We start from the raw sequence: 111,277 nt of genomic DNA on the forward strand, positions 1-111,277 counted from the left end.
GGAAACGCCCGGTTACATTCCGAACCCGGAAGCTAAGCCTTTCAGCGCCGATGGTACTGCAGGGGGGACCCTGTGGGAGAGTAGGACGCCGCCGAACAATTTTTAGCCTCAACCCCCGGACTCTGTCCGGGGGTTGAGGCATTTTTGCGTTCTAGGCTTTGTCCATGCGATACGACTTGGTCATCTTCGACAACGACGGTGTGCTCGTGGACAGCGAGCCGATTTCCAATACGCTCCTCGCCGGCTATCTCACGGAGCTCGGGCACCCGACCTCGTACGAGGAGTCGGTGCGGGACTACATGGGATCCGCGATGCACCGGATTCACGAGCTGGTCGAGGAGCGGACGGGGGAGCGGCTGCCCGCGGACTTCGACGAGACGTTCCACGCGCGGGTCTTCGCCGCCTTCGAGAGGGAGCTCGAGGCCGTGCGCGGGGCCGCGGAGGTGCTCAAGGGGCTGGTCGCGGCCGGGGTTCCGTACTGTGTGGCCTCGTCCGGGAGTCATGAGCGGATTCGGGTGGGGCATCGGAAGACCGGGCTCGACGCGTGGTTCCGGGACGACAACGTCTTCAGCGCCGAGGACGTGGGTCGGGGCAAGCCCGAGCCGGACCTGTTCCTGCACGCGGCCGCGCGGATGGGGGTGGCTCCGGAGCGGTGTGTGGTCGTCGAGGACAGCCGGCTCGGGGTCCAGGCCGCCGTCGCGGCCGGGATGGACGTGTACGGGTTCACGGCGATGACGCCCGAGGAGAAGCTCGCCGGCGCCACGGGGTTCTTCGGGACGATGGACGAGCTCCCGGCGACATTGGGTCTGTGATCCATCTACCCATCAGTAGGTCCCGGCCCTACGCTGTGCCGCCATGACAGATGCGCGGTTGCGGCGTGGGCGGGGATCCCTGGCGGTCAGTTTCTTCGTACAGGGGGTCACGTTCGCCCTGCTCGTGACCCGAATACCGGGGATACAGGACCGGTACGGGATCTCGGACGCGCTGCTGCCGGCCTTCCTCGCCGCCGTGCCGATCCTGGCGGGCGTGGCGAGCGTCGCGACCGAGAAGGTCGTCGCCCGGGTGGGTCCCGCGGTGGTGCTGCGGTGGGCTCAGCCCGTCGTCCTGCTGGCCCTCCTGGCGGTGGGGGCCGGTACGGAGCTGTGGGAGGCGGCGCTCGCCCTCGGGGTCTTCGGGCTTGCTGTGGGGGCCCTGGACGCCTCCATGAACATGCTGGGGGTGAGCCTTCAGCGGGCGTACGGGCGGAGCATCATGCTCGGGTTCCACGCCTCGTACAGCCTCGGGGGGATCGCGGGTGCCTCGCTGGCCTGGGTGGGGGCGCACTGGCACCTGTCGCTGTTCGTGTCGTATCTGCCGGTCGTGGCGCTGCTGCTGCCCGTCGCCTTCGTGGGCAGCCGGTGGTACGTGGCCGGGGAGGACCGGCCGATGGAGAAGGACGCGGGGGAGAGCGCGGGGAGCCGGGTCGCCTTCGCGTTGCTGCTGCCGCTCTGTCTCGTCATGACCTTCGCGTACATAGGGGACTCCACCGTCTCCAACTGGAGTGCCAAGTACCTCCAGGACGTGCTCGGCAGTTCGGAGGAGCTGGCGACCGTGCCGTACAACGCGTACATGGTGACGACGCTTCTGGGCCGTGCGGTGGGCGACTTCGGGGTGCGGAAGCTGGGGGCCGCGACCGTCGTCCGGTGCGGGGCGGTGCTCGCGGCGCTGGGGTTCGCGGCGGTGGCCGTGGCGCCGGGGGCGTGGGCGGGGATCGCCGGATTCACCCTGCTGGGGCTCGGGTTGAGCGTGATCGTGCCGCAGACCTTCGCCGCGGCGGGCAGGTTGTTCCCGGGGGCGAGTGACGCGGCGGTGGCGCGGCTCAACGTCTTCAACTACGTCGGGTTCCTCGTGGGGTCGCCGTTGGTGGGGGCGCTCGGGGACGCTTGGAGCTATCGCGGGGCGATGCTGGTGCCGATGGTGCTGGTCCTGGTGACGGTGGTGTACGCCACGTCGTTCGGCGCGCGAGAGGCCCGATACGGTGGCGGTCATGAGCGGCCGCGCACTGTTGATGTGGGATGAAGCTGTCACGCAGTACGACTTCGGGTCCGAGCATCCGATGGATCCGGTACGGCTCGCGCTGACCATGGGGCTGGTGCGGGCGTACGGGCTCGACCGGGCCGTGGACGTGGTCGCGGCGCCGCCGGCGGGGGACTCGACCCTGCGGCTCGTGCACCGTGAGGACTATGTGGCGGCGGTGCGGGCGGCCTCGGTGGATCCGCGCCATGCCGACCAGGCGTACGGGCTCGGGACGGTCGACGATCCGGCGTTCGCCGGGATGCACGAGGCGTCGGCGCTGATCGCGGGGCAGTCGGTCGGGGCGGCGGAGGCGGTGTGGCGCGGGGAGGCCGCGCACGCGGTGAACTTCGCGGGCGGGCTGCACCACGCGATGCCGGGGAGCGCGTCCGGGTTCTGCATCTACAACGACGCGTCGCTGGCCATCGCCCGTCTCCTGGAGCTGGGGGCGGAGCGGGTGGCGTACGTGGATGTGGACGTGCACCACGGCGACGGGGTGCAGGCGGCGTTCTGGGAGGATCCGCGGGTCCTGACGATCTCGCTGCACGAGCATCCGCGGACGCTGTTCCCGCAGACGGGGTGGCCGGAGGAGACGGGTGCGGCGGGGCCGGGCGAAGGCGGGGCCGTGAACGTGGCGCTGCCGGCCGGGACGGGTGACGCGGGGTGGCTGCGGGCCTTCCACGCGGTGGTGCCGGAGCTGATCGCGGACTTCCGGCCGCAGGTGCTCGTGACGCAGCACGGGGCGGACACGCACTTCGAGGACCCGCTCGCCCATCTGGCGGTGTCGCTGGACGCGCAGCGGTCCGTGCAGTCGGCCTGCCACGACCTGGCGCACGAGTACGTCGAGGGCGGGAAGTGGGTCGCGCTCGGCGGTGGCGGGTACGCGGTGGTCGATGTCGTACCGCGGTCGTGGACGCATCTGGTGGGCATCGCGGCGCATGCCCCGGTGGATCCGGAGTCCGTGATCCCGTCGTCCTGGCGGGACGAGGTGTACGCGCGGACGCGGCAGTTGGGGCCGGCGCGGATGACGGACGGGCGGTGGCCGGTGGGCTTCCGGGACTGGGCCGGGGGGTACGACCCGGCGGACCGTCTGGACCAGGCGGTGCTCGCGACGCGGAAGGCTGCCTTCCCCCTGCGGGGGCTGCTTCCCTAGGGGGTGGGAACGCCTCCTCGTGCGTTACGCCGACTGTGCACTGTCCTGGAGGTTTCGGCTCCGGGGGCGGTGTGTTCCGGCAGCATCGGGAGGGTGTTGAGTACCGGGGCGCTGCGGGCGCATCTTTTGGCGGCGGGGTTGGCGGGGACCGTGGCGACGTCGCGGGAGGAGAGTCTGCGGAGCTATCGGCTCTTCGCCGCGCGTGATCCGCGGGTGCTGCTGGGGCTCGATCCGGCCTGGGGGTGGGGTGAGGCGGATCTGCTGCGGCTGATGGCCGACAAGTGCGGGGTGTCGGGGGATCCGGCGCACCGGTCGGGGCTCGACGTCATCGATCCCGAACGTACGTTGAGGGGGCTCGACGCCTTCGCGGCGCGGTTGGGGGCGGCGGCCGCTCGACGGGTTCCGGTGCTGTTCGGGACGGGTCATCCGCACCGTCTGCTCGGTTTCTACGTCGCGCTTGCAGACGCTTTGTCGGCGGCGGGATGTCTTGTCCTCACCCCGGCGCAGGGGCGATGTGTCGACATAACGACCCGGTTCGGCGTACGTACGTACCTCCTCGACTACGTACGGGGGGTCGCGTTGGTGCGGGAGCCCGGGCTGTCGGGGAGTGGCCGCGAGCCGGGGGCGCACTCGCACTCCGCGCTGCCGGTTAGGGCCGCGCTCGAAAGCGCGGCCGAGGGTGGCGGGCCGCTGCCGGAGCTGGTGGTGGGGGACCACGGATGGGTCTGCGGTGCAGGTCAGCTGGGTATCGAGGCCATCGGTCTGGCCGATACGGATGATCCGGCGCTGTTCGTCGGTGAGGCGGAGGGGCAGGTGTCGGTGGCCGTTCCGCTTGATGACGGCGTGCGCTCCGACTACTACCGTCCGCTCACGCGCTATGTACTCAATCGAGCGTGTCTGTCACGGTAAACGGCCGATGGCAGCTCCTCTTCCCCACTCGTACCACCCGCCCCTAGTCTGGCGAGTGAGCGCTCGGCGACGAAGAGTCACCGGAGGGGAAGCCGGTGGGCGTCGCGGCGGAAGGTACAGGTGGGTCATGGCTGCTGGCGAGCGACCTCTCAACGAGGTCAAGTTTCTGACCGTGGCGGAAGTCGCCTCGGTGATGCGCGTGTCGAAGATGACCGTGTACCGCTTGGTGCACAGCGGTCATCTGCCGGCGATCCGGGTGGGCAGGTCCTTCCGGGTGCCGGAACAGGCGGTTCACGAGTACCTGAGGGAGTCCTTCGTGGGGGTGGGGACCGCGTAGCGAGCGCGCGGCCGGAAAGCCGGGAAAGTCACGTACGGCCCTCGGATTACAAGCGCGGTGCTCGGGACGGTAGGCTAGGCCGACGTAGGTCGTGTGGGCCCAGACGCCCCGCACCGATCCCCGCCGGGAGGCGGGGATGTTCCGAGAAGTGAGCGAGGGTAGTCGTGGGCTCTGTTATCAAGAAGCGGCGCAAGCGGATGGCGAAGAAGAAGCACCGCAAGCTGCTTAAGCGCACGCGCGTTCAGCGTCGCAACAAGAAGTAAGGCGACCGCTGCACCGCAGCGATTCGTGCGTCAGGCGTGGCCCTTCACCGTTCGCGGTGGAGGGCCACGCTTTATTCGCGCCGAAATATGGAGGCGCTACGGTGGCGACCAACGGAAGACGGACGGAAGGCGCTGATCTTGGGCAGGGTCGTGCTCGTCACCGGTGCCGCCCGGCACCTCGGGGGCCGTTTCGTGCGGCGGATCCAGCGGGACCCGGAAGTGGAGCGGGTGGTCGCGGTGGACGCCGTCGACCCGGCGCACCAGCTCGGCGCCGCCGAGTTCGTACGGGCGGACATCCGCCGCCCGGCGATCGCTAAGGTCCTGGCCGAGCACGAGGTCGACACGGTCGTCCACATGGACGTCACCGGGACGGCGCTCGGCGCCGGCGGCCGTACGTCGGTCAAGGAGACCAACGTCATCGGCACCATGCAGCTCCTCGGGGCGTGCCAGAAGTCGCCGCGGATCAAGCGGCTCGTGATCAAGTCGAGTACGAGCGTCTACGGCTCCGCGCCGCGCGACCCGGCGGTCTTCACCGAGACCACCCCGGCGAAGTCGCTGCCGAGCGGGGGCTTCGCCAAGGACGCCGTCGAGGTCGAGGGATACGTGCGGGGATTCGCCCGGCGCCGGCCTGACGTGGCCGTGTGCGTGCTGCGCTTCGCGAACATCCTCGGGCCGCGGGTCGACTCCCCGCTGGCCGAGTACCTGTCGCTGCCGGTCATGCCGACCGTGCTCGGCTACGACCCGAGGCTCCAGTTCGTCCACGAGGACGACGTGATCGACGTCCTGCGCCTCGCGGCGCACGAGCCCCGCAGGGCCACCCTGAACAGCGGCACGTTCAACATCGCCGGGGACGGGGTCCTGCTGCTCTCCCAGTGCGCGCGGCGGCTCGGGCGGCCGACGGTCCCTGTGCTGCTGCCCGCCGTCACCTGGGTGGGGACGGCACTGCGCACGGTCGGGATCACCGATTTCGCGCCCGAGCAGATCCGGCTGCTGACGCACGGCCGGGTCGTCTCGACGGTGCAGATGCGCGAGGTCCTCGGCTTCTCGCCGCGCTTCACGACGGCGGAGACCTTCGCCGACTTCGCGGGCAGCAGGGGGCCGGGTCTCCTGCCGCCGGAGATGCTCGCCGGGGCGGTGGACCGGCTCGCCGGCCGGCTCGCCCCGGTCACCACCGACACCACCGATCCACTTCACCACGGCGCCTGAGGAGACCGGACAGCGATGGCGGACGCCAAGGTCATTCCGTTCGACGACGACCGTTCGCGGGCCCGTCGTCGGCCCAGCCGGGCCGACGGGGAGGCGGCGGCCGTACGGGCCCTCCCGGGGGCTCAGCAGGGCCCTCCTGGGCCGGAGGAGGCCGCGGAGGGGCTTCCTGGTGCCGATGCGGCTGCTGGGGGCGGTGGCGGTGGCGGTGGCGGTGGCGCTTCGGGTGCGGAGGCCGCGAGCGGCGCCGAGGCCGGGAGCGGTGTCGACGCCGGGGCCGGAGCCCGTGCCGGGGGGTGGGAGCGGCGGCTCGCCGGCGGACTCGCGTTCCTGCGGCGGCGGATCACGGGTGAGTACGAGGTCGACGAGTTCGGCTACGACGAGGAGCTCACCGACCAGGTCCTGATGTCGCTGCTGCGCCCGCTGTACGAGAAGTACTTCCGGGTCGAGGTGAAGGGCATCGAGAACATCCCCGACAAGGGCGGGGCCCTGATCGTCGCCAACCACTCGGGGACCTTGCCGCTGGACGGGCTGATGATGCAGGTCGCCGTCCACGACCGGCACCCGGCGGGGCGGCATCTGCGGCTGCTCGCGGCGGACCTGGTCTTCGTCCTGCCGGTGGTCAACGATCTGGCGCGGAAGGCGGGGCACACCCTGGCCTGCGCGGAGGACGCGGAGCGGCTGCTGCGGTCCGGTGAGATCGTCGGCGTGATGCCCGAGGGCTTCAAGGGCATCGGGAAGCCGTTCTCGGAGCGGTACAAGCTCCAGCGGTTCGGGCGGGGCGGCTTCGTCTCGACGGCGCTGCGGGCGGGGGTGCCGATCGTGCCCTGCTCGATCGTGGGGGCGGAGGAGATCTACCCGATGATCGGGAACGCGAAGACGCTGGCGCGGGTGCTCGGCGTCCCGTACGTCCCGATCACTCCGACCTTCCCGTGGCTGGGGCCGCTCGGGGCGCTGCCGCTGCCGACGAAGTGGACGATCCAGTTCGGCGAGCCGATCGCGACGGACGGGTACGCGCCGGAGGCGGCGGAGGACCCGATGCTGATGTTCAACCTGACGGACCAGGTCAGGGAGCAGATACAGCACACGCTGTACAAGTTGTTGGTGCAGAGGCGGTCGGTGTTCTTCTGAGTTCTTCTGAGTTCTTCAGAGGACAGAGTTGAGGGGCGCCCCCGTCCGTGGGGCGCCCCTCAACTCTTGCTAGCGAGCGTCCTCGCTGTCGATGCCGAGGCCTGGTAGCAGGCCCGGCAGGAGTGGCGGAAGGGTCACGTCCGGCACGTCGGGGGGTGTCGGGGTCGTGGGTGAGGGTGCCGTCGGCGGGCCGGTCGGGGTCGGCTGCTGGAGCAGCCCGCCGGTGTCGCCGCCGAGGAGACCGTCGTCCTCCGGTGATGCGGTGCTGCCGCTGTCCGTGCTCGCGCTCGTGCTCGTACCGGTGCTCGGGGTGGGACCGGACGGGCGGGGCGGGGCGGAGGAGCTGCCGGTGGGCGGCGCCTCGTGGGTGGACGACGGACTCTGGGTGTCCGGTTGCTGCGTGTCCTGCGGGGTGCCGGTCCCGCGGGTCGGGCTCTGTGTGGTGACCGCGCCCTTCTCCAGGGTGCGGGGAAGCACCGACTGGAGGGGTTCGACCTCGTCGTCCATGGCGTCGAAGACCCCGGTCACCTCGGTGCCGACGTCCGAAAGCTGGACGGGAAGCCGGTCGCGGAGGCCGTTCCAGGTGTCCCGGTGGGCCTGGGCGAAGGAGTTGAGCCGGGCCATCGGGCCGATCTCGCCGTCTCGCTCGTACGCCTGCCGGAGCAGGCGGTGGCCTTCGCTGGCGTCGTGCTTCATTCCGCCCAGGACACGGCGGATCTCGGTGAGCGACTCGTGGTCGAGGTCGCCGGAGCGGCCCCGCTCCATGAGCCTGCGGGCCTCGCTGAGCCGGGTGGACGCCTGGTCGAGGTAGATGCCGCCGCGGTCCGCGTCGTCATCCGCCATGCCGAGCTTGATGTCCTCCATGCCCCGCTTGAGCCCGTAGAGCGAGTCGCCGGGGAGGGCGTCGGAGCTGGCAGCGGCCACTCCGCCGAAGGCCCCCGCGGCCACACCGACCGTGAGACCGCCGGCGGCGAGGCCCTTGGTCCAGCGGGATCGGGGGCGGAGCTTGCGGAGCGGGGACGCCCGGTGGGCTCCCTTGGCGCCCGGTGCGCGTTGTTCCGGCACCGTTGGGCCCCCGGCCGCGCTGCCCTCCATGAGCATCGCTTCCATGGCGGCGACGAGCTGCGCTCGCTGCACCACTTTGACCTCGGGGTCCAGCTGTGGCTTCGGTAGCTCACCGAGGCCGTTCGCCAAGGTCAACAGCCGCCCCTGCTCCGCCGGTTCGGCTGGAGCTTCGGACGGTTCGGCTGCCGCGCCCTCGGCTGCCTGGTCCTCCAGGGCCTGGGCGAAGGCGTTCGCCCGCCGGTGCGCCGATACGTTCGCGATCACTGGCGGCACCTCCTCTCGTCATGACGGTCGACTCCCCGGGGTGTCCGGAAGGTTGCACACCTTGAACACATCCACACGAACGAGTGAGTGGCTGCGGGCATGGCGTGACCACAGGGAGCCTGCATTCCGCACAACGAGCGGCGCGGCACTTGGGTTACGCGCGAAAGATGATCGGACCAGTGCGTCACCGAGGCGTCACCGACTGTGAGTTGTTCGGGGGTCGAGGGGATGTGGGGGGAGATGTGGGGGACGGGGCGTGGACCGGAGTGTGGGGGCGCGTGTGGGGGGCGCGGACCGGTCAGCGTGCGTCGTCCGGGAGGAGGCGGGCCAGGGTGCGGACGGCCCGGTACTGGAGGGTCTTGATCGCGCCCTCGTTCTTCCCCATGACGCGGGCGGTCTCGGCGACCGAGAGGCCCTGGAGGAAGCGCAGGGTCACGCACTCCTGCTGCTGGGGGTTGAGGCGGCGGACCGCGTCGAGGAGTGCCGCGTTGGAGAGGGACTCCAGGACGGAGTCCTCGGGGCTGCGCTCAACCTCGTTGGCGTCGAGCATCTCGCCGGTGGTGACCTCGAGGCGGAAGCGGCTGGACTTGAAGTGGTCGGCGACGAGGTTGCGGGCGATGGTGACGAGCCATGCGCCGAAGTCGCGGCCCTGCCAGGTGAAGGTGGAGATCCGGCGCAGGGCGCGCAGGAACGTCTCGCTGGTCAGGTCCTCCGCTGTCGCCTTCCCGCCGACGCGGTAGTAGATGTAGCGGTAGACGGTGTCGCTGTACTGGTCGTACAGGCGTCCGAAGGCGTCGGCCTCGCCGGCCTGGGCGCGCTCGACCAGGTCCATCATGCGAGCGCTGTCGCTGTCGGCGGTGGGTCGGCGGGCGGCGGTCGAGGTTCCGGCGCCGCCGCGGGTTCCCCGTCTGCCCACGGCGGCGCTGCCGTCGGCCAGGGCATAGCAAGGGCCGGCGGGTGCCGGTGAGGCGAAGGCGAAGGCGGGGACAGGGCCGGCGTACGCGGTGGGGACGAAGCCGCGCAAGTGGTCGAGGACCGTTGCGCGCAGCGTAGCCAGGCCCGAGGTGTCAACCCCGACGTGTGGGTACACGGGACTCCCAGAGGCAGAGCTTCCATCACGTGCAGTGCGGGACCGTTCACTCGTCGTGGCGACGGGAGGGGTCCTTTGTGCGTCTGAGGAGAATAACGCTTCGTACAGGCAGCGCTACACCCAGTTGCTCAAATCACCGATTACGTCGTTTCCGTTACTGCTTGCAGTCGTAACTGGCCACTGTTCGTGACCGGTTGTTGATCGGATTGCTTCCGAGTGTGACTGCGCGGGCGTTGCGTTGTGCTCAAGTGCAGAACGGGGGAGTGATCGGGGCCGCTGCTGGGTAAGGAGCCCGGAATGCCTGGGAGTCGACCTGTGCGGTGCTGTTCGACCACGTACGGGTGAGGGCCGCTGGTCCGGGGTTGTCGCAGATGATCGCAGCCGAAACGTATCGGCAGAGCGGCGGCGCGCCGGGTGGCCGGTGGCCGCCGGACGCGTCAGTGGCGGCGGCGGTGCAGGGCGACCGCGGCGGCGGTGCCGCCGGCCAGCGCGCCCAGGCCCGCGGCGGCGGGGATGCCGACCTTGGCGGCCTTGCGGCCGGTCCGGTAGTCGCGCAGTCGCCACTCCCGGGCCTTCGCGTACTTGCGCAGCTTGGTGTCCGGGTTGATCGCGTACGGGTGCCCGACGAGCGAGAGCATCGGGATGTCGTTGTGCGAGTCGCTGTAGGCGGCGCAGCGGCTCAGGTCGAGGCCCTCGGCGGCGGCGAGGGCCCGTACCGCCTCGGCCTTGGCCGGTCCGTGCAGGGGCTCGCCGACCAACTTGCCCGTATAGACGCCGTCGACGGACTCGGCGACCGTGCCGAGCGCGCCGGTCAGGCCGAGTCGCCGGGCGATGATCGTGGCCGTCTCGACCGGGGCGGCCGTGACGAGCCAGACTTTCTGGCCCGCGTCCAGGTGCGCCTGGGCGAGGCCGCGGGTGCCGGGCCAGATGCGGTCGGCCATGTACTCGTCGTAGATCTCCTCGCCGATCGACATCAGTTCGGAGACGCGGTGGCCCTTGACGATGGACAGCGCGCTGTCGCGGGCGTCCTGCATGTGCTCGGGATCCTCGACGCCGGCGATCCGGAACCAGGCCTGCGCCCAGGCGAAGCGGGCGAGTTCGCGGCGCTGGAAGAACTTCCGCTTGTACAGGCCGCGGCCGAAGTGGAAGATCGCGGCGCCCTGCATCACGGTGTTGTCGAGGTCGAAGAAGGCGGCTGCCTGGACGTCGCCGACGACCGGGAACTCCGGTTCCGCCGGGGCGGTGGGCTCCGCGGCCGCTGTCGCGGCGGCTTCCTCCTCCCGCTCCCTTTCCAGCTGGAGCGAGGACTTCCGCGCTGCCTCGGCAGCGGCCTCGCCTGCGAGGACGCTGCGCGCGGTGGCGGAGCGCCTACGAGGGGTGAGCCATCCCAGAGCGGCCATGCCGTGAGCATAGCCAGTCTGTTCGGTACTTCCCGACTTGTGACGATGCCGGGGCGTGAACACTGCGGGGCTCCCCTGTTAATTGGACAGAATGGACGTCATGTTCGGACGGACGAAGAAGAAGGACGCCGCATCGCGCACCGTGACGCTGATCGGCAAGCCGGGATGTCACCTCTGCGACGACGCCCGGGCGGTGATCGAGGCCGTGTGTGCCGAAACGGGGGCACGATGGGAGGAGAAGGACATCACGCTCGACGAGGAGCTCCATCGGGCGTACTGGGAGCAGATCCCCGTCGTTCTGATCGATGGCGAACAGCACACCTTCTGGCGCGTGGACCCTGGGCGTCTCCGGCGCGAACTGGGTGTGTGACCGAAAGGCGGTTACCATCGTGGACGTTTTGTTGGGTTTCGGGGGCGGCATCGTGAGGAGTGTGTGCGGTTTTGCCCCCTTCGGGATCTCAACGCTCTGACCTGCTCCGCGGTTCCATGACGATGGGAACCAGCCGCGTGACCCCGGTCACTTTGGCCGGACAAAACGGACACCATCTTTGTGCACGCGTTCACAAAGACATAGCCTGCATTCGACGGGGCGGTCTTGGGACATACGGCCGCCTGCAGCCCCGCTCATCCCGCAGGAGCACCGTGGCAACTGGCCGAACTCACCGACCGGCGACCCGTAGCCGAGGAATTCCCGAGGCCACCGTCGCCCGGCTTCCGCTGTATCTGCGCGCACTGACCGCGCTCTCGGAGCGCTCCGTACCCACGGTCTCCTCCGAGGAGCTCGCGGCCGCCGCGGGCGTCAACTCCGCGAAGCTGCGCAAGGACTTCAGCTACCTCGGCTCGTACGGCACCCGTGGTGTCGGCTACGACGTCGAGTACCTCGTCTACCAGATCTCCCGTGAGCTGGGGCTCACCCAGGACTGGCCGGTCGTCATCGTCGGCATCGGTAACCTCGGCGCCGCGCTCGCCGGCTACGGCGGCTTCGCCTCCCGTGGCTTCCGGGTCGCCGCGCTGATCGACGCCGACCCCGCCATGACCGGCAAGCCGGTCGCCGGGATCCCCGTCCAGCACAGCGACGACCTCGAGAAGATCATCAGCGAGGACGGCGTCTCCATCGGCGTCATCGCGACCCCCGCCGGCGTCGCCCAGCAGGTCTGCGACCGGCTCGTGGCCGCCGGGGTCACCTCCATCCTGAACTTCGCCCCGACCGTGCTCTCCGTGCCCGACGGCGTGGACGTGCGCAAGGTCGACCTCTCCATCGAGCTCCAGATCCTCGCCTTCCACGAGCAGCGGAAGGCCGGCGAGGAGGCGGGCGCCGAGAGCGGCCCGGAGGCGGGTACGGAGACGGGTGCGCCCACCGCGCCGCCCGCCGCCCGCACCGGGGGCAGCAGCCGCAAGGGACCCGACGGGGACGTCCCCGCCGTGATGCCGGCATGAGCCTCCTCGTCGTCGGGCTGAGCCACCGCAGCGCCCCGGTCTCCATCCTGGAGCGGGCCGCGCTGTCGGGGGACACCCAGATCAAGCTCCTCCAGGACACCCTCGCCGCCGAGCCGGCCGCCGAGGGCACCGTCCTGGCCACCTGCAACCGCATCGAGCTCTACGCCGACGTGGACAAGTTCCACGCCGGTGTCGCCGAGCTGTCCACGCTGCTCGCGCAGCACAGCGGCGTCGGCCTGGAGGAGCTCACTCCTTATCTCTACGTGCACTACGAGGACCGGGCCGTCCACCACCTCTTCTCGGTGGCGTGCGGGCTCGACTCCATGGTCGTCGGCGAGGGCCAGATCCTCGGCCAGATCAAGGACGCCCTCGCGCTCGGCCAGGAGCAGCACACGGCGGGACGCCTCCTCAACGACCTGTTCCAGCAGGCCCTGAGGGTCGGCAAGCGCGCCCACAGCGAGACCGGGATCGACCGGGCCGGGCAGTCGCTCGTCACCTTCGGCCTCGAGCAGCTCGCCGACGGCGCGGGCGACGCCGACGTCGACACCTGGGCCAAGGGCAAGCGGGCCCTCGTCATCGGGGCCGGTTCGATGTCCTCGCTGGCCGCCGCCACCCTCGCGCGCTCCGGCGTCTCCGAGGTCGTCATCGCCAACCGCACCCTGGCCCGCGCCGAGCGGCTCGCCCAGATCCTGAGCGAGCCCGGTGGCACGGGGGTGGCCGCACGCGCGGTCGAGATGGTTGCCGTCGGCGACGAACTGACACGTGCCGACGTCGTCGTCTCCTGTACCGGCGCCACCGGACTCGTCCTCACCGGCGAGGCCGTCGAGGCCGCCGTACTGGGCCGCCGTACCCCGCTCGCCCTGCTCGACCTCGCCATGCCCCGCGACATCGACGCCGCCGCGCACCGGGTGCCCGGAGTCCGGCTCGTCGACATCGAGTCGCTCGCCGAGGCCTCCGCCGACGCGCCGATGGCCGCCGACGTCGACCAGGTCCGCGGGATCGTCTCGGACGAGGTCGCCGCCTTCGGCGCCGCACAGCGCGCCGCGCACATCACCCCGACCGTCGTCGCCCTGCGCACGATGGCCGCCGATGTCGTGGCCAACGAGGTCGCCCGGCTGGAGGGCCGGCTGCCCGACCTCGACGACAAGCAGCGCGCCGAGATCACCCAGACCGTGCGACGCGTGGTCGACAAGCTCCTGCACGCGCCGACCGTGCGGGTCAAGCAGCTGGCCAGCGAGCCCGGCGGCGCCGGGTACGCGGACGCGCTGCGGACACTCTTCGACCTCGACCCGGAGACGGTGGCATCCGTCAGCCGGGCCGACCTGAATGACGCCGACGTCAAGAACCGAGGGCGAGTATGACCGAGAGGGCACTGAGGCTCGGGACCAGGCGCAGCAAGCTCGCCATGGCCCAGTCCGGGCACGTGGCCGACGCCGTCCGGCAGCTGACCGGCCGGCCCGTCGAGCTCGTGGAGATCACGACGTACGGGGACACCTCCCGGGAGCACCTCGCGCAGATCGGCGGCACCGGCGTCTTCGTCGCCGCCCTCCGCGACGCGCTGCTCGCCGGTGAGGTGGACTTCGCCGTCCACTCGCTGAAGGACCTGCCGACCGCCCAGCACCCCGAGCTCGTGCTGGCCGCGATCCCGAAGCGCGAAGACCCGCGCGACGTGCTGATCGCGCGGGAAGGCGTCACGCTCGACCGGCTGCCCAAGGGTGCCCGCGTCGGCACCGGTTCGCCGCGTCGCATGGCCCAGCTCCACGCGTACGCGCGGAGCCACGGCCTGGAGATCACCTGTGTCCCGATCCGGGGGAACATCGACACCCGGGTCGGCTACGTACACAGCGGTGAACTGGACGCGGTGGTTCTCGCCGCGGCCGGTCTCAACCGCATCGGCGGGACCGCGGAGCTGACCGGCTCCCTGTCGCTCGACCACCTGTCGGTCGACTCGGTCCTGCCCGCCCCCGGCCAGGGGGCCCTGGCGATCGAATGCCCGGCGTCCGACGCCGAGCTCGTCGCCACGCTCGCCGCTCTCGACGACCCGCACACGCGGGCCGCCGTGACCGCCGAGCGATCCCTGCTCGCCGCCCTGGAGGCCGGCTGTTCCGCACCCGTGGGTGCGCTCGCCGACCTGCTGGCCGACGACCCCGGTCACGGGCAGGTTGTCACCGAAATGCGCCTGCGCGGCGTCGTCGGCACCACCGACGGCTCGACGCTGGTGCAGCTGTCCACCACCGGTCCCGTACCCACCTCGCACGACGAGGCGATGGCGCTCGGACGCGAACTCGCGGACGAGATGCTCGCCAAGGGTGCGGCTGGTCTTATGGGGGAGCGAGCACTTTGAACCCCACCCGCCCGACCACCAGCCCTGTGTCCTCGGCCTTCACCGGCCACGGGCACGTCACGTTCCTCGGCGCAGGACCGGGAGACCCCGGACTGCTGACCCTCAGGGCCGTCGAGGCCCTCGCGGGCGCGGACGTCCTGATCGCCGAGCCGGAGGTGCTCGAGGTCGTTCGCGACCATGCGCGCGCGGGGGTGAGCACGCCTGAGCTGACGGTTGTTGACGAGGCGTCAACAGCCGCCGGAGTCCCCGTGTTGAGGGATGCCGCCAATCTTGTCATGGAGGCCGCGAGGGGCGGCAGGCGGGTCGTCCGTGCGGTGACCGGCGACCCCGGTCTCGACGGGTACGCGGGAGCCGAGATGCTCGCCTGCGCCGCCGAGGGCATCCCCTTCGAGGTCGTCCCCGGTGTCGCCACCGCCGTCGGTGTCCCCGCCTACGCCGGTGTCCCGCTGCGCGACGCGCAGGGCACGGACGTGCGGTTCGTCGACGCCAGGACCGCCGACGAGCGGTGCTGGTCCGAGGTCGGCGCCTCCGACGGCACCGTCGTCGTGTCGACCTCGCTCGACTCGGTGGCCGCGGCTGCCGGTGAACTGGTGGCGGCAGGCCGTAAGCCGGACACCCCGCTCACCGTCACGATCGCCGGTACGACCACCCGCCAGCGGACGTGGACCGCGACGCTCGGCACGATCGCCCAGGTCTTCAAGCAGGGCAAGATCCTCCCCTCGCCCGAGGGCCACCGGCCGGTCATAGCCGTGGTCGGCGAGCGCAGCGCCCCGGCGCAGCGGGACCAGCTGTCGTGGTTCGAGTCGAAGCCGCTCTTCGGGTGGCGAGTGCTCGTGCCGCGTACCAAGGAGCAGGCCGCCTCGCTCTCCGACCAGCTGCGTTCGTACGGTGCGGTGCCGCACGAGGTGCCGACCATCGCCGTCGAGCCGCCGCGGACCCCGCAGCAGATGGAGCGGGCGGTCAAGGGGCTCGTCACCGGACGGTACGAGTGGATCGCCTTCACCTCGGTGAACGCGGTCAAGGCCGTACGCGAGAAGTTCGAGGAGTACGGGCTCGATGCCCGGGCCTTCGCCGGGATCAAGGTCGCGGCGGTGGGCGAGCAGACCGCCGCGGCGCTCGTCGACTTCGGTGTGAAGCCGGACCTGGTGCCGTCGGGTGAGCAGTCGGCCGCGGGTCTGCTGGAGGACTGGCCGCCGTACGACCCCGTTTTCGACCCGATCGACCGCGTCTTCCTGCCGCGGGCCGACATCGCGACCGAGACGCTGGTCGCCGGGCTCATCGAGCTCGGGTGGGAGGTCGACGACGTGACCGCCTACCGGACCGTACGGGCGTCGCCGCCGCCGGCGGACACGCGTGAGGCGATCAAGGGCGGCGGTTTTGACGCTGTTCTGTTTACGTCGTCTTCCACCGTGCGGAACCTGGTCGGTATCGCCGGGAAGCCGCACAACGTGACCGTGATCGCGTGCATCGGTCCCGCCACGGCCAAGACGGCCGAGGAGCACGGGCTGCGGGTGGACGTGCTGTCGCCCGAGCCTTCCGTGCACAAGCTGGCGGAGGCGCTGGCGGACTTCGGGCTGCGGCGGCGGGAGGCTGCGCTGGAGGCGGGGGATCCTGTCACTCGGCCTTCCGAGCGGCGGCCTGGCGCGAGGCGGCGTCGGACCACGTAGTGGGCTTCTCGGGGTGCGGGTCCCTCGTCGGGGTCCGCACCCCGGTGCGTTGCGCGCGGGTACCGCGGCAACACCGTGTCGGTAAAACCACTGTTTGTGCGGGCGTAGCCTCGGGCTTATGAACTCGTACGGATCCTTTCCCGGGGCGCGGCCGCGGCGGCTGCGGACGACGCCTGCCATGCGGCGCATGGTTGCCGAGACGCGGTTGCAGCCGGCCGATCTGATCCTTCCCGCGTTCGTGCGCGAGGGGATTTCCGAGCCCGTGCCGATCGCGGCCATGCCCGGCGTCGTGCAGCACACGCGGGAGACGCTGCGGAAGGCCGCGGTGGAGGCGGTGGAGGCCGGGGTCTCCGGAATCATGCTCTTCGGTGTTCCCGAGGACGCGAAGAAGGACGCCGCCGGTACGGCCGGGACCGACCCGGACGGCATTCTGCAGGTCGCCATCCGGGACGTGCGGGCCGAGGTCGGCGATGACCTGGTGATCATGTCGGACCTCTGTCTCGACGAGTACACCGATCACGGGCACTGCGGCGTCCTCGACGCCGACGGTCGCGTCGACAACGACGCCACGCTGGAGCGCTACGCCGAGATGGCCCAGGTGCAGGCCGACGCCGGCGTTCACGTGGTCGGTCCTTCCGGGATGATGGACGGGCAGGTCGGAGTCGTCCGGGATGCCCTGGACACCATCGGCAAGGAGGACGTGGCGATCCTCGCGTACACCGCGAAGTACTCCTCCGCCTTCTACGGCCCCTTCCGCGAGGCCGTCGGCTCCTCCCTCCAGGGCGACCGCAAGACCTACCAGCAGGACCCGGCCAACCTCCGCGAGTCGATGCGCGAGCTCGCGCTGGACCTGGAGGAGGGCGCGGACATGGTGATGGTCAAGCCCGCCGGGCCCTACCTGGACGTGCTCGCCAAGGTCGCCGAGTCGGTGGACGTGCCCGTCGCCGCGTACCAGATCAGTGGCGAGTACGCGATGGTCGAGGCGGCCGCCGAGAAGGGGTGGATCGACCGCGACCGGGCGATCTTCGAGACCCTGACCGGCATCCGGCGCGCCGGCGCGAAGATGATCCTCACCTACTGGGCGACCGAGGTCGCGCAGAAGCTGGCGGACAGCCGCTAGTCCCACCAGAACGTCCAGACGGGGCTGTCCAGCAGCCCCGCCCGGGCGTAGTCGCGCAGGTTCGCGTGGCTGCCCTGGTCGATGTTGTCCGGGCAGAACGCGAAGTGCTCCGCCGCCACCGCCTCGGCCTCCTCCACCGTCTCCGGCGGGGACGCGACCGAGACCACCAGCTGGTCGAAGGTGAGCGCGACGACACGGGCCCCGAAGCGGTCCTCCCAGGACCGCAGCACCGCGCACAGCCGGGCCACGTCGTTCTCGTGGTTCAGCGGCCCGGTCCAGCCGATCACCGCGGGGATGTCCGCGCTGCGCCGTGCCGGAACCAGGGCCGGGCGGGCGTCCTCCAGCCAGAAGCCCGGCTCCGTCAGCATCTCGGCGACGGTGGCCGCCGCCTTGTCGGGGTCGATGTCGTACGGCTGTGCCGGGGCCAGGCCCGGCCAGCCGGCGCTTCCGGGTATCTCGTCGGACGCGTACGCGTCCCAGAAGCCGGCGAGGACCTCGTCGGCCTCGTGGTCGGCCGGATCGCTCATCCGCTCCGGCATCAGCTCCCACCGGTCCAGGCTCCACTCGCCGCCCAGCAGCACGGGCAGCAGCCCAGCGGTGCGGGCCGCCGGGCGCAGCGCGCTCCAGGTGGCGGGCCCGGCCGCACCGTGTCCCGACCAGAGGTACGGGGAGTCCGGGGGCCCGGTGAGGGCGCCGGGCGGCAGGTCGAGGCCGAGGGAACGGCCGGTCGGATCGGCTGCGAGCCGAGGCAGCTGGTTCGGGATCATCGCCATGCGGAGAACGTACGGGGCGCCACTGACAAGGGGGCGAGTGGTGGGGCGGCACCGGGCGGCGCACTCTGGAGAGGTACCCGACAGGTACCTCGCTGGAGGTGGTCCTCATGATGCACACGCTCGTCGGATGGCATGTGGAGATGGAATTCCAGGAGGAGGGCGACCGGACGCGGGCGGCGGCCATGGTCCGGCTCAGCGACGGCACCGAATTCCGGGCCCACGGCACGGCCAACCGGCATCCCTCCGATCCCGATCAGCTGCGGGTCGGCGAGGAGATCGCGGGCGCCCGCGCGCTCATGGATCTCGCCTCGCAGCTCCTGCAGAAGGCCCACACGGAGATCGACGAGGTCTCGGGCAGGACCTCGCACAGCATTCGTTGACGAAGAAGCCCCCGGCACGGTGACCCCGTGCCGGGGGCTTCACTTCATCGTTTCGGCAGCTCAGAGGCGCTCGGGCGTCCGGATGCCGAGGAGCGCCATGCCCTGGTGGAGCGTGCGGGCGGTCAGCTCGCACAGGAAGAGACGGTTCTCGACCTGCTCGGGGGTGTCCGCCTTCAGGACCGGGCACTCCGAGTAGAACGTCGTGTAGTGCGAGGCCAGCTGGTACAGGTACGCGGCGAGCTTGTGCGGGGCGTACTCCGCGGCCGTCTCGGCGATCAGCTCGCCGAAGGCGTCCAGGTGCAGCCCGAGGGCCCGCTCGGAGGGCGCGAGGGCCAGCTCCGGGTGGGCCGCTGGCTTCGCGTCGCCCGCCTTGCGCAGGATCGACTGGATACGGGCGTACGCGTACTGCAGGTACACCGAGGTGTCGCCGTTGAGCGAGACCATCTGGTCCAGGTCGAACTTGTAGTCACGGGCCGCCGACGTCGACAGGTCCGCGTACTTCACCGCGCCGATGCCGACCTGCGTACCCCGCTCGGCGATCTCCTGCTCCGTGAGGTCCTGGGCCTTCTCGCGGACCACGGCCGAGGCACGGTCGATCGCCTCGTCCAGCAGGTCCACCAGCCGGACCGTCTCGCCCTCACGGGTCTTGAACGGCTTGCCGTCCTTGCCGAGGACCGTGCCGAAGGCCAGCTGGACGGCCTTCACGTCGTCGTTCAGCCAGCCGGCCCGGCGGGCCGTCTCGAAGACCATCTTGAAGTGCAGCGACTGGCGGGCGTCGACCACGTACACCAGGGAGGTCGCCTTCAGGTTCCCCACGCGGTCGCGGATCGCCGACAGGTCCGTCGCCGCGTAGCCGAAGCCGCCGTCGGACTTCTGGACGATCAGCGGCGTCGGGTTGCCGTCGGGGCCCTTGACGTCGTCGAAGAACACGCACAGCGCGCCCTCGGAGCGGACGGCGACGCCCGACTCCTCCAGCAGGCGGCACGTCTCGTGGAGCATGTCGTTGTAACCGGACTCGCCGACGATGTCCGGGTCGTCGATGTCCATGTCGAGCTTCTCGAAGACCGAGTAGAAGTAGATCTTCGACTCGTCCACGAACCGCTGCCACATGGCCAGCGTCTCCGGGTCGCCCGCCTGGAGGTCGACGACCCGGGCACGCGCGCGCGTCTTGAACTCCTCGTCGGAGTCGAAGAGCGTGCGCGAGGCCTTGTACAGCCGGTTGAGGTTCGACATGGCCTCCTCACCGGAGACGTCGTCACCCTCGGTCTTGTGGTCCAGCTCGTGCGGGTGCTCGATCAGGTACTGGATGAGCATGCCGAACTGGGTGCCCCAGTCGCCGATGTGGTGGCGGCGGACCACCGTCTCGCCCGTGAACTCCAGGATCTCGACCATCGCGGCGCCGATCACGGCGGACCGCAGGTGGCCGACGTGCATCTCCTTCGCCACGTTCGGCTGGGCGTAGTCGATGACCGTCGTGCCGGCCGACTCGTTGAACGGCACGCCGAGCCGGGCGTCGGCGGCGCGGGCGGCGAGCGTGTTGACGATCGCCGCGTCCGTCACCGTGATGTTCAGGAAGCCGGGGCCTGAGACCTCGATCTCCTTCAGGACGTCGTTCGCCGGAATAGCGTCGACGACCTTCGTCGCCAGCTCGCGGGGGTTGCCCTTGAGCTGCTTGGCGAGCGCCAGGATGCCGTTGGCCTGGAAATCGGCCCGGTCGCTTCGTCGCAGCAGCGGGTCGGCGGACGCGGCCTCCGGCAGGGCTGCCGAGAGTCCGTCCGCGAGGCGCTGCTGCACGGTCGAAGCGAGGGAAGGGACCGAGGCCATGAGCTTCCGTTCCTGTTGAGTTCGTCAGGTCTATTTCGCTTGTCAAGTGTCCCATGGGAGAGCAACGTGTTTTCTCCGCCTGTGGACAACCTCGGAGTGCGTCCTTCCGTCTGGGAGAATGGCTCACGTAGGGCTGTACCGCAGCGAGGCCATCCAGCAGGACCCCTCAGGAAGAAGGACGTACCGACCGTGGCTCAGAGCAGCACCGAGACCGACTGGGTCTCCCGTTTCGCGGACGAGGTCATCGCCGAGTCGGAGCGACGTGCGCCTGGCAAACCGGTCGTCGTCGCGTCCGGTCTCTCCCCGTCCGGCCCCATCCACCTGGGCAACCTCCGCGAGGTCATGACCCCGCACCTGGTCGCCGACGAGATCCGCCGCCGCGGGTACGAGGTCCGGCACCTCATCTCCTGGGACGACTACGACCGCTACCGCAAGGTGCCCAACGGCATCGAGGGCATCGACGCGTCCTGGGCCGAGCACATCGGCAAGCCGCTGACCTCCGTCCCGGCCCCGGCCGGCTCGCCCCACCCCAACTGGGCCGAGCACTTCAAGGCCGCCATGGTCGAGTCGCTGGCCGAGCTCGGCGTCGAGTACGACCCGATCAGCCAGACCGAGCAGTACACCGCCGGCGCCTACCGCGAGCAGATCCTGCACGCCATGAAGCACCGCGGCGACATCGACGCCATCCTCGACCAGTACCGGACGAAGAAGGCCCCGAAGAAGCAGTCGCAGAAGCCCCTCGACGAAGCCGAGCTGGAGGCCGAGGAGGGCTCCGGCGCCGCCGCCGAGGACGACGGCTCCGGCGGCACGTCCGGCTACTTCCCGTACAAGCCGTACTGCGGGCAGTGCGAGAAGGACCTGACGGCCGTCACGTCGTACGACGACGAGACGACCGAGCTGGCCTACACCTGCACGAACTGCGGCTTCGCCGAGACGGTGAAGCTCAGCGAGTTCAACCGCGGCAAGCTGGTCTGGAAGGTCGACTGGCCGATGCGCTGGGCCTACGAGGGCGTCATCTTCGAGCCCTCCGGCGTCGACCACTCCTCGCCGGGCTCCTCCTTCGTCGTCGGCGGCCAGATCGTCCGCGAGATCTTCGACGGCGTCCAGCCGATCGGCCCCATGTACGCCTTCGTCGGCATCAGCGGCATGGCCAAGATGTCGTCCTCGCGCGGCGGCGTGCCGACCGCGGCCGACGCGCTGAAGATCATGGAGGCTCCGCTGCTGCGCTGGCTGTACGCCCGCCGCAAGCCGAACCAGTCCTTCAAGATCGCCTTCGACCAGGAGATCCAGCGGCTCTACGACGAGTGGGACAAGCTGGAGGCCAAGGTCGCCGACGGCTCCGTGCTGCCCGCCGACGCCGCCGCCCACACCCGCGCGGCCCGCACGGCCGCCGGCGAGCTGCCCCGGACCCCGCGCCCGCTGCCGTACCGCACGCTCGCCTCGGTCATGGACATCACGGCCGGCCACGACGAGCAGACCCTGCGGATCCTGACCGAGCTCGACCCGGAGAACCCGGTCACGTCCCTGGACGAGGTCCGGCCGCGCCTCGACCGCGCCGAGAACTGGATCACCAACCAGGTCCCGGCCGACCAGCGCACCATCGTCCGCGACGAGCCCGACACCGAGCTCCTCGGCACCCTCGACGACGAGGGCCGCGAGTCGCTGCGGCTGCTCCTGGAGGGCCTGGACACCCACTGGTCGCTCGACGGGCTCACCACGCTCGTCTACGGCGTCCCGAAGGTCCAGGCGGGGCTCGACCCCGAGGCCAAGCCGACGCCCGAGCTGAAGCTCGCCCAGCGTGCCTTCTTCGCCCTGCTCTACAAGCTGCTCGTCAGCCGTGAGACCGGGCCGCGCCTGCCCACGCTGCTCCTCGCGGTGGGGGCGGAGCGGGTGAGGAAGCTCCTCGGCGCGTGAGCGTGTGAGTACGTGAGTACCTGAGCATGTGAAAGGGCCGCCACCCGGATCCGGGTGGCGGCCCTTTCACATGGACCTACGGGGTGTCGACGTCGGCCCGGGCCTCCTGGACCCGCGCCTGCGCCCTCGGGATCGCCTGCCGCAGCAGGTCGATGTCGGTGGCGGGGAACTCCTGGAGGCCGTACTGCTCGGCCACCAGCTGCGCCAGCTCGGCCTCGGCGGGGAGCTGCTCGTGCTCCAGCACGTACGCCCCCAGGACCTTGTAGACGACGTCCTCGAACTCGTCGACCTGCGGCTCCTGCCGCTCGACGTACTCGGGGTACTCGACGAACTGCTCCGGGCCCGGCGCGGGGACGTCCTCCGGCCCCATCGGCACGGGGACCGGCGTCGGCTCCAGGCCTTCCACGATCTGAGGGTTGTACGTGCCCTCGTACGACTCCGGGGAGACCTGCTGCGCGTCGAACCACGGGCTCTCGTGGTTCGGCTCGCCCTCGGGGAGCCCGGGCTGCGGCTGCTGCTGGGGCTGCCGCGGCTGGGGGAGCTGCTGGGGCGCGGGCGCCCCGACCGCCGCCGGGACGGCCAACGGTGCCGCCATCGGGACCGCCGCCTGCTGCGGCTGCGGAGGCAGCACAGCCGGTTCGATACCGGCCGCCGCGAGGCCCGCAGCGGCCGTCTCGGCCAGCGGCACCCCGTACCGCGCCAGACGCAGCGGCATCAGCGCCTCCACCGGGGCCTTGCGGCGCCAGCTACGGCCGAAACGGGCCTGGAGCCGTGCCTGGTAGATCAGGCGCTCCTGCTCCAGCTTGATGACCTGCTCGTACGAGCGGAGCTCCCAGAGCTTCATCCGGCGCCACAGCCGGAACGTCGGCACCGGGGAGAGCAGCCAGCGCGTGAGCCGGACGCCCTCCATGTGCTTGTCGGCCGTGATGTCCGCGATGCGGCCCACCGCGTGACGCGCGGCCTCGACGGCCACCACGAACAGGATCGGGATCACCGCGTGCATCCCGACGCCCAGCGGGTCCGGCCAGGCGGCCGCGCCGTTGAACGCGATCGTCGCCGCCGTCAGCACCCAGGCGGTCTGGCGCAGCAGCGGGAACGGGATGCGCAGCCACGTCAGGAGCAGGTCGAGCGCGAGCAGGACACAGATGCCCGCGTCGATGCCGATCGGGAAGAAGTACGAGAAGGTGCCGAAGCCCTTGTCCATGGCGAGCTCGCGGACCGCGGCGTACGAACCCGCGAATCCGATCCCCGCGATGATCAGCGCGCCGCCGATGACGAGGCCGATGAGTATTCGGTGTGTGCGTGTCAGCTGCATCGCGGCCACCCGCGATCCCCTCCCCGTCAAACGACATCTCGCGCGCACAGAGTGGCACATGCACACGGAGCCCGGCCCTCGGGGGAGGGACGGGCTCCGCGCCGGCGTGTCCGTCTGCGCTGGTTTGTGACTACTTGTTGGCTACCCGCCGGCTACTTGTTGGCTGCCGCGACGGCGGCCACGGCCTCCTTGGCCGCCTTCACCGCGCCGTCCATGACCTTCTTGTCGGACGGGGCGTCGGCGCCCGCGTAACCGGCGCCGTTGTACGAGAGCAGGACCAGGACGTTGCCCGTGCGCGCGACGACGGAGGCGTAGACGAAGTCCTCGTCCGTCTTGCGCAGCTTGTACGCGACGGTCTTCGCCTCCTCGCCGATGCCGGAGGCCGTCGCGGTGCGGACGTTCTTCGCGCCGGGGGTCTCCTGGACCTTGGCGAGCTCCTTCGTCAGGTTCTCCCGCGCGCGGTCCTCGCCGCTGCCGAGCGAGACGTCCGACTCGTACCGGTAGAACGACACGTCGAGCCAGCGGTACTGCGAACCGTCCACGCCGTTGTCGTCGAGACCGTTCCAGGAGCAGCCGCCGCGGCTGGCCAGGTCGCTGGAGGCGGCCGGCGTGCCCTTCTTGCTCTTCGCCTTGGGCACCAGGGACGCGGTCGTCTTGGCGGTGATCGCCTTGCACACCTCGGGCAGCTTCGCGAACTTCGCCGGCTCGACCGTCGGCGTCGGCGAGGGCTTGGGCGCGGCGGAGGCCGACGCGGACGTCTTGTCCTGTCCCTTCGTGCCGGAGTCGCCACTGCCGCCCGAGTCGGAGGAGCAGCCGGCGGCGACGAGCATCACCGGGACGGCTGCGCAGGCGAGTATGCGGGAGAGTCGCGAGGCTGATCGCTGCATGGTTCCTTCAGTCGCTTGTCGTACGGTCCGGCCGGCCGGTCGGCGGCCACGGCCATCGGGCGGCCACGGGTACGCCGACACGTTACGTGGTCGCCGTCCGCTCACGGATCGTCCGCGAACGGCTACTCCTCCAGGCGCTCGGCGAGCCTCCGGGCCAGGTTCCGGGCCTTGTCCTGCAGTTCCTTGCTGTCCGGGGCCTCCGAGGACGCGGTGGTCTGCGCCCGGTAGGAGACGGTCACGATGACGTTGGATGTGCGGAACACCACGCTCACGGCACGCTGGTGGCCGTTCGCGCTGGCGGCGCTCAGGGCGTCGTCGACGTACGCGATGTCGCCGAGACCGTCGAGGACGCGGGGCTCCAGGCCGGTGGAGGTGGAGGTCGGGGTCGGGGTGGGGCCGCCGGAGGCCGCTCCCGTGGAGGATGCGCCCGGCGCCGAGCCGGTGGCGGGCGGCGGGGTCTTGCTCGGCGGAGCGGTGGTGCCCGTGGTGCTCGCGGCGCCTGTGGTGCTCGCGGTGCTCTTGGGGTCGGCCGTGCCGGTGCCGGTGCCGGTGGCGGTGCCCGTGGCCGTGCCGGTGGGCGCGGGCGGGGTCGTGGGCGCGGTCGTGGGGGGTACGGGGATGCCCGCCGCGAGCTGCTTGCGGAGGTACACCTCCTGCGCCCGGGCGTCGTCGCTGATGGCGGGGTCGTACGACACGACCCGTTCGATGTCGAGGACGAGCCGGTGGGAGATCTCGGGGCTGTCGGCCTTCCACGTGCAGCCGACGCGCCGGTCGGTGTCGTACGTGACGGCCGCGACGCCGCGGTACGCCTTGCCGCGCTCGGCGTCGGCCAGGGCGGCGGCGCCGGGGAGCAGGTCCTTCAGCATGGCCTGCGGGACGGAGCCGCAGGGCTCGAAGAGGGTGCGGTAGCGGCCGGGGGGCGCGACGGGCGAGACGGGGCCGGCCTTGGCGTCGACGGCGATGTCGTCCGTCGTGGGGCCCGCCGAGCAGCCCGTGAGGCCCAGTCCGAGGCCCAGCCCGAGGATGCTGGTCAGGACGGTGGCGGTACGCGCCGTGGACCCGGTGCGGCCGGGGGCGTACCTCTTTCGCTGCACGGTCCCAGGCTCCCTTCTCCCGAAGTCTTTCCCGAAAACTGTTTGCCGCGCGAAGCCGGCCGGTGGACACAATGTCTATCGCACACGCAGCTGTTGATGCCGGTCCGCTGTCACCTGTACGGGCTTTGGCTCCGGTTTTTGCGTTATCAGACTTATCGGGGGAATTGAGGAAGTATGTCGTACGTAGAGGTACCGGGGGCGAACGTGCCCATCCGGATGTGGACCGATCCTTCCATGGTGGACGACGGCGCCATGCAGCAGCTGCGGAACACGGCGACGCTGCCGTGGATCAAGGGCCTGGCCGTGATGCCGGACGTGCACTTCGGCAAGGGTGCGACGGTCGGTTCGGTGATCGCGATGCAGGGGGCGGTGTGTCCGGCGGCGGTCGGCGTCGACATCGGCTGCGGCATGTCGGCGGTCAAGTCCTCGCTGACGGCGAACGACCTGCCGGGCGATCTGTCACGGCTGCGGTCGAAGATCGAGCAGGCGATCCCGGTGGGGCGCGGGCTGCACCGCGAGGCGGTGGACCCGGGGCGGCTGTACAAGTTCCCGACGGCGGGGTGGGGCGACTTCTGGTCGCGGTTCGACACGGTCGCCGATCCGGTGAAGTTCCGTCGGGGCCGGGCGGAGCAGCAGATGGGAACGCTCGGATCCGGAAACCACTTCGTCGAGCTCTGTATCGACGACTCCGGCGCGGTGTGGCTCATGCTGCACTCCGGCTCCCGGAACATCGGCAAGGAGCTCGCCGAGTACCACATCGGCGAGGCCCGGAACCTGCCGCACAACCAGGGGCTCGTCGACCGTGACCTGGCCGTCTTCGTCGCGGACACCCCGCAGATGGCGGCCTACCGCAACGACCTCTTCTGGGCGCAGGAGTACGCGAAGTTCAACCGGGCCATCATGATGGCGCTCTTCCAGGAGGTCGTCCGCCGGGAGTTCCGCAAGGCGCGGGTCGACTTCGACCAGGTCATCTCCTGCCATCACAACTACGTGGCGGAGGAGCAGTACGAGGGCATGGACATGCTCGTCACCCGGAAGGGTGCGATCCGGGCCGGCTCCGGGGAGTTCGGGATCATCCCGGGCTCGATGGGCACCGGCTCGTACATCGTGAAGGGCCTCGGGAACGCGGCGTCGTTCAACTCGGCCTCGCACGGCGCGGGCCGGAAGATGAGCCGGAGCGCAGCGAAGAAGCGCTTCTCGACGCGGGACCTGGAGGAGCAGACGCGGGGCGTGGAGTGCCGTAAGGACTCCGGCGTCGTGGACGAGATCCCCGGCGCGTACAAGCCGATCGAGAAGGTGATCGAGCAGCAGCGGGACCTGGTGGAGGTCGTCGCCAAGCTGAAGCAGGTCGTCTGTGTGAAGGGTTGAGCCGCGAGGGGTTTTCCTCGGGGGAGGGCTTCGGGGGGAGCCTTCGGGGGCCGGTGCCGTGCACCGGCCCCTTTCCGCTGCCGCCTTCTACAGCTCGCGGTGGACCTTCGTGTTGGAGGCCTGGGCGCGGGGGCGGACGACCAGCAGGTCGATGTTGACGTGCGGGGGGCGGGTGCAGGCCCAGGTGATGGTGTCGGCCACGTCGTCCGCGGTGAGCGGCTCCGCCACGCCCGCGTAGACCTTGGCGGCCTTGTCGGTGTCGCCGCGGAAGCGGGTCGTGGCGAACTCGTCCGTCTTGACCATGCCCGGGGCGATCTCGATGACGCGGACCGGGGTGCCGACGATCTCCAGGCGGAGGGTCTCGGCGAGGACGCGGGCGCCGTTCTTCGCGGCGACGTAGCCGGCGCCGCCCTCGTAGGTGGAGTGGCCCGCGGTCGAGGAGAGGACGACGACCGTGCCGTCGCCGCTCGCGGTGAGGGCGGGAAGCAGGGCCTGGGTCATGTGGAGGGTGCCGAGGACGTTGACCTCGTACATCTGGCGCCAGTCCTCGGGGTCGCCGGTGGCGACGGAGTCGGCGCCGAGGGCTCCGCCGGCGTTGTTCACGAGGACCGCCAGGGCGCGGAAGGCGGTGGCGAACTCGTCGACGGCGGCGCGGTCGGTGACGTCGAGGGCGTAGGCGGTGGCCTGGTGGCCGGCGTCGTTGATCTCGGCGGCGAGCGCCTCGATGCGGTCCTTGCGGCGGGCGGTGAGCACCACGCGGTAGCCGGCGGCGGCCAGCTGCTTGGCCGTGGCGGCGCCGATTCCGCTGCTCGCTCCGGTGATGACGGCGATGGGGGTACCGGGGGCGGTCATGGCGTGCTCCTCGCGCAGGTGGTCGATTACGTGCATCGCCCGGTCAGGATAGGTGGGCGCCCGGATCAGCGGCCGCGTGGGGCGTACATGATCACGGCCATGCCGACGAGGCAGACGAGCGCGCCGATCACGTCCCAGCGGTCGGGCCGGTAGCCGTCGGCGGCCATGCCCCAGGCGAGCGACCCCGCGACGAACACGCCGCCGTACGCCGCGAGGATGCGGCCGAACTCGGCGTCGGGCTGGAGGGTGGCGACGAAGCCGTAGACGCCGAGGGCGAGGACGCCGGCGCCGATCCAGATCCAGCCGCGGTGCTCTCGCACGCCCTGCCAGACGAGCCAGGCGCCGCCGATCTCGAAGAGGGCGGCGAGGACGAAGAGGGCGGCGGAGCGGGCGACGAGCATGGGAGCAGGGTGCCATGAGACACGCTGGCTGACAGGTTGTCAGAAGATGGGATGATCTGTGGGTATTTTGAGGATATGCGTGGAATCGTGAAGTCTGTGCTCGGGGTCGTGCTCGCGGCTTCGGCGGTGATGGGTGCGGGGGCGGGTGCGAGCGCCGGTGCCGTGGGGCCCGAGGCCGGCGTAGGGCCGGTGATCGGGGTAGGGCCGGAGGTCAGGGTCGGGCCCGAGGTCAGGGTCGGGCCCGAGGTCGGGGTAGGGCCGGAGGCCGGGGGCGGGGTCGAGGCGGATCTCGCCCATCACGGTCATGTCTCCCTGTGGGACGGGCGGGTCGGTGTCTGGCTGGTCAGTGAGAACCACGGGCCCTCCGATCTCTCCCAGGCGACGGTCCGCCTCGCCTTCTCCGAGCCGATGGCCGGGGGCCAGGAACTGCCGACGGCCTGCCTGTGGAGCAGTGACCGCGTGGTGTCCTGCCGGACGGGCGAGCTCCGGGCCGCGGGCGACGTCGGCGAGCTGGCGCTCGACCTGCGGACCGCGGGCCTTCCGGACGAGCTGACCGTGGAGATCGCCACGGCCTGGCGGGACGGGGCGGCGGCCGACCGGAATCCGGGCAACGACCGGCACCGGGTCCTCGTGCTCGCCACCGGGGACCCGTACGTCTTCTGACGGCCGGTGCCTGGTTCGTACAATTTCTGCATGCCGCAGAAGAGTTCCGCCCGGCGCGAGGCGCTGATGACCGAGCTGTACGGGGAGGCCCGCCGCTACATGGCCTCCTACGCCCTCTTCAACCAGGCGGTCGCCGACCACCTGCGGCTCCACCCGACCGACGTGCAGTGCCTGAACCTGCTCAGCCTGGAGGAGCGGCCGGTCACCACCGGCCGGGTGGCCGAGCTGACCGGGCTCACCACGGGCTCCGCGACCCGGCTCGTCGACCGGCTGGAACGGGCCGGGTACGTGACGCGCGAGCGGGACACCGAGGACCGGCGCCGCGTCCTGGTGGCGCTCGTGCCCGAGCGTATGGCCGAGCTCGCCGCTCTGTGGCGGAAGCTCAACGGGACCTGGGGCACGATGTTCGACGTGTACAGCGACGCCGAGGTCGCCCTCCTCATCGCCCACATGCGGCGCACCGTCGAGGTCAGCGCCGCCCAGGTCGAGCGGCTGCGCGGCGGCGAGCTCGACTGACGGGGGCGGCCGGGCGGCCCCGAGGGATCGTCCGGCCGCTGTCCGGTGCCTAGTGGGCCGTCGCGCCGCCGAATTCGCGGACCGCTTCGGAGACGATCGCCTCCAGGCGGGCGTGGTGGGCGCCGCGCCAGTAGACCCGGCCGCACTCCACGCACTCCGCGAAGACGTCGTACGTCTTCTCCGTGCCCTGCTCCAGCCGCTCGCGGACCGCGTCCTTGTCGGTGTCGGACAGCTCCCCGTTGCACGCGGTGCAGCGGGTCCAGGGCGCCAGCGGCGGCGCGAACCGCTCCAGTACGTCGCGGAGCTGGTCCTCCGGCCGGTCGCTGTACACATAGGCGCCCGCCCACAGCTCACGGCGGCGCAGCAGGCCGCGGTCGCGCGAGAGCATGACCCGCTGATCGCGCGCGGAGAGCGCGGCCAGGGCGGCGTCGCCGATGTCCTCGCTCTCGTACGCCGCGTCCACGCCGAGCAGGCGCAGCCGGCGCGCCAGCGTGCCGAGGTGGACGTCGAGCAGGAACCGGAGCGGTGCGCCCGGCACCGGCTGGGGGCGGGCGACGTCCTCCACCTCGACCGTCTCGCCCGCGGCCGGGACGTGTGACGGGTCCACGGGGCGGCCGTCGACGAGGAGCCGTCCCGCCTCGGTGAGCGGCACGCCGAGCGACTCCACCACGTGCCCGAGCGAGGAGGTGCCGTCGGTGGCCACGGGGGTGTGTCCCGAGCGTCGCTCCGCCGAGACGAAGACGCGCAGGCCGGGGGCGAATCTGATGTGGATCTCCGGTCCGTTCACGGGGACAGGATGGCACCGGGGGCCGGGCGGGGGCCAGGAGATTCGCCCCGGGTGGCGGGGAGCGGGGAGCGCGGGCCGGTTCCGCCGGTGGGCCGGTCAGGGGCGGAAGGCGGCGGCGTGGTCTCCGACCCAGGCGGCGAAGGTGCGGGCGGGGTGGCCCGTCAGCTCCTCGACGGTGCCGGTCAGTGGTGTGGGCCGGCCGTCGTGCGCGGCCCAGTAGGAGAGGAGGGCGTCCGCGAAGGTCTCCGGCATGAATCCGGCGACGGACTCCTTCCACTCCTCGGGCGTGGGCACGGTGTGGGGCGCGGGGCGGCCCGTCACCTCGGCCAGGATCGCGAGCTGCTCGGTGAAGTCCAGCGACTCGGGGCCGGTCAGGACGTAGGAGGAGCCGCGCAGCCGGGGCTCGGTGAGCACGGCGAGCGCGGCCTCGGCGATGTCGCGCTCATGGATCGGATCCCCGTACGCGTGCGGATACGGCAGGGCCGGTGCGCGGCCGTCCCGGAGCGCCCAGGACCACTGCAGGGCGTTGGAGGCGAAGGCGCCCGGCTGGAGGTAGGTGGCCTCGAAGGCTCCGGTGGCGGCGACGGCGGACAGGGCGCGCTCGGCGGCGAGGTGGGAGGCGGCGATCGCGTTCCCGTCGGCGTCCGGGGCGAGGACGGAGCTGGAGGAGAGGAGCACGACGTGCTCGACGCCGGCGGCCCGGGCGCGGTCGGCGAAGGTGCCGGCGTGCGCGGCCTCCGCGTACAGGAAGACGGCGTCGACGCCGGTCAGGGCGGTGTCGAAGGTGCTCGGGTCGGTGAGATCGCAGCGCACGGTGGCGACGCCGGGCGGTGGGGAGAGGTCGACGGGGTTCTTGGAGGCGGCTGTGACCTTGACGCCCGCGGCGTCGAGCAGGCCGATCAGGGCGGAGGCGACGCGGCCGCGGCTGCCGGTGACGAGAACAGACATGAGGGTGTCCTTTCGGGAAGGGGGATCGCGAGATTCGCTGCACAGAGAAGACTCTGCGCCACGCAGATAAATATCCGCGAGTGTCCCTCGTCCGTCAACCCTGAAAAAAACCTGGGGTACCTTCCCGGCATGAAGATCATCAACCTCGAGCCGGGTGACCCCCGGCTGGAGACCGACCTCCTGCCGGTCCTCTCCGAACTCCGCCCCCACCTCACCCCGGAGCTCTTCCGCGAGGTGTACGAGGCCGGGCACCCCGAGGGGCTGCGGTTCAGCGCCGCCTACAACGACGCCGGGCACTGCGTCGGCGCCGCGGGCTGGCGGATCGTCAACAACACCAGCTCCCTGCGCAAGCTCTACGTCGACGACCTGGTGACCGCCGCCGCCGACCGCTCCACCGGCGTCGGCCACGCTTTCGTCGCCCACCTGGAGGGCCACGCCCGCGCGGCCGGCTGCCACGAGCTCAACCTCGACTCCGGCACCCACCGCACCGGAGCCCACCGCTTCTACCTGCGCGAGCGCTTCGACATCGTCGCCTTCCACTTCACCCGGCCGATCACCGGGCAGGAAGACGCCTCCTAGGGCGTGATTCGAAAGTCCCGCCTGCCTGGCGACGCCTGGCACGCACTCCCCCGTAGCCCTTCGGGCACGGGAGGTGCCCCCACGCCGCGTTGTCGGGATCGCCCCGCACCAGACGCCGCCAGGCCTGCCCTTCGGGCAGACGACGCTACTTTCGAAACACGCCCTAGCCGAGAGCGAGGCCCGGGGCGAGGTCAGGGGCCGGCCCCAGGTCGAGCCGCCAGTCGTTGCAGCGCATCGGGCGGCCCGGCGGGTACTCGAAGTCACGCTCCCCGAGCAGCTCGAAACCCGCCTTGCGGCACACCGCGTTCGAAGCGGCGTTGTCCGCCGAAGGGAACGCGTGCAGATGACGGCCGAGCCCCGCGGACCGGGCCTCCGCCGCCACCGCGCGCGTGGCGGCCGTCGCGACGCCCCGGCCCTGGAAGCCCGGCAGCACGGTCCATCCCGTCTCGTACACCGCCTCGCCGTCCCAGGTCTGCGCCCAGAAACCGATGCTGCCCACCACCACGTCGTCCGGCAGCAACCGGATCCGGAACATCCGCCCCGCACCCGTGTCGTCGGCGCTCAGCGCCACGTACCGCCGGTGGCGGCCGACGAGCTGCTCCTCCGTCTCCGGGCCACCGAGGTGCCCCATCAGCTCCGGCGCGTTCAGCGCGCGCAGCAGCCCCGCGTCCTCTTCGGACCAGGGCTCAAGGCGTACGGGAGAGGTGTAGTCGTCCATGGTCCGTACGGTAGGTCAGGGCACTGACACTCCACGGGCGTACGCCGTCGGCGGCACCCCGATGGTCGCCGTGAAGTCCCGTACGAGATGCGCCTGGTCGCTGTAGCCGAGCTCCGCCGCGAGCGCGGCCCAGTCGGGGGCGCCCGCCGGTCCGGCGGCCTCGGCGCGCTCCAGGGCCTCGTGGATGCGGTAGCGCAGGATGACCCACTTCGGCCCGACGCCGACGCAGGCGGCGAAGAGGCGCTGGAGCGAGCGGGCCGACAGGCCGGAGGCGGCGGCCAGCCGTGACACCCTGCGGAGCGCGCGGTCCGAGCGGATCAGCTCCACGAGCTCCATGGCCTGCTCGGCGGCCGGGTCGGGCGCGGGACCGTGCGCCAGGAGGAACGCGTCGAGCGCCGCCACGCGCGCGTGGTCGGCGTCGGGGGAGAGGACCGCGGACAGCGGATCGCACCCCTCTTCCCCGCCCGTCGTCGCGAACACCTCGGCGAGGGGAACCCGGCGGCCCGTCCACGCCGAGACCGGCCACGCGGGCGCGAAGGGCCGGAAACCGCCGGGCCGGAACTGCACCCCGCAGACCCGGCCCACGCCGGCCAGCTTCTGCGTGAACAGGCCGAGCCCGATCCCGGCGACCTCGGCGGAGGCCTCCGCCGGGGCATGCGGCGGGCCGTCGAGCGGGCCGTACCGCTGGAAGACGACGTTCACCGACGGGTGCGGGACGACATGGGTCGCGTACGGCTCCGTCAGCTCCCAGTCGATCAGCCAGTAGTGCTCCAGATAGCGCCGCAGCTCCGGCGCCGGGGCGTGGCGGCGGAAGCGGACGCGGGTGAGCAGCTCGGCGGGGTCGACGATCCCCCTGGTGTCCCGGCGCGGGGCGGAGGCAGCGGACATGAGCCGCATGCTAGGCGCGCCCTGGGGCTCTTCGATGGCCGCTCGGGGGCTTCCCTCAGGGATCTTTCGGGGGCGGCGGCCGGTCGCGGCGCGTTTCTTCAAGACCCGGGCGGGCGGGTTCTCTAGCGTCGACGCATGACCTCCGACGCCACGCCCCGCATCGCCGATCTGCTCCGCACCGCCGCCGCGCACGCCGCACCCGTGGTCGGCGCCACCGCCGACGACTCGCTCGGCGCGCCCACGCCCTGCGCCGAGTACGACGTGCGCGCCCTGCTCAACCACCTCTTCGCCGTCGTCGTGAACTTCCAGGCCCTCGCGGCCAAGGAACCGGCCGACTTCGCCTCGACCCCGGACCGGCTCGCGGAGGACGGCTGGCGCGAGCGGTTCTCGGTGGAGACCGGGAAGCTGGTCACCGCCTGGGCGGCGCCCGGCGCGGAGGAGGGGACCTCCGGGGCCATGGGGCTGCCCGCGCGGACGGTCGGGTCGATGGTCCTGCTCGACCTGACCGTGCACGCCTGGGACCTGGCCCGGGCCACCGGACGCGGCTTCGAGCCGGACCCGGCCGTGGTGGCCGGTCTGGTGGAGGAGGTGGAGCGGATGGCGCCCATGGCCCGGAAGATGAACGTCTTCGGGGAGGGCGTCGACCTGCCGGAGGGGGCGACGGACTTCGAACGGCTCCTCGCGACGACGGGACGCGACCCGCGCGCCTGGGCGGTCTGAGCCGTCGCCCGGGCGGCCGCCCGTCGCCCGCGGGGCTCGACAGCCGCCGTCCGTGCCGTTCGGCCGCCCGCCGTCCGTGGCGTTCGGTCGCCCGCCGTCCGTGGCGGCCGCCCGCCCGTCCGTGGCGGTCGGCCGCTCCGTCGTCCGCGGCTCAGCGCAGGCGGCCCGGGGAGCCCAGGGAGAGGCGGGAGACGACCTGGCCGAAGGCGTGCTCCTCCGCGGGGGTCAGCGGCACCGACTCCTGCGGGTGCCAGACGCGCTCCAGCGGGCCGGCCGCCCGGTCGTCGCGGCGCGCCCGGGCACGGGCCCGCAGGCCCAGCGTCAGCCACACCGCCGTCGAGGCGGCGAGCAGACCGAAGAGCGTGATCACACGGGGGTCGGCGAACTGGCCGGGCAAGGACATGGCTCACTCCATGGCGTGAGGGCCGTCCGTACGCGCTGCGCCCCGGCAGGTGGCGCGCGGGCACGAAGGCGCTGGCGATTCCTACTGCTTCCTCCCGACCTGTTCAGTTAACACCACACCGGGGGACTTTCGGCAGGGGGTCCGGGACCAAAGTCCCGGGCCGCCGGCGGGGTTGTCCACAGGTGGTCGCAGGCCCTCTTGTGCGGGCCGGGGAACCGTTCCAAGGTGGCGGAGGAGGCAGTCTCGGCCGGGGAGGGAGCAGCCGCATGTCCGCAGTGCAGCCATGGGGATTCACGGACGACAGGGGTACGGAGCTGGGGGCCGCCCGCGTGCCGGAGCGGGTCGTCGCGTACGTACGGGCCGGGGCGGCGCTGCTCGACCTGGGGGTGACACCGGTCGCCGTCTACGGCTCCGGGCACGACGGCCCGGGGTACGACCCGGCCAAGGCGGGCGGCCTGGACGCGGCCGGGGTGCCGTACCTCGGTCCCGGCCGGGCCCTGGACGAGGAGCTCCTGCGGGAGCTGCGGCCGGACGTGATCGTCGACGTCACCTACGACGGGAAGAGCCCGTACGCACTGGACGAGGCGGTCGCCGACCGGCTCGGGGTGCCGCTCGCCGCGCTCTCCGTCGGCAACGAGCTCACCCTCCCGGAGATCCTCGACCGCTTCCGCGAGCTGGGCGCCTCGCTCGGCGCCGAGGGCGGTGGCGACGCCGAGGCGGGGGACCTCGGGGAGCTGGCGGGGGCAGAGGACTTCCTCCGGGGGGTCGCGGGGCGGACCGGGCTCGCCGTGCTCGCGCTCTCCGGGGCCGGCCCCGACCAGGTCCATCTGGCCCGCCCGCAGGCCTGGCCCGAGCTGGCGCGCCTCGCGGCGCTCGGCGTCCGGCTGCTCGACCCCGGCCCGGGGCCCGGCGCCAACTGGCTCACCGCCGACTGGGGTCGTGCCGCCGAGCTCCGTCCCGATCTGGTCCTCTTCGACAACCGCTTCCACGCCGTCCCGCCGTACGAGACCCCGCCCGGCACCCGGCTCGCCGCGTGGAATCCCGAGACCCCGCCGAGCCCGGCCGCGTACGCCCGCTTCTTCCGCGAGCTCGCGGAGGCCCTGGCCGCGTAAGAACTCCGGACAACGACTCCGGACAACGACTCCGGACAACGACTCCGGATAGCGGCTCCGGACAACGGCTCCGGACAACAGCTCCCGGACAACAGCTCCGGACAAGAGGAGCTGCGGATGAGGGCTCCGGATCAGACCGGCGTGGACGTCAGGCGACTGCGGAGGGACGTGGCGAACTCCTCCGCCCGGGCCAGCTGGGTCCGCAGCTCGGTGACCCGCTCCGCGGCCGCCTGTTCGTAGCGGCGGACGCGGGTCACGAGCGCGGCGCGGTCCTCCGGGGTGAGCTCCGTGTCCGTGCCCGGGCGGTCGGCGGTGAGCAGGTCCACGGCCGTGAGCAGCTCGCGGGTCTCGTCGAGGGTGAAGCCGAGCGGCTTCATCCGGCGGATCACCATCAGCCGGGAGACGTCCGCGTCGGTGTAGAGGGGGAATCCACCGGGGGAGGCGGCGGACGGGACCACCAGGCCGTTGTCCTCGTACTGGCGGATGGTGCGCAGGGACAGTTCCGTCCGTGCGGCGACCTCGCCGATCTGCATGGGTTCGCCGGCCATTCGTACTCCGCTCACGCGTGACGTCCTTCCTCGTACAGGGCGTACAGGGCTCCCACAGGGCGCGGCTTCCGCGCATTACATACCATTCGTCCTAACTTCAGCACTTATGAGAGCTGGAAGTGCGGCGAAACGCCTGCTCGTAGGACGTCCGTTGGACAGCGAACGGCTCGGTGAGACCCTCCTGCCGAAGCGACTGGCCCTGCCGATCTTCTGCAGCGACCCGCTCTCCTCCGTCGCCTACGCGACCGAGGAGATCCTGCTGATCCTCGCCCTCGGCGGCCTCGCCGTGCTCCATCTGACCTGGTACGCGGCGGTCGGCATCGTGATCCTGCTCCTGGTCGTCGTCGCGTCCTACCGGCAGACCTGTTACGCCTACCCGGGCGGCGGCGGGGCCTACGTCGTCTCCGCCGAGAACCTGGGACAGACCGCCGCGCTCACCGCCGCCTCCGCCCTGCTCATCGACTACGTGATGACCGTCGCCGTCTCCGTCGTCTCCGGGGTCGCCGCGATCACCTCGGCCGTCCCCTCGCTCGACGGGCACGCCGTGGCCATGTCGGTCGGCTTCGTGGCGGTGCTGGTCTGGCTGAACCTGCGGGGCGTTCGCGAGTCGGGGCGGTGGTTCGCCATCCCCACGTACGCCTTCATCGCCGTCATCTACGTCATGTTCGCCGTGGCCGCCGTCCGGATGGCGACCGGATCCACGATCCGCGCCGAGTCCGCCGACCTGCCCGTCAACGCGGTCTCGACCTACTCCGGCCTCGCGCTCGTCCTCCTCGCCCTGCGCGCCTTCGCCTCCGGCTGCACCGCGCTGACCGGCGTCGAGGCCGTCAGCAACGGCGTCCCGGCCTTCGCCAAGCCGAAGAGCCACAACGCGGCGATGACGCTCGCGATCATGGGCGGGCTCTCGGTGACCATGTTCTTCGGGATCACCGTGCTCGCCATGGTCTACGAGGTCCACGTCGCCGAGGACCCCACCGAGCTCGGACTCGCCCCCGGCACCCCGATGTCCACCGCGCTCGCCCAGATCGGCCGGGCGACCTTCGGTGACTGGCACGTCCTCTTCTACGCGCTCCAGGCCGTCACCGCGGGCGTTCTGATCCTGGCGGCCAACACCGCCTTCAACGGCTTCCCGATGCTCGCCTCGGTACTCGCCCGCGACCGCTACGCGCCCCGCCAGCTCTTCCACCGCGGGGACCGGCTCGTCCACTCCAACGGCATCGTCCTCCTCGCGCTCGCCGCGATCGCCCTCATCGTCGCCTTCGACGCGCAGCTGACCCGGCTGATCCAGCTCTACATCATCGGCGTCTTCGTCTCCTTCACCCTTTCCCAGGCCGGGATGGTCAAGCACTGGCGGCGAGAACTCGCCAGGCCCGTCACGGCCACCACACCCGCCGGGGCGGCGGACGGCCGCGGCATCCGGACCCGTCTCGCGATCAACGCCTTCGGTGCCTGCCTGACCGCCGTCGTCCTCGTCATCGTCCTCGTCACCAAGTTCACGCACGGCGCCTGGCTGGTCGTCATCGCGATGCCGGTGCTCTTCGCCGGGATGAAGGGCGTGCGGCGGCACTACGACGCCGTCGCCGCCGAGGTCGCCATCGGCCCCGGCGAACGCCCCCACGCCTTCGCCGAGAACCACGTCCTCGTCCTCGTGGCCTCGGTCAACGCACCCAGCCTGCGCGCCCTGTCCTACGCGAAGACCCTGCGGCCCGCCTCCCTCACGGCGGTCACCGTCGCCGAGGACCCGGCCGAGGCGGAGGTGCTCCGCGCGACCTGGGAGGCCCACGGCATCGACGTACCGCTGCGGGTGCTCAGCTCCCCGTACCGCTCGCTCGTCCAGCCGATCCTGCGGCACGTCAAGGAGGCGCCGGAGCGGACCCCCGGCTCGGTCCTCACGGTGGTCATCCCCGAGTACGTGGTGGGGCACTGGTGGGAGCAGCCCCTGCACAACCAGAGCGCGCTGCGCCTCAAGACCCGGCTGCTGTTCATGAGGAACGTCGTGGTCATCGACGTGCCGTACCGGCTCGCCTCCGCCCGTGAACTCGCCGCCCGCGAACTCGCCGATCGCGACACCCGCCAGGGGTAGCGTTATCCACTCGTGTCCCGTACGCCCCAGGGGAGTTGGGGTGTGATCGCTACCGTGCCCCCTGCGCTCATCGCGGCAGAGGGGAAGTGCTTCACGTGGCTGGGACGACGACGAACGGTGTCGCCGAGCGGAGGCGGGGCGGCAAGGTCCTCGTCGTCGGTCTGATCGCGGCGGCGATCCTGGCCGCGCCGCTCGCGCTCGCCTTCCTCTGGATCAAGTTCCTGAACGTCATGTCCCACCCGGACGGCCCCAGCCTCCTCGGGCTGCGGATCGACGGGGACACGATCACGGTGAAGACCGCCCAGTGCCCGTCGGACCGGGTGCGGCGGGTGGAGCTCTACGACAGCGACTCGGAGAAGCTCGTGTGGCGGGCCGACGACCCCCTGACCGAAGAGGGGCGGGGCGGGCTGCTGAGGCTCTGGGCCGCGGAGGAGTACCGGACGTCCCGTCCGGCCACCCGTCCGGCGGAGCTGCCGAAGCAGCTCGACGTGTCGGTCCGCTACGGATCCGAGGACGGGGCGGGCGCGGTCTTCGACCTCGCGGCGGTACGGGCGGCCGCGCCGCCCGCCGGCTCGTACTGGACTTCCCAGGGGATCAGGACGGGCCGCGAGCTCGACCAGCTCCTCCACTGCGGCGGGGACAAGACGACCCCGTAGGGCTCTGTGGAAGCGGGAAGGCCGCCGGTGGTCACACCACCGGCGGCCTCCTCCGTCTCTTCTGTGGTTGAGCGGGAGGGGTCAGGGCCAGACCAGGCAGTACGGCTGGTGACCCGCCTCGTGCAGGCGGACCGAGAAGTCCTGCCACTCGTGGAGCAGCTGGTAGACGTCGAAGGCGTCGCGCGGGCCGCCGCGGTCGGGGACGGTGGACCAGATGAAGGCGGCGGCGCCGACCGACTCCTCGCCGATCCCGCGCAGCGGGTCGACGACGGTCATCGGGAGCTTCACGACCGCGTAGTCCGGGTGGAGGACGACCAGCTCCAGCGGGGGCACCTTGTGCAGGGGCATGCCCTGGATGCCCGTCAGGACCATCGCCGCTATCGTCTCCGGCTTGATCTTGGTGAACATGCCGCCCATGCCGAGCTCGTCACCGCCGAGCTCCTCCGGGCGCATCGAGATCGGGACGCGGGCCGCCGTGGCGCCGTCGGGCGCGCCGAAGTACTTGTACGTCACTCCCAACGACCGGCCACTCCCGCTTCCGGACGAGGAATCCGCCTCGGGGCCCTGGTCGCCGGGACCTCCCGGAGTGCCGGGCGTGCCCGGAGTCGGCCCGTCCGCCCGCCGGCGCCGGTGCCTCCCCCGGCGGGCAGACTCCGGACCCAGGTCGCCCGTCCCCTCGCCCGGTCCGCCACCGCGATGCATATCTCCACCCGACTGCTTTTTCTCGGCAACACGACCCCGCCGCGCAACCCGATCATCGTGTCAGTGACCTCCCCCGCGTTCGTACGGTGAAACACCTGTCCGCAAGAACGCCGTGGCCTCTGACACCATGGATTCCGTGAGCCATCCCTATGACGCCCCAGTTTCGCAGACGCGGCCGACAGCCGCCCCGGCGTCATTCCAGGGTGCCCACACCGCTCCTCCGAACTCGACGCAGCCGTACTCGCAGGTCAGGATCACAGTGCCGTATTCATACGAAGCCCCAGTCTCACAGACGCTTTTCGACCGCGCGTCCCTCGTGACGCCCGGCGGCGTGAACTCACCGGTGCGTGCCTTCCGAGCCGTGGGCGGTACGCCCCGGTTCATGGTCTCCGGTACCGGTCCGTACCTCACCGACGCCGACGGTCGTGAGTACGTCGACCTGGTCTGCTCGTGGGGGCCGATGATTCTCGGCCACGCGCACCCCGAGGTCACCGCCGCCGTGCAGGCCGCCGTGGCTCGCGGCACCTCCTTCGGTACGCCGGGCGAGGGCGAGGTCGCGCTCGCGGAGGAGATCGTCGCGCGCGTCGAGCCGGTCGAGCAGGTCCGGCTCGTCTCCTCCGGTACGGAGGCCACGATGTCCGCGATCCGGCTCGCCCGCGGCTTCACCGGGCGCGCCAAGGTCGTCAAGTTCGCGGGCTGCTACCACGGTCACGTGGACGCGCTCCTGGCCGCGGCCGGTTCCGGTGTCGCCACCCTCGGTCTCCCGGACACGCCCGGCGTGACCGGCGCCCAGGCCGGGGACACCGTCGTGCTGCCCTACAACGACCTCGAAGCGGTGCGGGCGGCCTTCGCCGCGCACCCGGGCGAGATCGCCTGTGTGATCACCGAGGCCTCGCCGGGCAACATGGGCGTCGTGCCGCCGGCGGAGGGCTTCAACCAGGGTCTTGCCGACCTGTGCCGGGAGAACGGCGCGCTGTACATCTCCGACGAGGTGATGACCGGTTTCCGTACGTCGAAGGCCGGCTGGTACGGCGTCGACGGCGTCAAGGCCGACCTGCTGACCTTCGGCAAGGTCATGGGCGGCGGCTTCCCGGCCGCCGCGTTCGGTGGCCGCGCCGACGTCATGGGGCACCTGGCCCCGGCCGGGCCGGTCTACCAGGCGGGCACGCTCTCCGGTAACCCGATCGCCACCGCCGCCGGGCTCGCGCAGCTGCGGCTGCTCGACGACGCCGCGTACGCGAAGGTCGACGCGGTGTCGAAGGAGATCCAGGGGCTCGTCACGGGCGCCCTCGCCAAGGAGGGCGTCGCGCACCGGCTGCAGACCGCCTCCAACATGTTCTCGGTCTTCTTCACGGCCGACGAGGTGCGGAACTACGACGAGGCGAAGCAGCAGGAGGCCTTCCGCTTCAACGCCTTCTTCCACTCGATGCTGGCCGACGGCGTGTACCTGCCGCCGTCCGCCTTCGAGTCCTGGTTCGTGTCGGCCGCCCACGACGAGCGCGCGATCGAGCGGATCGCCGCCGCGCTGCCCGCCGCCGCCCGCGCCGCCGCGGAGGCCACGGCATGAGCGAGACGACGAAGGGGACCGGCGAGGACATCACCGTCGTCCACCTGATGCGGCACGGCGAGGTCCACAACCCGGACGGGGTCCTCTACGGCCGCCGCGCCGGCTACCACCTCTCCGAGCTCGGCCGCCAGATGGCGGACCGGGTCGCCGAGCACCTGGCCGGCCGGGACATCACGTACGTCGTCGCCTCCCCGCTGGAGCGGGCGCAGGAGACGGCGACTCCGGTCGCCAAGTCGCACGGCCTGGACCTGGCGAGCGACGAGCGGCTCATCGAGGCGGCGAACGTCTTCGAGGGCAAGACCTTCGGCGTCGGCGACGGGGCCCTGCGCAAGCCGGGGAACTGGAAGCACCTCACCAACCCGTTCCAGCCGTCGTGGGGCGAGCCGTACGTCGAGCAGGTCGTCCGGATGATGGGCGCGCTGGACGCGGCGAAGGACGCGGCCCGCGGGCACGAGGCCGTCTGCGTCAGCCATCAGCTGCCGATCTGGATCGTCCGGAGCTTCGTGGAGAAGCGGCGCCTCTGGCACGACCCGCGGCGCCGGCAGTGCACGCTGGCCTCGCTGACCTCGTTCACGTACCAGGGCGACAGGATCGTCTCGGTCGGGTACAGCGAGCCGGCCCGGGACCTGGTCCCGGCGCACCTTCTCGCCGGGGCGAAGCCGGTGAAGGGGAAGTCGAAGGCTTTCGGGGCGTAGTTCCGGAGATCTCCGAGGCATGGTTCCGGGGATCTTCGGGGCATAGCCGTAGTCCCGGGACCTTCGGACGCGGTCCCACTGGACAGCGGACTCGAAGAGGTCCATCGTCAGGGCGGTCAGGTGGTGTACATGCCATCCGGCCGCCCTTGAAATTTATGTGCGAATTCCCGGAACCTCCGTGTTCCTCCCTGCATCTCACTCATTGTCGGTTTGGATGACGTTTAGGTCATACGTCAGCGCGAATGGGGATGTCATGCGCGGGATCAGCGGAATCAGTCGAAGGGGGCTCCTCGGGGCGGGCGTTGGCGCGGCCGCGGCGATCGGGATCGCCGGCTGCGGCAGCAACAATGAGGACAAGCCGGGACGTTCCGGACCCGGCAAGGGCGGCGACGCGTCGGCGCAGCCGACCACACCCGCTCCGACCAAGGACGACGCCAAGCTCATCGGCGACGGTTCCACCGCCGACACCGGAAAGCAGCCGCACCAGCCCGACACCCCCGTGCCCCTCGAACCCGGCCAGACCCCGCCGCAGTTCGTGATCTTCTCCTGGGACGGTGCCGGCGAGGTCGGCAACGGCCTCTTCCCCCGCTTCCTCGAACTCGCCAAGAACCACGACGCGGCGATGACCTTCTTCCTCTCCGGGATCTACCTCCTCCCCGAGTCGAAGAAGAACCTCTACCGCCCGCCGAACAACCGCGTCGGCGCCTCCGACATCGGCTACCTCACCGACGACCACATCAAGGACACGCTGAAGTACGTCCGGCAGGCCTGGCTCGAAGGCCACGAGATCGGCACCCACTTCAACGGACACTTCTGCGGCGGCTCCGGCTCCGTCGGCAACTGGACCCCGGCCCAGTGGCAGAGCGAGATCGACCAGGCGATGAAGTTCGTCACCGAGTGGAAGACCAACAGCGGCTGGACCGACCTCGACCCGCTGCCCTTCGACTACTCGAAGGAGCTCGTCGGCGGCCGTACCCCCTGCCTCCTCGGCCAGGACAACCTGCTCCCCACCGCCAAGCGGCTCGGCTGGCGTTACGACGCCAGCTCGCCCGGCGGCCGGCAGATGTGGCCCACCAAGCGCCAGGGCATCTGGGACCTCCCGCTGCAGGCCGTGCCCTTCCCCGGGCACTCCTTCGAGGTCCTCTCCATGGACTACAACATGCTCGCCAACCAGTCGAAGAACACGACGAAGGGCATGCCCTCCCGCTACCCGGGCTGGCGCAAGCAGGCCACGGACGCCCTCCTCGGCGGCTTCCGCCGCGCGTACGAGTCGAACCGCGCGCCCTTCTACATCGGCAACCACTTCGAGCAGTGGAACGGCGGCATCTACATGGACGCCGTCGAGGACGCCATCAAGGGAATGGCCGGGAAGAAGGACGTCCGGCTCGTCTCCTTCAAGCAGTTCGTGGACTGGCTCGACGTCCAGGACCCGAAGATCCTCGCCAAGCTGCGCACGCTGGAGGTGGGCCAGAAGCCCGCCGGCGGCTGGAATACTTTCCTCAAGCCCGCGCCGAACGGTTCGACGGCCTCGTCGACCCCGTCCGCATAGGCGTACGCCGTGTTCGCTTAGGCGATCTTGACAAGGGGCGTTACGGGCACGTAGGGGGGCGCCCAAGATCCCCCAAACGCCCATGCGAAACTTTTCACATGAGCCTTAGCCGTGCCCCTCGACGCACCCTGCTCGCCGTCGGAGTGCTGTCCGCCGCCCTCACGCTCTCGGCCTGCGGCGGCGACAGCAACGGCAAGTCCGGCGGCGGTGGCAACACCAACTTCGTGACCAACACGGGCGGGATCTCCACCGCCGCCAAGGGCGAGCGCGCGTCCACCGGGAAGCTCGCCGGTGAAACCCTCGACGGCAAGCAGCTCGACGTCGCCGACCTCAAGGGCAACGTCGTCGTCCTCAACGCCTGGGGCTCCTGGTGCGCCCCCTGCCGCGCCGAGGCTCCCCACTTCGCGAAGGTCGCCAAGGAGCTGAAGGGCAAGGGCGTCGAGTTCGTCGGCCTCAACACCCGCGACCCCAACAAGCAGCCCGCGCTCGCCTTCGAAGAGGACTACGGGGTGCCCTACCCGAGCCTCTACGACCCGCAGGGCAAGCTGATCCTCTTCGGCTTCCCGAAGGGCACCCTCAGCCTCCAGGGCATCCCCTCCACCGTCGTCCTCGACAAGGAGGGCAAGATCGCCGCCCGCTCCCTCATGGCGCTCGACGAGGAGAAGCTCCGTTCGATGATCGAGCCTCTCCTCAAGGAGAAGTGAGCCCGTGATCGAGACGGTCAACAGCGGAGCCCTGCTGCTCGCCCTGCCCATCGCGGTCCTCGGCGGTCTTGTCTCCTTCTTCTCGCCGTGCGTGCTCCCGCTCGTCCCCGGCTACCTCTCGTACGTCACCGGGGTCACCGGCGCCGACCTCGCCGAGAGCCGCCGCGGCCGGATGACCGCCGGCGCCGTCCTCTTCGTCCTCGGCTTCACCGCCGTGTTCGTCTCCGGCGGCGCCCTCTTCGGCTACTTCGGGTCGACCCTCCAGAAGTACAGCGACACGCTCACCACGATCCTCGGCGTGCTCATGATCCTCATGGGCGTCTTCTTCGCCGGCCTCATGCCCTGGTTCACGCAGCGCGAGTTCCGCTTCCACAAGAAGCCCGCCGCCGGACTCATCGGCGCCCCGCTGCTCGGCGCGCTCTTCGGTATCGGCTGGACCCCGTGCATCGGCCCGACCCTCGCCTCGGTCAACGCCCTCGCCCTGGAGCAGGCCAGCGCCGGGCGCGGAGCGATACTCGCCTTCGCGTACTGCCTCGGCCTCGGCGTACCGTTCGTGCTCGCCGCCATCGCCTTCCGCAAGGCCCTCGGCGCGTTCGGATGGGTCAAGAAGCACTACGTGTGGGTCATGCGGATCGGCGGCGGCATGATGATCGTCACCGGCCTGCTGCTCCTCACGGGCGCGTGGGACGACATGGTCGCCACGATGCAGGGCTGGTCCAGCGGTTTCACGGTGGGGATCTGAGTTCCATGAGCACGACCGACACGACTGACACGTCCGGCGCGGCCGAGGCCGAGCGCACGGCCGACGCGGCCGCCGGCGCCCAGCTCTCCACGGCCCCCACCGAGGACCGCGGCGACACCCCCATCGGCGGACCCGTCCTCGGAGTCGTCGGCTGGATCCGCTGGTTCTGGCGGCAGCTGACCTCCATGCGGGTCGCGCTGATCCTGCTCTTCATGCTCTCCCTGGGCGCGGTCCCCGGCTCCCTCATCCCGCAGACCAGCGCGGACGAGCTGAAGGTCCAGGCCTTCAAGCAGGCCCACGAGACGCTGACGCCGCTCTACGAGAAGCTCCAGTTCTTCGACGTCTACAGCTCGGTGTGGTTCTCCGCGATCTACATCCTGCTGTTCGTCTCCCTCATCGGCTGCATCGTGCCCCGCAGCTGGCAGTTCGTCGGCCAGCTCCGCAGCCGCCCGCCGGGCGCGCCCCGGCGCCTCGACCGGCTCCCCGCGTACGCCACCTGGCGCACCGAGGCCGAGCCCGAGCAGGTCCGCGAGGCCGCGCTCACCGTCCTCAAGGGGCGCCGCTTCCGCGCCCACACCGCCGGGGACGCGATCGCCGCCGAGAAGGGCTACCTCCGCGAGGCGGGCAACCTCCTCTTCCACGTCGCCCTGATCGTCATCCTCGTCGCCTTCGCCTGGGGCCAGCTCTTCAAGGCCGAGGGCGGCAAGCTGATCGTCGAGGGCGACGGCTTCTCCAACACGCTCACGCAGTACGACGACTTCAAGTCCGGCTCGCAGTTCGGCACCGAGGAGCTGGAGCCGTTCACCTTCACGCTCGACTCCTTCGACGGCACGTACGAGAAGAGCGGCCCGCAGCGCGGCACGCCCCGCACCTTCGAGGCGAAGGTCCGGTACTCCGAGGCCGGCGGCGCGGAGAAGAACGCGGTCATCAAGGTCAACGAGCCGCTCAAGGTCGGCGGCTCCAAGGTCTATCTGATCGCCCACGGCTACGCGCCCGTCGTCACCGTCAAGGACGGCCGCGGCAAGACCGTCTTCCACGGCGCCGTGCCGCTCCTGCCGATCGACAACAACATCACCTCGACCGGCGCGATCAAGGTGATGGACGGCTACCGCGACAAGAACGGCAAGAAGGAACAGCTGGGCTTCCAGGCCTTCTTCGTGCCGACCTTCGCGGGCGCCGGCGCGGGCACGATGTTCTCGCAGTTCCCGGCGCTCGACTTCCCGGTCATGGCGCTCACCGGCTACCGCGGCTCCCTGGGCGTGGACTCCGGTCTGCCGCAGAACGTGTACCAGCTCGACAAGTCCAAGCTGATCCAGTTCACGGACAAGTCCGGCAACAAGCTCGCCGACCGCCTGCTGCCCGGCGAGACGATGACGCTCCCCGACGGGGCCGGCTCGATCACCTTCGAGAAGGACATCAAGGAGTGGGCCAGCTTCCAGATCTCGCAGCAGCCGGGCAACGGCCTCGCCCTCGCGGGCGCGATCGCAGCGATCGCCGGCCTGACCGGTTCGCTCTTCATCCAGCGGCGCCGGGTCTGGGTCCGGGCCGTGCGCGGTGAGGACGGCGTGACCGTCGTCGAGATGGCGGGCCTGGGCCGCAGCGAGTCCGCGAAGCTTCCGGAGGAACTGGGCGACCTCGCGGGCACCCTCACCGCGGACGCGCCGCCCGCCGCACCAGCGCCCGAAGCCGATCCGGAAGACGGAGACGTACCGGAACCCGCGGAAGAACCCGCAGAAGACCCTGCCCCTTCTGGAGAGGCCGACAAGTGATCCTCGCCGCCACCACCAACGAGAGCCTGGCGAAGATGAGCGACCTGCTCATCTACTCCTCCATGGCCGTCTACACCCTGGCCTTCTTCGCGCACATCGCCGAGTGGGTCCTCGGCAGCCGCAGCAAGGTCGGCCGGACCGCCGCCGCTCTCACGCAGCAGGCCTCGGCCGCGGCCACCGCCGTGACCGTCCAGGTCAAGCAGGCCGCCGGCTCCACCGCCGTCCTCGACAAGCCGAAGGTCGTCACGCGCTCCGCGGCCGGCACGCGGGACGTCCCGGACGGTCCCGGCGCGTCCGGCGGCACGGTCAAGGGCGACCTCTACGGCCGGATCGCCGTCTCCCTCACCGTCCTCGCCTTCGCGATCGAGGCGGCGGGCGTGGTCAGCCGGGCCCTCGCCGTGCAGCGCGCCCCCTGGGGCAACATGTACGAGTTCTCCACCACCTTCTCCACGGTGGCGGTCGGCTCGTACCTCGGCTTCCTCCTCGCCAAGAAGAACGTGCGCTGGATCGGCCTGCCGCTGGTCACGACGGTCCTGCTCGACCTGGGCCTGGCCACCACCTGGCTGAAGACCCCCAGCGACCAGCTGGTGCCGGCGCTCGACTCGTACTGGCTGTGGATCCACGTCTCCACCGCGATCTTCTGCGGCGCGGTCTTCTACCTCGCGGCCGTCGCCACCGTCCTGTACCTCTTCCGCGACTCGTACGAGAGCAAGCTCGCGAGCGGCGGCACCCCGAGCGCCTTCGCCCGCTCCGTCCTGGAGCGGCTGCCCTCGGCCGCCTCGCTCGACAAGTTCTCGTACCGGGTCAACGCCGCCGTCTTCCCGCTGTGGACGTTCACGATCATCGCGGGCGCGATCTGGGCCGGCGACGCGTGGGGCCGCTACTGGGGCTGGGACGCCAAGGAGGTCTGGTCCTTCATCACGTGGGTCGGCTACGCGGCGTACCTGCACGCGCGCGCCACGGCCGGCTGGAAGGGCCGGAAGGCCGCGTACATCGCGCTCATCGCCTTCGGCTGCTTCCTCTTCAACTACTACGGCGTCAACATCTTCGTCACCAGCAAGCACTCCTACGCGGGCGTGGAGTAGCAGGCGCGGAAGTGCGGGCGGGGCACCCCGGGGCCACGCTGGAGGTATGAGCGCGATACCCCGGGGCAGGTGCGAGACCCACGACGGCGACACGCACCTGCTGCGGTACGTCATGGAGCTCCCGCATCCGCCGGCGGAGGTCTGGGAGGCCGTCTCCGCCCCCGAGGGCCTGCGGGGCTGGCTGTGCGCGGCGGACCCGCTGGAGCCCCGGCTCGGCGGCCGGGTCACGCTCCGCTGGCTCAACAGCGATACGGAGGTCTCGGGGTGGGTGACCGCCTGGGACCCCGAGTACGTCGCCGAGTACACGGTCGATCCGCCGCACGGCCGGATCCGGTTCCATCTGGAGCCGGGGTCCGGGAGCGGCGGGTCGACCGTGCTGCGTTTCACCAACGAGTTCCGGGGGACGCGGGAGTACCGGCTGGACTGCCTGGCGGGGTGGCACGACCACTTCGAGCGGCTCGCGGCGGCCCTGGACGGTCACCGGACGGACTGGTCCGCGTGGGCGCCCGAGCGGTGGAGCGAGCTGCGGGCGTTGTACGAGCGCGACGAGGCACCCTGGCCGAAGTGGGTCCCGTGATCCGCTAGCTCCTCTTCGGCGGCAGGCAGGACGTGCTCGGCGGGTTCTTCTCCGGCCAGGCGATCTGGACGAAGCGCTGGCTGCCGTCCAGGGCGAGCTCCACGATCGGGACCGCCTTGTTGTACGGGTTGCCGTAGTTGTCGAGGCAGATCCAGCCGCTCGCGCCTTGCACCCGCAGCGAGCCCTTCACCTGCGGCCACTGCGTGACCACGTCCGAGAGCTCCGGGTACTGGGCGTCGCGCGGTGTGGCCTGGCGGATCGCGTGGACCGCCGTCGCCATCGCGTCGTACGCGACGATCGCCTGCCCGTCCGCGAGCGCCACCGGCTTCTTCGAGGCGCGGGCGATGTCCGTCTCGAAGGTCGAGTACGCGACCACCGAACCGCCCGTCGCGGGCACGGCCCGTCCCGGCGCCGGCTTCCACGCGTCGGGGTGGGCGAGCGCGGCGTAGCGGACGGTCACCTTCGCCTTGAGCGCGCTGCGGTCGAGCTTCTCGTCGGCTCCCAGGTACGAGCCCTCGTCGCCGGTCAGGATCGTGAAGGCGCGGTCGGTGCAGCCGCGCGAGCCCAGCGCGTTGATGAACTGCCGCAGCTGGGTGTGGCGGCCCGCGAAGAAGACCGTCTCGGCGCGGGTGTCGCAGATCAGGTGGGTGATCTGGCGGAAGGTGTTGGCGGTGGTGCCCTCGTCGGTCGGGTCCGGCGGCGAGGTGAAGAGCTGCGGCTCGTAGGGCGCGCCCTTGAGGGAGGCGGCGAAGGCGGACTTGAGGGTGTCCGTGTAGTGGTCGCCGCTGCGGGTGTCCTGGACGAGGAGGGCCTTGGCGGCGTCGACGCGGCCGAAGTGGGCGAGGGCCTTCGCCTCGTCGCTGTTGGTGGGGGAGACGCGGGCGAGGCCGGGGTAGCGGTTGTTCCCGGCGCCGGGGCCGTTGGCGATGTCGTCGGCGGTGATGGTGGTGCCGACTACGGCGATCCCGTCCTTGGTGAGCGCGGTCACGGCCTCCCGCATCTCGGTCGAGGAGGTGGCGACGCCGGAGACGACCCGCAGCCGGTCCGGGGCGCCGGTCATGGACGCGAGCTGCCGGGTGGTGGTCTGCCAGTGGGCGTTGCCCCGGCCGGTGTTGGCGAGGACGAGCCGGATCTTCGGGGTCTGGCTGTTGGACTCGTGGTTGGCGCGGTACTGGTAGGCGTACGCGCCCTGGACCTCGTGGAGCACCTTGGTCCGCATGCCTCCGTCGGGGGAGGTCAGGGGCAGGAGCACGGCGACGGTCGCGTACTCGCCGGGCTTGAGGGTGGCGTTCTCGCGGCCGATGGCCCCGGCGATCTCGGTGAGGTCGGCGTTGCCGAAGTCGTGGCCGTCGCCGTTGACGCCGACGCACTCGGAGCTGCCCTCGGGACGTTCGACGCCGGCCGCGCAGGAACGGTCCTCCGGAGTGGTGAGCCGGGCTATCCCGTACCCGCCGAGACCGAGGACGACGGCGGCCGTGACGAGCGAGGCGACGAGCTTCTGGCGGGGTGTGCGGACGCGGCGGCGCAGCCGGTCGGAAAGGCGGCCGGGGGCACGGTCGGGCATGGCGTCAGACTCCGTCCTCGCGGCCCGGCGGCAGCGAGAGCTCCCGCCAGGCGCGGATGTCGCGCGGCCAGTGGGTGGCCGCGTCCCAGAGCGAACCGCTGCCCGTCAGATGACGGCCGGAGAGCCTGCGCAGCTCGTGCGCGAGCCGGTCGGCCACGTCGTCGTCGGGCAGTGCGAGCGGATCGGTGAGCAGCCATACGGCGTGCAGCAACCGCCGTACGGACAGGTGGAGTTCGGTGGTGTCGGCGTCGAGCCCGGAGAAGGTCGGGTCGCCGACGGGCTCCTGGCCGAGGGCGATCGCCCGGCGCGGGTCGGGCCCCGGCCGGTTCCGCTCGCGCGGGTACGGGGCGGCGGCGACGAACCGCAGCCGCCCGAGCCAGCCGAGCACGTCCTGCTCCGGGAAGGTGACCCGCAGATGGGTCACGGCCTCCTCGGTGCGGCCGAGCGCGAGGTCGTGATGGAGCCGGTACGGGCCGGGCGCGGGCCCGTAGTGCCGGTGCAGCGTCTCGTGGACCGCGCGCCAGGCCGCGTAGCGCGGATGGTCGTCGTCCTCGAAGCGGAGCCGGTGCAGGAGCAGGGACCGCAGGAGCGGATCGGCGACGAAGTGGCGCGGGCCCTCCGGCCAGTCCTCCGAGCGGAGCTGGTCGCGGACGCGCAGCGCCACGTCCCCGTCCAGGGACTCGCCCTGGAGCCGGGCGTGGGCGAGGAGCCGCGCGGACTCCTCGTCGTGGGTGGCGGCGAGCACGGCGTACGGCCCGGGCCGCCGCACCGGGAGCAGCTCGGCGAGGAGCGTGGGGGCGACGGGCACCGGCGGGGCGTCCTCGCGCAGCTCCACCGTCAGGTCGAGGAGCCCGCCCGGGGTGAGACCGGCCCGCAGCTCCGCCGGGGCCTCCCCGGCGGCCCGCCCGAGGAGGGCCACGCCGAGCGGCCGGCCGCCGGTCAACCGGTGCACGGCGCGGGCGAGTTCGGCGGGGGTGCGGCCGGCCGGGTCGTGGTGGTCGAAGGCGGAGCGGGTCTGGGCGGGGGAGAGCGGGGTGAGCTCGACGGCGAGGATCCCGGAGCCGACGCTCGTCCCCCGCGGGCAGGGCGCGCGGTGTGCGGTCTCCGGCAGCCGGGTCCGGGTGGCGTGCCGCAGGCCCTCGTGCTCGCGGACCCGGGAGGCGGCGAGGACGACGACCCGGTCGCGGCGGCCGCCGGCGCGGGCGCGCAGGATCGGCTCGACGAGCTGCCGGCCGAGCCGCTCGTGGGCGTTGTCGAGGAGGAGGATCGGCCGGCCGATGCGGGTGCCGCGGCGGAGCCCCGTATAGGCGTGGATCAGGTCCTCGGTGAGGGCGCCGACGAGGAAGTCCTCGGCCTCGCCGCGGCGCCGGCCGCCCTGCTCGAAGTCGATCGCGAGCTGCCGGAGACCGGTCTTGCCGCGGCCGCCGGCGTTGCGGTAGGTGCCGTACCAGTTCTCGGAGGAGCGCTGGAACCGGCCGAAGACCTCCTCCAGGACGGTCTCCACGGTCGCCTCGGCGAGCAGTCCGGCGAGCGGTGCGGCGCTCTCGGCGAAGGTGGCGGCCAGCTTGGACAGGACCTTGGAGACCCAGTTCCCCGCGGCGCCCTTCGTCGCGTCGACGGTCGCGAGCAGCGGCCCGAGCTGCTGGAGGTCGGTCCGGGCCCGCTCGTCGTCCTCCTGGGACCAGCCGAGCGAGGCGACGGCCACGAGCCCGAGCGAGAGCCTCGGGAACTGCACGGGCTTCGCCGCGAGCACCTTCGGCGACAGCTGCACGGCGAGCTCGGTGAGCGCCCCGGTGACCTCGCTCCAGCCGGGACCGTGCTCGGCGGGCGGCTCGATGTGCGCGCAGTCGAGCAGGGCCAGCGGCGTGTACCCCTTGTAGCGGTTGCGGACCTCCTTGAGCAGGGCGGTCTTCCCCATGCCGCGCCCGCCCGTGAACACCGTCACGGGCGGATCGTCACCGTGCTCGTACGCGACCCGCGCGGCACCGTGCCGGGTGAGCCCGCTGAGCCGTGCGACGAGACCACCGTCGTGCAGGACCGCCTCGCGGCCGTAGAGCTCCCTGTCCACCCGCCACCCCCATGCTTCCCCCTGCTACCCCACGAGATGTGCCCCGTCACATCTCAAATCCAGGATATCGACAGGGTGTTGGGATCACGTCAACCTTTGCGAGGTTGTTGTGAGGACCCGTCAGGGCCGTCGGGGGCCGACGTCAGGGATCTGCCCGGCGGAGCACGCTCCCTCACCGGGACGAGCGCCTCGGTCGAGCGCCTGGGGGAGCACCTCAGGCGAGGGCCTAGGGGAGCGCCTGGGTCGAGCGCCTCGGGGGGCATCCGGGGTGGGCGCCTCGGGGGGGTGTCCGGGGTGGGCGCCTCAGGCGAGGCCGTCCCAGCCCCAGCGCGGGGTGGGGCCGGGGTCGCCGAGGTCCGTCCCCGGGGCCGAGGCCGAGACGTCCTTCGCGATCCGCGTGCCCCAGTCGAAGTACTCCACCACCCGGCGGCGCAGCAGCGCGTCGTCAGGCAGCTCCTTCTCCACGGCCGCCGCCATCAACTCCATCCAGCGCAGCCGCTGCTCCTCCGTGATGCCGAGCCCGAGATGGGCCCGGAGCAGGGCCTGGTGCCCGCCGTGCTCCGCCGTGAACCCGGCCGGCCCCGAGAAGACCTCCGCCAGCCACACGGCCACGTGCTCCACATGCGTGGGGGTGAAGTCCGCGAAGACGGGCGCGAGGATCGGATCGGCCAGGACCCCCTCGTAGAACGTCTCGGAGAGCCGGCGCAGCGCGTCGGCGCCGCCCACGGCCTCGTACAGGGTGTTCGCGTGCTCGGCGCTCATGGAGGGCCTCCGGGATCCGGGATGTGTCCACCCAGCTTTCCCGCAACACGACCTGAATCCAAGGATGTTCACTCTCGGCGGCGCGGGTCGTGCCTGGCCGCTCCCGCTCCCTACGGCTCTTCCCCGATGTCCTCGTGCCAGAGGTCGGGGTGCGCGGCGATGAACCCGGTCATGAGCGCGACGCACGCGGGATCGTCGAGGACGACCACCTCGACGCCGTGCTCGGCGAGCCAGCCGTGCCCGCCGGAGAACGTCTCTGCCTCCCCGACGACGATCCGCGAGATCCCGAACTGCCGAACGAGCCCGGAGCAGTACCAGCACGGCGACAGGGTGGTGACCATCGTCGTCCCCCGGTACGACCGCTGCCGCCCGGCGGCCCGGAACGCGGCGGTCTCGGCGTGCGTCGACGGGTCCCCGTCCTGCACGCGCCGGTTGCGCCCGCGCCCGAGGAGCGTGCCGTCGGCGCCGTAGAGGGCGGCCCCGATGGGGATCCCGCCTTCGGCGAGTCCGGCCCGCGCCTCGTCGAGGGCGGTGCCGAGCCAGCGCCGTGCCTGTTCCCGGTCCATGACGGGTTCCGCCGTCGAGGGGGTACTCACTCCGGCGGCGGGTGCGACGAAAGAGCCTTTGCCGGGCACGGTGTAGATCAGTTCGTGCCTGCGGAGTTCCTGCATGGCCCGGCGGGCGGTCAGCACGGCGATGCCGTACTCCTCGGCGAGACGGGCCGGCGTGGGGATCATGCGGTCAGGGGCGTACTCCCCGGTCGCGATCCGCGCCGCGATCACATCGGCCAGCTGAACGTACAGCGGGCGTCCCGACTTCGGGTCAAGGCTCATAGGTCAACGCTAGATAGTCACACTAAGACACGTTCGGATGGATCTAGCTATACAGCGATGTAGCACTGTGTAGCTAGCATTACGGTGGACGCGAACGCAAGACCCCGGCGAGGTGGCTAGACCTCCCGGGGCATGGCCACCAACTACCAACGGAGTTGATGACGTGCGGAACCCTATCGCGCGCCTACTGGGCAGGGCGCTGATCCCCGTACTGCTCGGGCTGCTCATGCTGACCCTGCCGCCCACCGGCCGGCACCGCCCCCGCCGGATGACCCACTCCCGCCCGGCGGCGCCGACCCCCGGACCCCGGCACCGCGCGCCCTCCCGGCGGTCGCCCTACGCCGTCGAGCAGACGGCACCGCTCGACGGCGCCCGGTCGCCCCTGGCGCGCCCCTACCTGGCGGCGGACTCGGCCCGGGCCGTCCAACGGCGGCGTCGGCGGGCGTTGTGGCTGGCGACGGTCGGGGTGGACGTCGACCACCGCAACATCCACACCGGGAGCGCCCGATGAGCCGCTGTGGGGCGCGCCGGTCCGTGCTGGACGTCGCCGAGGTGGTGCGGCCGGTGTGGGGCGGTTCGGTCTGCGTGCTCGCCGTGGGGCACGAGGGGCCGCACCGGGATCGGGCGGGGGACGGGTGGTGGGTGACGCCGGAGATCGCGGACGCGGTGACCCTGTCCCTGTTGGTACGTGCCCTCGCGCCGGAGCCGGAGTTCCGGTCGCCGCGCTGCGTCGTCGGCCGTCATGACCGCTGCCGGGACCACGTGCCCCGCGACAGCGGCGTACAAGGCGTCCGGTACCTCGTGTGCGGGTGCCTCTGTCATCCGGCGCCCCTCCGCTGACCGGCGACTGCCCATGCGCTGCCGCCGATCGGTTGAGGCTCCGGGCCGTACCGGCCGGGTGCGGGGGCGGCGGGCGGCGGGTGGCCTTAGCTGGCGGGGTGCTCTGCCGTCCTACTGAGAGGTCTCTGCCATGCGTTCCCTGCTGACCGCCCTCGCCGCCGGTGCCATCGTCTTCGGCACCGCCGGCGTCGCGAGCGCCGATGTGTACGTCGACTTCGAGCCGGAGGCCTCGCACACCATCGTCTTCGGCGACTGGCTCCAGTTCGCGAAGGACGACGTGTTCAACGCCGGGCATGACAACACCGTCGGCTCCGACAACTGACGCCTCCCGTTCGTCACCGCGCCCCGGGGGGCAGGCTTCCCGGGGCGTGCGGGACCGCGTCGGACTCCTGGTCGTAGGGGAAGCGGGCGAGGGGGGTCTCGCTCTCGAAGAAGGTCTTCGCGCGGAGCATCGCCTGCTCGTCGGCGCGGACGCGGCCGGGGCGGGAGCCCGTTCCCGTCAGGACTCCGCCGAAGTGCATGCGCAGGTAGGCGGCCGAGTGGCTGAGGCCCGTCACCAGGCCGTCCGCGACGACGTGGTCGTCGTCCGCCATGGCCGTCACGCCCCACAGCGTGCCGCCCGCCAAGCGCTCCTTGAAGTCCGAGTCGGGGACGTTCAGCCAGCCCGACCAGTAGTCCAGGTAGCGCTTGGTCTGCGCGGAGAGGCTGTACCAGTACAGGGGCGAGACGATGACGATGTCGGTGGCCTCCACCGTCGCCTGCCGCAGCAGCTCCTCGTTCTCCACGTCCTGCCGGCCGGCGAGCTCGTGCCGTCCGTCCTGGAAGTCGGGGAGGGGCAGCCGGTTCAGGTCCACCCAGCGCTGCGGGACGTCGGCGGGCAGCTGCGCGGCGGCGGCGCGGGCCAGTATCTCGGAGTTGCCGTCGGCGCGGGAGCTGCCGAGGACGAAGAGGAACGAACGGTCCGGGACGGGTGCGGCGTGGGAGGTCATCTCTGCTCCGGTTCTCGGGGGTTCCCTCTTGCCAACTCGGCCCCTGTGGGCGGTATTCCGGCCCCTGCCGGGGGCGGAGTGGGCCGGTGTGCGGGGGGGGAGTGAAGGGGCGCGTCGTTGTCGGAGGGGTCTCCGGAAGGGGCTGATGGGGGCTGGATGAGCGCATAGGGTCGCTACGGAGCGCTATCGTCCGGTGACCGTGAGGGTGGATGACTCAGCCCTGGCGGGCGCGCCGTCCAGACCTTGACGGCGGGCACGATCGAGCAGGTGACGATCAAGGCCGACGGGGCGACGTCCACGCCCGTCACGCACTGTGGGGATGATCATGAGCAGGAAAGCGATGGTCTTGGCGGCGGGCGCGGTGGCCGCCGGGGTGTTGGCCGTGGGCGGCTATCTCGGCTACCGGCATCTGGAGGGGCAGGTCACGACAGGCTGCGCGCTTCGGGCGTACGACCCGCACGACGTGGCCGGCACGGCGCGCTACGCCGACAGCGTGTTCACCGGGCGCGTGGCGGCGTTCGTGGAGCGGCGTGACGTCGACGGGTGGACGGAGGACGTCTATCGGATCGAGGTCGCCTCCGTGCTGCGGGGGAACCTGCGCGGGACGGTCCAGGTCGCGTACGGCCTGGACGAGGGCGGTCCCGACCGGCTGAAGGGCGGCAGCACGTACCTCTTCGCCACCAGTCCTCAGGTCGACCCCGGGAAGGACGGCCACGCGCAGCTGTACCAGGGCGAGATGAGGCCCGTGGACGACCGGCAGTTGGCCGTGTGGAGGGAGGCCGTGGCGCTTCCGATGGCGCCTCAGGAGCCGTGAAGCAGGGGGAGTTGGTGGTCGGCTCCTTACCTTTGAGGTCATCGACCCCCGGCATGTGGCGGTGCCACGATCGTCTGCGTACGGACCGCCCCGCCCCCCGCCGGAAGGACACCCACACCATGACCGCCTACGCCATCGCCAGGCTGAACACCGAGACCCCGCACGCCGAGGTCGTCGAGTACATCGAGCGCATCCCCGGCACCTTCGAGCCGTACGGCGGCCGGTTCCTCGTGCACGGGACGGTGCACGAGGTGAAGGAGGGCAACTGGCCCGGGGCCGTGGTGATGATCGGGTTCCCCGGGATCGCCGAGGCACGGGCCTGGTGGGACTCGGACACGTACCAGGAGATCGCGCCGCTGAGGTACCGGCACATGCCCGCCGACATCGTCCTGGTCGAGGGCGTGCCCGCCGGCTACGACTCGGCTGCCACCGCGAACGCCCTGCGGGAGTCCCTGACCGCCACCGCCACCGCCACCGCCGCCGAGTAGCGCGGCCGGCCGGCCCCCATCGGCCCCGCCGATCGGGCCCATCGGGAGGACCCCCCACTGGCTCGTGGACCGGGCGACCGGCCCCTCCGTAGCGTCGCTGTCATGAGAAACGAGACCAAGGGAACCGTCGAACTCACCCTCGCCATGGTGCTCTCCGGCACGCTCGGCGTCTTCGTCGTCGAGTCCGGGGCCTCGCCCTTCGAGGTGGTGTTCTTCCGGTGCCTCTTCGGGGCCGTCGCGCTCGGGGCGTACAGCCTCGCCCGGGGGTTCTTCACCGGGCACGGGTTCACCCCGAAGAAGCTCGGGCTCGCCGCGCTCGGCGGCGTGTTCATCGTCTTCAACTGGGTGTTTCTCTTCGAGGCGTACGAGGCCACCTCGATCTCCCTCGCCACCGTCGTCTATCACACGCAGCCGTTCTTCCTCGTGCTGCTCGGCGCGGTGTTCATGAGGGAGCGGATCTCCGCAGCCAAGCTGGGGTGGCTCGCTCTCGCCTTCGGTGGACTCGTGCTCGTCTCCGGTGTGCGGCCGGGGGACACGGCATCCCTCAAGGGGCTCGGGTTCGCGCTCGCCGCCGCCGTCCTCTACGCCCTCGCGACCTTCGTCACCAAGCGCATCACCGGCGTACGGCCCCACCTCGTCGCGCTCGTCCAGGTCCTCGTCGGACTGCCCCTGCTCCTGCCCTTCGCCGACTTCGGCGCCGCCGCCGGGCTCGGCTCCGGGTGGCTGTGGCTCGTCGGGCTCGGGCTCGTCCACACCGGGCTGATGTACGTCCTGATGTACGCCGCCTACGCCAAGCTGCCGACCGCCAAGATCGCCGTCCTCGCCTTCACCTACCCCGCCGTCGCCATGGGCGTCGACTGGGCGGTGTACGGGCACCACATCGGGCTCGTGCAGGCGCTCGGCGTCCCGCTGATCGTCCTCGCCAGCCTCAAGGTCACTCTGGCCGGCTCTGCTCGGACACGAGTCGCCGCGCCTGCTCCACGAACAGCCGGACGTGCGGCGGAAGCTTCTTCCCCCGTCGCCACGCGAGCTGCGTGAAGAGGGTGAAGGGGGCCTCCCAGTCCAGGGCGACCAGGGTGCCGGAGGCCAGTTCCTCCGCCACCGTCACCCGGGGGAGGAGGGCCACCCCGAGGCCCGAGGTCACGCCCCGCTTCGTCGCCTCGATCGTGCCGAACTCCATGAAGGGCGGCGCCCACTCCCGCAGCTCCTCCTCGAAGAGGTCGCGGTACGGGCAGCCCGGTTCGGTGCCCACCAGGTGGGCCGCCGCCAGGTCCGCGCTCGTCAGCCCCGTACGCCCCGCCAGGGGGTGGCCGGGGCCGGCGACCAGGACCAGTGGTTCGGGCGCGAGGACCTCCGACTCCAGGCCCTCGTGCTCCGTGCCCGGCTCCATCAGGAAGCCCACGTCGTACGTGCCCTGCCGCAGCGCCTGCCGGGTCGCGTCGCCCAGGGTGGGGCGCAGCGTCAGCCGCACCTTCGGGTAGCGGTGGTGGAAGTACTCCAGGAGCGGCGGCAGCCGGTAGGAGGTGAGGGACTCCATCGTGCCGACGGCGATCGTCCCGGTGGGTTCGGCGGCGGTCGCGACGGCCGTCCTGGCCTCCTCGGCCAGCTCGGTCATCCGGCGGGCGTACGGCAGGAGCCGCTCCCCGGCCTCGGTGAGCCGGATGCGGCTGCCGAGCCGCTCGAAGAGCTCCACGCCCAGCGAGGTCTCCAGGGAGCGGATCTGGCCGGTGACGCTGGACTGGGCATAGCCCAGGTCGGCGGCGGCCCGGGTGAAGGAGAGGACGTCGGCGACCTTCTCGAAGGCGACCAGGAGCCGCAGTTCCATCAGGAGTCCGTCTTCTCGAAGGCGGCGGGGAGCCTGAGCTCCCTCACGTGTCGGAGTCCTCGCCGCGCTCGCGCTTCTTCAGCTCTTCCTCGCGGCGGCGCAGGTCCGCCTCCCAGTCCCTGAGGACCGAGTCGTCGTCGGGGGCGTCCTGCTTCTCGGGGCCGTTCTGCTTCTCCGGACCGTCCTGCCTCAGGGACTTCAGGAACTCCGGGTTGTCGTCGGGGGCCACCCAGCCGCCCGCGCGGCCCCGCGCTCCGGCCGGGCGCCGCACCTTGCCCGCGAAGAACCAGACGATCGGCCCGACGATCCAGAACAGCAGGATGATGATGACCCAGACCACCTTCGGCAGGTGCTTGGTCTCTTCCTCCGGGGTGTTCAGGCAGTCGATGAAGGCGTAGATCGTCAGCGCCAGCGGCAGGATGTACAACAGCGCCCTGAGCATGTGGGACAGCCCCCTGGAAGCGGTGGCGGAGGCGCGTTTCGGCGGCCCCGGTGACAGGTCAAGGGTAGCCGGTGCCCGATACTGGCCCTTATGGCTTACGACGATCTCCGCTCGCTGCTCAGGGCCCTTGAGCGCGAAGGCGACCTCAAGCGCATCAAGGCCGAAGTCGACCCGTACCTGGAGGTCGGGGAGATCGTCGACCGGGTGAACAAGGCAGGAGGCCCGGCGCTCCTCTTCGAGAACGTCAAGGGCTCCTCGATGCCCCTCGCGATGAACGTCTTCGGGACCGACCGCCGGCTGCTCAAGGCCCTCGGCCTGAAGTCGTACGGCGAGATCAGCGAGAAGATCGGCGGGCTGCTCAAGCCCGAGCTTCCGCACGGTTTCGTCGGGGTCCGCGAGGCCTTCGGCAAGCTCGGCTCGATGATCCACGTGCCGCCGAAGAAGGTGAAGTCCGACGCCGCGCCCGTGCAGGAGGTCGTTCTCACCGGCGACGACGTCGATCTCGATCTCCTTCCCGCGCTCTTCACCTGGCCCAAGGACGGCGGGTCCTTCTTCAACCTGGGCCTCACCCACACCAAGCACCCGGAGACCGGGGTCCGGAACCTCGGGCTCTACCGCCTCCAGCGCCACGACAAGCGCACCATCGGCATGCACTGGCAGATCCACAAGGACAGCCGCAACCACTACGCCGTCGCGGCGGCGAAGGGGGAGCGGCTGCCGGTCGCCATCGCCTTCGGCTGCCCGCCGGCCGTCACGTACGCGTCGACGGCCCCGCTGCCCGGTGACATCGACGAGTACCTCTTCGCCGGCTTCGTGCAGGGCAAGCGGATCGAGATGGTCGACTGCAAGACCGTGCCGCTCCAGGTCCCCGCGCAGGCCGAGGTCGTCGTCGAGGGGTGGCTGGAGCCGGGCGAGATGCTGCCCGAGGGTCCCTTCGGCGACCACACCGGCTTCTACACGCCGCAGGAACCGTTTCCCGCGCTGAAGATCGACTGCATCACGATGCGGAAGCGTCCGCTGCTCCAGTCGATCGTCGTCGGCCGGCCGCCGACCGAGGACGGTCCGCTCGGCCGTGCGACGGAGCGTTTCTTCCTGCCGCTCCTCAAGATCATCGTGCCGGACATCGTCGACTACCACCTGCCGGAGTCGGGCGGCTTCCACAACTGCGCGATCGTCTCGATCGACAAGAAGTACCCGAAGCACGCGCAGAAGGTCATGCACGCCATCTGGGGCGCGCACATGATGTCGCTGACCAAGCTGATCATCGTGGTCGACAAGGACTGCGACGTGCACGACCTGCACGAGGTGTCCTGGCGGGCCCTCGGGAACACGGACTACGCCCGTGACCTGACGGTCGTCGAAGGACCCGTCGACCATCTGGACCACGCCTCCTACCAGCAGTTCTGGGGTGGCAAGGCCGGTATCGACGCCACCAGGAAGCTGCCCGAGGAGGGCTACACCCGGGACGGCGGCTGGCCGGACATGGTGGAGTCGGACCCGGCGACGGCGGCCCTCGTGGACCGCCGCTGGAAGGAGTACGGGCTGTGACCACGGCCGCCGTACCGGGCGCGGAGCCGGGGCGTACGAAGGCGTTCCTGCGGCTCGTGATGATCGAGCACTCGGTCTTCGCGCTGCCCTTCGCGTACACCGCCGCGCTCACCGCGATGTACCAGCTCGACCGGAACATCCACTGGTGGACGCTCTTCCTCGTCACCGTCTGCATGGTGGGCCTGCGGACCTTCGCCATGGCCTGCAACCGGATCATCGACCGCGAGATCGACGCCCGTAACCCGCGGACGGCCAACCGCGAGCTGGTGACCGGCGCCGTCTCCGTGCGGTCCGCGTGGACCGGGGCCGGGATCGCCGTCGTCGTCTTCCTCGGCGCCGCCGCCCTGCTCAACCCGCTCTGCCTGGCGCTCGCGCCGCTCGCCGTCATCCCGATGGTGGTCTATCCGTACGGCAAGCGGTTCACGAACTTCCCGCACGCGATCCTCGGGCTCGCCCAGGCCATAGGGCCGATCGGCGCCTGGCTCGCGGTCACCGGCGAGTGGTCGTGGGACGCGGTCATCCTCGGGCTCGCGGTCGGCGTCTGGATCGGCGGCTTCGACCTGATCTTCGCCTGCCAGGACGTGCAGGCGGACCGCGCCCACGGCGTCATGTCCGTACCGGCGCGCTTCGGGATCCCGGCCGCGCTGTGGGGCGCCCGCGCCTCGGCCGTCGTCACCACGGGACTGCTCGTCTGGTACGCCCTGGCCACGGACGCGGGGCTGTTCTTCTGGATCGGCCTCGTCATCGTCGTCGCGGCCTTCTGCTACGAGCACTCGATCGTGAAGCCGCACGACCTGTCCCGCCTCAACCGGGCGTTCTTCACGACGAACGGCTTCATCGGGATCAGCCTCTTCGTCTGCGCGCTGCTCGACCTGCTGGTCCGGGGGCTCACCCCGTAAGCCGCCGGCGGACCGCCGTCAGACCCTCGCGCCCGGAGCCCGCACGTCAGGCTCCGGGCGCGAGGCGGTCCAGGAGGGCGTCGAGGCCGGCGGCCAGGCCCTCCGGGCCGCCGTGCCGGGCCAGTGTCGGGGCGGCGGCGCGCAGCGACGGGAGCTCGCGGGCCGGCATGCGGTGCAGGCCGAGGCGGAAGGCGGGCTCGGGCTCGTCGGGGTTGTCGACCATGGCCCGCAGGTCTCCGAGGATGTAGCCGAGGACCCAGCCGGTGACGGCCCGGAAGGCCGTGACGGTGGCGTCCTCGTCCAGACCCGCCCGGGCCAGGAGGGCGAGGATCCGCTCGTGGTCCCTGAGGACGGGGAGCGGGCGGCGGGCGAGCGGGACCGCCAGCATGCGGGTGGCCAGGAGCGGGGCCACCTGGGGGTGGGCGAGGGCGACCCCGTAGGTCGCGGCGGCGATCCGGTGGAGCTCGGCCCGCCATTCGGGTGCCTCCTCGGAGGCGGCCAGCTGTTCTTCCAGCTCCGTGTAGAGGGCCTCGACCAGTCCGTCGAGCAGTGCGTCCTTCCCGGCGGCGTACCGGTACAGCGCCATGGCCTCGACGCCGAGCTCCGCGCCGGTCCTGCGCATGCTCAGCGCGGACAGTCCCTCCCGGTCGACCAGCTCCAGGGCGGTGGCGAGTACCCGCTCGCGGCTCAGGCGGCCGTAGCGCCCGTGGTCGCCGGCGCGCCTGCCGGGCGCGCGGCGCCCCGACGCGGGGGGCCCTGCCGCGGGGTCCTTCTCGATCGCCATGTGCCCGCCTTGACCTTGGGACATCCAGGGTTAAAGTGTACATATACGACGTAAACGTAGGGTGCTTCGCCACGGTGACAGGGTGGATCCCTCGGACGCCACACCCAGCGCCCGACCGGTCACCACCACACCGGTCACCACACCGAGCACCACACTCCGGCGGACGGCCTCCGCAGCACGACGCGACCGTGCGCCGATTCGATCCCGGAGCCATCATGACCACGCACCCGACTCTGCCGCAGGGCATCGAGTCCCAGTCCGTCGACCACCCCCTCCGCCGCTCCACCGACCCGCCTCCGCACCCGCAGCGGCGCGCCGAGGACAAGACGCCGGTCCGGCCCGTGGTGAGCCTGGTGATCCCGGCCCTCAACGAGGCCCGCAACATCCCCTGGGTCTTCGAACAGATCCCGGACTGCGTCGGAGAGGTCCTGCTGATCGACGGCGACTCCCACGACGCCACGGTCAGCGTGGCCACCCGGATCCTGCCCACCGTCCGCAGCCTGAAGCAGAGCGGAAAGGGCAAGGGGAACGCGCTGCGCACCGGCTTCCTCGCGGCGCGCGGCGACTACGTGGTGATGATGGACGCCGACGGCAGCATGTCCCCGGCGGAGATCCCGCACTTCGTCCACTTCCTGGAGAACGGCTACGACTTCGTCAAGGGCTCCCGCTTCGTCGAGGGCGGCGGCTCCCTCGACATCACCCGCTTCCGCAAACTCGGCAACCACGCCCTGCTCGCGCTCGTGAACCGGCTCTACGACGCCACGCTGACCGACCTCTGCTACGGCTTCTGCGCCTTCCGGCGCAGCTTCCTCGACCAGCTGGACCTGCACGCCACCGGCTTCGAGATCGAGGCCGAGATGATCGTGCACGCGCTGCGCTCCGGACTCCGGATCGCCGAGGTCCCGAGTCTCGAACTGCCCCGCCGCAACGGGCAGTCCAACCTCCACGCCATCTCCGACGGACGCCGGGTACTGCGCACGCTCCTCTCGGAGCGTCCCGGCGTCCGGCCCGCGTCGGCCGGGCCCGCCACGGCCGAGCCCATGTCCGCCCAGCCGGTGTCGGCCCAGCCGCTGACCGCCTCGCGGGAGCGGAGCACGTCATGACGCGCGGCAGCCGCGCCGCACCGAGGCCGTCGCCCCGCGGGGCGCTCCGCCCGGCGGCGCCGGCTTCACCGATGGCGGTCGTGGACATCGACCTCGCCGAGCCCGGGGCGTTCCGCCGCCCCGGGGGCGGGGCGCGGACCAGGCCGTCCGGCCGCGCGCTCGGACTCGTACGGTTCCACGGCCGCCCGCTGGGGATGGCCGAGGCGTCCGGCGGCGAGCCCGAGGAGCTGTGGCGGGCCCTCGCGGCCGCGGCGCTGCGGGACTTCGCGGGCGCCGACGAGGACGTCGGGCTGGACGAGCCGCACCGGACGTTCGTCGAGGCGACCGCGGTCAGCGTGATCGTGGCCACGAGGAACCGCACCGGGATGCTGCGCGACTGCCTGGACTCGCTCCTTGAGCTCAAGTACCCGCGGTTCGAGGTGATCGTGGTGGACAACGCCCCGTCGGACACCTCCACGGAGGAACTGGTCCGGCGGGAGTACGGCGGCACGCGGGACGACGGCGGGCCCCTGCGGAACCACAGCGGCACCCCGGACGACGGCACCCGGGACGACGGCGGGCTCCTGCGGAACGACGGCCCAGCCGTCCGGTACCTGCGCGAGCCCGTGCCCGGTCTCGCCCGGGCCCACAACCGCGGGCTCGCCGCGGCCCACGGGGAGATCGCCGCCTTCACCGACGACGACACGCTCGTCGACCCGCTGTGGCTGACCGCGCTCGTCGCGCCCTTCCAGGCGGACCCCCGCACCGGCTGCGTCACCGGACTCATCGTCCCCGCCGAGCTGGAAACCGAGGCGCAGGTCGCGCTGGAGCGGCACGGCGCCTTCGGCAAGGGGTACGCCGCGTGCACCTGGTCGCTGCGCGCCCCGTCCGCGGACCCGTTGTTCCCGTTCACCGCGGGCCGATTCGGCTCCGGCGCGAACATGGCCTTCCGTACGGAGCTGCTGCGCGAACTCGGCGGCTTCGACCCCGCCACCGGCGTCGGCACCCCCGCGCACGGCGGCGACGACCTGCTCTCCTTCTTCCGCGTCCTGGCCCACGACCGCTCGCTCGCCTACGAGCCCACCGCGATCGTCTGGCACCGGCACCGGCGCACCCCCGAGGCGCTCGAAGCGCAGGCGTTCGGCTACGGCGCCGGGTTCGGCGCCTATCTGGCCGGCGCGATCGTCCACGAACCCCGCATGCTGCCCGCACTGCTCCGCCGGCTGCCCGGCGGCGTGCGGTACGCGCTCGCCAGGAACCGCGAACGCGCCGGACCGGCCACCGGCCGCGGCGCCACGGCCTCCCGGCTCGCCCGACTGGAGCTGCGGGGCATGCTCTACGGGCCGTACGGCTACTGGCGCAGTCGGCACATCGAGCGACGGACAGGCCGATGACCGGGCCGCGGACCGCGGGGCACGCGCCCTTGGCGGCCGCTCCCACGGCCGCGGGGCACGCGCCCCTGGTGGCCCCTCCCACAGCCGCCCCCGCGGCCGCTCCCGCGGCCCCTCCCACAGCCGCTCCCACGGCCGCTCCCACAGACGCGGGGCACCCGCCCCCGGCGGCCGCCCCCACGGCCGCGCGGGACCGGCCCCCCGAGGCGAGGCGCTCGCTCGGCGCGGTGGTCAAGTCCGGCGCCACCGCGGTCTTCCCCCGTGACCCGCTCCTGCGCAACGGGCACCTCCTCGCGATCAGCTCCCTCGTCAGCGCCGCGCTGGGATCCGTCTTCTGGGTCCTGGCCACCCACTGGTACGACGACGAGGTGGTGGGCCTCAGCTACTCCGCGCTCTCCATGACCCTGCTCCTCGCCAGCATCGGCCAGCTCAACCTGTCCGACTTCCTCGTCCGGTTCGTGCCGTCCGCCGGCCACCACACCCGCCGGCTGATCCTCCTCTGCTACGGCGTGAGCGCCGTCATCAGCGCCCTGGTCGCCATGGGCTTCCTGCTGCTCGTCCCCGTGGTCGCCCCCGGCCTCGGCTTCCTGCTGACCCCGGTGACCGCCGCCTGCTTCGTCGCCGCCACCGCCGGATACGCCGTCTTCGTGATGCAGGACGGCGCGCTGACCGCGGTGCGACGGCCCGGCTGGGTGGTCGGCGAGAACGTGATCTTCGCGTGCGTCAAGATCGGGCTGCTCGGCGTGGGCGCGGCACTGGCGCTGTTCTCCGGCATCCTGCTCTCCTGGGTCGGGGCGCTCGCCGTCTCGCTCGTCATCGCGAACTTCGTGCTGCTGCGCCGGGCCGTGCCCGAGCACGTACGGGTGTCGACGCAGGCGAAGCGGCCGGACCGGGCGCTGCGGTACGCGGCCGCCGACTACTTCGGCTCGCTGTTCCGGATGGCGGCGTACACCGTGGTCCCGCTGATCGTCCTGGACAACCTGGGCGCCGAACAGAGCGCCTACTTCTCGCTCGCCTGGATCGTCGGCTACGTCCTCTACCTGGTCGCCCGCAACGTGGGCAGCTCCCTCGTGGTGGAGGCCGTGGGCAGCCCGGAGCGGCTGGTCGAGCACGCGGTGAGGATGCTGCGCCACACGGGTCTGCTGCTCGGCGCCGGCATCGTCCTCGTCGCCGTGCTCGCACCGCAGATCCTCTCCTTCTTCGGCCCCGAGTACGCCGAGCACGGCACCACCCTGCTGCGGCTCCTCGCCCTGTCCGCCCTGCCGAACATCGTCGTCAGCCTCGCCATCGACGTGTGGCGGGCGCGCCGCCGGCTGCGGTGGGCGGTCGGCGTGCAGATCGTGATGTGCGTGCTCGTCCTGGGGCTCACCAAGCTGCTGCTGCCGACGCTGGGGATCACCGGCGCGGGCGTCGCCTGGCTGGTGACCATGTGCCTGCTCGCCACGCCGCTGCTGATCTGGCGGTCGCGCTGGCTCACGACCGGATCCAGGAGGTCCTCGTGAACACCGACACGGACACCGGCACCGGGACCGGCACCGGTTCCCTCCCCGTGCCGAGCCTGACGGTCGTCGTCTGCGCCTACACCCTCGACCGCTGGGACGACCTGCGGGCGGCGATCGGGTCCCTGCGGGCCCAGCGGCACCCCGTCACGGAGACCGTGCTGGTCGTCGACCACTGCCCTGACCTGTACGAGCGCGCCTCCACAGCCTTCCCGGGTGTGCGGGTGCTCGCCAACGGCGAGCGCAAGGGACTGTCCGGGGCGCGCAACACCGGTGTGGCGGCCGCCCGTTGCGAGGTCGTGGCCTTCCTCGACGACGACGCGGCCGCCGATCCGGACTGGTCCGCGCGGCTGCTCGCCCCCTACGCCGACGGCGCCGTCGTGGGCGTCGGCGGTCTGGTCCGGCCGTGGTGGGTCACCCGGCGGCCAGTGTGGTTCCCGCGCGAGTTCGACTGGGTGATCGGCTGCTCGTACCACGGGCTTCCCGAACAGCCCTCCCCCGTACGGAACTTCATCGGCGCCAACATGTCCTTCCGCCGGTCCGAGCTGATCGCCGCCGGAGTGTTCCGTACGGACCTGGGGCGCGTGGGGACCCGCCCGCTCGGCTGCGAGGAGACCGAACTGTGCCTCCGCATCGCGGCCCGCCGCCCGGACGCCGTCCTGCTCCACGAACCCGCCGCCGCGGTCCGCCACCGCGTGCCCGCGGCACGCGCCACCTGGGCGTACTTCGTCGCCCGGTGCTACGCCGAGGGCCTGTCCAAGGCGCACGTCGCCCGGCTCGGCGGCAGTCGCGCGGCCCTGTCCAGCGAGCGCGCCTATCTGCGGTCGACCGTCCCGCGGGCGTTCGTACGGGCGCTGCGGCCCGGCCGCCCCGGCGGGCCGCGTACGGCATCGGCGCTCGTGGGAGGGGTCGGGGTGACCGTCGCGGGCTATGTCGTGGGCCGGGTCCGGCGCCCCGCGCCGGCCTCCGGCGCGGGCGGGCCCGCCGTCGCGGCACCGGCCGCCGTACCCGTCGCGGGACCGGCCGGAGAGGCGGGCGGAGGCGGGCCATGACCGCCGTACCCGTCTTCCTGTACCACTCGGTGTCGTCCGACCCGCCGTCCTGGATCGCGCCGTTCACGGTCCGCCCGCGCGACTTCGCCGAGCAGCTGGACGTGATCGCCGACAGCGGCCTGCGGATCGTGCCGCTGGCCCGGCTCGTGGAGGCGCAGCGCGGCGGACCGCCGCTCCCCGCCCGGTCCGCGGTCCTCACCTTCGACGACGGTTTCGCCGACTTCCACTCGACCGTGCTGCCCCTGCTCACGCGGCGGGGCATGCCCGCCACCCTGTACGTCACCACGGGCGCCCTGCGCGGCCGGGCCGGCGGGCCCGAGGACGACGTCTTCCCGCCGGAGTCGCGGATGCTGAGCTGGCGTCAGCTCGTCCCGCTGGAGCTGTACGGCGTCGAGATCGGCGGCCACACGAGGACGCATCCGCAGCTCGACACGCTGCCCGCGCCCCGGGCGTGGGACGAAGTGGCGGGATGCAGACGCGATTTGGAGGACTTCCTCGGTCATTCGGTCACGGCGTTCGCCTATCCCCACGGGTACTCCAGCCCCTCGGTGCGCGACCAGGTGCGCGCGGCGGGCTGGACCTCGGCCACGGCCGTGCGCGACGCGTTCAGCTCGGCGGACGACGATCCGCTGCGCATCGCCCGGCTGATGGTGCGCGCCGACACGGACCGGGACCGGTTCCGGCAGTGGACCGCGGGGGCCGCGGCGCCGGTCGCGCCCTTCGCCGAAAGCCCCAGGACCAAGGGCTGGCGCGCCTACCGCCGGCTGAGGGCGCGGCTGAACGTGCCGTACAAGGCGGTGTCGGGGGGCCTGTAGCCCACCCGGCTCACGACGGCTGTTGCCACACCCGTACCCAGTCCACGCGCATCCGGGCCGTGTCGACCGAGTCCGGCGGCGGCTCCGGCACCCCGACCGCGAGGTTGATCAGCACCTCCATGGGCACGTCCGGGATCCGTTCCGTGTCGGTCACCCGGAGGCGTTCGACGTTGTCCACGTACCAGACCAGCTTGTCGGGCTCCCACAGCAGACCGAAGACGTGGAACCCGTCGGGGAAGTCGACCGGGCCGTACGTGCCGCGCTGGCGTTCCTCGTCGCCGTCGGGCCCGCGCCAGTGCACGTACATGCTGACCTGCTCGGTGGTGTCCAGGAACTCCATGATGTCGATCTCCGGCGGCGTGAACTTCGAGGCGGGCATCATCCAGAACGCGGGGAACATGCCCTCCTCGGACGGGATCCTGATCGCCGCCTCGAAGTAGCCGTACGTGAACGTGCGCCGGGGCTCGGCGTACCAGTCGTCCCGCCCGGTGGAGATCATTCCGGAGGTCCACGGGTAGGTCCGGTCGTCGCTGCCTTCCGTCTCGTGCCGCTCGGCGGTGAGGGTCAGCTCGCCGTCCCGGACGGAGACCTGGTCCGGCATGTACCACTGCAGTTCGTCGTTGCCGCTGTTGGTGCAGCCGCCCTTGTTCCAGTCGTAGCAGGTGGTCCACGTCCGGTCGTCGAGTTCCGTCCCGTCGAAGTTCTCGTCCAGGACGAGCCGCCACGCGCCGGACGGGGTCGGCATGACGGCGGTCGGCGGGGTGGCCCCGGCCGCCGCCGTGCCGTCGGCCTGACCGGACACGCAGGCGGTGGCCGTCAGCAGCAGGGCGGACGCCAGGGCCAGCGCCGCCCGGCGAAGGGGCCGGCGGGCCCCCGGCGCGTTCACCGGTCCCCGCCCGCGACCGAGGTGGCGAGCCGGTGCGCGGCGAACGTCGTGCCGTGGACGAACCGCAGGACCGGGCCGAAGGTGGGGGCCGCGGCCAGGCCGGTGAAGTACAGGCCGGGGACCGAGGACTCGAACCCCGCCGACAGGACGGGCGCGCCGCCGGGCAGGGCGCGGACCGACGTCCGCAGGGACGGCTCCAGGACGGGGGTCCGACGCACGTCCACCCGGTAGCCCGTGGCCGCCAGGACGTGGTCGGTGTGCAGGACGTCCTGCCGTCCCGCAGGGTCCGCCAGCTCCAGGCGTACGGCTCCGTCCGCGCCGTCCTGGTGGCGGGCCGAGACGAGCCGGCGCCCGCACAGCACCGGGAAGTGGCCGTTCACCCGCTCCCGCAGCCACCACGCGCCGGACGGCCCGAGCACGGTCCGCAGGACGTGCGTGCGCACCGGGACCGGCAGGTGGCGGTAGGCGGCGGGGCCGCGGCTGACCGCGAACAGCGACCAGCCGGGGCCGAGCGCCGAGCCGGGCTTGCGCAGCCGCTCGGGCCAGGGCCGGGCGGCCGGCCGGTCCGTCGGCGGCGGGTCGCCGAACAGCAGGGCCCCGGTCCTGGCGATCACGACGGGCCGGGCGCCCGCCTCGTGCAGCAGCGCGGCGCTCTCCAGGGCCGACTGGCCCGCGCCGACGACGGCGACGCGCCGGCCGGCGAATCCGGCCAGGTCCGGGTGATCGCACGTGTGGGACGCGAGGCCCGCCGCGGCGAGCGGGTCGAGGCCGGCCGGCCGGTGGGCGTACGGCACGAGCCCGGTGGCCACGACCACGGCCCGTGCGGTGATCTCCTCGCCGGAGTCCAGCAGGACGCCGAAACCGCCGTCGGCGGTCCGTACCTCGCGCACGGCCGTACGCTCCACGCCGGGCACCAGGCGTTCCTGGAACCAGTGGCCGTACGCGATGAACTCGTCGACCGGGATCGGATAGGTGTCGCCCACCGGCCCCCGGCCCCGCGCCGTGCGGAAGTCCGCGAACCGGTGCCCGGCCTCGGGCGCGGAGATCGAGGACGCGGCAGGGACCGATTTGAGGAACATGCCGTCGGGCATGTGGGTCCGCCAGGTCTCCATCGGCTCGCCGAACACGCGCACGGACGCGCCGGTCGCGCCCAGCCAGGCGGCGGTGGCCAGTCCGAACGGACCGGCGCCGACGACCACGACGGGAAGCCGGCGGCGGTCGGCGGTTCCGGAGTACGGGGGCGGATCCTGGGCCATCGCGCGCCTCCTCTCCACGCGGGCGTCTCCCGCAGGGGCTCTTCAACCAGCCTGCACCCCGGCGCGCCGGTTCCGCGCGCCGGGACGGAGGGACAGCAGGGCGAGGACGGAGGTCAGGGTGGCGAGGGCGACGAGGGACCTGGTGGCGGTGAAGACGCCGCCGAGGAAGAGCGCGACGGCCACGAGGGTCGCCAGGGCGAGCCCGAGCACGAGGGTGACGAGCGCGCCCTCCAGGACCGCGGCCGGGTGCCCGCCCCGCGGCCGGCCGGCGGGCCGCAGCGCGAGCAGGGCCGCGAGCCCCGGGCAGACGAGCAGGAACGCGGTGACGGCGGCCACCCGCACCGGGGCGGCGTCCGGCAGCGCCATGGAGAGGAGCGCGAGCCACCCTGAGGCGGCGAGTCCCAGGCGCAGGAAGATCACGGGTGCCTCCTCAGTCCGGTGGCGGTGTCACATAGCGGTAGACGATCGCGTCGCCGTTGTCGTAGACGCGCGTGAAGCCCGGGGCGTTGGACAGATCGGACTGGAGCCGCTCGGCGACGTCTGCGGGCAGGGCCCCGGTGACGTAGAGGTTCATGTCCTGGGCGCGGGTGAGCACGATGTACGCGGGCTTCTCCTCGGTGGCGCCGTAGATGAAGCCCTCCACCCCCTCCAGCGGGTCGATCACCATCTGCCGCAGGTCGTCCGGGTCCTGGTAGGCGAGCTGGATCCGGCGGTGTTTCTCGTAGTCCAGGTCGAGGTCGGGCACGTCGGCGGTGAGCGTGACGATCGTCGAGCCCGGTGGGGCGTGCTCGATCACGTAGCGGGCGGCGGCGACCTCCTTGAGCGTGTACTGGTTCAGGGCCTCCTTGCCGTAGTAGCCGAAGACCAGCGCGCCGAACATGGCGAGGAGGACGGGGTAGACGGCGAGCGTCGGCCAGACGCGCCGCCGGTCACCCGGCGGCAGCAGGAGCGCCGCCACCAGGAACGCGGCGGCGGGCAGCGCGAAGAGGTAGGCGCGGAAGAGCATCTCGCCGCCGTAGGCGTTGACGGCGAGCAGCGGCAGCGGGGCCGCGGCGAGCAGGGGCAGGCCGGTGCGCCGGGTCCACCGGCGGACCAGCATCCCGGCCAGGGCCAGGACGGCGACCGCCGCCGAGAGGCCGCGGTCGACCCAGGACAGCAGGATCTGCCCCGGGGCGGCGTCGCCCAGGGCGGCGAGCCCGGAGGAGACGTTCTGGTCGGGCTGGGTGAGGGACTGGATGAGGTTGGTGATGTTGACGGCGATGTACGACCGGGCCACGGTGGCGTCCCAGGCGGCGGTGAGGACGACCGCGGCGATCAGGACCGGCAGCGCGAGGCGTCGGCTGCGGCGGGGCAGGGACAGCATCGCCATGGCGCTGATCAGCATCAGCGGTGTCAGCGGGTGGGAGACCACGATCGCGGCCACCATCACCACGACCGCCGCGAAGAGCCCCGGCGGCCAGCCGTCCCGGCGGCGCGGATCGGGGCGGGGGAGCGCCGACGACGGCAGCCGCCGGAACAGGAGGGCGACCACGGTCATGAAGAGCAGGAAGGCGAAGGACTGCGGCGCGAAGTAGTCCTGCCCCACCCAGGAGCAGCTGTAGAAGATCCAGACGGCGCCCCAGACGAGCCGCCGGTCGCGGGTCACGCTCCGGTAGATCAGGAGCAGCGGGGCGAGCAGCAGGGCGTTGGCGACCGGGGGCGTCCAGGAGGCGTACCCGACGGCCGAGTCCAGGCCGGTGGTCCGCAGGAACATCGCGTGGAGCTCGAAGAAGCCCGGCCAGTCGTTGTAGACGGAGAACTTGTCCGCGTCCGGCACCTCGCCGCCGTGCCGGATCACCGCGTCGATGACCGCCAGGTGTTTCCAGGCCCAGGAGTACCGCAGGGTCGGGTACAGGAGCGTGGGGGTGGCGTGGAGCAGGGCGATCAGCGTGAGCACGTAGCCGGTGAGCCAGGCGCTGTGGGTGCGGCGGTCGGTCAGGGCCAGGCAGAAGCCGAGCGTGAGCAGGCCGGCCGCGACCCAGAAGAGCGGGGGCAGCACCTGGAGCAGCCCGAGGTCGCGCATCTTGTCGAGCGGGACCGAGCGCAGCGACAGCAGCCAGAGGACGACCGAGAGCGGCAGGACCACGCGCGCCGCCCACACGCGGAGGGCGCCGGAGCGGGTGCGGGGAGCGGTACGGGTGTCGGTACGGGTGTCGGTACGGGTCCCGGTCCCGGTCCCGGTCCCGGCGGCGGGCTGTTCCGGGGCGGCGGTCGCGGCGCCGTCACCGGTGCAGGCGGCGCCGGGAGAGTCGTCCGAGGCGTGGGCCCGGCGGTCGTTCCCGCTCACCGGAACACGTCCATGACCTGTTCGGCGGGATCACGCTGTCCGGTAAGCCGCGAAAGGGACATTATGGTGTGATTCTAGAACGTCCCCTGCTGTGGGGCCTGATGGGATGTCGGGTCTCGGGAGGCCGTCGAAGGGAGAGCCGTGACGCCGCGTGCGCCGGACGACCCACTCCTCGATCCGACGGTGCCCGCGCTCCTCGCCAAGGTCGGCGGCTACCCCCAGCACCACGGCGGGCTCGGCGTGGTGCGGACCCTCGGCCGGGCCGGCGTCACCGTCCACGCCGTCGTCGAGGACCGCCTCACCCCCGTCGCGCTCTCCCGCCACCTGTCCCGCGCGTTCGTCCGGCCGACGACCGGCCTGGAGCGGCAGGACGTGCTCGTCGGGGTCCTGCTCGACATCGGCCGGTCCATCGGCGCTCCTTGCGTCCCCGTGCCCACCGACGACGAGGCCGCGATCCTCTTCGCCGAGCACGCCGAGGCCCTGTCCGAGTGCTTCCTGCTGCCCCGGGTGGACCCGGGCCTCCCGCGGCTCCTCGCCGGAAAGGCGACCCTGCACGCGCTCTGCGAGGAACTGGGTGTCGCCGCGCCGCGCACCCGGGTGCCCGGCAACCGCGACGAACTCGTGGACGCGGGCAGGGAGCTGGGCTTCCCCGTCGTCCTGAAGAACCGCGAAGCGTGGACCCGGCTGCGCGACCCGGCCGTGGGCGGCACCACCGCGGTCCGCGACGAGCGCGGCCTCCTGGACCGGTTCGCGCCCGGCGCCCTGCCCCCGCTCCTGGTGCAGGAGTACATCCCGAGGGAGTGGGCGGAGGACTGGATCACCCACCTGTACTGCGGAACCGGGGGCGAGCCCCGGGTCGCCTTCACCGGTCTGAAGCTGCGGTCCTGGCCGCCGTACGCCGGGGTGACGACACGGGCCGTGGCGCTCGCCAACCCCACCCTCGCGAAGCTGGCCGCGGACCTGTGCCGCCGGATCGGCTACAGCGGCGTCGCGGACCTCGACTGGCGCTACGACCGCCGCGACGAGCTCTACAAGCTGGTGGACTTCAACCCGCGGACCGGCGCCCAGTTCCGGCTGTTCGAGACCATCGACGGCGTGGACGTCGTCCGGGCCATGCACCTCGACCTGACGGGCCGTGACGTGCCGCCGGGCCCGCAGGTCGACGGGCGGGTGTTCGTGGCGGGCCAGCTCGACCTGCCGTCGGTACTGGCCTGGCTGCGCGAGGAGCACCGGCTCCCGCCCGCCCTGCTGCCGGGACCGGACACCGAGCGCGCCTGGCTCAGCCGCGAGGACCCGCTGCCGGCCGCGGCCGAGGGGGTCCGGTTCCTCGGCGCCGTCGCCCGCCGGATCGGCCGGGAGGTGCGGGCGCGGGGCACGCGGAGCCCGTGAAGGCGCGAGGACCTCGCCGGGCGGAGCCCGTAAAGCCTCATGGAGCGGAGCCCGTAAAGGCCTTGTTAGAGTGAAATATCCGCATTCATTCGATGAATGGCCGGGAGGATCCGTGGACACCGCGCTCCCCCGTGCCGTGCCGGGCGAGCGGCCCGGCCCCGCACGGTCGGGATGGACCGGTCTCCTTCCGCTCGACCCGAGCCCGCTCCTGACCCGCCCGTCCGACCTCGCGCGGGCCCACCGCCTCGCCGGACTGCTGCGCGGCGGGAACGTCCGCTTCCGCGATCTGCACCGGCTGGAGCGGACCGTCTCCGACCTGCTGGTCTTCCGGCTCGAGGACCACGCCGCGGAGCCACTCGTGATCAAGCACCCCCGCAGCACCCGCGCGGCCGGATCCCTCACCCACGGCTGCGCGGTCCTGCGCGAACTGGCCGGGGACGACCGGATCGGGGAGTGGCGACGGCTGCTGCCGTCGGCCGAGGAGCTGCGGTACGAGGGCCGGCTCCTGCTCGTCGCGGAGCGCTGCCTGCCGGGCGTCGAGGGAGACGTCCTGCTCCGGCGCGCACCCGACCGGACCTGGCCGCTCGCCGTCTCGGCACTCGACGCCGTCGCGGCCCTGCACCGGGCGACCGGCCGCCCCGAGCGGGCCGGGGGCCGGACCGACGACTGGGTCGACGCCCGCCTGGCGGTACTGGCCCAACAGGTCCCCTGGTGCGGCGGGGCCCGCGGCACGGCCGCCGTACGGGCCCTGCGGGAGCGCCTCGCCGGCGGCCTGGCCGGACGCACCCTGACCGTGGCCCGGACCCACGGCGACTACCACCCCGGGAACATCCTGGTGGACGAGGAGAGCGGAGCGCTGTCCGGGGTGATCGACTGGGCGGACTCGCGCCGCGACGGGCCGTGCGCCGTCGACTCCTACCTCTTCGTCCTCACCCTGCGGCAGCAGCGCGAGCGGCGGGAGCTGGGGCAGATCGTGGCCGACGCCGTCCGCCGCGGCGGCCTGCTGCCCGAGGACCGCGCCCTGCTCGCCCACTCCGACGTCCCGCCCCCGGGCCGGGAGTCCGACGAGGCCCTGCTGCCGCTGCTCACCTGGCTGTGGCACGTCGCGGGGAACGCGGCCAAGTCCGCCCGCTACGGACGCAGCCGCCGCTGGGTCGCCGGAAACGTGGTGCCGGTCCTCACCGAGGTGGCGCGGCGGTGAGCACGGTCGAGGTCCTCGCGCAGGCCACCGCGGCGGGCCCGGTCCGGGTGACGTCCCCGGCACCGCGCGAGGTCTGGTGGCGGCTGGCCGAGGAGGACCGGGCCACGCTGGTCACCCAGACGCCGTACTGGCTCGACGCCCTCTGCGCGACGGCGCCGTTCGAGGACGCCAGCCGGCTGTACGTCTTCGCCGGCGGCCGACGGCTCGTCGTCCCCCTCGTCCGGCGGCGCGGCCTGCCCGCGCGCCTGACCGCCGAGGAGTCCTGGCCGTCCGGCTGGGGGATCGGCGGACCCCTGGCGGCCCCGGGCACGCCCGACGAGGAGGAGGCCCTGGTCGTCTTCCGCGACCTGGCCAGGCGCCCGGCGCTGCGGGTCGGCGTGCGGTTCGGGCCGGACGCCGACCCGGTGTGGGCGGCCGCCGCACCCCCGGACTTCGCCGCCGAGACCATCACGACGTACGGACTGGACCTGAGCGGGGGCTTCGACACCGTCTGGGAGCGCCGCTTCCACGCCCGGGTCAGGCGCGACGTCCGCAAGAGCGAACGGTCGGCCGTCGAGGTGGAGGTCGACCGCGAGGGCCGCCTGGTGGACGACTTCTACGGTCTGTACGAGACGTCCATGGTGCGCTGGGCCGGGCAGCAGCACGAGCCGAGGGCGCTCGCCCGGCTGCGGCAGTCCAGGGCGTTCCCGCAGCGGTACCTGGAGGCGGTCGCCGAGCGCTTCGGCACCTCGTGCGCCATCTACCTGGCCAGGGTCGGCGGGGAGCCGGCGGCCGGCGTGGTGGTGCTGTCGCACGGGGACCGGGCCAAGTACTGGCGCGGCGCCATGGACCGCGACCTGGCCCATCCGGTGCGGGCGAACTTCCTGCTCCAGAAGCTCGCGATCGAGGACGCGTGTGCCGAGGGCCGGACGGCCTACGTCATGGGCGACTCCCGCCCGGGGTCCTCGCTCGCGTACTTCAAGGAGGGGTTCGGGTCCGAGGGGCACCCCACACTCCGCTACCGCCGCGAACGCCTTCCGCTCACCGAGACGGACCGGCTCATGAGGTCCGCGGCCAAGCGGCTGCTGCGCTTCCGGGACGCCTGACGAAACCCGGGAGCGTGCCGCGCTCAGGCCTGGCTTTTCCCGGCCGGATAGGCTCACTGTCGTGGAGTCGCAGGAGATGAAGAGTCGTCGGCCCTGGGTGGTGGGGGTTTCCGGCGCGTCGGGTACGCCGTACGCCGCCGCCGTACTGAGGGGGCTGCTCGCCGCGGGGGAGAGCGTCGACCTCGTCGTGTCGCGGGCCTCGCGGCTCACGCTCCTCGACGAGACGGGGATCTCCTTCCGGGACGCGCACTGGCGCGAGGACCTCGCGGCCTGGCTGGCGCGGGGCGCCGACGGGAAGCCCGACACCTTCGACGTCGCGGACGCGCTGGACGACGTGCGGTACTGGGCGGCCGGGGATCTGGCCGCGGGGCCGTCCTCGGGCTCGTACCCGGCGAAGGGGATGCTCGTGGTGCCGGCCTCGACCGCCGCGGTGGCGGGAGTGGCGCTCGGACTCTCGAAGGACCTGCTGCAGCGGGTCGCGAGCGTGACGCTGAAGGAGCGGCGGCCGCTGGTGGTCGCCGTGCGGGAGACCCCGCTCAACGGACAGACGCTCAAGCACATGGTGGCGCTGGACGAGGCGGGCGCAGTGGTGCTGCCCGCCTCTCCGGCGTTCTACGCGGGGGCGACGCACATCCAGGATCTGGTGGACTTCGTCGCCGGGCGGGTGCTGGACGCGGCAGGTGTGCCGCACCGGCTGTACCGCCGCTGGGAAGGAGAGCTGGGTGCTGCTCTCCAGGCTGATTAGCGCTTCTTGGCGCGCTTCTTCGCGGCGCGCTTCGAGGCGGAGGTCGACCGGTGGGCACGCGAGCGGTTGGCCAGGTCCTGCAGCTCGCGCATGCGTGCGTAGGCCATCTCGATCGTGTACACGGTGAACACCACTCCTGAAAGATCGTCTTTGATCTGCTGAAAGATTCACAGGGCGTCTTCCCTGTGTACCTTAGATTCTATACCTAAACTCGCGGTATCGCTGGACAATGGAAGGCTTCATACCTATGGACGCCGTGGACAGGCAGCTCATCCAGGCTCTGCGCGAGAACGGTCGTGCCTCGTACGCCGAGCTCGGCCGGCTCGTCGGGCTCTCCGGCCCCTCCGTCACCGACCGGATCAACCGCCTTGAGGCCGCCGGTGTCATCACCGGCTACCGCGCCACCGTCGACGCCGCCTCGCTCGGCCTCGGCGTCACCGCCCTCATCGGCATCTCCCTCTCCGACGCCGCCGACCACGAGGACGTGGCCCGCCGCCTCAAGGACCTGGCCGAGATCGAGGACTGCTGGTTCATCGCCGGCGACGACTCCTTCATGCTCAAGGTCCGCGTCAGCGACGTCGACGGCCTGGAGAAGACCATCCGCCGCCTCAGCGGCACGAAGGGCGTCTCCCGCACCCGCACGACGATCGTGCTCTCCACCAAGTGGGAGAACCGGGTCGGGGACCTGCCCGAAGAGGGCTGAGAGTACGGTGGTGGAGCCTGATTTCGGAGACGTCGGAGACAAAGGGAGGCGGCCGTACATGGACGCTGGACTCAAGCGCGAACTTGAGCAGAAGGTCCGGGACGGTGAGCGGCTGAGCCGCGAGGACGGCATCGCCCTGTACGAGTCCGACGACCTCGCATGGCTCGGCGGGCTGGCCCACGAGGTCCGGACCCGCAAGAACGGCGACGTGGTCCACTTCAATGTCAACCGGCATCTGAACATGACCAACGTCTGCACCGCCTCCTGCGCCTACTGCTCCTTCCAGCGCAAGCCGGGCGAGAAGGACGCGTACACCATGCGCATCGAAGAGGCCGTGCGCCTCGCGAAGGCGATGGAGAACGAGAACCTCACCGAGCTGCACATCGTCAACGGGCTCCACCCCAACCTGCCCTGGCGGTACTACCCGCGCTCGCTCTCCGAGCTCAAGAAGGCCCTGCCGAACGTCTCCCTCAAGGCCTTCACGGCCACCGAGATCCACCACTTCGAGACGATCTCCGGGATGTCCGCGTCCGACATCCTCGACGAGCTGATCGAGGCCGGCCTGGAGTCCCTGACCGGCGGCGGCGCCGAGATCTTCGACTGGGAGGTCCGGCAGCACATCGTGGACCACCGCACCCACTGGGAAGACTGGTCGCGGATCCACCGCCTCGCCCACTCCAAGGGCCTCAAGACCCCCTCGACGATGCTCTACGGGCACATCGAGGAGCCGCGCCACCGCGTCGACCACGTGCTGCGGCTCCGCGAGCTCCAGGACGAGACCGGCGGCTTCCAGGTCTTCATCCCGCTGCGGTACCAGCACGACTTCGTCGACATGCAGGACGGCAAGGTCCGCAACAAGCTCCAGGCGCGCACGACGATGGCGACCGGCGCCGAGGCCCTGAAGACCTTCGCGGTCTCCCGGCTCCTCTTCGACAACGTGCCGCACGTCAAGGTCTTCTGGGTCATGCACGGCGTCCAGACCGCGCAGCTCGCGCTCCAGCACGGCGCGGACGACATGGACGGCTCGGTCGTCGAGTACAAGATCACCCACGACGCCGACAACTACGGCACGCCGAACAAGCTGGGCCGCGACGACCTGCTCGAACTGATCAGGGACGCGGGCTTCCGGCCGGTCGAGCGGAACACGCGGTACGAGATCATCCGCGAGTACCCGGGCCCGGAGGCGGACCGGCGCGAGACGCCGCAGTCGATGCGCTTCTGACGACGCGTACGGTTCCGGCAACGCGCACGGTTCCGACGACACGTACGGTTCCGGCGACACGCACGGAGGAGGGCCGGCGGGGACACCCCGCCGGCCCTCTTCCCGTTCCCGTCACCTCAGGGGCAGCAACATGACGATGTCGTCGCGGTCGTCGCCGGGGGCGACCCGGATCGCGTCGGGGACGCGGCCGACCTCCTTGTAGCCGGACCTGGCGTAGAAGGCGTCGACGCCTGTGCCGCCCCGGCAGGTCAGGCGGATCGCCTCGACCGCCTCGAAGCCCTCGGCGGTCCGGGCGGTGTGCTCGACGGCCGCCATGAGCTCGGCGCCGTATCCCTTGCCCTGGTGGCGGGGGTGGACCATCACCGTGTAGAGCCACACCCAGTGGGTCATCAGCGGGTGGGTGTTGAAGGTGAAGAAGGCGGTGGCGGCGACCTCGCCGTCCTCGTCGCGGCCGACCAGCAGGCGCGTGCCGCCCTCGGCCATGGCGACGAGGTGCCGGAGGAGCGCGGGGCGGATCTCCTCGGGGGTCACGGGGGGTACGAAGCCGACGGCGCCGCCAGCGTTGGAGACGTCGGCCCAGAGGGAGAGCACGCCGTCGCGCAGGGTGCGGTCGACCGCCGGGTCCACCTCGAACGTAAGGGTCATGTAACCACCTTAACTATTACCTGGCGTAGGGCTCAAGAGGTGTCGGCCTCACCCCGCTCCCGGCGGGCGACCCGCCCCGTGCTTCACTGGTGGGGCGCTCGTCCCGTATGGGAACTTTTCGGAACGGAAGAGTGGACTGACTGACATGCTCCGCTACACGCTGATGCGGCTCGGCATCTTCGCCGGGTGCTTCTTCGCCCTGTGGGGTCTCGTCTACGTCGGCGTGCTGCCGCGCGGACTGGGCGACTCGAACCTGCTCTGGGTCCTCGTCCTCTCCATCGTCGTCTCCGCCCCGCTCAGCTTCGTCCTCCTGCGCAAGCAGCGCGACGACATGAGCGTCGAGATCGTCGAGAAGGTCGACCGCGCCAAGGGCCGGCTGGCCTCGAACCGGTCCCAGGAAGACGCGCTCTAAAGCCTGTCGGCCGGCCCGTCGGTCGGCCCGTCCGGCCGACCGCCGGCCCGCATAAGGGCTGCGTAAGCTTCATCACAGATCACCCACCCCAGTCGGAGCTTCCCAGGCTCCCGCCTGGGGTGTTCTGCGTTTCGGAGGCGAATCGGGGCGTACGCGCCCCAAAGAATGGCTTTGAGGATCTCAAAGTTCAAGTGTTAACGTGTTCGACATGACGACAGCAGTGCGCCCCTCTCATGCCGCGAGCATCCCGCTCGTGGCGCGCCTGCACGTCGATCTGTGCCGCTGTATGTCCGCGGTCTGTTGCCGCGAGCTCTGACCCGGCATCATGCAGCGGCCCGCGTGAAAACGCGTGTGTGCCGCACCCCCGTCCCGTATTTCCCGATACGCACCTGTGGAGTGTGTCTGTGTCCGCGTCCGCGACCACACCCGAGCAGAAGTCCCCGGCTTCCTCACGCATACCGAAGATCCCCTTCTGGGCCCAGATCATCGCCGGTCTCGTCCTCGGTGCCCTCCTCGGCTGGATAGCCCGCAGCCAGGACGTCGCCTGGCTGAAGGAGACCCTCGGCCAGATCGGCGACATCTTCGTCCAGCTGCTCAAGCTGGCCGTCGCCCCGCTCGTCTTCTTCGCGATCCTGGTCTCGATCACCAACCTGCGGAAGGTGAACAACGCCGCCAGGCTCGCCACCCGCACCCTGCTCTGGTTCATGATCACCTCGCTCATCGCGGTCGCCATCGGCCTCGCGATCGGCCTGATCACCAACCCGGGCTCCGGCACCGGCCTCACCCCGCAGGACGGCAAGCTGCCGAAGCGCGAAGGCTCCTGGATCGACTTCCTGACCGGCATCATCCCGTCGGACGTCATCACGCCCTTCACCGAGCTGAACGTCCTCCAGATCGTCTTCATGGCCGCCGTCGCCGGCATCGCCGCCCTCAAGCTGGGCGACAAGGCCAAGCCGATCCTCACCCTCTCCGAGTCGATCCTGGAGCTCCTCCAGAAGGCCCTGTGGTGGGTCATCCGCCTCGCCCCGCTCGGCACCGTCGGCCTCATCGGCTTCGCCATCGCCGACTACGGCTGGGACCTCATCGGCAAGTACGCGACCTTCACCGCCGACGTCTACATCGGCTGCGCCCTGGTCCTCTTCGGCGTCTACCCGCTGCTGCTCGCCACGGTCGCCAAGGTCAACCCGATCCAGTTCTTCAAGGGCGCCTGGCCCGCGATCCAGCTGGCCTTCGTCTCCCGCTCCTCGGTCGGCACCATGCCGGTCACCCAGAAGGTCACCGAGCGCCTCGGCGTCCCGAAGGAGTACGCCTCCTTCGCCGTCCCGTTCGGCGCCACCACCAAGATGGACGGCTGCGCCGCGATCTACCCGGCGCTCGCCGCGATCTTCATCGCGCAGATCTTCGACGTGCAGCTCGGCATCGGCGACTACCTGCTGATCGCCTTCGTCTCGGTCATCGGCTCCGCGGCCACCGCCGGCCTCACCGGCGCCACGGTCATGCTCACCCTGACCCTCTCCACCCTGGGCCTCCCCCTGGAGGGCGTCGGCCTCCTCATGGCGATCGACCCGATCCTGGACATGATGAGGACGGCAACGAACGTTGCAGGTCAAGCGCTCGTGCCGGTGATCGTCTCCGCCCGCGAGAAGATCCTCGACCACACCGCGTACGAGAACGCCTCCTCGTCCCCGATCGACGAGCTGGTCGCGGTCGGCGAGACCGACCAGAAGGTCGCGGTCGGCGCCGCGGCCTGACGCTTCGACGCTCCGCACCGCCTACGTGCCCCCTGCCCCCGTCCGGGCAGGGGGCACGTAGGCTTCTGCGGGGCAGCCGGTTGATCTTGGAAACAGGGGTGGGTGCCATGGGTGGCGGTGCGAAGGCGCGGCGGTTGCCGCGGGTCGTGCGGGAGCGGCAGATGATGGACGCCGCCGTGCGGTGCTTCGCCCGGCACGGGTACCAGGCGGCGTCGATGGACGAGATCGCCGAGCTCGCGGGGGTGTCCAAGCCGCTGGTCTATCTCTATCTGGGCTCCAAGGAGGAGCTGTTCACCGCCTGCATCCGGCGGGAGGCGCGGGCGTTGCTCGGTGCCGTGGCCGCCGGGGTCGAGGACCGGAGCCGGCCCGCCGACGAGCAGCTGTGGGCCGGGCTGCTCGCCTTCTTCACGTACGTGGCGGACCATCCGGACGCGTGGGTGGTGCTGAGCCGGCGGGCGTGGACGCAGGGGGAGCCGTTCGCGGACGAGGCCTCGCGGATGCGGGAGGAGATCGCCGCCTTCGTGGCGGGGCTGATCGGGGAGGCCCACGGGGGCGGCTCCGGGCGGGACGTGCGGGGGCTCGCGCAGGCGCTCGTGGGGGCCGCCGAGTCGCTGGCCGACTGGGCCGCCGAGTCGCCGGGGGCGCCCGGGACGTCGGCGAAGGAGGCTGCCGCGACGCTGATGAACTTCGCGTGGGTGGGGCTCGGAAACCTCATGAAAAGCGAGCGCTGGTCTCCCCCTTGAGGCTTACCCCACAGTAAGGTTACCGGCTAGTCATCACCTGGCACGGCCACCGTCACGGGTCCCCAGGAGCGCAACGTACCGACGCACGACCTCAGTTCATCGCGAAGACCGAGGAGCCGCACGTGTCCGTCGTCACCGCCGCATCCGAGATCGAGCCGGTCGAGCCGCACAAGGTCCTGGTGGACGGGCGGGTGCGGGAGGTCTCCGTCCCCGCGCTCGTGCCCCGGGTGGCCCGCGGCTCCCTCGCCGACCTGCCCTACGACAACGCCCGCCAGGACCCCGAGGCCCCCCTCTTCTCCCGCAAGAACCCGCAGGGCGAGTGGTACGACGTCACCGCGGCCCGCTTCGCCGCCGAGGTGCACGCCGTCGCCAAGGGGCTCATCGCCCACGGCCTGCGCCCCGGCGACCGGCTCGCCCTCATGGCCCGCACCACCTACGAGTGGACCCTGATCGACTTCGCGGCCTGGGCCGCCGGGCTCGTCACCGTCCCCGTCTACCCCACCTCCTCCGCCTTCCAGACCCGCTGGATCCTCCAGGACTCCGGTGCCGCCGCCTGCGTCGTCGAGGACCCCGAGCAGGCCCGGCTCGTCTCCGCCGAGCGCCGCCAGCTCCCCGGCCTCGCTCACCTCTGGGTCCTCGACACCGGCGCCGTCGACCTGCTCCGCCGGGCCGGGGCCCGGGTCGCCGACGAGGCCGTCACCGCCCGCCGCGGCCTCCTCACCCCCGAGACCCTCGCCACCCTCGTCTACACCTCCGGCACGACCGGCCGCCCCAAGGGCTGCGCCCTCACCCACGCCAACTTCTTCGCCGAGGTCGACAACGCCGTCCGGCTCCTCCACCCCGTCTTCGTCTCGGAGAGCAAGGAGCCCGCCGCCACCCTCCTCTTCCTGCCGCTGTCCCACGTCTTCGGGCGGATGGTCTCCGTCGGCTGCGTGCGGGCCAGGGTCCGCGTCGGCCACGCCCCCTCCGTCGAGGGCGAGGAGCTCCTCACCGACCTCGCCGCCTTCCGGCCCACCTTCCTCCTCGCCATCCCGTACGTCCTGGAGAAGGTCTTCCACTCCGCCCGCGCCACCGCCGAACGCGGCGGCAAGGCCGCGGCCTTCGACCGGGCCGCCCGCATCGCCCGCCGGTACGGGGGGACTTCGACGCCCTCGCTGTCGCTGCGGGCCGCCCGGGCGCTCTACGACGCGCTCGTCTACCGGCGGATCCGGGCCGCGCTCGGCGGCCGGGTGAGGTACGTGGTGTGCGGCGGCTCCCCGCTCGGCGCCCGGTTCGCCGAGTTCTTCAACGGCGCGGGCGTCGAGGTCTTCGAGGGGTACGGCCTGACGGAGACCACGGCCGCCTCGACGGTCACCCCGCCGCAGCGGCCGCGCACCGGGACCGTCGGCTGGCCGCTGCCGGGCACGGCCGTCCGGATCGCCGACGACGGGGAGGTGTGGCTCAAGGGCGCCCACGTCTTCGCCGGGTACTGGGACGCCCAGCGCGGGGCGGCCGTGCCGTACACCGACGACGGCTGGTTCCCGACCGGGGACCTGGGCTCGCTCGACGAGGACGGCTATCTGAAGATCACCGGCCGGAAGAAGGACATCCTCATCACCTCGGCCGGGAAGAACGTGGCCCCGGCCCCGCTGGAGGACTGGCTGCGCGCGCACCCGCTGGTCTCCCAGTGCATGGTCGTGGGCGACGACCGTCCGTACGTCACGGCCCTGATCACCCTCGACCACGAGGGCCTGGCGCACTGGCGGCGGATGCGGCACAAGGACCATCTGGCGCTCTTCGAGCTGACCGGGGACGAGGAGCTGCTGGCGGCGGTCCAGCGGGCGGTGGACGATGCCAACCGGCTGGTCTCGCGGGCGGAGTCGATCCGCTCCTTCCGGCTCCTGACGACCGAGTTCTCGGAGAGGTCCGGGCATCTGACCCCGTCGCTGAAGCTCAAACGGCGGGCGGTGCTGCGGGACTTCGCGCGGGAGATCGACGAGATGTACGGGGCGGGGGGCGGCGCGGGGAGTGTGGGGGGCACCCCCTGAGGGGTGCCGTCCGCTGTGTGTCGGCCTCAGGGCCAGAGCAGTTCGCGGATCCAGCCGGTGCTCGTCGCCGGGTCGCGGCGGTAGCGGAGGCGGAGGTGGCGGCGGCGCTCGTCGCCCTGGAAGAACTCGACCTCGGCCGGTTCGACCACATAGAGGGTCCAGGTGGGGGCGTGGGCGGCCGGTTCGGCCTCGGCCCGGCGCCAGGCGGCCGCGCTCGCCTCGGCGAGGGTCTCGGGGGAGTCCAGGACCTCGCTCTGCCGGCCGACGAGCGCCGAGGCGAGGGCGCCGGTGGTGCGGGCGTGGAGGTCCTCGTACGCCTCTTCGGGGGTGGCGGTGGTGACGTGGCCCCGGATCCGGACCTGGCGGCCCCGGGCCGGCCAGTAGAAGCCGAGGGCGGCCTCGGGGCGGGCGGCGAGCTGGCGGCCCTTGGCGCTGGTGGCGTGCGAGGCGAAGTGCCAGCCGCGCTCGTCGGCGTCGTGGAGCATCACCGTACGGACGTCGGGCCTGCCGTCCTCGTCCACGGTGGCGAGGGAGAGGGTGTGCGGCTCGGTCTGGCCGGCCGCGACCGCCTCGGTGAACCAGTCGTGGAAGAGGGCGAGGGGTTCGGGCGGGGCGCCCGCCGGGTCGAAGGTGGGGAGCTCGGTGTCCCAGACCCGGAGGGAGTGGAGGGCGTGCTGGAAGTCGGTCATGCGGTCACGGTAGGGCGCGGGGTGCCCTCGTCGGTGGCCGGAGGGGTGGTGGGCGCGGCGTTCGGCGTGGTGGTCGGGGCGGCGGTCGCGGCGTTCGGCGTCGCGGTCGGGGCTGCGTAGTCCTCGATCGGGACCGCGTTGGCCGCCGACTGGATCCCGTCACGGATCTTCTTCGCGATGAGGTTCTTCCAGGGGGTCTTCGGCAGGGTCCGCACCATGAGCATGCGCAGGGCGATCTTCCACTTCGAACCGACGGTCATCTCCTTGACGAAGCCTTCGGCCATCTTCTGGTTCTGCTCCACGCCCGGCCGCATCCGCTCCTCGTAGCGGGCGAAGGCCACGGTGTGGTCGCCGCCGGCGCGGGCCAGTTCGCCCGCCAGGATGTACGCGCCGGTGAGGGCGAGGCCGGTGCCCTGGCCGGAGGCGGGGGAGGAGCAGTGGGCGGCGTCGCCGAGGAGGACGACGCGCCCCCGTGACCAGCGGTCCATCTCGACGAGGGACATGGAGTCGAGGTAGAAGTCGTCGGCGTCGGCCGCGTGGCCGAGGAGCCGGGGGACCTCCCAGCCGTCGCCCGCGAACGTGTCGGCGAGCAGGCGCTTCTGGTCGGTGACGTTCCGGAGGTCGTAGGGGACGTCCTCGGGTGCGGAGAAGATGAAGAGGTTCTTGGCGTCGGTCTCGCCGGAGGAGCTGTAGACGCAGAGCAGCTTCTTCGGGATGGCGTGGTACGTCTCCCAGCGGTCCAGGCCCAGGTGGTTGGGGGCGGTGAAGATGGAGATGTACGCGCCGAGGTGGCGCTTGAAGCGCTCCTCCTCGCCGAAGACCAGGCGCCGGGTGTTCGAGTGCAGTCCGTCCGCGCCGACGACGAGGTCGAAGCGGCGGACTGTGCCGCTGTCGAAGGTGACCGTGACGCCCCCACCGCCCTCGGTGTATTCGTCGAGTTCGGCGATCGAGTCGTCGAAGAGGTACTCGACGTCGTCGCGGGTCCGGTCGTAGAGGATGCGGGCGAGGTCGCCGCGCATGATCTCGTCGTCCTCCTCGACGCGTCCGCCGAAGATGTCGGCGGGCAGCTCGCCGATGGTGCGGCCGGCGTCGTCGACGTACGAACCGCCGCGCATGTCCGTGGACTTGGCGCGGATCTCGTCGAGGATGCCCATCCGCCGGCAGACCTCGATCGCGGTGCCGCGGATGTCGACCTTGTAGCCGCCGGTGCGCAGTTCGGGGGCGCGCTCGACGACGGTGGGGGCGAAGCCGTAGCGGTGCAGCCAGAGGGCGAGGGCGGGGCCGGCGACGGAGGCGCCGGAGATGAGGACGGTGCGGGCGGCGGTGTGCGTGGTGCTGCTCATGGCAGGACTCCTTGTCGGGTGGTGCGGGCCTCCCCTTGCCCGCACCGATGACTATACGGATGTCCTACACGCTTGTCTATGACGGCTGTATAGATTCTTGGGAGGGGGGCGGCCCGGGTCAGTCGCGGCCCAGGACCACCGTCCCCGAGGAGCAGAACCAGCCCCCCGTCCCCGAGGCCACCGCCACCCGCGGGAGCGAGCCGTCCGGCCGGCGCACCTGAAGTCCCGGCGCCTCCCCGCGTAGTTGCCGCACCGCCTCCACCAGCAGGAAGAGGCCGCGCATCCCCGGATGGCAGGCCGAGAGGCCGCCGCCGTCCGTGTTCACCGGGAGGCGGCCCTTGTCCGCGAAGAACGCGCCGCCCTCGCCCTTCGCGCAGAAGCCCAGGTCCTCCAGGGTCACCAGCGTCATGTAGGTGAAGGCGTCGTAGACCTCGGCGAGATCGACGTCGGCCGGGGTCACCCCGGCCCGCTCGAAGGCGAGCCGGCCGCTGACCGCCGCCGGGGAGACCGTGAAGTCCTCCCACTCCGACATCGTGGTGTGCGAGACGTGTTCGCCCGTGCCGAGGACCCAGACGGGCTCGGTCCGGCAGTCCTGGACGTACTCCTCGGCGACGAGCAGCACCGCGCAGCCGCCGTCGCTGCGCAGGCAGCAGTGCAGCTTGGTGAAGGGGTCCGCGATCATCGGCCCGTCCAGGACCTCGTCGACGGTGATCGGGTCCCGGAACATCGCCTCGGGGTTGAGCGCCGCGTTCGCCCGCGCCTGGACGGCGACCTCGGCGAGCTGCTCCAGGGTCGTCCCGTACTCGTGCATGTGACGCCGGGCGGCCATCGCGTACTTGGCGATCAGGGTGTGCCCGTAGGGGACTTCGAACTGGAGCGGGCCGCGCGCGCCGAAGGAGAGGTTCGCGGTCCTGCGCCGGGCCCGGATGTCGGCGCGGGCGGTCGAGCCGTACACGAGCAGGACGGCGTTAGCGTGGCCGGCGGCGATCGCGTCGGCGGCGTGCGCGGCCATGACCTCCCAGGTGGCGCCGCCGACGGCGGTCGAGTCCACCCAGCGGGGGCGGAGGCCCAGATACTCGGCGACCTCGACCGGGGCGAGGGTGCCGAGCCCCGCCGAGGCCAGGCCGTCGATCAGGGAGCGGTCGAGGCCGCTGTCCGCGAGGGCGCGCCGGGCGGCCTGGGCGTGGAGGGCGTACGGAGTGGCCTCGTCGACGCGGCCGCAGTCGGAGAGGGAGACGCCGACGACGGCGACGCGGCGGGGGCTGCGTGGAGTGGCAGGCATAAATCTGACGGTACATCAGATTCAGTCAATCGGGACCGGCGCTTCTCTGGGCAACCGGCACTGTACAGCCCTAGCATGACGCACCGTCAGATACGGAGGGAGCTCCATGGACGCCGCCGACACCGCAGCGCTCGCCGCCGCGCTCACCGAGGAGCAGCAGGAGATCCAGCAGGAGATCCGCCACACCCTGCGGGACCTGCTCACCGAACGGGCAGGGCCACGGGAGAACCGCGAGGCCACCGCCACACCCGAGGGGTACGACACCGAGCTCTGGGCCCGACTGTCCGGCACGCTCGGCCTCGCCGGACTCGCCCTCCCCGAGCAGTACGGAGGCGCCGGCCACGGGCCCGCCGCACTCGCCCTCGCCTGCGAGGAGACCGGCCGCGCCCTCGCCCCCTCCCCGCTCCTCGCCACCGCCGTGCTCGCCGCCCCGCTCATCGCGGCACTCGGCACCCCCGACCAGCGCGCCGAACTCCTCCCGCGCATCGCCGACGGGAGCCTGACCTGCGCCCTCGCCGTCCCGGGCGGCTCCCTCACGCTCGCCCTCGGTCTGACGGGCGACAACACGGCGGAGGACTGGTCGGGCGGCGGCCGGGCGGGCGGGATCCAGGCGCGCGCCACGGATGAAGCCGGGGCCGGGGACGGGGGCGCGGGCTGGCGGCTGTACGGAGAGGCCACCCAGGTCCTCGACGGCCACAGCGCGGACCTGCTGCTCGTCGCCGCCCACACCGGCGGCTTCGCCCGCAGCCGCACGCTCCTCTTCCTCGTACGGGGACGGGGACGGGGCGACGGGGCCCCCGGGCTCGTACGGACCCGGCGGAGCGTCCTCGACCCCACCCGCCCGCAGGCCGTCGTCGAACTCCGGGACGCCGAGGCCGAACTCCTCGGCGAGGAACCGGCCGACGTCCTTGGCGCGCTCGCCACCACCGGCCGCACCGCCGCCGTACTGCTCGCCGCCGAGGCGGTCGGCGCGGCCGGATCCGTACTCGACCGGACCATCGCCCATCTGGGTGCGCGCGAGCGCTCCGGCCGGTCCGAGGGCGCCCTCCTGGCGGTCAAGGGCACGCTCGCCGCCCTCTACGTCCAGGTCGAGGCCGCCCGCTCCCTCACGTACTCCGCCGCCCGCGAGCCCGGGTCGGAGTGCGGGCCGCTCGCACTCGCCCAGGCCCTGGAGGCGCTGCGCGCCACGGCGGGCGAGTGCGTCCGGCTCGACGGCGACGCCGGCACCTTCTCCGGCGGCGAGGCGCAGCTCTACTTCCAGCGGGCCGCCTCCGACGAACTGCTCTTCGGGCCCGCCCGGCGCCTGCGCGCCCGGGCGGCGGAACGGACCGGACTCTTCGGAGAGGTGGCGGCGTAGATGCCCGTCGGCGTGAGACTGATGCAGAAGGTGTCCTCGACGAGGACTTTCGCCCGGATCGCCCCGCACGTCATCCCGGTGATGGACAAGACCGTGCACCGGCTGACGCGGGGAAAGGTCCTGCTCAGCGCCCGGATGCTGCCGGGGGTGATCCTCACCGCCCGAGGTGCGAAGAGCGGGCAGCCCCGGGTGACGCCGCTCGCCTGCATGCCGGAGCCGGACGGCGGCTGGCTGCTCATCGGCTCCAACTTCGGCCGTCCGGGCCACCCGGCCTGGACGGCGAACCTGCTCGCCCATCCGGACGCCGAGGTCAACTGGCGGGGCCAGGACATCCCCGTACGGGCGGAGCTCCTCGCGGGGGAGGCGCGGGCGGCGGCCTGGAAGGCGGCGCTCGAGTTCTGGCCGCCGTACGCCACGTACCAGCAGCGGATCGAGCGGGAGATCAGGCTCTTCCGCCTGACCCGCCGCTGACCCGCACCCGCCGCTGACCCGCCGCTGAACGCCGGGGGCGCAGGAGAGCGAGGGGCCGGGGGCAGGGGGAAACGGCGACGCCGACGGCGGTTGCGCTCCGTGGGGGCGGAGCGGGACCGCCGTCGGCGTCGACGACAGGACGGGGAAGGAGGGGCGGGGGAGGGGCTATCTGGTCGGCTTCTTGCCGGTGATGCCCAGGTGGACCAAGAGGGCGAGGTTCGGCTTGAGTTCGGCCTGCTTGACACCCCAGGTCTGGAAGCCCTTCTGGTGGCCGGCGACCGAGGCCAGCATCGCCACCAGGGAGCCCGCCATGGCGGCCGGGTTGACTTCCTTGTCGACCTTGCCCTTGGACTGGAGCTCCTTCACCGCGTCCGTGAGGGAGTTGGTGACCGAGTTCAGGATCTTCATGCGGATCTTGTAGAACCGCTTGTCGCCCTCGGCGGCGCCGAGGTCGACGACCCTGAGGATCGCGTCGTGTTTGCGCCAGAAGTCCAGGAAGCCTTCGACGAGTTCCTCGGAGGTCTGCCAGCCGGCCTTGCCGACCCAGGAGCGGCCGGAGACCAGCTCGGTCAACCCGGCGCCCTCCTTGGCCATTTCCTCCGCGATCTCGAGAACCGCACCCTCGACGTCCGGGAAGTACTGATAGAACGTCGCGGGTGAAGTACCCGCCTTCCGGGCCACATCGATGACCTTGACGTCCCGGTAGGGCGAGGAGCTGAGCATCTCACCGAGGCAGTCGAGCAGCTTCTGCCGCGTCGCCTGACCGCGTCGTCCGGCCACGCGGCCGTCGACGGTGCGTACTTGTCCTGTCATGCCGTCAGCTTACCGAGGGGTGATCGGCGCGCGATTCGGCCGACTGCAAATGGGGTGCGGCCCTGTTCCGGGAGGTCGGGACGGGTGTGCGGCTCGGGGGGCGGGGTCGGGTTCAAGCCAGGGTGACGGAGCCGCCGTGATGCCGTCGGGCCGGCCGGGGGCCCGCCGGGGGGAGCCCCGCACCCGAATAGGCTTATGAACAGCCTGTGGACAACTTCGGTGGACAACTCAAGCGCCGCAAGGGTTCCAGCCCCATATATCGCCTTTATGTTCGCATGTCAGGGCGTGCGGGAGCTCCTCCGCCGACCTAGCGTGGAACCATGGCCGTACGCACTGAGGGCACCCCCTGCTGGGTGGACGCGCAGCTCCCCGATCTCGAGGCGGGCAAGCGCTTCTACGGCGAGCTCTTCGGCTGGACCTTCGACCCCGACCGCGACGAAGCCCTCCTCGACGGGCGCCGGGTCGCCGGGCTCCTCCCCAAGCGGGACGGCCGCATGCCCACCACCTGGACCCTCTACCTCGCCACCGAGAACGCCGGCACCCTCGCCGAGCGGATCAAGGCCGCCGGCGGGCAGATGGTCATGGAGCCGTACCCCGTCGGCCCGTTCGGCGTCCTCGCGCTCGCCGCCGACCCCGGCGGCGCCGTCTTCGGACTCCGCCAGTCCGGCGACGACGACGGCTTCGAGAAGACGAACGAGCCCGGCGCCTTCTGCTGGATGGAGGTGTACACACGCCGGCCGGACGCCGTCGACACCTTCTACGCCACCGTCTTCGGCTACCTCGGCCGCCAGGCCGACGCCGACGAGGAGGGCAGGAAGGCCGGCTTCGACTACCGCGTCTGGTCGCCCCCCGGCTCCCGCCCCGGCGACGACACCGCCTTCGGCGGCCGGGCCGTCATCACCGACGACTTCCCCGCCGAGATGCCCGGCCACGTCCTCGTCTACTTCGTCGTCGAGGACTGCGACGAGGCCTGCGCGACCACCATCCGGCTCGGCGGCCGGGTCGCCACCCCGCCCTTCGACACCCCGCACGGCCGCATCGCCGTCCTCCACGACAACCAGGGCGCCCGCTTCGCCGTCCTCGCCGAACCCGCCGATACGCCCTGATCCACCCCGATCCGCACGGACCGGGGGCCCCGGCGCACCCCGCATCGGGCCGGACTGCCGGACCGATATGACCTGTGACACCGTCCCTAGGGACCGAGCGGGAGCTGTTCCTGTTGCCAGGGCTCGTGCTCAGTCGCGTGCCCCGAACGGTGTGGGGGACGCTGGTCGCCCGTTGCGCCCACGAGCTCAAGCATCCGTTCGTCCTCGGGCGTAAGGCCTTTGAGTCGAGTGCGGATCGTCACACCTGACGACCCCGGGGGCACGTAGGACGGCTCGATCGCCCGTAGAGCGGAGTCAGGCATGCAGACCCGCCTCGGGTGTCCCGTGGTCGGAGACCCCAGCCGTCACCGTCCGTAGACGCGCCGGGCGCTGTCGTCTCCGCACCGTGAGCTTCACGCCGCCCACCGTGCCACCAGCATCCGTACAAACGCGCCGCTACCGCACATGTACACCACAACAAGCGACATCTCGAACACTCACTCGCATTCATGGAAACCGAACGGGCGACACCCCGATCCGCCCCCGGGTTCGCAACCGGGCCCTCGGACAGGAAGAATCAGGGCCACGGGGCCGTACCCTCATGGCCCGTACGGGGAGGTGGCAGGCAAGTGGAACAGCTGACGCAGCACGACCCGAGACGTATCGGGCCCTTCGAGGTGCTGGGCCGGCTCGGCGCGGGCGGAATGGGCCTGGTCTATCTCGCGCGCTCGGCCTCGGGCCGGCGCGTGGCGATCAAGACCGTGCGCACGGAGCTCGCCGAGGACCAGCTGTTCCGGGTTCGCTTCACGCGGGAGGTGGAGGCCGCCCGGGCGGTCTCGGGCTTCTACACCGCCGCCGTGGTGGACGCCGACCCGCGCGCCGCCGTGCCCTGGCTGGCCACCGCCTACGTCCCGGCGCCCTCCCTCGAAGAGATAGTGAACGAGTGCGGGCCGCTCCCGGCCCAGGCCGTCCGCTGGCTCGCGGCCGGTGTCGCCGAGGCCCTCCAGTCCATCCACGGAGCGGGCCTGGTCCACCGCGACCTCAAGCCGTCCAACGTCCTCGTCGTCGAGGACGGCCCCCGGGTGATCGACTTCGGCATCGCGTCGGGCGTCTCCAACACGCGCCTGACCATGACCAATGTCGCCGTCGGCACCCCCGCCTACATGTCGCCCGAGCAGGCCCGCGACTCGCGCAGCGTCACCGGCGCGAGCGACGTCTTCTCGCTGGGCTCGATGCTGGTCTTCGCCGCCACCGGCCACGCGCCCTTCCACGGCGCCAACCCGGTCGAGACCGTCTTCATGCTGCTCCGCGAGGGCCCCGACCTGGAGGGCCTGCCCGAGGAGCTGCGGCCCCTCATCGACTCCTGCATGCAGATGGACGTCACCCGCCGGCCCAGCCCGGCCGACCTCCAGGCCCAGCTCGCCCCGCACCTCTTCGGTCCCGGCAGCGACGACAGCGGCACGGCCTCGGCCTGGCTGCCCCGCAGCGCCACCGAGATGATCGAGATCCGCCGCAACGGCGGCCGCTCCGCCCCCGGGCCGACCGCGCCGCCGATGCCGCCGCGCCCGCCCCGCGAGCCCGCCGACTGGTCCGGCGACCCGCGCTCCCCGGAGCCCGGCCCCGCCGGCCGGCAGCCCGAGCCCTCGCACGTCGGCGGCGGCCGGCAGCCCGAGCCCGCGCACCTCGGCGGACGGCACGCCGGTCCCGCCGAGAGCGCCGGCGGCCCCGTCCGGCTCGGCGGCGCCACCGTGCCGATCGGACCCGGCCCGCGGGTCTCCGACACCCGGGCCGCGCTCGCCGTCGGCCGGAGCGCCGACGCGGGCCCGGCGACCGGCTGGATCCGGCCGCCCGCGGGCGGCGCGCACGGCGCCGAGCCCGGCCCGCTGCCCGGCTCCCGCCCGGTCCCCGTCCCCTCCCAGGGCGCCGAGCCGGCCCCGCCGGCGGAGCCGGGCCCCTGGCGGCCCTGGCGCTTCCGGATGTCGAACGACGTGTGGGGCACCCCGGTCGTCGACGGCGACCTGCTTTACGTGACCTCCTTCGAGGTGCACGCCCTGGACACCGGGAGCGGCCGGCGCCAGTTCAAGACCCGGGACGTGGCCTGGTCGATGGCCGTCGCCGCGGGCCGTATCCACGCCTCCGACGGACCCACGCTCTACGCGCTCGACGCGACCGACGGCAGCGAGCGCTGGCGGCTGCACACGGACGCCTGGGTGTACTCCCTCCGGGTCGACCGGGGCACGGTCGTCACCGGGACGCGCGGCGGCGGGGTCCAGGGCTGGGAGGCCTCCAACGGCGCCAAGCTGTGGGAGATCACCGGCGCCCAGACCGACTTCGAGACCCCGGAGGCGGGGCCCGCCGTGCACGGCGACACCGTGTACGTCTGGCGGGACGCCCGGCTCCAGGCCCTCGACGCCCGTACGGGGGTGGAGCGCTGGTCGTACCCGGTCGGCGACGCCGCCTCCTGCGCCAACGTGCCAGTCCGGGTCGCCCCGGCCGAGGACGGCTGCGTCTACGTCTCCGCCGGCACCCGCGTCCTGTCGATCGACATCGCCGCCGGGCACGTCCGCTGGCACTTCGAGGCGCCCGCCGTCTTCCTCTCCCCGCCCGCGTTCGCGCCGGGACCGGCCGTCACGGGCGGCGGGGTGTACCTCTCCGACCACCTCGGCACGGTGTACGCGCTCGACGCCACGACCGGCCAGGACCGGTGGCGGATCGCGACCGAGCCGCGCCAGTCGGCCGAGCCGGTGCTGGTCGCGGACGGCAACGTCCACGTCGGCAGCGGCAGCGCGCTCTACACGCTCGACGCGGTCACCGGCACCCCGAGGTGGCGGTTCGCGGCGGGCGGCGAGCTCGTCGGCTCCCCGGTCGTCGCCGACGGACGGGTCCACTTCGGCTCCGCCGACCACGTCCTGTACACCCTGGACGCGACCGGCGGGCAGCTGCGCTGGAAGCTCGCGACGGGCGGCGAGATCACCGGCTCGCCGGTGGTGAAGGGCGGAGTCGTGTACGCGTGCAGCAAGGACCGCTGCGTGTACGCGCTCGACGCGGTGAAGGGCACGGCCACGGGACGGGGGTCCGCTCCCCGCTAACGCGGCGGGGGGCCGTCCCGGTCCGGATCCCAGGTCGGCACGTCGTAGGACTGGGTCGGAGCGGCGTACGGGGGCGAGTCCTGCGGATGCCGCTGCGGCTCGTCGCCGATGTCGCCGACCGGCGGCCCGTCCAGCGTGGGGTGGGTGGGCCGCGGCTCGTGGTCCGTACGGTCCACCCGGTCCACCCGGTGCATCCGGGTCCGGCCCGACATGACGAGCGCGCCGAGCAGCAGCAGGACCCCGCCGCCGAAGGCGTTCGCGACGCCGTCGCCCAGGCCGCGGCCGTCGCCGGAGACCACGAGGCTGCCCTCGGCCTGGCCGACCCGCACCATCCAGAAGACGGTGAAGCCGAGGACGACGAGTCCCGCGAGGGCGACGAGCAGCCGGGAGCGCAGGACGACGCCGACCAAGGTGAGCAGGGCGGCGAAGGCGAAGGGCAGCAGGATCGAGCCGATGACCTCGGCCTTCGCGTCCGTGATGCCCGTGAACAGCTCGTCGATGGCGTAATCGCGTCCGTGACGGCCGTCGTACCAGGCACGGAAGGGGCTCCAGACGGCGGCCGTCGCTCCGGCGAGGGCCAGGACCGAGCCGACGACATTACGGATCATCGATCGGCCTCCTTGACGGTCCGGCTCTCGCTCCCGACGCTACGCCCGGTGCGCAGGGGCCGCCATGCGGCACGGATCCGGATCGGATCCGGATCCGTGCCGGTCCGGGACGCCCCCTAGGATGTGGCGCGGACACGACAGCACAGGGAGGACCGATGGTGCGCACGCGCCTGAAGATGGCGGCGACGCTCACGGTGGTGGTGCTCGCGCTGACCGGCTTCCACACCGGCCACGGCAGCAGTAGCGGCGGCGGCAGCGGGAAGAGCAAGAGCGGCAAGAGCCGGAGCCACTCGGGCTCCGACGACGACTCGGGCGGCGGCTGCTCCAGCGACGAGAAGAGCAACGACGACTACAGCGGCTCGGGCGGCTCCACGGCCACGGCCTCGCCCAGCCCCACCTCGGCGACGTCGCGGATCGAGGTCGTCGTGGTCGACTGCGTGAAGCCCGCCCGGAAGAAGCGGAAGGGCAAGCCCGCCCGCAAGGCGGACACCACGGCGACCCTGAAGATCACCTCGCACGACGCGCTCGCCGGCACGTACACGATCACCCTGGAGTTCAAGGGCGCCTCGGGCACGGCGGTGGACTCGGCGGAGACCGTCGTCACCGTCGGGAGCTACGAGACGAAGACCTTCGAGGTCGCGATGAAGACCCCGAAGGCCGTCGGCCAGGTGAAGAACTGCTGGATCTACGACGTGCGCAAGCAGGAGACCACCGCGACGCCTACCGCGTCCGGTACCCCTTCCCCCGCCCCGTGAACAGCCCCGCCTGACGCTCCGGCGGCAGGTTTCCCAGGGTCACCAGGTGCGGCGCGTGGGCCAGGGCCGGGGTGCGGGACGCCTCGGTGACCGACCAGAGCGCCCGGACCGTGCCCTGGACGGCCTCGGTCGGGTGCGCGGCGATGACGGCGGCGGCCTGACGGGCGGCCTCCAGGGCCCCGCCGGCCGGGGTCAGCTCGGAGACGAGGCCCGTCTCGTACGCGCGCCGGGCCGAGGTCCGTTCCGCGCTGCCCATCAGGGCCATCCGGGCGATCTCCCCGTACGGCATCCGCTGCGCCATGTGGATGGTCTCGAAGGCGCTGACCATCCCGTAGGTGGTGTGCGGGTCGAAGAAGGTGGCGCCCTCGCCGGCGATCAGGAACTCGGCCTCGCCGAGCAGGTAGAAGGCCCCGCCGCAGGCCATGCCCTCGACGGCGGCGATCACCGGCTTCCACAGGTCGTTCGCCTTGGGGCCGATCGTGAGGAGGGGGTCGTCGATCGTGTACGGGGAGGAGGGCTGCGGGATGTTCCCGACGGCGTCCCGGTCGATCCCGGTGCAGAAGGCCCGCCCGCCGGCCCCGGTGACGACGATCGCCCGGATCTCGTCCTCGTAGCGGAAGCCCCGCCAGACGGCGGCGAGCTCGCGGGCCATGTCGAGGGTGAGGGAGTTGTGCTTCTCGGGCCGGTCGAGGGTGACGACGGCGACCCCGGTCTCCTTGTCGCGCTCGACCGTGATGCCCGGGGTGCCAGTGGTGCCGGTGGTGCCCGGGGTGCCCGGGGTGCCGGGAGTACCCGTGATGCTCGGGGTGCCGGGGGTGCTCATCCGCGCTCCAGGAGCCAGCGGGGGACGGTGACGCCGTCGACCTCGGCGAAGGCGACCTTCACCGGGGCGCCGATGCGCAGCCGACCCGCGTCGACCGAGTTCAGGGGGGCGTCGGGGGCGGCGACAACATTGCCGACGAGGCGGATGCGGGGGGCCTCGGCCAGTTCGACGAGGACCGCGTTGTACCCGGGCTGGGCGGCGTAGTCGGGCAGGAGCGGCGGGTGGGGCAGGACGTACGACCAGATCCGGCCGCGTCCGGACATGAGCCGCCACTCGCTGTCGAAGGAGCGGCAGTGCGGGCAGCAGGGCCGGGGCGGGAAGCGGAGCTCGCCGCAGCCGGCGGCCGCGCAGGCCTGGACGCGGAGCTCGCCCCGGGCGGCGTACTCCCAGAAGGGAGCGCCGTCCTCGTCGGCGACGGGTGTCAGCATCGGCATCGGTCTCGGCTCCTCAGGCTCGAAGGAGGATCGCGGAGGTGGGGACGCCCTCGCCGGCCGTGACCAGGCAGGTGGCGGCGTCGGGTACTTGGGCGGTGGAGGTGCCGCGGAGCTGCTTCACGCCCTCGTTGATGAGGTTGAAGCCGTGGACGTACGCCTCGGAGAGGCCGCCGCCGCCGGTGTTGAGGGGCAGCCGGCCGCCGATCTCCAGGGCGCCGCCCTCGGTGAACGCGGCGCCCTCGCCGCGCCCGCAGAAGCCGTAGCCCTCCAGGGAGAGCGGGACGAGCGGGGTGAAGGCGTCGTAGATCTGGGCGACGTCGACGTCCTGGGGGCCGAAGTCGGCCTGTTTCCAGAGGTGTCGGGCGGCGGTCCAGGCGGGTCCGGAGAGCGGGTCGTCGTTCCAGTAGTTGACCATGCCGTGGTGCTGGGCGGGCAGGCCCTGGGCTGCGGAGTGCACGTACACCGGCTTGCGCCGGCAGTCGCGGGCCCGCTCGGCGGAGACGATGACGCAGGCCAGTGCCCCGTCGGTCTCCAGACAGTTGTCGAAGAGGCAGAGGGGTTCGCTGATCCAGCGGGAGGTCATGTACATCTCGCGGGTCAGCGGGCGCTCGTACATGATCGCGGCGGGGTTCTGGTTGGCGCGGTTGCGGCAGGCGAGCGCGACGTTGAAGAGGTGGTCGCGGGTGGCGCCGTACTCGTGCATGTAGCGGCGGGCGAGCATGCCGATCTCGTCGGCGGGGCGGAGCAGCCCGAAGGGGCGGGTCCACTGGCCGGGGGTGGCGAGCTGGGCGGCGGTGTTGGTCCAGGGCCGCGGGCCGCTGCCGCGCTTCCGGGAGCGCCAGGCGACGCCGACGCCGGCCTGGCCGGTGGCGACGGCGGCGGCGAGGTGGCCGACGGTGGCGCAGGAGCCGCCGCCGCCGTAGCCGACCTTGGAGAAGAAGGTGACGTCGCCGGCGCCGATGGCCTTGGCGACCTCGACCTCGTCGGTCTCCTCCATCGTGTAGGAGGCGAAGCCGTCGACCTCGGAGGGGTCGATCCCGGCGTCGTCGAGGGCGGCGAGGATCGCCCGGCAGGCGAGGGTCTTCTCGCTCTCGGGGAGCTGTTTGGCGAAGTCGGTCTGTCCGATCCCGACGATGGCCGTGGCGTCCTTGAGCAAGACAACCTCCCGGAGTGGCAACGCTACTGACAGCGCGTCAGGTTACAACTAATCTGACGGATAGTCAGCTCACGGGAGCGGGCGGAGTGGAGCGCCGGAGGTGGAGATGTACGGTGACATGCGCGGCGACCTCGAATGGGGCACGATCCCCGGGCTCGTACGGGCGGCAGCCGGGCGGTACGGGGAGCGGGAGGCCGTCGTCGACGGACGCGTCCGCATCACGTACGCGGAGCTCGGCGAGCGCGTCGAGCGGGCCGCCGCGGCCTGTCTCGCCACCGGGATACGGGCGGGGGACCGGGTCGCGGTCTGGGCCCCCAACACCCTCGACTGGATCGTCTCCGCGCTCGGCGCCGTCACCGCCGGAGCCGTCCTCGTCCCCCTGAACACCCGCTTCAAGGGCACCGAGGCCGCCTACGTCCTCCGCAGCTCCCGGGCCCGCCTGCTCTTCGTCACCGGCACCTTCCTCGGCACCTCGTACGTCGCCTCCCTGCGCCGCTCGGGCGTCGAACTCCCCGACCTGGAGAAGGTCGTCGTCCTCGGCGACACCGCGCCCGACGAGGCGGGATGGACGACCTGGAAGGCCTTCCTCGCCGAGGGCGACCGGATCCCGCAGGCCCGCGTCCGCGCGCGGGCCGACGCGATCGACCCCTCCGACCCCTCCGACATCATCTACACCTCGGGCACCACCGGCCGGCCGAAGGGCGCCGTCATCGGCCACGCCCAGACCCTGCGCTGCTACGCCGTCTGGTCCGAGCTCGCCGGACTCCGCGAAGGCGACCGCTACCTCGTCGTCAACCCCTTCTTCCACACCTTCGGCTACAAGGCCGGGATCCTCGCCTGCCTCATGCGCGGCGCGGTGATCGTCCCGCAGCCCGTCTTCACCGTGGACACCGTCCTCGCCAACATCGCCGCCGAGCGCGTCACGGTCCTGCCCGGCCCGCCCACCCTCCACCAGTCGCTCCTGGACCACCCCGCCCGCGCGGCCCACGACCTCTCCACGCTCCGGCTCGTCGTCACGGGCGCGGCCGTGGTCCCGCTCCGGCTCGTCGAGCGGCTCCGCACGGAGCTTGGCGTCGGCACGGTCCTCACGGCGTACGGACTCTCCGAGGCGAGCGGCATCGTCACGATGTGCCGCCGCGACGACCCGGACGAGACCGTCGCCACCACCTCCGGCCGCCCGATCCCGGACACCGAGGTCCGCCTCTCGCCCACCGGCGAGGTCCTCGTCCGGGGCCACCACGTCATGCGCGGCTACTTCGAGGACGAGGAGGCGACGGCGGCGGCGATCGACGGGGACGGCTGGCTCCACACCGGCGACATCGGCGTCCTCGACGAGGCCGGCAACCTCCGCATCACGGACCGACTGAAGGACATGTTCATCGTCGGCGGCTTCAACGCCTACCCGGCGGAGATCGAGCAACTCCTGGGCCTCCACCCCGACATCGCGGACGTCGCCGTCGTCGGCATCCCCGACCCGAGGCTCGGCGAGGTCGGCAAGGCCTTCGCGGTGCGGAGGGCGGGGGCGCGGGTGACGGCGGACGACCTGATCGCGTGGTCGCGGCGGGAGATGGCGAACTACAAGGTGCCGAGGGAGATCGAGTTCGTGGCGGAGCTGCCGAGGAACGCGAGCGGGAAGGTGGTGAAGGGGGAGCTGAGGGCGAGGGCGTCGACGGGGTGAGGGGAACGCGGGGAGGTCAGGTCGCTGCGGCCGACTCCCCACGCCCACAGGCAAGGAGACCGATCGGGCGATGCAACCAACCCCCTACGTGTACACGTCATACGGGCAGTCGTACGCTCCCCCTACCCCGCCCGCCCCCTCCTCCAGGAGCAGCCGGTGTCGACGCAAGAGATCCGCCTCACCCTCACCCCGCAGCAGGCCGCCACCGGCGTCGTCATCCCGGTCAACCTGCCGACGGGCCCCATGCAGCTCACCGTCCCGCCCTGCCGGAACGGCGACCTCGTCCCGGCGCGGCTCGGCAACGACACGGTGTACGTGCGGATCACCGTCACCGGCGGAAAGAAGTCCGGAGTCCTGGGCTGCCTGGTCCCGCTGATCGTGATCGGCGCGCTGGTCGGCGGCTCGTTCCTCCTGAACGACGACGACAAGGACGCGGCCGGCTCCAGGGGCCCGGGCCCGATCCCGACGTTCTCGGTCTCGCCGTTCCCGAGCCTCGACCTCGACCCCACCGCGACCGCCGCGCCCACGGAGGAGGAGCCCGACCCGTTCGAGAAGGGCACCTGCCTCAACGGCCGACTGCCCGACTCCGAGACGGCGCAGAGCGTCGAGGACGTCGAGGAGGTCTCCTGCTCGGCCTCCGACGCCCACTACAAGGTCATCCAGACCTTCCCCTTCACCTCCGACATGAACAAGTGCAACGCCAACCCCAAGACGCAGTACGCCTTCTCGCACCGGTACACGATGAACGGCGCCGTCATGAGCGAGTACGTGTACTGCCTGGTCGGCCTCGGCTCCTACGCCCGCTGACGCACGAGCACGACGACCCCGGCCTCCTCCCGCACGACCCGCCACCCGGACCCCGACTCCCCGGCGGCCGCCCGCTTCCCGGTGGGCGCTCGCCCGGCCGGGTGACCTCGGGCGAATCCCGCACCTCGGGCCCTGGACCTGCGGTTACGCTCCGAAGCCCGGTCCGCGAACGCGCGAGGAGCACCCCATGAAGGCAGCCGGTTCCCTCACGGCGGCCGTGGTCCTGGCGTCGGGCCTCCTGCTCAGCCCGCACGGCGCTGCGGCCGCCGTCGACCCGGCGCCGTGCGTACGCGGCGAGTCGGAGACGCGGGGGGACTCCAGCGTGGACGGCAAGGAGCTGCGCTGGGAGGACGACACCAAGTACAACGACCCGCTGAAGTGGGCCAACCGGGTCTGGTCCCTCGGCCTGGTGACGATCGCCCCGGACGGCGCGGGCAGCGTCAACGACCTGGAGTGGCGGGACTACTCCAAGGCCGACGGCCACGCGGGGTATTGGCAGGGCAAGGCAGGCGTCGACTACATCTACCTGAACGCCTACTACCTGGACGGCAGTTACAAGGACCGGGACTCCCGCCGACACGTCGCCGTCCACGAGCTCGGCCACGCCCTGGGCATGTGCCACAAGCCGGACACCTGGGCCTCCGTGATGTGGACGAAGGTCGTCGAGCACCCGCCGACGGAACCCACCCACCGCGACGAGGCGAACTACAAGAAGCTGTGGAAGTGACCATGCAACGGATGCGGATCGCCGGTCTCGCCCTCGCCGGGACGCTCGTCCTCGGCGCCACCGCATGGGCCGCGGCGGAGGCCTTCACCGTCCGCGCGGCCCCCGTGCACGCCCTCTGCCTCCCCGACCTCTCCCGCGACGAGTACGTACCGGCCGCCATGAGCCACCTCGCCTACGCCACCGTCGAGGAGACCACCGGCTACGAGCCGGACACCGACGGCGGCCCCGGCGGCATCCAGCGCGTCCGCCTCCGCGTCCTCCACGCGCTGAAGGGCGAAGTCCCCGCCACCCTCACCCTCGGTCAGGGTGTCGGCCGCGACCCCCTGGGCCGCTACACGAGCCACGACCCCCTGTACCCCGTCCTCCGCCCCGGCCGCACCTACGTCGTCGGCTACGTCACGGACCCCGCCTACGGCGACGGCTACACCCGCTACGCCAAGCAGGAACCCGACACGGCCCTGGCCCGCTGGACGACGCACGTGGCCCGCGGAGTCGTGGCCCCGGTGGGGGAGGGGTGTGAGGAGGGGGCGTGAGTGCCGGTCGTGTGTCGTCCGGGCGCAGACGCAAGGGCCTGGACCACGGCATGGTCCAGGCCCCTGCGGGTGCGGCGACGGTCAGGTCGCGTGCGGGCTGTTCGTGTCGATGCCGACCTTCTCCGTCGCCGGGTGGCTGGTGGCGTGTATGTCCGCCAGAGCAGGCGTGGTCGTGCCGACGGCGACGGAGGCGGCGAGGAAGGCTGCCGCCAGGAACCGCTTCGTGCGGGTCATGTTCAACTCCCAAAGACCGGATTGCGGTGCAGTGCGACCTCAGCCTGCCGAAGCGGGCAGGAGGGCCGCGCCGTGGCGGAAGAATCTGTCAGGTCGCTCCGACATCCGGTCCGCGCACACCGGAGGGGCCGGGCAGCTGCCCGGCCCCTCCTCACGGTGGTCCGATCGCGTTGCGCACGGTCCCTGCCCGAACGGATCCCCCCTGGGTCCGTCGGGTGTCCCCCGAGTCCGTGTGCTCCCCCGTCGACCGGACCTCCTGGGCCCCGGCAGCTCCCCCGAAGTCGCCGCCGCGGCCTTTCCCCGTCGGGAATGGTCTACTTGGCCGGCTCCGACGTCGCGTGCAGGTCGTCGGTGGTGGCGACGGGAGGCTTCTCCCGGGTCAGGACCTTGTCCGCGATCGCGTTCGCGGGCTCGGACGTGGCGTGCAGGTCCTTGGTGACGATCTGCTCGCTTCCCGTGCCGGTGGCGTGCAGGTCCTGCGGCGTGACGATCGGGTCCGTGGCGTCGATGTCGCCCATGGTGGTCCCTTCCTGATGGATGGCTTCGCGTGCTGGTGTGTGGAGCCCGTCCGGCTGTTCCCCCGTGGACGGTCGGACGGGCCCCTTGGGGCCGTTCACCCTAGTGCTTCGGGGAGACCGGCTTCACCGGCGACCCGTCTGCCCCCCGACGCGGCGGATCGTTGAGGACAACTCTGCCGGGGGGCGATAAACGAATGATGAACGCCTGCCGGAGAGGCCTGGGGTCAGGCGGCCACTCGCGCCGCCAGAAGTGCCCTGACCTCGGAGGCTTCCGGGACCGACAACTCCTCGTAGATGTCGAGGGCTTCCTGCCAGCAGACCTGGGCCCGTCCTGACTGTCCGATGCCGTGGAGCGCCCGGCCGAGGACGGTGAGGACGTTGCCGCGCCGCCAGTCGCCGCCGATGCCGCGGAGTACGGTCAGGGCCTTCTCCGCGCTCGCCGCAGCCGCCCCGTACCGGCGGGCGGCGATGTCGACTTCGGCGATGCGGAAGAGCGCCATGCCCTCCCACAGCCTCTGCCGGCTGTCCATGAAGACGTCGAGTGCCTCGCGGAGCCGCTGCCCGGCGGCCGGGAGCTGGCCGCTCTCGGTGAGCGCGAGGCCGAGGGCGTATCGGCCGTTCGCACCCCTGAGGGCGTGGCCCATCTCGTCGTACATGTCCACCCCTTGCTGGGCCATGCGGACGGCGTCCTCCTGTCGGCCCGTCGCGAGGTGGATACGGGAGAGGTTGCACAGGGCCGCGGCCTCGCCTGCGCGGTCCCCGGCGGCACGGAACTCGGCGATGGCCAGGGTGAGGTGCCTGTCCCCGTCCTCGTACCGCGTCTGGTAGAGGGCGATGGCCCCCCTGGCGTTCGATGCCCAGCACGTGGGGAGCGGATCCTGGACGGACCGGGCCATGCGGACGACCTCCTCCGCCTCCTGCTCGGCGCGGTCAAAGCGCCCCTGGTGGTGGTGCACGTACGCCAGGGTCAGGGCCGCCCGGCCCTCGGTCCGTACGTCGTCGGTGCGCCCCGCCGCCTTCCTCAGCACCGTCGCCACCGCCTCGTACTCCTTGGAGTTCGCGCCCGACTCCGCGAGGTCCAGCGACGCCCACAGCAGGTCCACCGCCCGCCGGAGCGTGGCCGGGGAGGCGGCGGACTGGCGGACCGTGGCCAGAAGGCAGTTGGCTTCGGCATAGAGCCAGTCCTGGGCCTCGTGGCGGTCCGTGAAGGTCAGACCCTCGTAGGAGGTCGGTTCCAGGTGGTCGACGAGGCGGTCGCCGGGGCGTTCGATGGCGTAGACGCGGGCCGCCGTCGAGAGGTAGAAGTCCAGGAGGCGGGACAGGGCCGCTTCCTTCTCCGACGGGGGCTGTTCGTCGCGGTCCGCGCACGCACGCGCGTAGAGGCGGACCAGGTCGTGGTAGCGGTAGCGGCCCGGGGCCGCCGATTCGAGGAGGGACGTGTCGACGAGGGCCTCCAGGAGGTCCTCCGTGTCCCAGAGGGGGAGGTCGAGGACCGCCGCTGCCGCCGCGAGGGAGATGTCGGGGCCGTCCGCGAGGCCCAGGAGGCGGAAGGCGCGGGCCTGGGCCGGTTCGAGCTGGCCGTAGCCGAGTTCGAAGGTGGCCTTGACCGCGAGGTCGCCCGCCTGGAGTTCGTCGAGGCGGCGGCGTTCGTCGGCGAGCTTCGCCGCGAGGACCGAGACCGTCCAGGTGCGGCGGGCCGCCAGGCGGGACGCCGCGATGCGGATCGCGAGGGGGAGGAAGCCGCAGGCCGCGACCACGTCGAGGGCCGCTTCGCGTTCCGACTGGACCCGTTCCTCGCCGACGATCCTCGTGAACAGCTGGAGCGCCTCCTCCGGGGACATCACGTCCAGGTCCACCAGGTGCGCGCCCGCCAGGTCGACCATGCGGATGCGGCTCGTGACCAGGGCCGCGCAGCCTGCCGTTCCGGGGAGGAGGGGGCGGATCTGGGCCGCGTCCCTCGCGTTGTCCAGGAGGACCAGGACCCGGCGGCCGTCCAGTGTCGAGCGGTAGAGCGCGGCGCGGTCGTCGAGGGAGTCGGGAATGGCCGAGTCCGGGGTGCCGAGCGCGCGGAGGAACGAGCCGAGGACGGTCTCCGGGGCGGCGGCGCGGTGGCCGGCGCCCTGGAGGTCCACGTACAGCTGCCCGTCCGGGAAGTGCGGCCTGGCCTCGTGGGCCACGTGCACCGCGAGCGTGGTCTTCCCGACGCCGCCGATGCCCGCCAGCGCCGAGACCGCCATCACGTGGCCCTCGGCCGTCGCGAGCCTGGCGCCGAGTTCCCGTACGAAGGAGGATCGTCCCGTGAAGTCGGGGACGGTGGCCGGGAGTTGGGCCGGGCGTGCGATGGGTGCGGCCGCCGGGGCCGCCTCCTCGACCGGGCGGGCCAGCTCGGTGTCGCCCTGGAGGATGCGCTGTTGGAGCCGGGAGAGTTCGGGGGTCGGGTCGACGCCGAGCTCGTCGGCGAGGAGCCGGCGCGTGTCGGCGTACACGGCGAGCGCCTCCGCCTGCCGTCCGCCCCGGTAGAGCGCCAGCATCAGCAGCTCGCGGAGCCGCTCGCGCAGCGGGTGGGCGGCGGTCAGCGCGGTCAGCTCGGAGACGGCCTCGGCGTGTGCGCCGACCTCCAGGTCGATGTCCAGGCGCGTTTCGAGGAGCGTCAGCCGCCATTCCTCCAGGCGGGTCCGCTGCGTCTCGGCGTACGGGCCGGGTACGGAGGCGAGCACCTCGCCGTCCCACAGCGCGAGTGCCTCGGCGAGCCGGGCCCGCGCGCCCGCCCGGTCCCCGGCGGCCCGCAGCTTCTCGGCCTCGGTGGCCAGTTCCTGCGCGGTGAGGAGGTCCAGGGCCTTGGTCCGCAGGGCGTAGCCGCCGGACTCGCTGACGAGGACCTTCGGGTCGAGGGCCTTGCGGAGGCGGGAGGCGTACGTCCGTACCGCCGCGAGGGCCTGCGAGGGCGGTTCCTCGCCCCAGAGCGCGTCGATCAGCTCGGAGGCGGTGGCGGTGCGTCCGCCGCGCAGGAGCAGGGCGGCGAGCAGGGCGCGCTGCTGGGGCGAGCCGGTGGGCAGGGCCTCGCCGTCCCGCCAGGCGCGTACGGGGCCGAGCACGCCGAAGCGCAGCTCACCGGGCCCTTCGCCGGCGGGCAGCTCGGGGCCTTCCCCGGTGCTCGCGCCCGCACTGACGCCGCTGGTGGCCTCGTCGGTGTGCGCACTCGTGGAGGCATCTTCGCCCGCCGGGGCCGGCGTGCCCACCTTCCGAGCCCGCTGCACCGGAACTCGCGGCCCGTTCACACGGTCCATCGCTCCCCCTGCCCGTACCGCTGGTTTCGCCCAGGACAGTCTGCCTTGTCCGGAGGGAGTCCGTCAGCATCGGGTCGGCCGGGAGCCGGGGTCGGAGCAGGGCCGGTACCGGGTCGTTGCGCGACCGTTGTACGGCACGATAGCTGACGGGCCGTCAGATCGGCGCTACCGTGAAGGCCATGGAGAGTATGGAGACAGCCCCCGAGGCCTTCCCGAAGATCATCTCGGTGGACGACCACACCGTGGAGCCCCCGCACGTCTGGCGGGACCGGCTCCCGTCCCGCTTCCACGACACCGGCCCCCGGATCGTCCGCGCCCCCCTCAAGGAAATGACCTTCCTCGGCGGCAAGTTCGCCCCGGTCATGGGCGCCAAGGGCGACGACGGGCCCATCGGCGACTGGTGGGTCTACGAGGACCTGCACCGGCCCCTCACCCGGCTCGACACCGCCGTCGGCTACGACCGTGACGAGATCAAGCTCGAGGTCATCACCTTCGAGCAGATGCGGCCGGGCTCCCACTCGGTCCCCGACCGTCTCGCCGACATGGACGTCAACCACGTCCAGTCCGCCCTCTGCTTCCCCACCTTCCCGCGCTTCTGCGGGCAGACCTTCACCGAGGCGAGCGACCGCGAGCTCGGTCTGCTCTGCGTCCGCGCCTACAACGACTGGATGGTCGAGGAGTGGTGCGGCCCCGAGGCCCACGGGCGGCTCATCCCGCTCACCCTCATCCCGCTCTGGGATCCCGAGCTCGCCGCCGCCGAGGTCCGCCGCAACGCCGCGCGCGGGGTCCGGGCCGTCGCCTTCTCCGAGATACCGCCCCACCTCGGGCTCCCCTCGGTCCACACGGACCACTGGGACCCCTTCTTCCGCGCCTGCGACGAGACCGGCACGGTCATCGCCATGCACATCGGCTCCTCCAGCCGGATGCCGTCCACCTCCGCCGACGCCCCGCCGGCGGTCGGCTCCACCATCACCTTCGCGAACTGCTGCTTCTCGATGGTCGACTGGCTGATGAGCGGCAAGTTCGAGCGCTTCCCGAACCTGAAGATCATGTACGCGGAGGGCCAGATCGGCTGGATCCCGTACATCCTGGAGCGCGCCGACGTCGTCTGGGAGGAGAACCGGGGCTGGGGCGGGGTCGCGGACAAGGTCCTGCGCCCGCCGTCGGAGCTCTTCGCCGGCCACGTCTTCGGCTGCTTCTTCGACGACGCCTTCGGTCTGAAGAACCTCGACTCGATCGGCGTCGGGAACGTCCTCTACGAGACGGACTACCCGCACTCCGACTCGACCTGGCCCAAGTCGCGGGAGGTCGGCGAGGCCCAGATGGGCCACCTCGCGCCGGACGTCGTCGAGCGGATCGTGCGCGGCAACGCGATCGACCTGCTGGGGCTGAGTCCGGAGGGGCTCTGGCGGGCGTGAGTGGGGGGCGTGGCGCGCGGCGGGGCATGGGGGCGCACCGCCGCGCGGCCCTATCGGACGTCGCGGACGCTGTGTTCGCTCAGGTCGGCCGCGTGCCGGGCGATGGTCCTGTAGTCGACGTCGTCATGGAGGACGGTCAGCCCGTGATGGGCCGCGGTGGCCGCGATCATCAGGTCGACGGCCGAGGCGCTCCTGTGCTCCCCGGCCCTCGCCATCCGGTGCTGTACGGAGCCGATCCAGCGTCCCGCGTTCTTGGGTACCGCGACGTCGGGGTAGAGGTCGGCGAACATCTCGGCGATCTCGTCGTACTCGCGACTGTTCCGGGCGCTGTAGAGGAACTCGGCGCGCTGGGGGTAGCAGGAGGCGATCGCCTCGGCGTCGATGGCGTCGTACCAGGCCGACTGGAGCGCCGGGTCGCTGAGCAGCCGGACGAGGCCGGAGGTGTCGAGGAGGTAGATCACCGACCGTCCTTCTCGGCTCGGTGCAGCTGCTCGGCGTCCTCGACCGCCCCCCACGTGCGTGCGCGCTCGAAGTGGTGGCCGATGCGTGCGGCGCGCTCCTGCCGGTCGGCGTAGAACCGGAGGGCCAGGTTGACGGCCTCCTTCTTGGTCCTGGCCTTGGACAGGGTCATCGCGCGCTGCAGTGCGTCATCGTCTATGTCGATCTGGGTCACGGCCATGTCGAGCCTCCCTGTGCTGCCCCGGGACACCGGTGTCCCGGTGTCCCGGTGTCCCGGTGTCGCGATGCTGGCGATGTTGGCGATGTACAAAAAATCGTACGTCATCAACATCGCCTGCGCGACCCTTGCCCGGTGGCGCTCCGGCGGCGACGATGGGGCCCTTCAGAATCTGACTGAGCGTCAGTTAAGGGGTTCCCATGGTCGTCTACGGGATGCAGCTGCCCGTCCAGTCGCAGTCCACCCTCTACGCCGAGCCCTGGGAGGCCGGCGCAGGCCCCGGCGATCTGCTCGCCGTCGCCCGCGCCGCCGAGGAGCACGGCTTCGACTACCTCGCGAGCTGCGACCACGTCGCCATCCCGCGCCGGCTCGCCGGGGCGATGAGCACCGTCTGGTACGACCCGGTCGCCACGCTCTCCTTCCTCGCCGCCGCCACCGAACGCGTCCGGCTCCTCTCGCACGTCGCCGTCGTCGGGCTGCGCCATCCGCTCGTCACCGCCAAGGCGTACGCGACCCTCGACCACCTCTCCGGGGGCCGCCTGGTCCTCGGGGTCGGCGCCGGGCACGTCCAGGAGGAGTTCGAGGCGCTCGGCGTGGACTTCGCGCGCCGGGGCGCCGTCCTCGACGAGACCGTCGACGCGCTCCGGGCGGCCCTCGGCCCCGAGGAGTACCCCGAGCACCTGGGGGAGCTCTTCGCCTTCAAGGACCTCGGGCAGCTGCCCCGGCCCGCCCAGGAGCGGGTCCCGGTCTGGGTGGGCGGCTCCTCGCCGGCCGCCGTGCGCCGCGCCGCGCTCCGGGGTGACGGCTGGCTGCCGCAGGGCGACCCGCGCGACAAGCTCGCCCAGCAGATCCAGCGGCTGCTCCGGCTCCGCGCCGAGGCCGGGATCGCCGAGCCGATCACGGTCGGCGCGATCACCGAGGCGCTGTACGTCGGCGAGCCCGGCTGGGAGGTCGGCCGCCGCACCCTCAGCGGCGCCCCCGAGGAGCTCGCCGCCTCCCTGCGCGCGTACGGGGAGATGGGCGTCCACCAGATCCAGGTCCGGTTCCGTTCCCGGAGCCGTACCGAACTCATCGACCAGATGGCGGCCTTCGGCACGGAGGTCGCACCCCACCTGAACTGAGGAGCGTGGCAGGCATGGGCAAGCTGGACGGACGGGTCGTCCTCGTCACGGGCGCGGCGCGCGGGCAGGGCGAGCAGGAGGCGCGGCTCTTCGCCGCCGAGGGGGCGAAGGTCGTCCTCGCGGACGTGCTCGACGACGCCGGCGAGGCGCTCGCCAAGGAGCTGGGGGAGGGGCGGGCCGTCTACGTCCACCTCGACGTCACGAAGGAGGAGGAGTGGGCGGCGGCCGTGGACGCCGCCAAGGAGCGGTTCGGGAAGATCGACGGGCTCGTCAACAACGCCGGGATCCTCCGCTTCAACGAGCTGCTCTCCACTCCCCTGGAGGAGTTCCAGGCGATCGTCTCGGTCAATCAGACCGGCTGCTTCCTGGGCATCCGGACGGTCGCGCCCGAGATCGCCGCGGCCGGCGGCGGGACGATCGTCAACACCGCCTCGTACACGGGGCTCACGGGCATGGCCGGGGTCGGCGCCTACGCGGCGAGCAAGCACGCCGTCCTCGGGCTCACCAAGGTCGCGGCGCTCGAACTGGCCGCGCGGAACATCCGGGTGAACGCGGTCTGCCCCGGGGCGATCGACACCCCGATGAGCAACCCGGAGGGCGTGGACCCGGCCTCCACGGCCGAGCTGTACCGCAAGCTCGTGCCGCTCGGCCGGATCGGGCGGCCGGCGGAGGTGGCGGCGCTCGCGCTCTTCCTGACGGGGGAGGACTCGGCGTACATCACGGGCCAGCCGTTCGTGATCGACGGCGGCTGGCTGGCGGGCGTCAGCCTTTTCTGACGAGTCATCAGGTATTGACCGCGGTCGCTCGCGGTGCCACAGTCGGGCACATCAGAGATCTGACGGTTCGTCAGAAATAATGAGGACGGTGAACCCCTTGGAATTCGGGATCTTCGTACAGGGATACGTCGGCAAGCGGGCCGAGACCGATCCCGAAGCCGAGCACAAGGCCCTCATGGAGGAGACCGAGTACGTCATCCAGGCGGACAAGTCCGGGTTCAAGTACGCCTGGGCCTCCGAGCACCACTTCCTGGACGAGTACTCGCACATCTCGGCCAACGACGTCTACCTGGGCTACCTCGCCCACGCCACCGAGCGGATCCACCTCGGCTCCGGCATCTTCAACCCCCTCGCCCCCGTCAACCACCCGGTGAAGGTGGCCGAGAAGGTCGCCATGCTCGACCACCTCTCCGGCGGCCGCTTCGAGTTCGGCTCCGGCCGGGGCGCGGGCTCCCACGAGATCCTCGGGTTCATGCCGGGCATCACCGACATGAACCACACGAAGGAGATCTGGGAGGAGACGATCGCCGAGTTCCCCAAGATGTGGCTCCAGGACGAGTACGTCGGCTTCCAGGGCAAGCACTGGTCGCTGCCGCCCCGCAAGATCCTGCCCAAGCCGTACGGGGCCTCCCACCCCGCCATGTGGTACGCGGCCGGGTCCCCCTCCTCGTACGCCATGGCCGCCAAGAAGGGCCTCGGCGTCCTCGGCTTCAGCGTGCAGAAGGTCTCCGACATGGAGTGGGTCGTCGAGTCGTACAAGACGGCGATCAAGGAGGCCAAGGCGGTCGGCGACTTCGTCAACGACAACGTCATGGTCACCTCCACCGCGATCTGCGCTGAGACCCACGACAAGGCCGTCGAGATCGCCGTCTCCGGCGGCCTCAACTACCTCCAGTCGCTGCTCTTCCGCTACCACGACACCTTCCCCCGCCCCGAGGGCATCCCCGAGTGGCCCGAGCTGCTCCCCGAGTACTCCGCCGAGATCATCGAACTCCTCATCCAGGAGGAGCTGATGATCTGCGGCGACCCCTCGGAGGTCCTCGCCCAGTGCAAGCGCTGGGAGCAGGCCGGGGCCGACCAGCTCTCCTTCGGCATCCCGATCGGGATCTCGTACGAGGACACGATGAACTCGATCAAGCTGATCGGCGAGCACGTGATCCCCAAGATCGACACGGACCCGGTCCACCGCACGACCCGCTTCCGCCAGGCCGCGGGCCAGTAGGCCGGACAGGCCCTGGGCCGTGTCCGGAAAGTAGC

At 71.9% G+C, this 111,277-nt stretch carries 111 protein-coding genes, 1 rRNA gene and 1 pseudogene; 68 read left to right on the top strand and 45 right to left on the bottom strand.

The genetic code is table 11. The features are described 5' to 3' along the window. The 9 genes from rrf to ASC82_RS17635 all read left to right on the top strand — a co-directional run. Positions 1-97, top strand: a 5S ribosomal RNA gene (gene rrf, locus ASC82_RS17600); the annotation flags it as partial. A gap of 67 nt (positions 98-164) precedes the next feature. Further along, entirely contained in the window at positions 165-812 is a 648-nt protein-coding gene (locus ASC82_RS17605; RefSeq protein WP_056648688.1) for an HAD family hydrolase, read from the top strand. Positions 813-855: 43 nt separating this feature from the next. Beyond that, entirely contained in the window at positions 856-2,058 is a 1,203-nt protein-coding gene (locus tag ASC82_RS17610) for an MFS transporter (protein WP_079039332.1), read from the top strand. After that, positions 2,027-3,205: an acetoin utilization protein AcuC gene (locus tag ASC82_RS17615; protein WP_056648693.1), complete on the top strand. Its 1,179-nt coding sequence runs from the start codon at positions 2,027-2,029 to the stop codon at positions 3,203-3,205. The genes ASC82_RS17610 and ASC82_RS17615 overlap by 32 nt, the downstream gene beginning before the upstream one ends. A 93-nt stretch (positions 3,206-3,298) precedes the next feature. Then, positions 3,299-4,114 carry a phosphatase gene (locus tag ASC82_RS17620; RefSeq protein ID WP_056649530.1) on the top strand — a complete coding sequence of 272 codons (816 nt, stop codon included), beginning with the start codon at positions 3,299-3,301 and terminating at the stop codon, positions 4,112-4,114. 127 nt (positions 4,115-4,241) lie between these two features. After that, positions 4,242-4,451: a helix-turn-helix domain-containing protein gene (locus ASC82_RS17625; RefSeq protein WP_015034391.1), complete on the top strand. Its 210-nt coding sequence runs from the start codon at positions 4,242-4,244 to the stop codon at positions 4,449-4,451. A gap of 164 nt (positions 4,452-4,615) precedes the next feature. Next, positions 4,616-4,714 carry an AURKAIP1/COX24 domain-containing protein gene (locus tag ASC82_RS29570; protein WP_003948845.1) on the top strand — a complete coding sequence of 33 codons (99 nt, stop codon included), beginning with the start codon at positions 4,616-4,618 and terminating at the stop codon, positions 4,712-4,714. Positions 4,715-4,852: 138 nt separating this feature from the next. Then, positions 4,853-5,920: an NAD-dependent epimerase/dehydratase family protein gene (locus ASC82_RS17630; protein ID WP_056648695.1), complete on the top strand. Its 1,068-nt coding sequence runs from the start codon at positions 4,853-4,855 to the stop codon at positions 5,918-5,920. 15 nt (positions 5,921-5,935) lie between these two features. Continuing rightward, positions 5,936-7,048 (top strand): lysophospholipid acyltransferase family protein, encoded by a 1,113-nt coding sequence (locus ASC82_RS17635; protein ID WP_056648696.1) that lies wholly within the window; start codon positions 5,936-5,938, stop codon positions 7,046-7,048. Between the two features lie 69 nt (positions 7,049-7,117). On the opposite strand, the gene ASC82_RS17640 is transcribed toward ASC82_RS17635, so the two are convergent. From ASC82_RS17640 to ASC82_RS17650, 3 genes are all read right to left on the bottom strand, one after another. Next, positions 7,118-8,377, bottom strand: a complete 1,260-nt coding sequence (locus tag ASC82_RS17640; RefSeq protein WP_056648698.1) for a DUF5667 domain-containing protein — start codon at positions 8,375-8,377, stop codon at positions 7,118-7,120. Between the two features lie 298 nt (positions 8,378-8,675). Then, a complete protein-coding gene (locus tag ASC82_RS17645) occupies positions 8,676-9,467 on the bottom strand; it encodes an ECF subfamily RNA polymerase sigma factor, BldN family (RefSeq protein WP_024757871.1) in 792 nt (263 codons plus the stop codon). Positions 9,468-9,904: 437 nt separating this feature from the next. Beyond that, positions 9,905-10,867: an HAD-IB family hydrolase gene (locus ASC82_RS17650; RefSeq protein ID WP_056648699.1), complete on the bottom strand. Its 963-nt coding sequence runs from the start codon at positions 10,865-10,867 to the stop codon at positions 9,905-9,907. Positions 10,868-10,958: 91 nt separating this feature from the next. Here ASC82_RS17650 and ASC82_RS17655 point away from each other — a divergent pair, with 91 nt between their 5' ends. The 6 genes from ASC82_RS17655 (at position 10,959) to hemB (ending at position 17,435) form a co-directional block, all read left to right on the top strand. Then, the gene (locus tag ASC82_RS17655; RefSeq protein ID WP_056648701.1) at positions 10,959-11,237 is read left to right on the top strand and encodes a glutaredoxin family protein; all 279 of its coding nucleotides are present in this window, start codon (positions 10,959-10,961) and stop codon (positions 11,235-11,237) included. A gap of 272 nt (positions 11,238-11,509) precedes the next feature. Continuing rightward, positions 11,510-12,304, top strand: coding sequence for a redox-sensing transcriptional repressor Rex (locus ASC82_RS17660; RefSeq protein WP_056648704.1), 795 nt, complete (start codon positions 11,510-11,512; stop codon positions 12,302-12,304). After that, a complete protein-coding gene (locus tag ASC82_RS17665; RefSeq protein ID WP_056648706.1) occupies positions 12,301-13,665 on the top strand; it encodes a glutamyl-tRNA reductase in 1,365 nt (454 codons plus the stop codon). The genes ASC82_RS17660 and ASC82_RS17665 overlap by 4 nt, the downstream gene beginning before the upstream one ends. Further along, positions 13,662-14,648 (top strand): hydroxymethylbilane synthase, encoded by a 987-nt coding sequence (gene hemC, locus ASC82_RS17670; RefSeq protein ID WP_056648708.1) that lies wholly within the window; start codon positions 13,662-13,664, stop codon positions 14,646-14,648. The genes ASC82_RS17665 and hemC overlap by 4 nt, the downstream gene beginning before the upstream one ends. Beyond that, on the top strand, positions 14,645-16,315 hold the full coding sequence (locus ASC82_RS17675; RefSeq protein ID WP_056648710.1) for a uroporphyrinogen-III synthase: 1,671 nt from the start codon (positions 14,645-14,647) through the stop codon (positions 16,313-16,315). Before hemC ends, ASC82_RS17675 begins: the two co-directional genes overlap by 4 nt. Positions 16,316-16,433: 118 nt before the next feature. Then, positions 16,434-17,435 (top strand): porphobilinogen synthase, encoded by a 1,002-nt coding sequence (hemB, locus tag ASC82_RS17680; RefSeq protein WP_079039333.1) that lies wholly within the window; start codon positions 16,434-16,436, stop codon positions 17,433-17,435. Here the strand turns inward: hemB and ASC82_RS17685 are convergent. Then, positions 17,432-18,208 (bottom strand): DUF4253 domain-containing protein, encoded by a 777-nt coding sequence (locus ASC82_RS17685; protein WP_056648714.1) that lies wholly within the window; start codon positions 18,206-18,208, stop codon positions 17,432-17,434. The two genes, hemB and ASC82_RS17685, sit on opposite strands and share 4 nt — an antisense overlap. Before the next feature lie 110 nt (positions 18,209-18,318). On the opposite strand from ASC82_RS17685, the gene ASC82_RS17690 reads away from it, so the two are divergent. After that, positions 18,319-18,588, top strand: coding sequence for a DUF1876 domain-containing protein (locus ASC82_RS17690; protein WP_024757862.1), 270 nt, complete (start codon positions 18,319-18,321; stop codon positions 18,586-18,588). Positions 18,589-18,648: 60 nt separating this feature from the next. Here ASC82_RS17690 and argS read toward each other — a convergent pair whose 3' ends face one another. Continuing rightward, positions 18,649-20,412, bottom strand: coding sequence for an arginine--tRNA ligase (argS, locus tag ASC82_RS17695; RefSeq protein WP_056648716.1), 1,764 nt, complete (start codon positions 20,410-20,412; stop codon positions 18,649-18,651). A gap of 189 nt (positions 20,413-20,601) precedes the next feature. On the opposite strand from argS, the gene lysS reads away from it, so the two are divergent. Next, positions 20,602-22,326, top strand: coding sequence for a lysine--tRNA ligase (gene lysS, locus ASC82_RS17700; protein ID WP_056648718.1), 1,725 nt, complete (start codon positions 20,602-20,604; stop codon positions 22,324-22,326). A gap of 76 nt (positions 22,327-22,402) precedes the next feature. On the opposite strand, the gene ASC82_RS17705 is transcribed toward lysS, so the two are convergent. The 3 genes from ASC82_RS17705 to ASC82_RS17715 form a co-directional block, all read right to left on the bottom strand. Next, complete coding sequence (locus ASC82_RS17705; protein ID WP_079039334.1) at positions 22,403-23,650, bottom strand: DUF2637 domain-containing protein; 1,248 nt, start codon at positions 23,648-23,650, stop codon at positions 22,403-22,405. Between the two features lie 143 nt (positions 23,651-23,793). Continuing rightward, on the bottom strand, positions 23,794-24,528 hold the full coding sequence (locus ASC82_RS17710; protein ID WP_056648720.1) for a DUF3558 family protein: 735 nt from the start codon (positions 24,526-24,528) through the stop codon (positions 23,794-23,796). A gap of 122 nt (positions 24,529-24,650) precedes the next feature. Continuing rightward, a complete protein-coding gene (locus tag ASC82_RS17715; protein WP_056648722.1) occupies positions 24,651-25,622 on the bottom strand; it encodes a hypothetical protein in 972 nt (323 codons plus the stop codon). A 174-nt stretch (positions 25,623-25,796) separates the two neighbouring features. On the opposite strand from ASC82_RS17715, the gene ASC82_RS17720 reads away from it, so the two are divergent. After that, the gene (locus tag ASC82_RS17720; protein ID WP_056648724.1) at positions 25,797-26,990 is read left to right on the top strand and encodes an RtcB family protein; all 1,194 of its coding nucleotides are present in this window, start codon (positions 25,797-25,799) and stop codon (positions 26,988-26,990) included. Positions 26,991-27,077: 87 nt separating this feature from the next. On the opposite strand, the gene ASC82_RS17725 is transcribed toward ASC82_RS17720, so the two are convergent. Together ASC82_RS17725 and ASC82_RS17730 are read right to left on the bottom strand one after the other, a co-directional pair. Beyond that, positions 27,078-27,842 carry an SDR family NAD(P)-dependent oxidoreductase gene (locus tag ASC82_RS17725; RefSeq protein ID WP_024757855.1) on the bottom strand — a complete coding sequence of 255 codons (765 nt, stop codon included), beginning with the start codon at positions 27,840-27,842 and terminating at the stop codon, positions 27,078-27,080. A gap of 65 nt (positions 27,843-27,907) precedes the next feature. Further along, the gene (locus ASC82_RS17730) at positions 27,908-28,243 is read right to left on the bottom strand and encodes a YnfA family protein (protein WP_056648726.1); all 336 of its coding nucleotides are present in this window, start codon (positions 28,241-28,243) and stop codon (positions 27,908-27,910) included. An 87-nt stretch (positions 28,244-28,330) separates the two neighbouring features. Here ASC82_RS17730 and ASC82_RS17735 point away from each other — a divergent pair, with 87 nt between their 5' ends. Both ASC82_RS17735 and ASC82_RS17740 read left to right on the top strand, forming a co-directional pair. Then, the gene (locus ASC82_RS17735; RefSeq protein ID WP_242427698.1) at positions 28,331-28,906 is read left to right on the top strand and encodes a hypothetical protein; all 576 of its coding nucleotides are present in this window, start codon (positions 28,331-28,333) and stop codon (positions 28,904-28,906) included. Positions 28,907-28,936: 30 nt separating this feature from the next. Continuing rightward, positions 28,937-29,422, top strand: coding sequence for a MarR family winged helix-turn-helix transcriptional regulator (locus tag ASC82_RS17740; RefSeq protein WP_056648728.1), 486 nt, complete (start codon positions 28,937-28,939; stop codon positions 29,420-29,422). 49 nt (positions 29,423-29,471) lie between these two features. Here ASC82_RS17740 and ASC82_RS17745 read toward each other — a convergent pair whose 3' ends face one another. Then, a complete protein-coding gene (locus ASC82_RS17745) occupies positions 29,472-30,209 on the bottom strand; it encodes a Mut7-C RNAse domain-containing protein (RefSeq protein ID WP_056648730.1) in 738 nt (245 codons plus the stop codon). 96 nt (positions 30,210-30,305) lie between these two features. Next, positions 30,306-31,157 (bottom strand): NAD(P)H-binding protein, encoded by an 852-nt coding sequence (locus ASC82_RS17750; RefSeq protein WP_056648732.1) that lies wholly within the window; start codon positions 31,155-31,157, stop codon positions 30,306-30,308. 129 nt (positions 31,158-31,286) lie between these two features. Here ASC82_RS17750 and ASC82_RS17755 point away from each other — a divergent pair, with 129 nt between their 5' ends. Further along, entirely contained in the window at positions 31,287-31,736 is a 450-nt protein-coding gene (locus tag ASC82_RS17755) for a GNAT family N-acetyltransferase (RefSeq protein WP_056648735.1), read from the top strand. Between the two features lie 163 nt (positions 31,737-31,899). Here ASC82_RS17755 and ASC82_RS17760 read toward each other — a convergent pair whose 3' ends face one another. Together ASC82_RS17760 and ASC82_RS17765 are read right to left on the bottom strand one after the other, a co-directional pair. Beyond that, positions 31,900-32,454: a GNAT family N-acetyltransferase gene (locus ASC82_RS17760; protein ID WP_056648737.1), complete on the bottom strand. Its 555-nt coding sequence runs from the start codon at positions 32,452-32,454 to the stop codon at positions 31,900-31,902. 15 nt (positions 32,455-32,469) lie between these two features. Next, entirely contained in the window at positions 32,470-33,342 is an 873-nt protein-coding gene (locus ASC82_RS17765) for a helix-turn-helix domain-containing protein (protein WP_056649538.1), read from the bottom strand. Positions 33,343-33,477: 135 nt separating this feature from the next. On the opposite strand from ASC82_RS17765, the gene ASC82_RS17770 reads away from it, so the two are divergent. Continuing rightward, positions 33,478-34,062, top strand: a complete 585-nt coding sequence (locus tag ASC82_RS17770) for a TIGR03086 family metal-binding protein (RefSeq protein ID WP_056648739.1) — start codon at positions 33,478-33,480, stop codon at positions 34,060-34,062. A gap of 151 nt (positions 34,063-34,213) precedes the next feature. On the opposite strand, the gene ASC82_RS17775 is transcribed toward ASC82_RS17770, so the two are convergent. Continuing rightward, a complete protein-coding gene (locus ASC82_RS17775) occupies positions 34,214-34,465 on the bottom strand; it encodes a hypothetical protein (protein WP_056648741.1) in 252 nt (83 codons plus the stop codon). A 266-nt stretch (positions 34,466-34,731) separates the two neighbouring features. On the opposite strand from ASC82_RS17775, the gene ASC82_RS17780 reads away from it, so the two are divergent. Continuing rightward, entirely contained in the window at positions 34,732-35,577 is an 846-nt protein-coding gene (locus ASC82_RS17780; RefSeq protein ID WP_056648743.1) for a hypothetical protein, read from the top strand. Positions 35,578-35,708: 131 nt separating this feature from the next. On the opposite strand, the gene ASC82_RS17785 is transcribed toward ASC82_RS17780, so the two are convergent. Continuing rightward, entirely contained in the window at positions 35,709-36,125 is a 417-nt protein-coding gene (locus ASC82_RS17785; protein ID WP_056648745.1) for a MerR family transcriptional regulator, read from the bottom strand. Between the two features lie 106 nt (positions 36,126-36,231). Here ASC82_RS17785 and ASC82_RS17790 point away from each other — a divergent pair, with 106 nt between their 5' ends. Further along, positions 36,232-38,208 carry an APC family permease gene (locus tag ASC82_RS17790; protein WP_056648747.1) on the top strand — a complete coding sequence of 659 codons (1,977 nt, stop codon included), beginning with the start codon at positions 36,232-36,234 and terminating at the stop codon, positions 38,206-38,208. Positions 38,209-38,303: 95 nt separating this feature from the next. Beyond that, positions 38,304-38,864 (top strand): hypothetical protein, encoded by a 561-nt coding sequence (locus tag ASC82_RS17795; RefSeq protein WP_242427699.1) that lies wholly within the window; start codon positions 38,304-38,306, stop codon positions 38,862-38,864. 81 nt (positions 38,865-38,945) lie between these two features. Here ASC82_RS17795 and ASC82_RS17800 read toward each other — a convergent pair whose 3' ends face one another. Then, complete coding sequence (locus tag ASC82_RS17800) at positions 38,946-39,566, bottom strand: hypothetical protein (RefSeq protein ID WP_079039335.1); 621 nt, start codon at positions 39,564-39,566, stop codon at positions 38,946-38,948. A gap of 259 nt (positions 39,567-39,825) precedes the next feature. Here ASC82_RS17800 and hemL point away from each other — a divergent pair, with 259 nt between their 5' ends. The 8 genes from hemL (at position 39,826) to ASC82_RS17840 (ending at position 48,254) form a co-directional block, all read left to right on the top strand. Then, positions 39,826-41,133 carry a glutamate-1-semialdehyde 2,1-aminomutase gene (hemL, locus tag ASC82_RS17805; protein WP_241775991.1) on the top strand — a complete coding sequence of 436 codons (1,308 nt, stop codon included), beginning with the start codon at positions 39,826-39,828 and terminating at the stop codon, positions 41,131-41,133. Beyond that, the gene (locus ASC82_RS17810) at positions 41,130-41,828 is read left to right on the top strand and encodes a histidine phosphatase family protein (RefSeq protein ID WP_056648751.1); all 699 of its coding nucleotides are present in this window, start codon (positions 41,130-41,132) and stop codon (positions 41,826-41,828) included. The genes hemL and ASC82_RS17810 overlap by 4 nt, the downstream gene beginning before the upstream one ends. A gap of 262 nt (positions 41,829-42,090) precedes the next feature. After that, positions 42,091-43,377, top strand: a complete 1,287-nt coding sequence (locus ASC82_RS17815; RefSeq protein ID WP_107105920.1) for a hypothetical protein — start codon at positions 42,091-42,093, stop codon at positions 43,375-43,377. A gap of 98 nt (positions 43,378-43,475) precedes the next feature. Next, positions 43,476-44,081: a TlpA disulfide reductase family protein gene (locus ASC82_RS17820; protein WP_056648755.1), complete on the top strand. Its 606-nt coding sequence runs from the start codon at positions 43,476-43,478 to the stop codon at positions 44,079-44,081. Positions 44,082-44,085: 4 nt separating this feature from the next. Beyond that, positions 44,086-44,823 (top strand): cytochrome c biogenesis protein CcdA, encoded by a 738-nt coding sequence (locus tag ASC82_RS17825; protein ID WP_056648758.1) that lies wholly within the window; start codon positions 44,086-44,088, stop codon positions 44,821-44,823. A 5-nt stretch (positions 44,824-44,828) separates the two neighbouring features. Further along, positions 44,829-46,592: a cytochrome c biogenesis protein ResB gene (locus tag ASC82_RS17830; protein WP_056648759.1), complete on the top strand. Its 1,764-nt coding sequence runs from the start codon at positions 44,829-44,831 to the stop codon at positions 46,590-46,592. Then, entirely contained in the window at positions 46,589-47,677 is a 1,089-nt protein-coding gene (ccsB, locus tag ASC82_RS17835; protein ID WP_056648761.1) for a c-type cytochrome biogenesis protein CcsB, read from the top strand. The genes ASC82_RS17830 and ccsB overlap by 4 nt, the downstream gene beginning before the upstream one ends. Positions 47,678-47,723: 46 nt before the next feature. Further along, the gene (locus ASC82_RS17840) at positions 47,724-48,254 is read left to right on the top strand and encodes an SRPBCC domain-containing protein (protein ID WP_056648763.1); all 531 of its coding nucleotides are present in this window, start codon (positions 47,724-47,726) and stop codon (positions 48,252-48,254) included. A 4-nt stretch (positions 48,255-48,258) separates the two neighbouring features. Here ASC82_RS17840 and ASC82_RS17845 read toward each other — a convergent pair whose 3' ends face one another. The 5 genes and pseudogenes from ASC82_RS17845 to ASC82_RS30655 all read right to left on the bottom strand — a co-directional run. After that, positions 48,259-49,818 carry a hypothetical protein gene (locus tag ASC82_RS17845; protein WP_056648765.1) on the bottom strand — a complete coding sequence of 520 codons (1,560 nt, stop codon included), beginning with the start codon at positions 49,816-49,818 and terminating at the stop codon, positions 48,259-48,261. A gap of 4 nt (positions 49,819-49,822) precedes the next feature. Beyond that, positions 49,823-51,886: a hypothetical protein gene (locus ASC82_RS17850; RefSeq protein WP_056648767.1), complete on the bottom strand. Its 2,064-nt coding sequence runs from the start codon at positions 51,884-51,886 to the stop codon at positions 49,823-49,825. A gap of 303 nt (positions 51,887-52,189) precedes the next feature. Beyond that, positions 52,190-52,648: a group II truncated hemoglobin gene (locus ASC82_RS17855; protein ID WP_056648768.1), complete on the bottom strand. Its 459-nt coding sequence runs from the start codon at positions 52,646-52,648 to the stop codon at positions 52,190-52,192. A 110-nt stretch (positions 52,649-52,758) separates the two neighbouring features. Next, positions 52,759-53,214, bottom strand: a complete 456-nt coding sequence (locus tag ASC82_RS30650) for a nucleoside deaminase (RefSeq protein ID WP_056649541.1) — start codon at positions 53,212-53,214, stop codon at positions 52,759-52,761. Positions 53,215-53,271: 57 nt separating this feature from the next. Beyond that, positions 53,272-53,481, bottom strand: a pseudogene (locus tag ASC82_RS30655) (winged helix-turn-helix domain-containing protein); the annotation flags it as partial. Positions 53,482-53,644: 163 nt separating this feature from the next. On the opposite strand from ASC82_RS30655, the gene ASC82_RS17865 reads away from it, so the two are divergent. Together ASC82_RS17865 and ASC82_RS17875 are read left to right on the top strand one after the other, a co-directional pair. Continuing rightward, positions 53,645-53,992: a hypothetical protein gene (locus tag ASC82_RS17865; protein ID WP_056648770.1), complete on the top strand. Its 348-nt coding sequence runs from the start codon at positions 53,645-53,647 to the stop codon at positions 53,990-53,992. A 459-nt stretch (positions 53,993-54,451) separates the two neighbouring features. Beyond that, positions 54,452-54,643, top strand: a complete 192-nt coding sequence (locus ASC82_RS17875) for a hypothetical protein (protein WP_056648773.1) — start codon at positions 54,452-54,454, stop codon at positions 54,641-54,643. 13 nt (positions 54,644-54,656) lie between these two features. On the opposite strand, the gene ASC82_RS17880 is transcribed toward ASC82_RS17875, so the two are convergent. Then, positions 54,657-55,310, bottom strand: coding sequence for an NAD(P)H-dependent oxidoreductase (locus ASC82_RS17880; RefSeq protein WP_056648775.1), 654 nt, complete (start codon positions 55,308-55,310; stop codon positions 54,657-54,659). 325 nt (positions 55,311-55,635) lie between these two features. Between ASC82_RS17880 and ASC82_RS17885 the strand changes: the two genes are divergently transcribed. From ASC82_RS17885 to ASC82_RS17895, 3 genes are all read left to right on the top strand, one after another. Next, the gene (locus ASC82_RS17885; RefSeq protein ID WP_157863473.1) at positions 55,636-56,124 is read left to right on the top strand and encodes a hypothetical protein; all 489 of its coding nucleotides are present in this window, start codon (positions 55,636-55,638) and stop codon (positions 56,122-56,124) included. Between the two features lie 119 nt (positions 56,125-56,243). Then, entirely contained in the window at positions 56,244-56,612 is a 369-nt protein-coding gene (locus tag ASC82_RS17890) for a DUF1330 domain-containing protein (RefSeq protein ID WP_056648779.1), read from the top strand. A gap of 102 nt (positions 56,613-56,714) precedes the next feature. Beyond that, a complete protein-coding gene (locus ASC82_RS17895) occupies positions 56,715-57,650 on the top strand; it encodes a DMT family transporter (protein ID WP_056648781.1) in 936 nt (311 codons plus the stop codon). On the opposite strand, the gene ASC82_RS17900 is transcribed toward ASC82_RS17895, so the two are convergent. Together ASC82_RS17900 and ASC82_RS17905 are read right to left on the bottom strand one after the other, a co-directional pair. Next, positions 57,547-58,437: a LysR family transcriptional regulator gene (locus ASC82_RS17900; protein WP_056648783.1), complete on the bottom strand. Its 891-nt coding sequence runs from the start codon at positions 58,435-58,437 to the stop codon at positions 57,547-57,549. The genes ASC82_RS17895 and ASC82_RS17900 overlap by 104 nt on opposite strands. 43 nt (positions 58,438-58,480) lie before the next feature. After that, positions 58,481-58,879 carry a PLD nuclease N-terminal domain-containing protein gene (locus tag ASC82_RS17905; protein ID WP_056648786.1) on the bottom strand — a complete coding sequence of 133 codons (399 nt, stop codon included), beginning with the start codon at positions 58,877-58,879 and terminating at the stop codon, positions 58,481-58,483. A gap of 90 nt (positions 58,880-58,969) precedes the next feature. Here ASC82_RS17905 and ASC82_RS17910 point away from each other — a divergent pair, with 90 nt between their 5' ends. Both ASC82_RS17910 and mqnP read left to right on the top strand, forming a co-directional pair. Next, positions 58,970-60,427 (top strand): menaquinone biosynthesis decarboxylase, encoded by a 1,458-nt coding sequence (locus ASC82_RS17910; protein ID WP_056648788.1) that lies wholly within the window; start codon positions 58,970-58,972, stop codon positions 60,425-60,427. Continuing rightward, positions 60,424-61,326, top strand: coding sequence for a menaquinone biosynthesis prenyltransferase MqnP (gene mqnP / locus ASC82_RS17915; protein ID WP_056648790.1), 903 nt, complete (start codon positions 60,424-60,426; stop codon positions 61,324-61,326). Before ASC82_RS17910 ends, mqnP begins: the two co-directional genes overlap by 4 nt. Positions 61,327-61,372: 46 nt before the next feature. Here the strand turns inward: mqnP and ASC82_RS17920 are convergent, their stop codons facing one another. Further along, complete coding sequence (locus ASC82_RS17920) at positions 61,373-62,110, bottom strand: TetR/AcrR family transcriptional regulator C-terminal domain-containing protein (RefSeq protein WP_056648791.1); 738 nt, start codon at positions 62,108-62,110, stop codon at positions 61,373-61,375. A 215-nt stretch (positions 62,111-62,325) separates the two neighbouring features. Between ASC82_RS17920 and ASC82_RS17925 the strand changes: the two genes are divergently transcribed. From ASC82_RS17925 to ASC82_RS17945, 5 genes are all read left to right on the top strand, one after another. Then, the gene (locus ASC82_RS17925) at positions 62,326-63,213 is read left to right on the top strand and encodes a glycosyltransferase family 2 protein (protein ID WP_056648793.1); all 888 of its coding nucleotides are present in this window, start codon (positions 62,326-62,328) and stop codon (positions 63,211-63,213) included. Next, on the top strand, positions 63,210-64,586 hold the full coding sequence (locus ASC82_RS17930) for a glycosyltransferase family 2 protein (RefSeq protein WP_079039337.1): 1,377 nt from the start codon (positions 63,210-63,212) through the stop codon (positions 64,584-64,586). Before ASC82_RS17925 ends, ASC82_RS17930 begins: the two co-directional genes overlap by 4 nt. 224 nt (positions 64,587-64,810) lie before the next feature. After that, a complete protein-coding gene (locus ASC82_RS17935) occupies positions 64,811-66,085 on the top strand; it encodes a hypothetical protein (protein ID WP_056648797.1) in 1,275 nt (424 codons plus the stop codon). Then, a complete protein-coding gene (locus ASC82_RS17940) occupies positions 66,082-67,134 on the top strand; it encodes a glycosyltransferase (protein WP_242427700.1) in 1,053 nt (350 codons plus the stop codon). The genes ASC82_RS17935 and ASC82_RS17940 overlap by 4 nt, the downstream gene beginning before the upstream one ends. Beyond that, a complete protein-coding gene (locus ASC82_RS17945) occupies positions 67,131-67,949 on the top strand; it encodes a polysaccharide deacetylase family protein (protein ID WP_056648799.1) in 819 nt (272 codons plus the stop codon). Before ASC82_RS17940 ends, ASC82_RS17945 begins: the two co-directional genes overlap by 4 nt. A 10-nt stretch (positions 67,950-67,959) precedes the next feature. Here ASC82_RS17945 and ASC82_RS17950 read toward each other — a convergent pair whose 3' ends face one another. Genes ASC82_RS17950 through ASC82_RS17965 form a run of 4 tightly spaced genes read right to left on the bottom strand, consistent with a single transcriptional unit; the run spans position 67,960 to position 72,417 of the window. Further along, entirely contained in the window at positions 67,960-68,835 is an 876-nt protein-coding gene (locus ASC82_RS17950) for a glycoside hydrolase family 16 protein (protein WP_056648801.1), read from the bottom strand. Beyond that, entirely contained in the window at positions 68,832-70,091 is a 1,260-nt protein-coding gene (locus ASC82_RS17955; protein ID WP_056648803.1) for an FAD-dependent oxidoreductase, read from the bottom strand. The genes ASC82_RS17950 and ASC82_RS17955 overlap by 4 nt, the downstream gene beginning before the upstream one ends. A 42-nt stretch (positions 70,092-70,133) precedes the next feature. Next, positions 70,134-70,511, bottom strand: coding sequence for a hypothetical protein (locus tag ASC82_RS17960; protein WP_056648805.1), 378 nt, complete (start codon positions 70,509-70,511; stop codon positions 70,134-70,136). Between the two features lie 10 nt (positions 70,512-70,521). Then, a complete protein-coding gene (locus ASC82_RS17965; protein WP_199862559.1) occupies positions 70,522-72,417 on the bottom strand; it encodes a glycosyltransferase in 1,896 nt (631 codons plus the stop codon). A gap of 141 nt (positions 72,418-72,558) precedes the next feature. Here ASC82_RS17965 and ASC82_RS17970 point away from each other — a divergent pair, with 141 nt between their 5' ends. The 4 genes from ASC82_RS17970 (at position 72,559) to ASC82_RS17985 (ending at position 76,837) form a co-directional block, all read left to right on the top strand. Beyond that, positions 72,559-73,806, top strand: a complete 1,248-nt coding sequence (locus tag ASC82_RS17970) for a hypothetical protein (RefSeq protein WP_056648807.1) — start codon at positions 72,559-72,561, stop codon at positions 73,804-73,806. A gap of 112 nt (positions 73,807-73,918) precedes the next feature. Beyond that, a complete protein-coding gene (locus ASC82_RS17975; protein ID WP_056648809.1) occupies positions 73,919-75,007 on the top strand; it encodes a phosphotransferase in 1,089 nt (362 codons plus the stop codon). After that, a complete protein-coding gene (locus ASC82_RS17980; RefSeq protein WP_056648811.1) occupies positions 75,004-76,092 on the top strand; it encodes a GNAT family N-acetyltransferase in 1,089 nt (362 codons plus the stop codon). The genes ASC82_RS17975 and ASC82_RS17980 overlap by 4 nt, the downstream gene beginning before the upstream one ends. Before the next feature lie 76 nt (positions 76,093-76,168). Continuing rightward, the gene (locus ASC82_RS17985) at positions 76,169-76,837 is read left to right on the top strand and encodes a UbiX family flavin prenyltransferase (protein WP_024761205.1); all 669 of its coding nucleotides are present in this window, start codon (positions 76,169-76,171) and stop codon (positions 76,835-76,837) included. Here the strand turns inward: ASC82_RS17985 and ASC82_RS31410 are convergent. After that, entirely contained in the window at positions 76,834-76,959 is a 126-nt protein-coding gene (locus ASC82_RS31410) for a hypothetical protein (RefSeq protein ID WP_277914790.1), read from the bottom strand. The two genes, ASC82_RS17985 and ASC82_RS31410, sit on opposite strands and share 4 nt — an antisense overlap. A 125-nt stretch (positions 76,960-77,084) precedes the next feature. On the opposite strand from ASC82_RS31410, the gene ASC82_RS17990 reads away from it, so the two are divergent. Continuing rightward, positions 77,085-77,540 carry an Lrp/AsnC family transcriptional regulator gene (locus tag ASC82_RS17990; RefSeq protein WP_055642891.1) on the top strand — a complete coding sequence of 152 codons (456 nt, stop codon included), beginning with the start codon at positions 77,085-77,087 and terminating at the stop codon, positions 77,538-77,540. A 58-nt stretch (positions 77,541-77,598) separates the two neighbouring features. Then, positions 77,599-78,762 (top strand): aminofutalosine synthase MqnE, encoded by a 1,164-nt coding sequence (gene mqnE / locus ASC82_RS17995; RefSeq protein WP_056648813.1) that lies wholly within the window; start codon positions 77,599-77,601, stop codon positions 78,760-78,762. 111 nt (positions 78,763-78,873) lie between these two features. Here the strand turns inward: mqnE and ASC82_RS18000 are convergent, their stop codons facing one another. Continuing rightward, positions 78,874-79,407, bottom strand: a complete 534-nt coding sequence (locus ASC82_RS18000) for a GNAT family N-acetyltransferase (RefSeq protein WP_056648815.1) — start codon at positions 79,405-79,407, stop codon at positions 78,874-78,876. Positions 79,408-79,552: 145 nt separating this feature from the next. Here ASC82_RS18000 and ASC82_RS18005 point away from each other — a divergent pair, with 145 nt between their 5' ends. From ASC82_RS18005 to ASC82_RS18020, 4 genes are all read left to right on the top strand, one after another. Beyond that, positions 79,553-79,819, top strand: a complete 267-nt coding sequence (locus tag ASC82_RS18005; RefSeq protein ID WP_056648817.1) for a DUF4229 domain-containing protein — start codon at positions 79,553-79,555, stop codon at positions 79,817-79,819. Between the two features lie 404 nt (positions 79,820-80,223). Further along, positions 80,224-81,570 (top strand): dicarboxylate/amino acid:cation symporter, encoded by a 1,347-nt coding sequence (locus tag ASC82_RS18010; RefSeq protein ID WP_056648819.1) that lies wholly within the window; start codon positions 80,224-80,226, stop codon positions 81,568-81,570. A 107-nt stretch (positions 81,571-81,677) separates the two neighbouring features. Continuing rightward, complete coding sequence (locus tag ASC82_RS18015; RefSeq protein WP_056649550.1) at positions 81,678-82,313, top strand: TetR/AcrR family transcriptional regulator; 636 nt, start codon at positions 81,678-81,680, stop codon at positions 82,311-82,313. A 179-nt stretch (positions 82,314-82,492) separates the two neighbouring features. Further along, the gene (locus ASC82_RS18020; RefSeq protein ID WP_242427709.1) at positions 82,493-84,340 is read left to right on the top strand and encodes an AMP-dependent synthetase/ligase; all 1,848 of its coding nucleotides are present in this window, start codon (positions 82,493-82,495) and stop codon (positions 84,338-84,340) included. A 26-nt stretch (positions 84,341-84,366) separates the two neighbouring features. Here the strand turns inward: ASC82_RS18020 and ASC82_RS18025 are convergent, their stop codons facing one another. The 3 genes from ASC82_RS18025 to ASC82_RS18035 all read right to left on the bottom strand — a co-directional run bounded on the left by ASC82_RS18025 (position 84,367) and on the right by ASC82_RS18035 (position 87,654). Then, positions 84,367-85,029 carry a pyridoxal 5'-phosphate synthase gene (locus ASC82_RS18025; RefSeq protein ID WP_056648822.1) on the bottom strand — a complete coding sequence of 221 codons (663 nt, stop codon included), beginning with the start codon at positions 85,027-85,029 and terminating at the stop codon, positions 84,367-84,369. After that, a complete protein-coding gene (locus ASC82_RS18030) occupies positions 85,026-86,372 on the bottom strand; it encodes an FAD-dependent monooxygenase (RefSeq protein WP_079039340.1) in 1,347 nt (448 codons plus the stop codon). Before ASC82_RS18030 ends, ASC82_RS18025 begins: the two co-directional genes overlap by 4 nt. A gap of 118 nt (positions 86,373-86,490) precedes the next feature. Further along, entirely contained in the window at positions 86,491-87,654 is a 1,164-nt protein-coding gene (locus ASC82_RS18035; RefSeq protein ID WP_056648824.1) for an acetyl-CoA acetyltransferase, read from the bottom strand. 106 nt (positions 87,655-87,760) lie between these two features. Here ASC82_RS18035 and ASC82_RS18040 point away from each other — a divergent pair, with 106 nt between their 5' ends. After that, positions 87,761-89,011: an acyl-CoA dehydrogenase family protein gene (locus ASC82_RS18040; protein WP_056648827.1), complete on the top strand. Its 1,251-nt coding sequence runs from the start codon at positions 87,761-87,763 to the stop codon at positions 89,009-89,011. Further along, positions 89,012-89,482, top strand: coding sequence for a nitroreductase family deazaflavin-dependent oxidoreductase (locus tag ASC82_RS18045; protein ID WP_056648829.1), 471 nt, complete (start codon positions 89,012-89,014; stop codon positions 89,480-89,482). It abuts the gene before it with no gap. Between the two features lie 165 nt (positions 89,483-89,647). Here the strand turns inward: ASC82_RS18045 and ASC82_RS18050 are convergent, their stop codons facing one another. Continuing rightward, positions 89,648-90,295 (bottom strand): TetR family transcriptional regulator, encoded by a 648-nt coding sequence (locus ASC82_RS18050; protein WP_056648831.1) that lies wholly within the window; start codon positions 90,293-90,295, stop codon positions 89,648-89,650. Positions 90,296-90,615: 320 nt separating this feature from the next. On the opposite strand from ASC82_RS18050, the gene ASC82_RS18055 reads away from it, so the two are divergent. Together ASC82_RS18055 and ASC82_RS18060 are read left to right on the top strand one after the other, a co-directional pair. Next, a complete protein-coding gene (locus tag ASC82_RS18055; RefSeq protein ID WP_056648833.1) occupies positions 90,616-91,401 on the top strand; it encodes a VOC family protein in 786 nt (261 codons plus the stop codon). A gap of 608 nt (positions 91,402-92,009) precedes the next feature. Beyond that, a complete protein-coding gene (locus ASC82_RS18060) occupies positions 92,010-94,469 on the top strand; it encodes a PQQ-binding-like beta-propeller repeat protein (RefSeq protein ID WP_056648835.1) in 2,460 nt (819 codons plus the stop codon). On the opposite strand, the gene ASC82_RS18065 is transcribed toward ASC82_RS18060, so the two are convergent. Further along, on the bottom strand, positions 94,466-95,077 hold the full coding sequence (locus ASC82_RS18065) for a hypothetical protein (RefSeq protein WP_056648836.1): 612 nt from the start codon (positions 95,075-95,077) through the stop codon (positions 94,466-94,468). The genes ASC82_RS18060 and ASC82_RS18065 overlap by 4 nt on opposite strands. A 155-nt stretch (positions 95,078-95,232) precedes the next feature. Between ASC82_RS18065 and ASC82_RS18070 the strand changes: the two genes are divergently transcribed. Then, on the top strand, positions 95,233-95,832 hold the full coding sequence (locus ASC82_RS18070) for a hypothetical protein (protein ID WP_056648838.1): 600 nt from the start codon (positions 95,233-95,235) through the stop codon (positions 95,830-95,832). Here ASC82_RS18070 and ASC82_RS18075 read toward each other — a convergent pair. The 3 genes from ASC82_RS18075 to ASC82_RS18085 are packed head-to-tail and all read right to left on the bottom strand — an operon-like array spanning position 95,798 to position 98,245. Next, positions 95,798-96,655, bottom strand: coding sequence for an enoyl-CoA hydratase/isomerase family protein (locus ASC82_RS18075; protein WP_079039341.1), 858 nt, complete (start codon positions 96,653-96,655; stop codon positions 95,798-95,800). The two genes, ASC82_RS18070 and ASC82_RS18075, sit on opposite strands and share 35 nt — an antisense overlap. Beyond that, complete coding sequence (locus tag ASC82_RS18080) at positions 96,652-97,083, bottom strand: OB-fold domain-containing protein (protein WP_107105921.1); 432 nt, start codon at positions 97,081-97,083, stop codon at positions 96,652-96,654. The genes ASC82_RS18075 and ASC82_RS18080 overlap by 4 nt, the downstream gene beginning before the upstream one ends. Positions 97,084-97,102: 19 nt before the next feature. Next, complete coding sequence (locus ASC82_RS18085; RefSeq protein ID WP_056648842.1) at positions 97,103-98,245, bottom strand: lipid-transfer protein; 1,143 nt, start codon at positions 98,243-98,245, stop codon at positions 97,103-97,105. 118 nt (positions 98,246-98,363) lie between these two features. Here ASC82_RS18085 and ASC82_RS18090 point away from each other — a divergent pair, with 118 nt between their 5' ends. From ASC82_RS18090 to ASC82_RS18105, 4 genes are all read left to right on the top strand, one after another. Next, complete coding sequence (locus tag ASC82_RS18090; protein ID WP_056649561.1) at positions 98,364-99,923, top strand: FadD3 family acyl-CoA ligase; 1,560 nt, start codon at positions 98,364-98,366, stop codon at positions 99,921-99,923. Positions 99,924-100,079: 156 nt separating this feature from the next. Beyond that, positions 100,080-100,730, top strand: coding sequence for a hypothetical protein (locus ASC82_RS18095; RefSeq protein ID WP_056648844.1), 651 nt, complete (start codon positions 100,080-100,082; stop codon positions 100,728-100,730). Positions 100,731-100,917: 187 nt separating this feature from the next. Then, entirely contained in the window at positions 100,918-101,457 is a 540-nt protein-coding gene (locus ASC82_RS18100; RefSeq protein WP_056648846.1) for a matrixin family metalloprotease, read from the top strand. Continuing rightward, positions 101,454-101,990: a hypothetical protein gene (locus tag ASC82_RS18105; RefSeq protein ID WP_157863474.1), complete on the top strand. Its 537-nt coding sequence runs from the start codon at positions 101,454-101,456 to the stop codon at positions 101,988-101,990. The genes ASC82_RS18100 and ASC82_RS18105 overlap by 4 nt, the downstream gene beginning before the upstream one ends. Positions 101,991-102,071: 81 nt before the next feature. Here ASC82_RS18105 and ASC82_RS30405 read toward each other — a convergent pair whose 3' ends face one another. From ASC82_RS30405 to ASC82_RS18115, 3 genes are all read right to left on the bottom strand, one after another. Continuing rightward, positions 102,072-102,224: a hypothetical protein gene (locus ASC82_RS30405; protein ID WP_157863475.1), complete on the bottom strand. Its 153-nt coding sequence runs from the start codon at positions 102,222-102,224 to the stop codon at positions 102,072-102,074. Positions 102,225-102,538: 314 nt separating this feature from the next. Continuing rightward, on the bottom strand, positions 102,539-102,742 hold the full coding sequence (locus tag ASC82_RS18110; protein WP_056648850.1) for a hypothetical protein: 204 nt from the start codon (positions 102,740-102,742) through the stop codon (positions 102,539-102,541). Positions 102,743-102,966: 224 nt separating this feature from the next. After that, positions 102,967-106,029, bottom strand: a complete 3,063-nt coding sequence (locus tag ASC82_RS18115; RefSeq protein ID WP_079039342.1) for an AfsR/SARP family transcriptional regulator — start codon at positions 106,027-106,029, stop codon at positions 102,967-102,969. Between the two features lie 179 nt (positions 106,030-106,208). Between ASC82_RS18115 and ASC82_RS18120 the strand changes: the two genes are divergently transcribed. Continuing rightward, positions 106,209-107,447, top strand: a complete 1,239-nt coding sequence (locus ASC82_RS18120) for an amidohydrolase family protein (RefSeq protein WP_056648853.1) — start codon at positions 106,209-106,211, stop codon at positions 107,445-107,447. A 50-nt stretch (positions 107,448-107,497) separates the two neighbouring features. Here the strand turns inward: ASC82_RS18120 and ASC82_RS18125 are convergent, their stop codons facing one another. Continuing rightward, positions 107,498-107,908 carry a PIN domain-containing protein gene (locus ASC82_RS18125; protein ID WP_056648855.1) on the bottom strand — a complete coding sequence of 137 codons (411 nt, stop codon included), beginning with the start codon at positions 107,906-107,908 and terminating at the stop codon, positions 107,498-107,500. Further along, the gene (locus tag ASC82_RS18130) at positions 107,905-108,126 is read right to left on the bottom strand and encodes a type II toxin-antitoxin system VapB family antitoxin (RefSeq protein ID WP_024756966.1); all 222 of its coding nucleotides are present in this window, start codon (positions 108,124-108,126) and stop codon (positions 107,905-107,907) included. The genes ASC82_RS18125 and ASC82_RS18130 overlap by 4 nt, the downstream gene beginning before the upstream one ends. Positions 108,127-108,323: 197 nt before the next feature. On the opposite strand from ASC82_RS18130, the gene ASC82_RS18135 reads away from it, so the two are divergent. The 3 genes from ASC82_RS18135 to ASC82_RS18145 all read left to right on the top strand — a co-directional run bounded on the left by ASC82_RS18135 (position 108,324) and on the right by ASC82_RS18145 (position 111,242). Beyond that, complete coding sequence (locus ASC82_RS18135) at positions 108,324-109,244, top strand: LLM class F420-dependent oxidoreductase (protein WP_056648857.1); 921 nt, start codon at positions 108,324-108,326, stop codon at positions 109,242-109,244. A gap of 14 nt (positions 109,245-109,258) precedes the next feature. After that, positions 109,259-110,020 carry a glucose 1-dehydrogenase gene (locus tag ASC82_RS18140; RefSeq protein ID WP_056648859.1) on the top strand — a complete coding sequence of 254 codons (762 nt, stop codon included), beginning with the start codon at positions 109,259-109,261 and terminating at the stop codon, positions 110,018-110,020. A gap of 97 nt (positions 110,021-110,117) precedes the next feature. Continuing rightward, positions 110,118-111,242, top strand: coding sequence for an LLM class flavin-dependent oxidoreductase (locus ASC82_RS18145; RefSeq protein ID WP_056648861.1), 1,125 nt, complete (start codon positions 110,118-110,120; stop codon positions 111,240-111,242). Positions 111,243-111,277 lie beyond the last annotated feature (35 nt).

The sequence above is a fragment of the Streptomyces sp. Root431 genome (assembly GCF_001426585.1).
Lineage (GTDB): Bacteria > Actinomycetota > Actinomycetes > Streptomycetales > Streptomycetaceae > Streptomyces > Streptomyces stackebrandtii.

Coding starts and splice junctions, on each gene's coding strand:
- ASC82_RS17605 (WP_056648688.1), top strand. CDS start 165: ATGCGATACGACTTGGTCATCTTCGACAACGACGGTGTGCTCGTGGAC.
- ASC82_RS17610 (WP_079039332.1), top strand. CDS start 856: ATGACAGATGCGCGGTTGCGGCGTGGGCGGGGATCCCTGGCGGTCAGT.
- ASC82_RS17615 (WP_056648693.1), top strand. CDS start 2,027: ATGAGCGGCCGCGCACTGTTGATGTGGGATGAAGCTGTCACGCAGTAC.
- ASC82_RS17625 (WP_015034391.1), top strand. CDS start 4,242: ATGGCTGCTGGCGAGCGACCTCTCAACGAGGTCAAGTTTCTGACCGTG.
- ASC82_RS17635 (WP_056648696.1), top strand. CDS start 5,936: ATGGCGGACGCCAAGGTCATTCCGTTCGACGACGACCGTTCGCGGGCC.
- ASC82_RS17650 (WP_056648699.1), bottom strand. CDS start 10,867: ATGGCCGCTCTGGGATGGCTCACCCCTCGTAGGCGCTCCGCCACCGCG.
- ASC82_RS17655 (WP_056648701.1), top strand. CDS start 10,959: ATGGACGTCATGTTCGGACGGACGAAGAAGAAGGACGCCGCATCGCGC.
- ASC82_RS17665 (WP_056648706.1), top strand. CDS start 12,301: ATGAGCCTCCTCGTCGTCGGGCTGAGCCACCGCAGCGCCCCGGTCTCC.
- hemC (WP_056648708.1), top strand. CDS start 13,662: ATGACCGAGAGGGCACTGAGGCTCGGGACCAGGCGCAGCAAGCTCGCC.
- hemB (WP_079039333.1), top strand. CDS start 16,434: ATGAACTCGTACGGATCCTTTCCCGGGGCGCGGCCGCGGCGGCTGCGG.
- ASC82_RS17685 (WP_056648714.1), bottom strand. CDS start 18,208: ATGGCGATGATCCCGAACCAGCTGCCTCGGCTCGCAGCCGATCCGACC.
- ASC82_RS17690 (WP_024757862.1), top strand. CDS start 18,319: ATGCACACGCTCGTCGGATGGCATGTGGAGATGGAATTCCAGGAGGAG.
- argS (WP_056648716.1), bottom strand. CDS start 20,412: ATGGCCTCGGTCCCTTCCCTCGCTTCGACCGTGCAGCAGCGCCTCGCG.
- ASC82_RS17710 (WP_056648720.1), bottom strand. CDS start 24,528: ATGCAGCGATCAGCCTCGCGACTCTCCCGCATACTCGCCTGCGCAGCC.
- ASC82_RS17720 (WP_056648724.1), top strand. CDS start 25,797: ATGTCGTACGTAGAGGTACCGGGGGCGAACGTGCCCATCCGGATGTGG.
- ASC82_RS17725 (WP_024757855.1), bottom strand. CDS start 27,842: ATGACCGCCCCCGGTACCCCCATCGCCGTCATCACCGGAGCGAGCAGC.
- ASC82_RS17730 (WP_056648726.1), bottom strand. CDS start 28,243: ATGCTCGTCGCCCGCTCCGCCGCCCTCTTCGTCCTCGCCGCCCTCTTC.
- ASC82_RS17740 (WP_056648728.1), top strand. CDS start 28,937: ATGCCGCAGAAGAGTTCCGCCCGGCGCGAGGCGCTGATGACCGAGCTG.
- ASC82_RS17750 (WP_056648732.1), bottom strand. CDS start 31,157: ATGTCTGTTCTCGTCACCGGCAGCCGCGGCCGCGTCGCCTCCGCCCTG.
- ASC82_RS17755 (WP_056648735.1), top strand. CDS start 31,287: ATGAAGATCATCAACCTCGAGCCGGGTGACCCCCGGCTGGAGACCGAC.
- ASC82_RS17760 (WP_056648737.1), bottom strand. CDS start 32,454: ATGGACGACTACACCTCTCCCGTACGCCTTGAGCCCTGGTCCGAAGAG.
- ASC82_RS17765 (WP_056649538.1), bottom strand. CDS start 33,342: ATGTCCGCTGCCTCCGCCCCGCGCCGGGACACCAGGGGGATCGTCGAC.
- ASC82_RS17770 (WP_056648739.1), top strand. CDS start 33,478: ATGACCTCCGACGCCACGCCCCGCATCGCCGATCTGCTCCGCACCGCC.
- ASC82_RS17775 (WP_056648741.1), bottom strand. CDS start 34,465: ATGTCCTTGCCCGGCCAGTTCGCCGACCCCCGTGTGATCACGCTCTTC.
- ASC82_RS17780 (WP_056648743.1), top strand. CDS start 34,732: ATGTCCGCAGTGCAGCCATGGGGATTCACGGACGACAGGGGTACGGAG.
- ASC82_RS17785 (WP_056648745.1), bottom strand. CDS start 36,125: ATGGCCGGCGAACCCATGCAGATCGGCGAGGTCGCCGCACGGACGGAA.
- ASC82_RS17790 (WP_056648747.1), top strand. CDS start 36,232: ATGAGAGCTGGAAGTGCGGCGAAACGCCTGCTCGTAGGACGTCCGTTG.
- ASC82_RS17800 (WP_079039335.1), bottom strand. CDS start 39,566: ATGCATCGCGGTGGCGGACCGGGCGAGGGGACGGGCGACCTGGGTCCG.
- ASC82_RS17810 (WP_056648751.1), top strand. CDS start 41,130: ATGAGCGAGACGACGAAGGGGACCGGCGAGGACATCACCGTCGTCCAC.
- ASC82_RS17820 (WP_056648755.1), top strand. CDS start 43,476: ATGAGCCTTAGCCGTGCCCCTCGACGCACCCTGCTCGCCGTCGGAGTG.
- ASC82_RS17830 (WP_056648759.1), top strand. CDS start 44,829: ATGAGCACGACCGACACGACTGACACGTCCGGCGCGGCCGAGGCCGAG.
- ASC82_RS17840 (WP_056648763.1), top strand. CDS start 47,724: ATGAGCGCGATACCCCGGGGCAGGTGCGAGACCCACGACGGCGACACG.
- ASC82_RS17845 (WP_056648765.1), bottom strand. CDS start 49,818: ATGCCCGACCGTGCCCCCGGCCGCCTTTCCGACCGGCTGCGCCGCCGC.
- ASC82_RS17855 (WP_056648768.1), bottom strand. CDS start 52,648: ATGAGCGCCGAGCACGCGAACACCCTGTACGAGGCCGTGGGCGGCGCC.
- ASC82_RS30650 (WP_056649541.1), bottom strand. CDS start 53,214: ATGGACCGGGAACAGGCACGGCGCTGGCTCGGCACCGCCCTCGACGAG.
- ASC82_RS17875 (WP_056648773.1), top strand. CDS start 54,452: ATGCGTTCCCTGCTGACCGCCCTCGCCGCCGGTGCCATCGTCTTCGGC.
- ASC82_RS17880 (WP_056648775.1), bottom strand. CDS start 55,310: ATGACCTCCCACGCCGCACCCGTCCCGGACCGTTCGTTCCTCTTCGTC.
- ASC82_RS17885 (WP_157863473.1), top strand. CDS start 55,636: ATGAGCAGGAAAGCGATGGTCTTGGCGGCGGGCGCGGTGGCCGCCGGG.
- ASC82_RS17890 (WP_056648779.1), top strand. CDS start 56,244: ATGACCGCCTACGCCATCGCCAGGCTGAACACCGAGACCCCGCACGCC.
- ASC82_RS17895 (WP_056648781.1), top strand. CDS start 56,715: ATGAGAAACGAGACCAAGGGAACCGTCGAACTCACCCTCGCCATGGTG.
- ASC82_RS17900 (WP_056648783.1), bottom strand. CDS start 58,437: ATGGAACTGCGGCTCCTGGTCGCCTTCGAGAAGGTCGCCGACGTCCTC.
- ASC82_RS17905 (WP_056648786.1), bottom strand. CDS start 58,879: ATGCTCAGGGCGCTGTTGTACATCCTGCCGCTGGCGCTGACGATCTAC.
- ASC82_RS17910 (WP_056648788.1), top strand. CDS start 58,970: ATGGCTTACGACGATCTCCGCTCGCTGCTCAGGGCCCTTGAGCGCGAA.
- ASC82_RS17920 (WP_056648791.1), bottom strand. CDS start 62,110: ATGGCGATCGAGAAGGACCCCGCGGCAGGGCCCCCCGCGTCGGGGCGC.
- ASC82_RS17925 (WP_056648793.1), top strand. CDS start 62,326: ATGACCACGCACCCGACTCTGCCGCAGGGCATCGAGTCCCAGTCCGTC.
- ASC82_RS17930 (WP_079039337.1), top strand. CDS start 63,210: ATGACGCGCGGCAGCCGCGCCGCACCGAGGCCGTCGCCCCGCGGGGCG.
- ASC82_RS17945 (WP_056648799.1), top strand. CDS start 67,131: ATGACCGCCGTACCCGTCTTCCTGTACCACTCGGTGTCGTCCGACCCG.
- ASC82_RS17955 (WP_056648803.1), bottom strand. CDS start 70,091: ATGGCCCAGGATCCGCCCCCGTACTCCGGAACCGCCGACCGCCGCCGG.
- ASC82_RS17985 (WP_024761205.1), top strand. CDS start 76,169: ATGAAGAGTCGTCGGCCCTGGGTGGTGGGGGTTTCCGGCGCGTCGGGT.
- ASC82_RS17990 (WP_055642891.1), top strand. CDS start 77,085: ATGGACGCCGTGGACAGGCAGCTCATCCAGGCTCTGCGCGAGAACGGT.
- mqnE (WP_056648813.1), top strand. CDS start 77,599: ATGGACGCTGGACTCAAGCGCGAACTTGAGCAGAAGGTCCGGGACGGT.
- ASC82_RS18000 (WP_056648815.1), bottom strand. CDS start 79,407: ATGACCCTTACGTTCGAGGTGGACCCGGCGGTCGACCGCACCCTGCGC.
- ASC82_RS18005 (WP_056648817.1), top strand. CDS start 79,553: ATGCTCCGCTACACGCTGATGCGGCTCGGCATCTTCGCCGGGTGCTTC.
- ASC82_RS18015 (WP_056649550.1), top strand. CDS start 81,678: ATGGGTGGCGGTGCGAAGGCGCGGCGGTTGCCGCGGGTCGTGCGGGAG.
- ASC82_RS18025 (WP_056648822.1), bottom strand. CDS start 85,029: ATGACCGACTTCCAGCACGCCCTCCACTCCCTCCGGGTCTGGGACACC.
- ASC82_RS18030 (WP_079039340.1), bottom strand. CDS start 86,372: ATGAGCAGCACCACGCACACCGCCGCCCGCACCGTCCTCATCTCCGGC.
- ASC82_RS18035 (WP_056648824.1), bottom strand. CDS start 87,654: ATGCCTGCCACTCCACGCAGCCCCCGCCGCGTCGCCGTCGTCGGCGTC.
- ASC82_RS18040 (WP_056648827.1), top strand. CDS start 87,761: ATGGACGCCGCCGACACCGCAGCGCTCGCCGCCGCGCTCACCGAGGAG.
- ASC82_RS18045 (WP_056648829.1), top strand. CDS start 89,012: ATGCCCGTCGGCGTGAGACTGATGCAGAAGGTGTCCTCGACGAGGACT.
- ASC82_RS18050 (WP_056648831.1), bottom strand. CDS start 90,295: ATGACAGGACAAGTACGCACCGTCGACGGCCGCGTGGCCGGACGACGC.
- ASC82_RS18055 (WP_056648833.1), top strand. CDS start 90,616: ATGGCCGTACGCACTGAGGGCACCCCCTGCTGGGTGGACGCGCAGCTC.
- ASC82_RS18065 (WP_056648836.1), bottom strand. CDS start 95,077: ATGATCCGTAATGTCGTCGGCTCGGTCCTGGCCCTCGCCGGAGCGACG.
- ASC82_RS18070 (WP_056648838.1), top strand. CDS start 95,233: ATGGTGCGCACGCGCCTGAAGATGGCGGCGACGCTCACGGTGGTGGTG.
- ASC82_RS18075 (WP_079039341.1), bottom strand. CDS start 96,655: ATGAGCACCCCCGGCACCCCGAGCATCACGGGTACTCCCGGCACCCCG.
- ASC82_RS18080 (WP_107105921.1), bottom strand. CDS start 97,083: ATGCTGACACCCGTCGCCGACGAGGACGGCGCTCCCTTCTGGGAGTAC.
- ASC82_RS18090 (WP_056649561.1), top strand. CDS start 98,364: ATGCGCGGCGACCTCGAATGGGGCACGATCCCCGGGCTCGTACGGGCG.
- ASC82_RS18100 (WP_056648846.1), top strand. CDS start 100,918: ATGAAGGCAGCCGGTTCCCTCACGGCGGCCGTGGTCCTGGCGTCGGGC.
- ASC82_RS30405 (WP_157863475.1), bottom strand. CDS start 102,224: ATGACCCGCACGAAGCGGTTCCTGGCGGCAGCCTTCCTCGCCGCCTCC.
- ASC82_RS18110 (WP_056648850.1), bottom strand. CDS start 102,742: ATGGGCGACATCGACGCCACGGACCCGATCGTCACGCCGCAGGACCTG.
- ASC82_RS18115 (WP_079039342.1), bottom strand. CDS start 106,029: ATGGACCGTGTGAACGGGCCGCGAGTTCCGGTGCAGCGGGCTCGGAAG.
- ASC82_RS18120 (WP_056648853.1), top strand. CDS start 106,209: ATGGAGAGTATGGAGACAGCCCCCGAGGCCTTCCCGAAGATCATCTCG.
- ASC82_RS18130 (WP_024756966.1), bottom strand. CDS start 108,126: ATGGCCGTGACCCAGATCGACATAGACGATGACGCACTGCAGCGCGCG.
- ASC82_RS18135 (WP_056648857.1), top strand. CDS start 108,324: ATGGTCGTCTACGGGATGCAGCTGCCCGTCCAGTCGCAGTCCACCCTC.
- ASC82_RS18140 (WP_056648859.1), top strand. CDS start 109,259: ATGGGCAAGCTGGACGGACGGGTCGTCCTCGTCACGGGCGCGGCGCGC.